This is a genomic window from Mesorhizobium sp. M0184 (assembly GCF_040322215.1).
In the GTDB taxonomy this organism is placed as follows: domain Bacteria; phylum Pseudomonadota; class Alphaproteobacteria; order Rhizobiales; family Rhizobiaceae; genus Mesorhizobium.
Genome location: NZ_JAMYSZ010000017.1, coordinates 1 through 113984, shown reverse-complemented (window position 1 = coordinate 113984; position 113984 = coordinate 1). Strand labels below are relative to the sequence as shown.

Annotated in this window: 106 protein-coding genes and 1 pseudogene (1 of these 107 running past the window's edge); 56 read left to right on the top strand and 51 right to left on the bottom strand. The window is 62.5% G+C overall.

The features are described 5' to 3' along the window. Together NKJ23_RS21045 and NKJ23_RS21040 are read right to left on the bottom strand one after the other, a co-directional pair. On the bottom strand, positions 1-698 hold the 5' portion of the coding sequence (locus NKJ23_RS21045) for a pentapeptide repeat-containing protein (RefSeq protein ID WP_352682062.1). It extends 19 nt beyond the left edge of the window; only the first 698 of its 717 coding nucleotides appear in the window; its start codon is at positions 696-698; its stop codon lies beyond the left edge, outside the window. A gap of 534 nt (positions 699-1232) precedes the next feature. After that, complete coding sequence (locus tag NKJ23_RS21040; protein WP_352682060.1) at positions 1233-1652, bottom strand: hypothetical protein; 420 nt, start codon at positions 1650-1652, stop codon at positions 1233-1235. A gap of 210 nt (positions 1653-1862) precedes the next feature. Between NKJ23_RS21040 and NKJ23_RS21035 the strand changes: the two genes are divergently transcribed. The 8 genes from NKJ23_RS21035 (at position 1863) to NKJ23_RS21000 (ending at position 9934) form a co-directional block, all read left to right on the top strand. Beyond that, complete coding sequence (locus tag NKJ23_RS21035) at positions 1863-2177, top strand: helix-turn-helix domain-containing protein (protein ID WP_023675522.1); 315 nt, start codon at positions 1863-1865, stop codon at positions 2175-2177. Continuing rightward, positions 2174-4195 carry a hydrogenase 4 subunit B gene (gene hyfB, locus NKJ23_RS21030; protein WP_502902558.1) on the top strand — a complete coding sequence of 674 codons (2022 nt, stop codon included), beginning with the start codon at positions 2174-2176 and terminating at the stop codon, positions 4193-4195. The genes NKJ23_RS21035 and hyfB overlap by 4 nt, the downstream gene beginning before the upstream one ends. Beyond that, positions 4186-5142, top strand: coding sequence for a respiratory chain complex I subunit 1 family protein (locus NKJ23_RS21025; RefSeq protein WP_023675520.1), 957 nt, complete (start codon positions 4186-4188; stop codon positions 5140-5142). The genes hyfB and NKJ23_RS21025 overlap by 10 nt, the downstream gene beginning before the upstream one ends. Further along, positions 5142-5804 (top strand): hydrogenase-4 component E, encoded by a 663-nt coding sequence (locus NKJ23_RS21020; protein WP_023675519.1) that lies wholly within the window; start codon positions 5142-5144, stop codon positions 5802-5804. The genes NKJ23_RS21025 and NKJ23_RS21020 overlap by 1 nt, the downstream gene beginning before the upstream one ends. Then, positions 5801-7252, top strand: a complete 1452-nt coding sequence (locus tag NKJ23_RS21015) for a hydrogenase 4 subunit F (RefSeq protein WP_023675518.1) — start codon at positions 5801-5803, stop codon at positions 7250-7252. Before NKJ23_RS21020 ends, NKJ23_RS21015 begins: the two co-directional genes overlap by 4 nt. Before the next feature lie 18 nt (positions 7253-7270). Continuing rightward, positions 7271-8788, top strand: a complete 1518-nt coding sequence (locus NKJ23_RS21010; RefSeq protein WP_352682058.1) for a hydrogenase large subunit — start codon at positions 7271-7273, stop codon at positions 8786-8788. 12 nt (positions 8789-8800) lie between these two features. Continuing rightward, on the top strand, positions 8801-9340 hold the full coding sequence (locus NKJ23_RS21005) for an NADH-quinone oxidoreductase subunit B family protein (RefSeq protein ID WP_352682056.1): 540 nt from the start codon (positions 8801-8803) through the stop codon (positions 9338-9340). Positions 9341-9676: 336 nt separating this feature from the next. Next, entirely contained in the window at positions 9677-9934 is a 258-nt protein-coding gene (locus NKJ23_RS21000; RefSeq protein ID WP_352682054.1) for a hypothetical protein, read from the top strand. A gap of 174 nt (positions 9935-10108) precedes the next feature. Here NKJ23_RS21000 and NKJ23_RS20995 read toward each other — a convergent pair whose 3' ends face one another. Genes NKJ23_RS20995 through NKJ23_RS20980 form a run of 4 tightly spaced genes read right to left on the bottom strand, consistent with a single transcriptional unit; the run spans position 10109 to position 15030 of the window. Next, positions 10109-11413, bottom strand: coding sequence for an NAD(P)/FAD-dependent oxidoreductase (locus NKJ23_RS20995; RefSeq protein WP_352682052.1), 1305 nt, complete (start codon positions 11411-11413; stop codon positions 10109-10111). Then, entirely contained in the window at positions 11413-12798 is a 1386-nt protein-coding gene (locus tag NKJ23_RS20990) for a glutamine synthetase family protein (RefSeq protein ID WP_352682050.1), read from the bottom strand. Before NKJ23_RS20990 ends, NKJ23_RS20995 begins: the two co-directional genes overlap by 1 nt. After that, the gene (locus tag NKJ23_RS20985) at positions 12791-14086 is read right to left on the bottom strand and encodes a glycosyltransferase (protein ID WP_352682103.1); all 1296 of its coding nucleotides are present in this window, start codon (positions 14084-14086) and stop codon (positions 12791-12793) included. Before NKJ23_RS20985 ends, NKJ23_RS20990 begins: the two co-directional genes overlap by 8 nt. Before the next feature lie 5 nt (positions 14087-14091). Further along, complete coding sequence (locus tag NKJ23_RS20980) at positions 14092-15030, bottom strand: GntR family transcriptional regulator (protein WP_352586687.1); 939 nt, start codon at positions 15028-15030, stop codon at positions 14092-14094. Between the two features lie 230 nt (positions 15031-15260). Here NKJ23_RS20980 and NKJ23_RS20975 point away from each other — a divergent pair, with 230 nt between their 5' ends. The 8 genes from NKJ23_RS20975 to NKJ23_RS20940 all read left to right on the top strand — a co-directional run bounded on the left by NKJ23_RS20975 (position 15261) and on the right by NKJ23_RS20940 (position 22805). After that, on the top strand, positions 15261-16325 hold the full coding sequence (locus NKJ23_RS20975) for a polyamine ABC transporter substrate-binding protein (protein ID WP_352644203.1): 1065 nt from the start codon (positions 15261-15263) through the stop codon (positions 16323-16325). A gap of 106 nt (positions 16326-16431) precedes the next feature. Beyond that, complete coding sequence (locus NKJ23_RS20970; protein ID WP_352682101.1) at positions 16432-17274, top strand: ABC transporter permease; 843 nt, start codon at positions 16432-16434, stop codon at positions 17272-17274. After that, positions 17267-18061 (top strand): ABC transporter permease, encoded by a 795-nt coding sequence (locus tag NKJ23_RS20965; protein WP_352682047.1) that lies wholly within the window; start codon positions 17267-17269, stop codon positions 18059-18061. The genes NKJ23_RS20970 and NKJ23_RS20965 overlap by 8 nt, the downstream gene beginning before the upstream one ends. Then, positions 18058-19131 (top strand): ABC transporter ATP-binding protein, encoded by a 1074-nt coding sequence (locus tag NKJ23_RS20960; protein WP_352682044.1) that lies wholly within the window; start codon positions 18058-18060, stop codon positions 19129-19131. The genes NKJ23_RS20965 and NKJ23_RS20960 overlap by 4 nt, the downstream gene beginning before the upstream one ends. A 17-nt stretch (positions 19132-19148) precedes the next feature. After that, complete coding sequence (locus NKJ23_RS20955) at positions 19149-20423, top strand: glycosyltransferase (protein ID WP_352682042.1); 1275 nt, start codon at positions 19149-19151, stop codon at positions 20421-20423. Continuing rightward, complete coding sequence (locus tag NKJ23_RS20950; protein WP_352682040.1) at positions 20420-20767, top strand: cupin domain-containing protein; 348 nt, start codon at positions 20420-20422, stop codon at positions 20765-20767. Before NKJ23_RS20955 ends, NKJ23_RS20950 begins: the two co-directional genes overlap by 4 nt. Positions 20768-20790: 23 nt before the next feature. Beyond that, positions 20791-21135, top strand: coding sequence for a cupin domain-containing protein (locus NKJ23_RS20945; protein ID WP_352682038.1), 345 nt, complete (start codon positions 20791-20793; stop codon positions 21133-21135). A 161-nt stretch (positions 21136-21296) separates the two neighbouring features. Continuing rightward, a complete protein-coding gene (locus NKJ23_RS20940) occupies positions 21297-22805 on the top strand; it encodes an aldehyde dehydrogenase family protein (protein ID WP_352682036.1) in 1509 nt (502 codons plus the stop codon). Positions 22806-22932: 127 nt separating this feature from the next. Here NKJ23_RS20940 and NKJ23_RS20935 read toward each other — a convergent pair whose 3' ends face one another. Continuing rightward, positions 22933-24264 carry a PQQ-dependent sugar dehydrogenase gene (locus NKJ23_RS20935; RefSeq protein WP_352682099.1) on the bottom strand — a complete coding sequence of 444 codons (1332 nt, stop codon included), beginning with the start codon at positions 24262-24264 and terminating at the stop codon, positions 22933-22935. A 398-nt stretch (positions 24265-24662) separates the two neighbouring features. Here NKJ23_RS20935 and NKJ23_RS20930 point away from each other — a divergent pair, with 398 nt between their 5' ends. Further along, a complete protein-coding gene (locus tag NKJ23_RS20930) occupies positions 24663-25622 on the top strand; it encodes a DMT family transporter (RefSeq protein ID WP_352682097.1) in 960 nt (319 codons plus the stop codon). Between the two features lie 68 nt (positions 25623-25690). Here the strand turns inward: NKJ23_RS20930 and NKJ23_RS20925 are convergent, their stop codons facing one another. Continuing rightward, on the bottom strand, positions 25691-26887 hold the full coding sequence (locus NKJ23_RS20925; RefSeq protein WP_352682034.1) for an ROK family transcriptional regulator: 1197 nt from the start codon (positions 26885-26887) through the stop codon (positions 25691-25693). Between the two features lie 143 nt (positions 26888-27030). On the opposite strand from NKJ23_RS20925, the gene NKJ23_RS20920 reads away from it, so the two are divergent. The 12 genes from NKJ23_RS20920 to NKJ23_RS20865 all read left to right on the top strand — a co-directional run bounded on the left by NKJ23_RS20920 (position 27031) and on the right by NKJ23_RS20865 (position 39601). Further along, positions 27031-28296: an ABC transporter substrate-binding protein gene (locus tag NKJ23_RS20920; protein ID WP_352682032.1), complete on the top strand. Its 1266-nt coding sequence runs from the start codon at positions 27031-27033 to the stop codon at positions 28294-28296. Positions 28297-28353: 57 nt separating this feature from the next. After that, positions 28354-29292, top strand: coding sequence for a carbohydrate ABC transporter permease (locus tag NKJ23_RS20915; RefSeq protein ID WP_352682030.1), 939 nt, complete (start codon positions 28354-28356; stop codon positions 29290-29292). Then, complete coding sequence (locus NKJ23_RS20910) at positions 29285-30217, top strand: carbohydrate ABC transporter permease (protein ID WP_023675507.1); 933 nt, start codon at positions 29285-29287, stop codon at positions 30215-30217. Before NKJ23_RS20915 ends, NKJ23_RS20910 begins: the two co-directional genes overlap by 8 nt. A 10-nt stretch (positions 30218-30227) precedes the next feature. Next, complete coding sequence (locus NKJ23_RS20905) at positions 30228-31325, top strand: ABC transporter ATP-binding protein (protein ID WP_023675506.1); 1098 nt, start codon at positions 30228-30230, stop codon at positions 31323-31325. 4 nt (positions 31326-31329) lie between these two features. Continuing rightward, positions 31330-32103 (top strand): SDR family NAD(P)-dependent oxidoreductase, encoded by a 774-nt coding sequence (locus tag NKJ23_RS20900; protein WP_352682028.1) that lies wholly within the window; start codon positions 31330-31332, stop codon positions 32101-32103. A gap of 37 nt (positions 32104-32140) precedes the next feature. Next, complete coding sequence (locus NKJ23_RS20895) at positions 32141-33142, top strand: sugar phosphate isomerase/epimerase family protein (protein ID WP_352682026.1); 1002 nt, start codon at positions 32141-32143, stop codon at positions 33140-33142. Next, a complete protein-coding gene (locus NKJ23_RS20890; protein ID WP_352448128.1) occupies positions 33139-33951 on the top strand; it encodes an SDR family NAD(P)-dependent oxidoreductase in 813 nt (270 codons plus the stop codon). Before NKJ23_RS20895 ends, NKJ23_RS20890 begins: the two co-directional genes overlap by 4 nt. 200 nt (positions 33952-34151) lie before the next feature. Further along, positions 34152-35399: an ABC transporter substrate-binding protein gene (locus tag NKJ23_RS20885; protein WP_352454143.1), complete on the top strand. Its 1248-nt coding sequence runs from the start codon at positions 34152-34154 to the stop codon at positions 35397-35399. A 4-nt stretch (positions 35400-35403) separates the two neighbouring features. Continuing rightward, complete coding sequence (locus NKJ23_RS20880) at positions 35404-36357, top strand: carbohydrate ABC transporter permease (RefSeq protein WP_352682024.1); 954 nt, start codon at positions 35404-35406, stop codon at positions 36355-36357. Positions 36358-36364: 7 nt separating this feature from the next. Beyond that, positions 36365-37180 (top strand): carbohydrate ABC transporter permease, encoded by an 816-nt coding sequence (locus tag NKJ23_RS20875; RefSeq protein WP_352682022.1) that lies wholly within the window; start codon positions 36365-36367, stop codon positions 37178-37180. A gap of 22 nt (positions 37181-37202) precedes the next feature. Continuing rightward, positions 37203-38537, top strand: coding sequence for a sulfatase family protein (locus tag NKJ23_RS20870; protein WP_352682020.1), 1335 nt, complete (start codon positions 37203-37205; stop codon positions 38535-38537). Positions 38538-38605: 68 nt separating this feature from the next. Next, on the top strand, positions 38606-39601 hold the full coding sequence (locus tag NKJ23_RS20865) for a LacI family DNA-binding transcriptional regulator (RefSeq protein ID WP_352682018.1): 996 nt from the start codon (positions 38606-38608) through the stop codon (positions 39599-39601). Between the two features lie 12 nt (positions 39602-39613). Here the strand turns inward: NKJ23_RS20865 and NKJ23_RS20860 are convergent, their stop codons facing one another. Further along, positions 39614-40054 (bottom strand): DUF2267 domain-containing protein, encoded by a 441-nt coding sequence (locus NKJ23_RS20860; RefSeq protein ID WP_352448133.1) that lies wholly within the window; start codon positions 40052-40054, stop codon positions 39614-39616. 120 nt (positions 40055-40174) lie between these two features. Continuing rightward, complete coding sequence (locus NKJ23_RS20855; protein ID WP_352682016.1) at positions 40175-40435, bottom strand: hypothetical protein; 261 nt, start codon at positions 40433-40435, stop codon at positions 40175-40177. A 365-nt stretch (positions 40436-40800) separates the two neighbouring features. On the opposite strand from NKJ23_RS20855, the gene NKJ23_RS20850 reads away from it, so the two are divergent. Further along, positions 40801-41172 carry a VOC family protein gene (locus tag NKJ23_RS20850; protein ID WP_352615424.1) on the top strand — a complete coding sequence of 124 codons (372 nt, stop codon included), beginning with the start codon at positions 40801-40803 and terminating at the stop codon, positions 41170-41172. Between the two features lie 76 nt (positions 41173-41248). Here NKJ23_RS20850 and NKJ23_RS20845 read toward each other — a convergent pair whose 3' ends face one another. The 5 genes from NKJ23_RS20845 to NKJ23_RS20825 all read right to left on the bottom strand — a co-directional run bounded on the left by NKJ23_RS20845 (position 41249) and on the right by NKJ23_RS20825 (position 46686). After that, entirely contained in the window at positions 41249-42445 is a 1197-nt protein-coding gene (locus NKJ23_RS20845; RefSeq protein ID WP_352682014.1) for a glycoside hydrolase family 172 protein, read from the bottom strand. Positions 42446-42469: 24 nt separating this feature from the next. Continuing rightward, a complete protein-coding gene (locus NKJ23_RS20840) occupies positions 42470-43312 on the bottom strand; it encodes a carbohydrate ABC transporter permease (protein WP_352682012.1) in 843 nt (280 codons plus the stop codon). Continuing rightward, positions 43305-44231, bottom strand: a complete 927-nt coding sequence (locus NKJ23_RS20835) for a carbohydrate ABC transporter permease (protein ID WP_352682010.1) — start codon at positions 44229-44231, stop codon at positions 43305-43307. Before NKJ23_RS20835 ends, NKJ23_RS20840 begins: the two co-directional genes overlap by 8 nt. A gap of 21 nt (positions 44232-44252) precedes the next feature. Continuing rightward, complete coding sequence (locus NKJ23_RS20830; RefSeq protein ID WP_352682008.1) at positions 44253-45608, bottom strand: ABC transporter substrate-binding protein; 1356 nt, start codon at positions 45606-45608, stop codon at positions 44253-44255. A gap of 73 nt (positions 45609-45681) precedes the next feature. Then, entirely contained in the window at positions 45682-46686 is a 1005-nt protein-coding gene (locus NKJ23_RS20825) for a LacI family DNA-binding transcriptional regulator (protein ID WP_352454133.1), read from the bottom strand. Between the two features lie 808 nt (positions 46687-47494). On the opposite strand from NKJ23_RS20825, the gene NKJ23_RS20820 reads away from it, so the two are divergent. Next, positions 47495-48046: a hypothetical protein gene (locus NKJ23_RS20820; RefSeq protein WP_352682005.1), complete on the top strand. Its 552-nt coding sequence runs from the start codon at positions 47495-47497 to the stop codon at positions 48044-48046. Between the two features lie 39 nt (positions 48047-48085). On the opposite strand, the gene NKJ23_RS20815 is transcribed toward NKJ23_RS20820, so the two are convergent. The 3 genes from NKJ23_RS20815 to NKJ23_RS20805 form a co-directional block, all read right to left on the bottom strand. Then, on the bottom strand, positions 48086-48760 hold the full coding sequence (locus NKJ23_RS20815) for a LuxR C-terminal-related transcriptional regulator (RefSeq protein ID WP_352448141.1): 675 nt from the start codon (positions 48758-48760) through the stop codon (positions 48086-48088). Beyond that, complete coding sequence (locus tag NKJ23_RS20810; RefSeq protein ID WP_502898014.1) at positions 48757-50202, bottom strand: sensor histidine kinase; 1446 nt, start codon at positions 50200-50202, stop codon at positions 48757-48759. Before NKJ23_RS20810 ends, NKJ23_RS20815 begins: the two co-directional genes overlap by 4 nt. A 145-nt stretch (positions 50203-50347) precedes the next feature. Next, positions 50348-51865 carry a S10 family peptidase gene (locus NKJ23_RS20805; RefSeq protein WP_352682003.1) on the bottom strand — a complete coding sequence of 506 codons (1518 nt, stop codon included), beginning with the start codon at positions 51863-51865 and terminating at the stop codon, positions 50348-50350. 279 nt (positions 51866-52144) lie between these two features. Here NKJ23_RS20805 and NKJ23_RS20800 point away from each other — a divergent pair, with 279 nt between their 5' ends. Continuing rightward, on the top strand, positions 52145-52642 hold the full coding sequence (locus tag NKJ23_RS20800; protein ID WP_352469597.1) for a hypothetical protein: 498 nt from the start codon (positions 52145-52147) through the stop codon (positions 52640-52642). A 61-nt stretch (positions 52643-52703) separates the two neighbouring features. Here the strand turns inward: NKJ23_RS20800 and NKJ23_RS20795 are convergent, their stop codons facing one another. After that, positions 52704-54095: a four-carbon acid sugar kinase family protein gene (locus NKJ23_RS20795; RefSeq protein WP_352644179.1), complete on the bottom strand. Its 1392-nt coding sequence runs from the start codon at positions 54093-54095 to the stop codon at positions 52704-52706. A 4-nt stretch (positions 54096-54099) separates the two neighbouring features. After that, entirely contained in the window at positions 54100-55374 is a 1275-nt protein-coding gene (oiaX, locus tag NKJ23_RS20790) for a 3-oxo-isoapionate-4-phosphate decarboxylase OiaX (RefSeq protein ID WP_352644177.1), read from the bottom strand. A gap of 183 nt (positions 55375-55557) precedes the next feature. On the opposite strand from oiaX, the gene NKJ23_RS20785 reads away from it, so the two are divergent. Continuing rightward, on the top strand, positions 55558-56271 hold the full coding sequence (locus NKJ23_RS20785; RefSeq protein ID WP_352577753.1) for a transcriptional regulator NanR: 714 nt from the start codon (positions 55558-55560) through the stop codon (positions 56269-56271). A 312-nt stretch (positions 56272-56583) separates the two neighbouring features. Further along, entirely contained in the window at positions 56584-57552 is a 969-nt protein-coding gene (locus tag NKJ23_RS20780) for a GlxA family transcriptional regulator (protein ID WP_352682000.1), read from the top strand. Between the two features lie 78 nt (positions 57553-57630). Here NKJ23_RS20780 and apnL read toward each other — a convergent pair whose 3' ends face one another. From apnL to NKJ23_RS20745, 7 genes are all read right to left on the bottom strand, one after another. Next, on the bottom strand, positions 57631-59538 hold the full coding sequence (apnL, locus tag NKJ23_RS20775) for a D-apionate lactonase (protein ID WP_352681998.1): 1908 nt from the start codon (positions 59536-59538) through the stop codon (positions 57631-57633). Next, complete coding sequence (locus NKJ23_RS20770) at positions 59535-60569, bottom strand: Gfo/Idh/MocA family protein (protein WP_352681996.1); 1035 nt, start codon at positions 60567-60569, stop codon at positions 59535-59537. Before NKJ23_RS20770 ends, apnL begins: the two co-directional genes overlap by 4 nt. Before the next feature lies 1 nt (position 60570). Next, a complete protein-coding gene (locus tag NKJ23_RS20765) occupies positions 60571-61635 on the bottom strand; it encodes an ABC transporter permease (RefSeq protein ID WP_352568081.1) in 1065 nt (354 codons plus the stop codon). Then, positions 61628-63175, bottom strand: coding sequence for a sugar ABC transporter ATP-binding protein (locus tag NKJ23_RS20760; protein WP_352681994.1), 1548 nt, complete (start codon positions 63173-63175; stop codon positions 61628-61630). Before NKJ23_RS20760 ends, NKJ23_RS20765 begins: the two co-directional genes overlap by 8 nt. Beyond that, complete coding sequence (locus NKJ23_RS20755) at positions 63172-63825, bottom strand: DUF2291 family protein (RefSeq protein WP_352681992.1); 654 nt, start codon at positions 63823-63825, stop codon at positions 63172-63174. Before NKJ23_RS20755 ends, NKJ23_RS20760 begins: the two co-directional genes overlap by 4 nt. A 113-nt stretch (positions 63826-63938) precedes the next feature. Beyond that, a complete protein-coding gene (locus NKJ23_RS20750) occupies positions 63939-64880 on the bottom strand; it encodes a D-ribose ABC transporter substrate-binding protein (RefSeq protein WP_023675475.1) in 942 nt (313 codons plus the stop codon). A gap of 266 nt (positions 64881-65146) precedes the next feature. After that, entirely contained in the window at positions 65147-65974 is an 828-nt protein-coding gene (locus NKJ23_RS20745; RefSeq protein ID WP_352568083.1) for a phosphogluconate dehydrogenase C-terminal domain-containing protein, read from the bottom strand. Positions 65975-66315: 341 nt separating this feature from the next. On the opposite strand from NKJ23_RS20745, the gene NKJ23_RS20740 reads away from it, so the two are divergent. The 3 genes from NKJ23_RS20740 (at position 66316) to NKJ23_RS20730 (ending at position 68817) form a co-directional block, all read left to right on the top strand. Beyond that, the gene (locus NKJ23_RS20740) at positions 66316-66990 is read left to right on the top strand and encodes a DUF2161 family putative PD-(D/E)XK-type phosphodiesterase (RefSeq protein WP_352682095.1); all 675 of its coding nucleotides are present in this window, start codon (positions 66316-66318) and stop codon (positions 66988-66990) included. 147 nt (positions 66991-67137) lie between these two features. Continuing rightward, positions 67138-67560, top strand: coding sequence for a hypothetical protein (locus tag NKJ23_RS20735; protein WP_352681990.1), 423 nt, complete (start codon positions 67138-67140; stop codon positions 67558-67560). Between the two features lie 66 nt (positions 67561-67626). Continuing rightward, positions 67627-68817: an NADH-quinone oxidoreductase subunit D gene (locus NKJ23_RS20730; protein WP_352615389.1), complete on the top strand. Its 1191-nt coding sequence runs from the start codon at positions 67627-67629 to the stop codon at positions 68815-68817. 286 nt (positions 68818-69103) lie between these two features. Here NKJ23_RS20730 and NKJ23_RS20725 read toward each other — a convergent pair whose 3' ends face one another. Next, positions 69104-69535 carry a hypothetical protein gene (locus NKJ23_RS20725; protein WP_023675469.1) on the bottom strand — a complete coding sequence of 144 codons (432 nt, stop codon included), beginning with the start codon at positions 69533-69535 and terminating at the stop codon, positions 69104-69106. A gap of 475 nt (positions 69536-70010) precedes the next feature. Here NKJ23_RS20725 and NKJ23_RS20720 point away from each other — a divergent pair, with 475 nt between their 5' ends. Genes NKJ23_RS20720 through NKJ23_RS20710 form a run of 3 tightly spaced genes read left to right on the top strand, consistent with a single transcriptional unit; the run spans position 70011 to position 72817 of the window. Continuing rightward, on the top strand, positions 70011-70979 hold the full coding sequence (locus tag NKJ23_RS20720) for an HlyD family secretion protein (protein ID WP_245274638.1): 969 nt from the start codon (positions 70011-70013) through the stop codon (positions 70977-70979). Continuing rightward, the gene (locus NKJ23_RS20715; RefSeq protein ID WP_352681988.1) at positions 70976-72589 is read left to right on the top strand and encodes a DHA2 family efflux MFS transporter permease subunit; all 1614 of its coding nucleotides are present in this window, start codon (positions 70976-70978) and stop codon (positions 72587-72589) included. The genes NKJ23_RS20720 and NKJ23_RS20715 overlap by 4 nt, the downstream gene beginning before the upstream one ends. Positions 72590-72649: 60 nt before the next feature. Beyond that, positions 72650-72817, top strand: coding sequence for a hypothetical protein (locus NKJ23_RS20710; protein WP_352448160.1), 168 nt, complete (start codon positions 72650-72652; stop codon positions 72815-72817). A 4-nt stretch (positions 72818-72821) separates the two neighbouring features. Here NKJ23_RS20710 and NKJ23_RS20705 read toward each other — a convergent pair whose 3' ends face one another. After that, positions 72822-73574: a metallophosphoesterase family protein gene (locus NKJ23_RS20705; protein WP_352633601.1), complete on the bottom strand. Its 753-nt coding sequence runs from the start codon at positions 73572-73574 to the stop codon at positions 72822-72824. Further along, complete coding sequence (locus NKJ23_RS20700) at positions 73567-74379, bottom strand: nucleotidyltransferase family protein (RefSeq protein WP_352681986.1); 813 nt, start codon at positions 74377-74379, stop codon at positions 73567-73569. The genes NKJ23_RS20705 and NKJ23_RS20700 overlap by 8 nt, the downstream gene beginning before the upstream one ends. Before the next feature lie 707 nt (positions 74380-75086). On the opposite strand from NKJ23_RS20700, the gene NKJ23_RS20695 reads away from it, so the two are divergent. After that, complete coding sequence (locus NKJ23_RS20695; RefSeq protein WP_352682093.1) at positions 75087-75950, top strand: hypothetical protein; 864 nt, start codon at positions 75087-75089, stop codon at positions 75948-75950. A 59-nt stretch (positions 75951-76009) separates the two neighbouring features. Here NKJ23_RS20695 and amaB read toward each other — a convergent pair whose 3' ends face one another. The 18 genes and pseudogenes from amaB to NKJ23_RS34690 form a co-directional block, all read right to left on the bottom strand. Continuing rightward, the gene (amaB, locus tag NKJ23_RS20690; protein WP_352681984.1) at positions 76010-77524 is read right to left on the bottom strand and encodes an L-piperidine-6-carboxylate dehydrogenase; all 1515 of its coding nucleotides are present in this window, start codon (positions 77522-77524) and stop codon (positions 76010-76012) included. Between the two features lie 187 nt (positions 77525-77711). Next, on the bottom strand, positions 77712-78986 hold the full coding sequence (locus tag NKJ23_RS20685) for an RNA polymerase sigma factor (RefSeq protein WP_352681982.1): 1275 nt from the start codon (positions 78984-78986) through the stop codon (positions 77712-77714). Continuing rightward, complete coding sequence (locus NKJ23_RS20680) at positions 78983-79357, bottom strand: YciI family protein (protein ID WP_292663532.1); 375 nt, start codon at positions 79355-79357, stop codon at positions 78983-78985. The genes NKJ23_RS20685 and NKJ23_RS20680 overlap by 4 nt, the downstream gene beginning before the upstream one ends. Before the next feature lie 84 nt (positions 79358-79441). Then, positions 79442-80560, bottom strand: a complete 1119-nt coding sequence (locus NKJ23_RS20675; protein ID WP_352681980.1) for a DNA topoisomerase IB — start codon at positions 80558-80560, stop codon at positions 79442-79444. 118 nt (positions 80561-80678) lie between these two features. Continuing rightward, a complete protein-coding gene (locus NKJ23_RS20670) occupies positions 80679-81563 on the bottom strand; it encodes a transglutaminase family protein (protein WP_352586611.1) in 885 nt (294 codons plus the stop codon). 7 nt (positions 81564-81570) lie between these two features. Next, positions 81571-83982, bottom strand: coding sequence for a circularly permuted type 2 ATP-grasp protein (locus NKJ23_RS20665; protein ID WP_352681978.1), 2412 nt, complete (start codon positions 83980-83982; stop codon positions 81571-81573). Between the two features lie 6 nt (positions 83983-83988). Continuing rightward, complete coding sequence (locus NKJ23_RS20660) at positions 83989-87360, bottom strand: transglutaminase family protein (RefSeq protein WP_352681976.1); 3372 nt, start codon at positions 87358-87360, stop codon at positions 83989-83991. 448 nt (positions 87361-87808) lie between these two features. Beyond that, the gene (locus NKJ23_RS20655; protein WP_352681974.1) at positions 87809-89014 is read right to left on the bottom strand and encodes an acyl-CoA dehydrogenase; all 1206 of its coding nucleotides are present in this window, start codon (positions 89012-89014) and stop codon (positions 87809-87811) included. Positions 89015-89256: 242 nt separating this feature from the next. Next, positions 89257-91569, bottom strand: coding sequence for a Tex family protein (locus NKJ23_RS20650; RefSeq protein ID WP_352681972.1), 2313 nt, complete (start codon positions 91567-91569; stop codon positions 89257-89259). A 119-nt stretch (positions 91570-91688) separates the two neighbouring features. Continuing rightward, a complete protein-coding gene (locus NKJ23_RS20645) occupies positions 91689-92870 on the bottom strand; it encodes a serine hydrolase domain-containing protein (protein ID WP_352681970.1) in 1182 nt (393 codons plus the stop codon). Between the two features lie 26 nt (positions 92871-92896). After that, complete coding sequence (locus NKJ23_RS20640) at positions 92897-94093, bottom strand: serine hydrolase domain-containing protein (RefSeq protein ID WP_352681968.1); 1197 nt, start codon at positions 94091-94093, stop codon at positions 92897-92899. Positions 94094-94157: 64 nt separating this feature from the next. Continuing rightward, on the bottom strand, positions 94158-95192 hold the full coding sequence (locus tag NKJ23_RS20635; RefSeq protein WP_352681966.1) for an ABC transporter substrate-binding protein: 1035 nt from the start codon (positions 95190-95192) through the stop codon (positions 94158-94160). 23 nt (positions 95193-95215) lie between these two features. After that, the gene (locus tag NKJ23_RS20630) at positions 95216-96016 is read right to left on the bottom strand and encodes an ABC transporter permease (protein ID WP_352681964.1); all 801 of its coding nucleotides are present in this window, start codon (positions 96014-96016) and stop codon (positions 95216-95218) included. Beyond that, positions 96009-96929, bottom strand: coding sequence for an ABC transporter permease (locus tag NKJ23_RS20625; protein WP_352681962.1), 921 nt, complete (start codon positions 96927-96929; stop codon positions 96009-96011). The genes NKJ23_RS20630 and NKJ23_RS20625 overlap by 8 nt, the downstream gene beginning before the upstream one ends. Then, a complete protein-coding gene (locus tag NKJ23_RS20620) occupies positions 96929-98023 on the bottom strand; it encodes an ABC transporter ATP-binding protein (RefSeq protein ID WP_352681960.1) in 1095 nt (364 codons plus the stop codon). The genes NKJ23_RS20625 and NKJ23_RS20620 overlap by 1 nt, the downstream gene beginning before the upstream one ends. 139 nt (positions 98024-98162) lie before the next feature. After that, positions 98163-98549: an amidohydrolase family protein gene (locus NKJ23_RS34700; protein ID WP_502902559.1), complete on the bottom strand. Its 387-nt coding sequence runs from the start codon at positions 98547-98549 to the stop codon at positions 98163-98165. Between the two features lie 45 nt (positions 98550-98594). Continuing rightward, a pseudogene (locus tag NKJ23_RS34695) lies at positions 98595-98665 on the bottom strand (hypothetical protein); the annotation flags it as partial. A gap of 68 nt (positions 98666-98733) precedes the next feature. Next, on the bottom strand, positions 98734-98871 hold the full coding sequence (locus NKJ23_RS34690) for a hypothetical protein (protein WP_502902557.1): 138 nt from the start codon (positions 98869-98871) through the stop codon (positions 98734-98736). Positions 98872-99012: 141 nt separating this feature from the next. On the opposite strand from NKJ23_RS34690, the gene NKJ23_RS20610 reads away from it, so the two are divergent. From NKJ23_RS20610 to NKJ23_RS20585, 6 genes are all read left to right on the top strand, one after another. Continuing rightward, the gene (locus NKJ23_RS20610) at positions 99013-100044 is read left to right on the top strand and encodes a histone deacetylase family protein (protein ID WP_352681958.1); all 1032 of its coding nucleotides are present in this window, start codon (positions 99013-99015) and stop codon (positions 100042-100044) included. A 248-nt stretch (positions 100045-100292) separates the two neighbouring features. Continuing rightward, positions 100293-101936 (top strand): MFS transporter, encoded by a 1644-nt coding sequence (locus NKJ23_RS20605; protein WP_352448179.1) that lies wholly within the window; start codon positions 100293-100295, stop codon positions 101934-101936. Between the two features lie 136 nt (positions 101937-102072). Then, positions 102073-102933: an FAD binding domain-containing protein gene (locus NKJ23_RS20600; RefSeq protein WP_352681956.1), complete on the top strand. Its 861-nt coding sequence runs from the start codon at positions 102073-102075 to the stop codon at positions 102931-102933. Then, positions 102933-103409 carry a (2Fe-2S)-binding protein gene (locus tag NKJ23_RS20595; RefSeq protein WP_352681954.1) on the top strand — a complete coding sequence of 159 codons (477 nt, stop codon included), beginning with the start codon at positions 102933-102935 and terminating at the stop codon, positions 103407-103409. Before NKJ23_RS20600 ends, NKJ23_RS20595 begins: the two co-directional genes overlap by 1 nt. Before the next feature lie 2 nt (positions 103410-103411). Then, positions 103412-105676, top strand: a complete 2265-nt coding sequence (locus tag NKJ23_RS20590; RefSeq protein ID WP_352682091.1) for a xanthine dehydrogenase family protein molybdopterin-binding subunit — start codon at positions 103412-103414, stop codon at positions 105674-105676. Beyond that, positions 105676-105921, top strand: coding sequence for a MoaD/ThiS family protein (locus NKJ23_RS20585; protein WP_023675441.1), 246 nt, complete (start codon positions 105676-105678; stop codon positions 105919-105921). The genes NKJ23_RS20590 and NKJ23_RS20585 overlap by 1 nt, the downstream gene beginning before the upstream one ends. 273 nt (positions 105922-106194) lie before the next feature. On the opposite strand, the gene NKJ23_RS20580 is transcribed toward NKJ23_RS20585, so the two are convergent. Continuing rightward, on the bottom strand, positions 106195-107088 hold the full coding sequence (locus NKJ23_RS20580) for a LysR family transcriptional regulator (protein ID WP_352448183.1): 894 nt from the start codon (positions 107086-107088) through the stop codon (positions 106195-106197). A 151-nt stretch (positions 107089-107239) separates the two neighbouring features. Between NKJ23_RS20580 and NKJ23_RS20575 the strand changes: the two genes are divergently transcribed. The 9 genes from NKJ23_RS20575 (at position 107240) to NKJ23_RS20535 (ending at position 113192) form a co-directional block, all read left to right on the top strand. Continuing rightward, the gene (locus NKJ23_RS20575; protein WP_352681952.1) at positions 107240-108430 is read left to right on the top strand and encodes an MFS transporter; all 1191 of its coding nucleotides are present in this window, start codon (positions 107240-107242) and stop codon (positions 108428-108430) included. Further along, on the top strand, positions 108427-108909 hold the full coding sequence (locus tag NKJ23_RS20570) for a cyclophilin-like fold protein (RefSeq protein ID WP_502902556.1): 483 nt from the start codon (positions 108427-108429) through the stop codon (positions 108907-108909). The genes NKJ23_RS20575 and NKJ23_RS20570 overlap by 4 nt, the downstream gene beginning before the upstream one ends. Positions 108910-108928: 19 nt before the next feature. Beyond that, positions 108929-109324, top strand: coding sequence for a (R)-mandelonitrile lyase (locus tag NKJ23_RS20565; protein WP_352681950.1), 396 nt, complete (start codon positions 108929-108931; stop codon positions 109322-109324). Positions 109325-109350: 26 nt separating this feature from the next. Beyond that, on the top strand, positions 109351-110367 hold the full coding sequence (locus NKJ23_RS20560; RefSeq protein WP_352681948.1) for a zinc-dependent alcohol dehydrogenase family protein: 1017 nt from the start codon (positions 109351-109353) through the stop codon (positions 110365-110367). Positions 110368-110425: 58 nt separating this feature from the next. Beyond that, a complete protein-coding gene (locus NKJ23_RS20555; protein ID WP_352576070.1) occupies positions 110426-110860 on the top strand; it encodes a lipocalin-like domain-containing protein in 435 nt (144 codons plus the stop codon). A gap of 87 nt (positions 110861-110947) precedes the next feature. Next, positions 110948-111808 carry an MFS transporter gene (locus NKJ23_RS20550; RefSeq protein ID WP_352681946.1) on the top strand — a complete coding sequence of 287 codons (861 nt, stop codon included), beginning with the start codon at positions 110948-110950 and terminating at the stop codon, positions 111806-111808. Between the two features lie 83 nt (positions 111809-111891). Next, on the top strand, positions 111892-112062 hold the full coding sequence (locus NKJ23_RS20545; protein WP_352681944.1) for a hypothetical protein: 171 nt from the start codon (positions 111892-111894) through the stop codon (positions 112060-112062). 87 nt (positions 112063-112149) lie between these two features. Continuing rightward, positions 112150-112365 (top strand): GNAT family N-acetyltransferase, encoded by a 216-nt coding sequence (locus tag NKJ23_RS20540; protein ID WP_352681942.1) that lies wholly within the window; start codon positions 112150-112152, stop codon positions 112363-112365. A gap of 263 nt (positions 112366-112628) precedes the next feature. Next, on the top strand, positions 112629-113192 hold the full coding sequence (locus NKJ23_RS20535) for a GNAT family N-acetyltransferase (RefSeq protein WP_352681939.1): 564 nt from the start codon (positions 112629-112631) through the stop codon (positions 113190-113192). A 90-nt stretch (positions 113193-113282) separates the two neighbouring features. Here NKJ23_RS20535 and NKJ23_RS20530 read toward each other — a convergent pair whose 3' ends face one another. Beyond that, on the bottom strand, positions 113283-113681 hold the full coding sequence (locus NKJ23_RS20530; protein WP_502902555.1) for a GFA family protein: 399 nt from the start codon (positions 113679-113681) through the stop codon (positions 113283-113285). Next, positions 113570-113984: hypothetical protein (locus NKJ23_RS20525; RefSeq protein ID WP_352681935.1), on the bottom strand; the 415-nt coding region annotated here is incomplete at its 5' end. The genes NKJ23_RS20530 and NKJ23_RS20525, both read right to left, overlap by 112 nt.

Genomic DNA, 113984 nt, shown 5'->3' with positions numbered 1-113984 from the left:
CAGGGCCAATCTTCAGGCCTCGTCAAGCCAGAAGGCAACTCGGTCCGGGCGTCTCCGCAAGCCATGTTGAGCTGCCACTGGGACAGACCCGCCGAATTGGAAAGATCGACGCCCTCGATACGGGTCAGAAAGAAAAAGGCGCGGTCAAAGTCTATCGGCGCGGTGAACGTCGCTCCTCGGAAGTCCGCCCGTGCGAGATTGGCAAACGAGAAGCGGCTGCCGCTGATATCGGCGTCATGGAACTGCGCACGCCCCAATTCTGCCTTTGTGAAATCAACATTGGTCAGATTGGCGCCCTGGAAATTCGAGCGCTGTATTTCCGCGCTCGCAAACACAGCGCCCTGCGCGTCCATACGGCTGAAGTCGGTCCTGTAGGCCTCGATTCTGTCGAACCGGGCGCCTTTGGCGGTCGAGTCGGCCAGGGAAGCACGCACAAGCGTTGCCTTCTCAAGATTTGCCGCAACGAGATTGCTGTTCCTGAGGTCGGTCGAAGTGAAATCAACACCGAACAGGTTCGCCCCGCTCAGGTCCTGTCCTTCTAGGATGAGAAGCTTCTTGTCACACTCGTGCCAATTGACGCCAGGCGTCGCGGCTGCGTCGCAATTTTGAGCGGCAGTGGCGTTCTGCCAAGCAAACACAGTGCAAACCGCTAGAACCAAGCCGGATGCGCCGTAAGCTCTGGTTCGTCTCAAAGTCATTGTTGCTGGACCTCTGCCACTCGCCGACACTCAACCTTACCACATCTGCTGACACACGAGCCACGGTGACCACCGCCGTCACAGTTAGCGCATTTCTCATATTCAAGCTTTGATGTTGATCAACCGATCAACCCGCGCGTAGGGCGCGATTTGCGAGCGCCTCCCCATATCATCGACGGTCCAGCAGAGTATGGCGGAGAGGGAGGGATTCGAACTCCGCGCTTGGAAAAGCGTCCCTCTCGTCTTCACCGTGCAGGCTGGTTACTCTGGGCGGCAGAGTGCCCTTCCGCGCTTCGCAAACCTGCCGTGGGAAAAGCCTTGCCGTTTTTTCCGGCGGGGCTTTGATCAGATCGCGACTATTAGTGATTTATGCTGGAACTGGTTGCGGAGGTTGGAGTCGGACCAATTTGCACCGATTAAGAAGCCCCGTCAGCAAACGAACTCGGTCACAGCACTGTATTGGCGGTATCCCTCTCCCGCTACCAAATTCCAAAGATAAATCAAATACATAGAGATGTACCGGTGCCAGTCGTCTCATTGTAGCGGGTCGCGCGATTTTGCAGTTTTGACACCCGGTTTTGCAGCAGGGCCGCTTCTCTCAAGACAGGGCGATCCGATAGCTGCGAGGGCCATGACGTTTCGGTGCTCTAGATTGCACTCCCGTACAAGCCTCGAGACAACATCCCATCGAAGCGGTGGCTCTCCTACGCTTTCTTCAGAAATTCCGTCCGCAGAACCAGATTGCCTTTGTGCATTCAGCCCGTTGAGGAGATCGGCGAGTTCCTCGGGATCGTGCTGGTTCATTCCAACGATGGTTCGGCTGCCCATCTCGACGGGCCGCCCGGTACGAGCATCATTGACGGTCCAGGTGCCGGTCGGATCCTGAAAAGGCCTGTAGCCCGCGGCGGCTCCAATCGAGTGGCCGGCCGAGATAAGGCCCATCGCCGGCGCCATCACGCGCAATCCGAGATGGCTGGCGACAAGACTGGCCGTGACGGGAATGGCCGCATGGCTTTGGTTTCGAGGCGCAGGGCGTATCGCCCGGTTTTCTACAGCCTCAAGACAGATGCGTCACGCATCACTAATTGAATGCGTCGCATTTTAATATATGCTGCAAGACGTAGAGATAATATCTCAAAGCTGATCAAAAAGGGGGATGCGACCGTGATAACTGCTCCACAGTTGCGTGCCGCGAGGGCGCTCCTTGGCATCGACCAGCGCAGACTTGCCGAATTGTCCGGTCTTTCCGTGCCGACAATTCAACGCATGGAAGCCAGCGAGTCGATTATTCGGGGTAACGTCGATTCTCTCATGAAGCTGATCGGGGCACTTGACCTCGCCGGTGTGGAATTGATCGCTGAAGGCGCCTCCAGCCAAATCGGTGGGCGCGGCGTGCGACTGAAAGCGGATTTTGACCCCGCCAAAATCCTTGGCGGGGTCGACACGGATGCCAAACTCCCCGTGAGGAGCGTGGCGTGATTTCGGGGGCCGCGGTCCTCCTGTGGGGCGTTGCTGCGCTCCTGGGGGCTGCGGTGCTTGCGATTGCGGAAAGCCGCAGATCGGACTCGGGAACACGCCTGATCTACGGCTTGACGCTAGGTATATCGGCGGCCGTGCTCATGGTTCTCGCGAGCCGCATCGCCGACAATCCCGTCACCCCGTCGACTGTGGTGTTGCCTCTTGGATTGCCATGGATTGGCGCTCATTTCCGTTTGGATGCGCTCTCGACTTTCTTCCTCATCGTCGTCAACTTCGGCGGCTCCATGGCCAGCCTTTATGGCCTCGGCTACGGCAGGCATGAGTCTGCGCCGCATCGGGTGCTGCCGTTCTTCCCGGCTTTCCTAGCCGGAATGAACCTTGTCGTGGTGGCCGACGACGCCTTCACTTTCCTGCTTTCTTGGGAATTCATGTCGCTCGCCTCCTGGGCGCTCGTCATGGCGCACCATCGCGAGCAGGACAATGCGCGGGCGGGCTACATCTATCTCGTGATGGCGAGCTTCGGCACACTCGCGCTGCTGCTTGCGTTCGGCCTGCTCGCCGGATCCGATGGAACCTACACATTCGACGCGATGCGAGCCGCCGACCCCACCCCGTTCGCCGCTGCTTTCGTCCTGGTTCTCATGCTGCTGGGCGCCGGCTCCAAGGCTGGACTTGTCCCGCTGCACGTTTGGCTGCCACTCGCTCATCCGGCCGCGCCAAGCCAAGTCTCGGCTCTCATGAGCGGCGTGATGACCAAGGTCGCAGTCTATGGCTTCATACGCGTTATTTTCGATCTGCTCGGTGAGCCGGCATGGTGGTCGGGCGTTGCCGTGCTTTTCCTTGGCGGCCTGACGGCGGTTCTCGGCATCCTCTACGCGCTGATGGAAAAGGACCTGAAGCGACTGCTTGCCTATAGCACCATTGAAAACATCGGCGTCATCTTCGTAAGCCTTGGTCTCGCGCTCGCTTTCAAGGCGAACGCCATGCCATCGGCTGCAGCGCTGGCGCTCACCGCCGCGCTGTTCCACGTCCTCAACCATTCCTTTTTCAAGAGCCTGCTGTTTTTCGGCGCGGGCGCCGTGCTGACGGCAACCGGAGAGCGGGATATGGAGAAGCTGGGCGGTCTCATCCACCGCATGCCCTTTACAAGTTTTGCCTTTCTCGTCGGTTGCGTCGCGATCTCGGCACTTCCACCCTTCAACGGCTTCGTCTCCGAATGGCTGGCCTTTCAGGCCATATTGCAGAGCCCCGATCTGCCACAATGGGGACTGAAGGTCATGGTGCCCGCCGATGGCGGTCTGCTGGCGCTGTCAGCGGCACTGGCCGCGGCCTGCTTTGTAAAGGCGTTCGGGATTACATTCCTCGGCCGGCCACGCTCGGCCGCGGTGGAACTGGCGCATGAGGTCGACCGCTACTCGCTGGCGGCAATGTTCATTCTCGCTTCCCTTTGTCTCCTGGCCGGCATTCTGCCCGGTCTTGTGATAGACGGCCTCTCATCGGTGACACTGCCACTGATCGGCAGTCGGATGCCTATGCAGATGGCCCAGCCCTGGCTGTCTATCGTGCCGATTGCAGCGAGCCGCAGTTCCTACAACGGCCTGTTGGTGTTCCTGTTCATCGCCTTTTCCGCATCCGCTGCGGCATATGTGATCCATCGCTTTGCATCACATGCACTCCGTCGGGGTCCCGCCTGGGGTTGTGGCTTCCCGGATGTGGTCCCGAGCTCGCAGTACACGGCCGTCAGCTTCGCGCAGCCTATCCGCCGCGTCTTCGGCACGTTCGTATTCCGTGCAAGGGAAACCGTCGAAATGCCGGCACCTGGCGAGACCGGTCCGGCTCGTCTGAATGTCGAAATGCATGATGTGATCTGGGAGACGCTGTACCTGCCTATCGGCCGGGCCCTCGACTTTGCGACCGACCACCTCAACCATCTGCAGTTCCTGACGATCAGGCGCTACCTGACCCTCGTCTTTCTCTTTCTCATTGTCCTGCTCCTGGTGCTCGCACTATGGCCGTGATTCTCGAGTTGGCCGTTCAAGGCGCGCAGATGGCGCTGGTGCTTTTGCTGGCGCCGCTCCTGACCGGATTCGTGCGCAAGGTGAAGGCACGGCTCTTGCGCCGCCAGGGTCCTTCCCTGATCCAACCTTACCGCGATCTCTTGCGGCTGATGCGCAAGGAAGTCGTTCTGGCGGACAACGCATCCTGGCTGTTTCGCGTGACGCCCTATCTGATCTTTGCCACCACCTGGGTCGGCGCCGCGCTCATCCCGACATTCGCCGCCGGCCTCACATTCAGTTGGACCGCCGATCTCATAGCCATTGTCGCACTGCTGGGAAGCGCCCGGTTCTTCCTGGCGCTGGCAGGCATGGACGTCGGCACGAGCTTCGGCGGCATCGGCTCGAGCCGCGAGGTGATGATCGCTTCGCTGGCCGAACCCGCCATGCTGCTCATCGTGTTCAGCCTGGCGCTCGTCGCGGGTGCTACGCAACTCTCAACGGTCGCCGCCTTCATGGGGTCACCGGAGGTTGGCTTGCGGGTGTCGCTCGGGATGTCGCTCATCGCCCTCGTGATGGTGGCGATCGCCGAAAACGCCCGCATACCCGTGGACAACCCATCGACCCATCTGGAACTCACCATGGTTCATGAGGCGATGGTGCTGGAATATTCCGGTCGCCATCTGGCGATGATCGAGTTTGCCGCCTTCCTCAAGCTTCTGCTCTATGTGTCGCTGATTTCCTGCGTCTTCCTACCTTGGGGACTGGCGAGCGCCGGGGCAGGACTGGAATCCCTTGCTCCGGGTGTCGTCGCCTATGTCGGCAAGCTTGCCGTCTGTGGCGTTCTCCTCGCCGTGTTTGAGACTGCCATTGCCAAGATGCGCGTCTTCCGCGTCCCGGATTTCCTCGGGGCAGCGCTGATGCTGGCCCTGCTCGGCACGCTCCTGCTGTTCGTCTCACGGAGCCTCTGATGAACGGCCTCACCTTCGACATCGCTCACCTGCTCGCCGGCGGCCTGGTGCTGGTCAGTTTCATGATGCTGTATCAGGATCGCCTCTTTGCTCTGATCAACGTTTTTGCGCTTCATGCAATCGTGCTGGCCCTGTCCGTAGCTTGGCAGGCATACATTCAGGACGCGCATCATCTCTACGTCACGGCGGCGATCGCCCTCGTCTTCAAGGCGATCGTCATTCCTGTCGGGCTTCATCGCATCATTCAGCGGCTCGGCATCCATCGTGACGTCGAGACCGCCGTCGGCATCGGTACGACGATGCTTGCGGGGATAGGCCTGGTGACCCTGTCCATGGTCCTGATGCTGCGCGTCACTCCCGAGGCTGATCCCCTCGCCCGCGAGGACCTGGCTTTCGCGCTGTCCATCATTTTGCTGGGGCTGCTGGTGATGGTCACCCGCCGCAACGCCGTCAGCCAAGTTGTCGGATTCATGTCGCTCGAGAACGGTCTGGTCCTCGCCGCCACGGGGGCCAAGGGCATGCCTCTGGTCGTCGAGATCAGTGTCGCCTTCTCGATCCTTATCGCCTTCATCGTCATCGGAGTCTTCCTGTTCCGCATCCGCGAGAGGTTCGACTCGGTGGATGTCGGCGCGCTCGACGACTACAGGGGAGAACACCGTTGACCGCGTTTTCCCTCGATGCGGTGGCCGCCATTTTGCTGATACCGGTCTTCGCGGCCGCACTTCTGGCGGCGCTGCCGAAATACCGGATATCGGCGGGCGTCAATGTCGCTGCGAGCTTGCTGACCTTGCTCGCCGCACTGTCGCTTCTTGTCACCGACCGCCCGCAGCCTGGGCAGTATCTGCTCGTCGACGATCTCAATATCGTCTTCATCGTGCTCAACACATTCGTCGGCTTCACCACCAGCGTCTTCAGCGCTTCCTACATTGCCCACGAACTGGAGAGCGGGCGGCTGACAGTCCCGAACTTGCGGTTTTATCACGCAATGTACCAGGTCATGATGTTCGGCATGAACCTGGCGTTCGTGTCGAACAATATTGGCTTGATGTGGGTGGCGGTGGAGCTTGCCACGCTGACCACCGTGCTCATGGTCGGCATCTACCGCACGCACGAGGCGCTGGAGGCCGCCTGGAAATATTTCATTCTGGGCAGCGTCGGCATCGCGCTCGCACTGTTCGGCACCATCCTCGTCTACATGGCTGCACAGCCGGTTGTTGGCGAGGGGACGAATGCGATGGTCTGGACGGTGCTCATCGCTCACGCCGCGCGCTTCGATCCGGCTCTGCTCAATGTCGCCTTCATCTTTCTGCTGCTCGGCTACGGGACGAAGGTCGGCCTTGCGCCCTTACATGCCTGGCTGCCAGACGCGCATGCTGAGGGTCCAACGCCGATTTCCGCAGTGCTGTCGGGCTTGCTGTTAAACGTCGCACTCTATGCCGTGCTGCGCTTCAAGCTATTGCTCGCGGCAAGCCCGGAAGCGATCGCACCTGGGCCATTGATGATCACGATGGGACTGACGTCGCTTGTCTTCGCGGCCTTCATGCTCTACCGCCGCCGCGACATCAAACGCCTGTTCGCGTACTCCTCGATCGAGCACATGGGCATCATCGTGTTCGCCTTCGGCATAGGAGGCCCGCTCGCCAATTTTGCCGGGCTGCTGCACATGGTCATGCACAGCCTGACGAAGTCGGCGATCTTTTTCACGGTCGGCCACATTGCCCAGGTCAAGGGGACACAGAACATCGCCGAAATCCGGGGACTGACGGAAACACATCCTGCCCTTGGCTGGGCGCTCGTCATCGGCGTCGTTGCCATTGCCGGCCTCCCTCCGCTCGGTATCTTCATGAGCGAATTCCTGGTCGTGAGTTCGACATTTGCAAGACACCCTCTTTTGGCGATGCCCTTGGTTTTCGGGATTCTGCTCGCTTTCGGCGCCCTGCTGCTTCGACTGACCGGCGTCGCTTTCGGCGAACCGCGCGGCAGCACTGCACCCGCCGAGGCGTCCTACATTCCGATGTATTCCCACTTGGCGTTGGTGTTTGCCGCCGGCATCTATCTGCCGCCACCGCTGGTCACATGGTTCCAGCACGTCGCAAGTATCCTGGGGTGAGCAGAAGAGAGAAAGAGCATGCCCGCGCTGATCGACCTCATCCTTGCTGGCCAACGTGTCGAAAATCATTTCCCGTGGTCGCGCGCCGTGGTGACTCCGAAAAAATGGGGCTTTGCCGTCGAGCAACTGGCCGAGGGCCACTGGAGCTTGCTCGGCCTATGGGGTGAGCCAGGCGCCGTCCACATGGCACTTCTCGATGAAAGCGCCGGGGACATCGGCGTCGTCAGCCTGGAATGCCCCAGTGGCCGCTACCCATCGGTCGGCCGGCTGCATCCGCCCGCATTGCGGCTCGAACGTGCGGCTGCTGACCTGTTCGGGCTCCTGCCACAAGGCGCGCCTGATATGAGACGGTGGCTTGATCATGGCCATTGGGGTGTCAGCTATCCGTTGAGTACCCGCGTCCGGACGTCTGCTGCGACTGCCTTCCCGTACAGTTTCCTGCCTGCCGAGGGGGAGAGCCTGCATCAGATCCCGGTCGGGCCCGTGCATGCCGGCATCATCGAGCCGGGCCATTTCCGGTTCACGGCGAGCGGTGAAACGGTCGTCCGGCTGGAGCAGCGCCTCGGATACGCGCACAAGGGTATAGAAGGCCTGATGGCGGGGTCCGACATCGACCGTGCAGCCAAATTGGCGGGCAGAACCTCTGGCGACAGTACCGTGGCATACTCCCTCGCTTTTGCCCGCGCGGTCGAGGCGGCGCTGGGTGTCCAGGTTCCCCCACGCGCGGTCTGGCTGCGAGCGCTCATGGCCGAGTTGGAGCGCCTGGCCAATCATCTGGGCGACATCGGCGCTATCTGCAATGATGCCGCCTTCGCGCTCATGCATGCCCACTGTGGGGTGCTGCGTGAGCGCGTATTGCGGGCAAGCGATGCTGCCTTCGGTCATCGTTTGATGCGCGACTGCATCGTGCCCGGAGGCGTGGCAAGCTTCCTGAGCGATGAGGGCACGACAGCGCTCAGGTCCCTGATCGCAGAGATCAGGCAGCGGTTTCCCGCGCTGGTCGAACTCTACGACAACACGGCGTCGCTGCAGGATCGGACTGTCGCAACTGGCCGGCTGAAGGTGGAACTCGCTCGTCAATATCGCGCCGGAGGCTACGTTGGCCGGGCCTCCGGTCGGGACTTCGATGCCCGACGCAATCTCGCTTATCCACCCTATGGCGAACTCGCCTTCGATGTACCTCTCCTCCAGGAAGGCGATGTGAACGCCCGTGTATGGATTCGTATCCACGAGGTCGAACAGAGCCTGTCCCTGATCGAACAAGTCCTGCGACAGCTGCCAGACGGGCCGATCCGCGTCGATTTCGCGCAGACAAACCGATCGCATGAAGGCATGGCGCTCGTCGAAGGTTTCCGCGGCGATATTCTGGCCTGGCTGCGCATTGGCAAGGGCGGCTTGGTCGAGCGCTGTCACCTCCGTGATCCGTCATGGTTTCAATGGCCGCTCCTTGAAGCGGCGATCGAAGGAAACATCGTTGCCGACTTTCCGCTGTGCAACAAATCGTTCAACTGCTCTTATTCGGGCCATGATCTCTGAAGGCACGCTGTCATGCGCAAGCTTCTTTTTGAAAGCCTGATACGCCCCCCTCTCACCGAGCGTCCGCCGTTGGCAAGCAGCACGGCAGTCGACGAACTCGCACGCGCGCTCGATGGGGCTGCTCACAAACGATTGGGGCGAAGCCTGTCGATCCGGGCGGTCGATGCTGGTTCCTGCAACGGCTGCGAACTTGAGATGCACGCGCTGAACAACGCCTTCTATGACATCGAGCGTTTTGGGATCCGGTTCGTCGCATCACCGCGCCATGCCGATGTACTGCTCGTCACCGGGCCGGTCACAAAAAACATGCGCGAGGCATTGAAGCGGACCTACGACGCAACACCCAACCCAAAATGGGTGGTCGCACTGGGAGATTGCGCAGGCAATGGCGGCTGTTTCTCCGGCAGCTATGCGGTGGTGCGCGGAGTGTCCGAGGCCTTGCCTGTCGATCTGCACATTCCAGGTTGTCCGCCGCCGCCAATCGAAATTCTGAAAGGCCTGCTCGCCTTGCTTGAGGGCGTGAATTCCAAGACTGGTGCTGCCCGAAGGTGACTATGTAGAGGCTTTGCCAAGGTTGGCCTTGTCGCTGCATAGATCCAACCAATGCGTAGCCGTGAGTTTAAGGGCATCAGCCAACCTCTGTCCCAAAATTGGAAGGCGCTCGGCGGCGAGAACGGCTAAAACGCCTGCTTTTTTCGCCGGCAGCCCAGCGCTTTCGATCGAAGGGGAACCCGTTCCCTAGTCCGAAATGGTTACTTGCGCTGCAGCTAATGTAGTTACAATCTTGTGAAGTCGGAAGCTGCATGGGCCGGCTAGGCGCGAGTACCGTCTTCGCCGGCGTCTCAAGGCAGTCGACCACACGTTTGCGGTGCTCTAAGGGGGAAATCAATGAGATTGACGATTATTTGTGCGGCAATTGTGATGGCCGTATCCACCGCCGCCGTTGCACACGAGAAAAAGAGGGTGGTCAGTACACCAGTAACGTCGTGCTGCGCCGACCTGTCGGGCAGCACGATCAAGAAAAACAGGGAAACAAAATTGGACTGCAGTTCAACCGGAACTGTCTCCAGCGCGATTTCGAAAGACAAATCGGAGCCGCGCCTGGGATATGAAACGGTTAATCCTGCAATCATATCGATCTATTAGCTGAGGAAATACCAGGCAGGTCTATCGGCGCTCAGGCTTCGGGAGCAGGGCCTGGACCGACTCGCGGCCATTGCCTGCGGACCATATTCAAGCATCGATCAAGTCGGATGCCGCCGCGAAATCAGCCGTTAATCGCTTGGTGGCGGCGCTCGGCCTCATTGCGCATGCCTGCGCTCAATGTTTGATGCGGTCACGCATTGCGTACCAAAGCATGCCGAGCACATAGAGCGGCCCGCGCAGCGCCGTGCCGCCGGGGAACGGCAGCGGGCTTAGGGTCGAAAACAGATCGAGCCGCGAAGCATCACCGGTGATCGCCTCAGCGAGCAGCTTACCCGACAGCGTCGACAGGATCACCCCCTTGCCCGAATAGCCATGCGCAAAATAGACGTCGCCATAGCGACCGACATGCGGCAGGCGCGATGTCGTCACCGAGACCAGCCCGCCCCAGGCGTGATCGATGTGGCGGCCGCGCAATTGCGGAAAGGTGTTTTCCATGTGCGGCCGCACGAAGCCGGCAATGTCGGCGGGCGGCGACGGCGTATAGCGCTCGCCGCCGCCGAACAGCAGGCGTCCATCCGCCGACAGCCGGTAGTAATTGACGACGAAGCGCGTGTCGGAGACGGCCACATTGCTTGGGATGACGTCGCTCGTGTCGCCCAGCGGCTCGGTGGCGATGATGTAGTTGCCGACCGGCATGATGCGGCTGTTGACGCGCGGCTCAAGCCCGTGGAGCAGCGCATCGCCGGCCAGTACGACATGCCTGGCCCGCACCGAGCCTTTGGCCGTCGAAACCCGGGGGGAAGGTTCCCGCTCCAGCCGCAGCGCCACCGAATTCTCGTGGATGGTGACGCCCGCCGCAGCCGCGGCGCGAGCAAGACCGAGCGTGTAGTTCAGCGGATGCATATGGCCACCGAGCTTCTCGTACATCGCGCCGTGATAAGGTGTGTTCACCATTCCGCGCGCCTGCGCTGCCGACAGCATCTCGACATCATGAAAGTTCATCACCGTAGAAAGGCACTCGGCCTCTTCTTCGAGGTCGCGCAGGTCGGAACCGTTGACCGCACCGGCCAGATGGCCGGTGAGCCTGAGGTCGCAATCGATGGCATGGCGCTCGATCAGACCGAGCACGAGGGCCCGCGCCTCGAAGGCGAGATCGAACAGCGCCCTCCCCCGTTCCGGCCCATATAGCTTGACCAGCCCCTTGGCGCCCTTGCGCAGGCCGGGGATCATCTGGCCGCCATTGCGCCCCGACGCCCCCCAGCCGATCTTGCCGCCTTCGAGCAGCACCACCTTCAGGCCGCGTTCGGCTGCATGAAAGGCTGCGGAGAGGCCGGTACAACCGCCGCCGACCACCACCAGATCGGCGTCGACGTCGCCCTGCAGCGCCGGATGGTCCGGAGCCGGATTGGCCGTCGCGACATAGTAGGATTTGCCGATATCCAGGCCGGAGTTGAAGCCCCCAGAATTGAAGCCCATCATCACACCTTGAGCAGCAGATGGTCGCGTTCCCAAGAGGTGACGACGCTCTGGAACAGGTCGATCTCAACGCTCTTGACGCGCAAATAGGTCTGGAAGAAATCCTCGCCGAGCACCGCCCGAACCGAATCGCACGCAGCGAAGCGGTCGAGCGCCTCTTCCATGGTTTTGGGCAGCGTGCTCCTGCTACGATAGGCATTGCCCGACGCTTCCGTCGAACGAGCGATCTTCTCCTCGACGCCGAGATAACCGCAAAGCAGCGAGCCGGCTATCGCCAGATAGGGGTTGGCATCGGCGCCGGGCAGCCGATTTTCCACGCGCCGCGCGGTGCGCCCGCCGGCCGGCACACGCAGGCCGCAGGAGCGGTTGTCGTGCGACCACTCGATGTTGGCGGGTGCACTGTGGTTCGGCCGGATGCGGCGGAACGAATTCACGTTCGGCGCAAACAGCGGCATCACCTCGGGAATGTATTTCTGCAAGCCGCCGATGAAATGCCCGAACATCTCGGTGTCGGCGCCGTCACGCCCGGCAAACAGCGTGTTGCCCGCCTCGTCGACGACAGACATGTGGAGATGCATTGAGCTGCCGGCTTGTGCGGCTATCGGTTTGGCCATGAAGGTCGCCTGCATGCCACCTTCCTGCGCGGCCTGGCGCGTCATTCGCTTGAACAGCAATACCTTGTCTGCCAGCGGCAGCGCGTCGCCATGCAGGAAATTGATCTCCAGTTGGGCCGTGCCCGATTCATGGATGAGCGTGTCGAGCGGCAGTCCGGCTGCCGCAGCATAGTCATAGAGGCGCCGGATCACCGGCTCGAATTGCTCCAGTGCCGCCATGTCATAGGGGTGCTGCACGCTTTCGGAGCGGCCATTGCGCCCGACCGGCGCCTTCACCGGCCTGTCGGGATCGGGATTGGGCGCGGTGAGATAAAATTCAAGCTCCGGCGCCACCACCGCCCGCCAGCCGCGCTGGCGATATAGATCGAGCACGGCCCGCAACACGTGCCGCGGCGAAGCCATCCACGGCCGGTCGTCCATGTGGAACGCATCGGCGAAGACATAGGCCTTGCCTGGCCCGCCACCGGGCGCCAGACAGAGTGTTGCGACATCCGGCACCATCCGCATGTCGGGGTCCTGGTAGGCGAACCCCTCGTCGACGGAACCGGAATAGCGGCCGTCGATGCTGACCAGGAACGCGCTGCTCGGCAGATAGAGTGCTCGGTCCTCGATCGCCTTGAGGAACTTGGCCGCTGACAGGGTCTTGCCGCGCAGCACGCCGTTCATGTCGGGCACCAGGCACTCGATCTCGCTGACAGCGTGAGCGGCCAACCAGTCTTTCGGGTCGTTGGTGCCGTTCATGGTCGAGGCATCCGTTGTTGTGGTGTCAAGCATCAGGTCGGGTCCTTGCGAGAGCGAGAATGGCTTCGGCAGCCACGTCCGTTCCGGGTGTCAGCGCCATATGCACTGCATTCTCCCGGAGGCGTGCGCGCATTGCAGCATCGGCCATCAGGCCGAGAATGCTTCGCTCCAATTCGTCTTCCGTCCAGCCATCGCGGCTGATGTGGCGCCCGACGCCGGTTTCTTCGGCACGTTGCGCATTGTCATGCCCGTCCCAGCAATAGGGCATGACCAGCGACGGCACGCCGAAACGCAATGCTTCGCAAAAGCTGTTGTTGCCGCCGTGATGAATGAAGAGGTCGCATTTCGCCACGACCGAAGGCTGTGGAAACCAGGCGTCGAGATAGACATTGTCCGGAACGGCGCGATAGCTGTCGCGCAGACCTCCGGCATTGACAATGAAGCGGGCCGGCAGCCTGTCGAAAACGGCGAGCATGCGCTGGATCAGGCCGACATCCATGGCGCCAAGACTACCGAAACTGACATAAACCAGCGGTCCGCCATTGCGCGGAAAGACCGGTACGTCGAACGGCCCTTCCGAGCGGACGCAGCCTTCGAGATAGACGAAGCTGGCAGGGTCGAGCGGCTCGGCGCGCTGCCTTCGCACAATCGTTGGGGTCAGCAGCAGATTGAGGGCGGGCGAAGGTTCTAGAAAAAGACCTGTTGGCAAGGGCGCAAGACCGGCGTCGGTCCGAAGCCGATTGAAGCGGTCATGGGCCGGAGCGACCGCTGCCAGGTAGCGCGCCTCGAACACCGCGCGGCTCGGGTCGTCGGCGGCGAGACCGGACAGATAGGGTGGCACATTGGCATCGGGAAGCTCGGTTTCGGCGCAGGAGACGACGCGCACCCACGGGCAGCCGGCTGTCGCCAATGCCGGGAACATGACGACGTTGTCGAGCACCACGACGTCCGGCTTCAGCCGCGCCAGCAATTGGCGCAGCGGCGCCTCGGCGTTGACCGCAGTGTCTACGATTGCTTGCCAGGTCGGGGCAACGTAGGTTTCGAGCTGATCGATGGGGCTCAGCCTGAAATGCGGCAGATGACGGCGCACGAAGGCCTGCCAGTAGCTCTGGCGTTCGCTGTCGGTCAACGGATCGTCAGTAGGCAACTGGTATTCCTGAAACCCATAGTCGGCGAACACGCCAGAAAAGCCGGCATGGCAGATGAACACCGGACGGGCGCCACGAGCGCGCAGGGCCTGCGCTATGCCAACGCAATTCAGCGCAGCGCCGAAGCTCGCTTCCGGAAACAGTGCGATGGTCGGGCTGCCTTTGCGCATGATCCTCGTTATTCCGGCCGGCTGATCATGCCGAACAGCGCGGGCGCCCCGCGACTGGCCGCCTGCGGTCGCTGGCTGCGGGAAAGCCGCAGATGGACCCGAAGCAGATCGGCTGCAACCTCGTACTGCTGGCTCTCCAGATGGTCGAGTATGGTCAGATGCTCGCGCAATGATTGCTTCAGCCGGAAGACATTGACGCCGGCATACGTTCCCGGCAGCCGGCGCAGCCTGAGATGATCGGCCAACGCCTCGGCGACGAAGCGGTTGGCGGAGCCACCGGCGATCATCCCGTGAAAATCGATGTCCAGCCGTTGGAACTCTCTGGAATCGAATGCCGCGTCGGGCAGAGCCAGCAGCATTTCCATGCCCTGTCGCAAGGCTGCCGCGCGCGTCCCATCCAGCCGGAACCCAGGCGCCAGAAGGGCGGCGGGTTCCAGCAACAGCCGGAATTCATAGCTCTCCCCTTGTGCGCCAGGATCGTCCGGCACCCTCCTGAAAAGCCAGGACTGCCCCGGCGCGCGGTCCAGAAGATTTTCCTCGGCCAGTTTCTTCAGCGATTTTAGTACCGTCCTGCGCTCGGCATTATACCGTCGCATCAGCGCGCCGACGGTGACCGTCTGGTCCAGCCGGCGCGCCGAGCGGTCTCGCAGGATCATGTCGGCAAGTTCATCCTCCTCGGCGCTCGGCAGGTCGGCGGCGACGGTCGCCTGGCTCGTGAGGTCTACGGCCAAGCGATAGCCGGACTCAGCCTCCCATTGAACTACGCCTTTTTCAGTGAGCAGACGCAGCGCGGCCCGCACCGGAGTTCGGGATACGTTGCAGAGCGAAGCGATCTGCTGCTCCGGGAGATGAGCGCCGGGTTCAAAGCCGCGTTTCCGGGCCACATCGAGAATGCGCTGTGCAAGGTCGAGATGGTTGGTGCGGGGACGTCGAGCTGCAACTTGCATGGCAATTCTCATGAAGGACTTGGCGGCTGAGGTTTGGCCGATTGCCCTTGCGGATGCGATCGGCCGGGATTCACCGTAGTTGACAAATTATGGATTGACGTACTTTTTTCTGCAATAGTACTGTGAGATCAATCGGCAATAAAAGACCGGGGAACAGGATCAAAGCGGCTACGGCTGCAAGCGCTGGTCCGACGACTAAGTTCGATGATCAACCAGAATGGGAGTCTGTCATGACCACCACCACCCTGCGGCACCGTCCGTTAAGGAAATCCTTGATCGCACTTGGCCTTGGCCTGGCGCTGTCAGCGCCGGCGGCTGCCTCCGACCTCGTTATCTCCAACTGGGACGGCTACATGGCGCCGGATGCCATGAAAGCTTTCAAGGCGGCGACCGGTGTCTCCGGTGAAGTCGTGGTTCACGCCACTAACGAGGAGATCATGGGCAAGCTCGTCGCGTCCGGCGGGAAGGGCTATGACGTGGTCTTCGTCTCCTCGCCCTTCGCCGAAGTGCTGAACAAGCTCGGCCTGATCGAGGCGATCGACCATGCCAATATCCCTAACCTCGCCAATCTCTATCCCGAGGCGGCGAAGCTGCCGCACGACGCCGGCAACAATTTTTCCGTGCCCTACACTTGGGGCACCACCGGCCTTTGCTACCGTTCGGATCTGGTGAAGGCGGAGCCGGTGAGCTGGAACGACCTTCTCGCCCCGTCCGATGCGCTCAAGGGCAAGACGACGATGCTGGCGACCGACCGCTGGCTGCTTGCCGCCGGCCAACTCGCCAAGGGCTATTCGGTGAACGAGACCGATCCGGCAAAGCTCGGCGAAGTCAAGGACCTGCTGATCTCGGCCAAGAAGACCTTGCTGGCCTATGACGACACGACCTTTTATTCAAAGCTGGTCTCGGGCGAGGCGCTGATGGTTCAGGCCTGGGATGGCTGGTGCAATTACGGGATCGCCGAGAATCCACAAATTAAATACACCATACCGAAAGAAGGCTCGGATCTCTGGGTCGATACGATGGTCGTGATGAAGGCATCGGCCAACAAGGACGCCGCCTTCCAGTTCATCAACTTCATGCTGGACGCCAAGAACCACGCCTGGGCGGCCCAGAACATCGACTACAAGGTACCGAACAAGCCGGCTATGGAAAGCCTGCCGGCGGATTTTCTCGCCAAATTTCCCAATATGAGCATGCCGGTGGCAGAGTTGGTCAAGTTCGAGCAGTTGCGCGATGTCGGCGATGCCCAACGCGACTACTCGAAGATCGTCAGCGAAATCAAGGCTGCGCAATAACCGACATCAAAATCAGAGATCTCGGTCGACGGCGGGGTTTTCGCCGCCGACCGTTGAATGCGGTACCGCAATCTTGTCCCAAACAAGACTTCGCTCATCCTTGCTGATGACGCCGGCGCTGGCCTGGCTCACCGCCTTGATGGTCGTGCCATGCGCGCTGGTGCTGGCGCTCGCCTTCTTCCGGCGCGGCATCTATGGCGGCATCGATTACACTTTCACACTGGAGAATTTCGGGCTGGTGTTCGACCCGCTCTATGCCGGCATCTTCATCAATTCGGCGCGCATTGCCGGCACGGCAACCCTGGTCGCGGTGGTGATCGGCTATGCCGCCGCCTATGCGATCGCGGCAGCACCCCGGCAACTGCAGCCGGTGTTTCTGTTCTTTGCCGTCTTGCCCTTCTGGTCCAACTACCTGATCCGTACCTATGCCTGGATCGTGCTGCTCAACCGCGAAGGGCTGATCACACAACTGCTACGCTGGTTCGGCTACACCGGCGAGCCGCCGTCGATGCTTTATACCGAAGGCGCCGTCATCGCCGGTCTGGTCTACAACTATCTGCCCTTCGTCATCCTGGCCTGCTACGCGCCGCTGTCGCGGCTCAATCCGGAGCTCGCAGAGGCCTCGCGCGATCTCGGCGCGTCGGCCGTGACCACATTTCGCCGGGTCATACTGCCGCTGACCGTGCCCGGCATTGCCGCCGGGGCGGTTTTCGTCTTCGTGCTGTCGATCGGCAATTTCGTCACGCCGGCGCTGCTCGGCGGCGGCCGTTTCCAGATGATCGGCAATCTCGTCTACGACCAGTTCCTCACGGCTAATGACTGGCCCTTCGGTGCGGCACTGGCAATGGTGCTGATCGCCATCATGCTGCTGGTGCTGACGGCGCAGGCCCTGGCTGCTGATCGCGCCTCGGGCCGTACCGCCGAAGCGAGAGGAGGCGCCGATGGCTGAGCGCTCCCTCGCCACGAGGCGCGCGCTCTGGCTCGTGCTTTCACTGGTCCTGGCCTTCCTCTACATCCCGATCGCCGTGCTGGTGGCGCTGTCGTTCAACCAAGGCGGGCTGCCGACCGTCTGGTCGGGCTTTTCGCTGAAATGGTATGTCTCGCTAATCGGAAACGCCGCAATCCTTTCTGCCGCGCTCAACACACTGATCGTGGCGCTTGTCTCGACCGCCATCGCCACGCTGCTCGGCACGCTGCTGGCGATCGGCGTCGAAATACGCCAGCAATACGGCAAAGGTCTCGAGGCGCTGATCTTTGCGCCGATGATCATTCCCGACATCGTGCTGGCGATCGCGCTGCTCAGCTTCTTCTCGATGCTTGATCTCACCTTGGGCCTGCACACCATCATCCTCGCCCATGTCGTCTTCAATCTCGCCTTCGTCTGCTCCGTGGTGCGCGCGCGGCTGAAAAGCTTCGACTGGTCGATCGTCGAGGCCTCTGCCGATCTCGGTGCTTCCGCGCTCACGACATTTCGGCGGGTGACGTTGCCGGTGATCCTGCCTGCCGTCGTCGCCGGCGCGCTGCTCGCCTTCACCCTTTCGGTCGACGAATTCATCATCGCCTTCTTCACCGCCGGCGCCGGCCGCGCTTCGACCACGCTGCCGATGCAGATCTATTCGATGATTCGCTTCGGCGTCACGCCGGAGATCAATGCCTTGGCGACTATCGTCATGGCGGTCTCAATCACTGCGCTGACCCTGTCGCAGCGGCTCAACCGTGGGGTGATCGGCCAATGAACGAGCCCCGCACGCTGCTGGCGATCGACAACGTGTCGAAGAAGTTCGGCCGGGTGACGGCGGTCGACGGCGTTTCGCTGGATATCCGCGAGAACGAGTTCTTCGCCTTGCTTGGACCTTCGGGCTGCGGCAAGACAACGCTGCTGCGCATGCTGGCCGGCTTTGAGACGCCCAATGACGGGCGCATCCTGCTCGACGGCCGCGACATCGCCAGGACCCCGCCCAATAAGCGGCCCGTCAATCTGATGTTCCAGTCCTATGCGCTGTTTCCGCATATGAGCGTCAGGGCCAATGTTTCCTACGGCCTCGAAATGGAACGCTTGCCTGCAAAGGAAATCCGCTCCCGTGTCGACGCCATTTTGGCGACGACCGAACTCGTTGCCTTCGCCGACCGCAAGCCAGAGCAATTGTCCGGCGGGCAGAAGCAGCGCGTCGCGCTTGCCCGAGCGCTGGTCAAGCGACCACGGCTGCTTCTGCTCGACGAGCCTCTCGGTGCGCTCGACAAGAAATTGCGCGGGGCCATGCAACTGGAGCTGAAGCGGCTGCAGCACGAGGTCGGCATCACCTTCGTCATCGTCACCCATGACCAGGAGGAATCGCTCGTCATGGCCGACCGTATGGCAGTGCTCAGGGACGGCAAGCTGCTGCAATGCGATACACCCCATGCGGTCTACGAGCATCCGGGGGACCGTTTCGTCGCCGACTTCATCGGCGTCATGAATTTCGTACCGGGCAAAGCCGCCGGCGACGGCGTGCTGGCAAGCAACGGCGTGCGGATCGCCGGCGATGTTCCCGCAACACTTTCGCCCGGCGCTGCGGCGGTAGCTTCAGTGCGGCCCGAACGCATCCGGCTGTTCCCGTCGGCAGAAACGGCCAACCGTATCTTCGGCGCGGTCGAGGCGCTGGCCTATCAGGGACTCGATCTGCAGTTGCACGTCCGCACCGCCCTGTCGCCAAAGCCGTTCCTGGTGCGCGTCACCGCCGACGCCGCCGACCGCCGCCCGGTCTCGTCGGGCGATACAGTCGAGCTCGGCTGGGATGCGGCTGACGTCAGAATTTTCGCAGATTGATCGAAGGAGAACCTCTCATGGCGCAAAAGACGATCGCGTTCTTTCCGGAGGCCGCCTATGGCCCCGCGCTCAATTCCGTCGGCATAGCCCAGGCGATCGAGGCGCGCGGCCACAGAGCGGTGTTCCTGTCGGACCCCGGTTTCGTCGACGTCTACAAGGGCTACGGCTTCGAGGCTCATCCGGTGAACCTGTCCGAGCCGATGCCGCCGGAACAGATGGCCAAGTTCTGGGAAGACTTCATCAACGGCCACATCCCGAACTTCCGCAAATCGCCCTACGACCAGGTCGACAATTACGTGAAGGATTGCTGGACGGCGATCGTCAACAGCGCCAAATGGGCTGAGAAGGATCTGCCTGGCGTGCTTGCGACGATCAAGCCTGATGTCATCTGCGTCGACAACGTCATCCTGTTCTCGGCAATCAAGCAGTATGGCAAGCCCTGGGTGCGCGTCATCTCCTGCTCGGAAAACGAGATCGAGGACGAGGACATCCCGCCACATCTGTCCGGCTGCGGCGAGAACGACCACGCCTGCCATCGGCGTTACCGCGACCATTTCAACGCCGTCATCAAGCCGATCCATGACGACTTCAATGCGTTTTTGAAAGCGAACAACGAAGCGCCGTATCCGATCGGCCAGTTCTTCGAGGCCTCGCCGTACCTCAATCTGCTGCTCTATCCCGAGGCGGCGAAGTTCAAGCGCCGCTATCTGCTCGACCCGGCAAAATTCCAATATCTGGAAGGCTGCGTGCGGCAGGAGAAGCCCTACACCGTGCCGGTTTTTGCGAAGAATAATGACGGGCCGCTGCTCTATGTTTCCTTCGGCAGCCTTGGCGCCGGCGATGTCGATCTGCTGAAGCGCATCGTCGCAACGTTGGGCAAGACGCGCTACCGGGCGCTGGTCAATGTCGGCGGCTACAAGGAGCAGTACGCGCAAGTGCCCGAAAACGTCATCGTCGAGAGCTGGTTCCCGCAGCCCTCGGTCATCCCGCAGGTCGATGCGGTGATCCATCATGGCGGCAACAACTCGTTCACTGAGTGCCTGTATTTCGGCAAGCCGGCGATCATCATGCCCTACGTCTGGGACGGCCACGACAATGCGGCGCGGGTCGAGGAGACCGGCCACGGCTTCGGCATGCCGCGCTACGACTGGAGCGACGCCGAGCTCATCGCCAGGATCGAAACCTGCCTGACCGACCCGGCAATCAAGGCCAAGCTGGCCAAGACGTCGGCCCAGATGCAGTCGCAGAACGGCCCGGAGAAAGCGGCTGCTTTGCTGGAGAAATTGCTGTGATCTCAGCCCCACACCTCCACCAAGCCTCGACCCGCACCGACCTCGTCGACTGGGGCACCCAGCCCGACGCGCTGGAAGGCGCTTCGCACTCCACCGGCAGGCTGGTGCACAAGGGGCCGAACAACCAGCCGGAATCCGGCATCTGGGTCTGCACACCCGGTCGCTGGCGGCTGGCGATTCCGCGCGACGAATTGTGCCATTTCGTTGCCGGCCGCGCGACCTACAGATCGGACGACGGCGAGGTGATCGAGGTATCCGCCGCCACGGTTGTCATGTTCCCGGCCGGTTGGACCGGCGAATGCACCGTCCACGAGACCATCCGCAACGTTTACATGCTGGCCTAAAGCCGGCCACTGGAGCTCCCGACATGCCGACACCGATCATGAAATCGCCGCTCGCCCTCACCGACCTGGTCGACTGGGGCGTCATCCCCACCCTGATCGAGGGCGAATCCCACACTTCCGGCAAGCTGCTGCACAAGGGGCCGGAGGGCCGCTCCGAATGCGGACTGTGGGTCTGCACGCCGGGCAAATGGCGCTGCCACGTCACCCGCGACGAGTTCTGCCATTTCCTCGAGGGACGCTGCACCTATGTCCACGAATCCGGCGAGGTGATAGAGATCGAACCGGACACCGCAGCGTTCTTTCCGCAGGACTGGAAGGGCGTCTGCACCGTCCACGAGACCATCAAGAAAGTTTACATGATCCGCTGAACCTTCTCGATAATTCTACCCTACCGGACACCTGACGCCGTTTTCTCCGCTTCCGATGCTCACGGACTTTAATGTCCGCTCCGCTTCGGTTCTCGAAAACCACGCCGCCTGTCTCGGCAGGGTGAATTCTCAAAAAGGCTCCGTGCACACGGGAGGACAGAATGGACTTTTCACCTGACCGGCCGACCTTCTTCGTCAATCCGGATTATCGGCCAATGACCGGTGCGGCAAAACCGGTGATCGATCCGGCGACGCTCGAAACCGTCGGCGCGATCACCGCAGCCAGCGACGGCGAGATCGACGCCGTGCTCACCGCAGCGACCAAGGCGCAAACGGCCTGGAAAAAGCTCGACGCCAAGAGCCGTGCCCGGCATCTGCACGCCGTCGCGAACGCCATCGAAGCGGCCGACTTCACGCGCTGCGCCGAGCTGATGGTGCACGAGATGGGCAAACCCTATCCGGAGGCGATCGGCGAGATCGCCAATTGCGCGCCGATCTTCCGCTATTACGCCGAAATGGCGCGTGACGACGCCGGCAAGATCGCCGGCACGACGCAGGCCGGTTCGTTCCAGTATGCCTGCTACGAGCCCTACGGCACGTCGGTGCACATCATGCCTTACAATTTTCCGATCCTGTTGATGTGCTGGACCGTCGCCGCCTCGCTTGCCGCCGGCAATGCCTGCGTGATCAAGCCCGCCGAAGCGACAACATTGTCGACGCTGGATTATATGACCGTGTTCCGCTCCCTGCCGGAGGGCCTGGTTTCCTGCATGCCAGGCGGAGCAGCAACGGCGCAGGCGCTGATCGCCTCGGACCGCACGCATGCGGTTGCTTTCACCGGTTCGGTCGCCGCCGGCAAGGCTGTCGCCGTCGCATGTGCAGAGCGCATGAAGCCTTGCGTCATCGAGGCCGGCGGCAGCGATCCCCTGATCATCAGCCAACACGCCCCACTGGACGTGGCGGCTGCCGGCAGCGTCACGGCTGCCTTCCATCTCACTGGCCAGGTCTGCACTTCGGCCGAACGGTTCTTCGTGGTTGATGCCGTTCACGACCGCTTCGTCGATCTGTTTGCCGAGAAAACGCGCGCGCTGCGTATCGGCAACGGCCTCGACAAAACCGAAATCGGACCGCTGGTCAGCGAGGCCGCGCGTGCGAAGGTCATCCGGCTGGTCGACGATGCGATCCGCAGCGGTGCCAAAGCGATCACCGGCGGACGCATTCCGCCGGCACATAATGTAGGCTGGTTCTACGAGCCGACCATCCTGACCGGCATCACCGCCGATATGGCAATCGTGCGCGAAGAGTGTTTCGGGCCGGTCGCCGCAATCTGCCGGGTCAAGGATTTCAACGAGGCGATAGAGCTTGCCAACGACAGCCCCTTCGGTCTCGGCGCCTCGGTCTTCACCACCGATCTTGCCGAAGCGCATGAGGCCGCGGAGCGGCTCGAGGCCGGCATGGTCTGGGTCAACAATCCGCTGATAGACAATGACGCGTTGCCGTTCGGGGGCTGGAAGGCTTCGGGCCTCGGCCGCGAGCTCGGCCGCCAGGGTCTGGATGCATTCCGCCGCTCGAAGATGGTCATCATCGACCACAGACCGGAGATTCAGGGCTGGTGGTATCCCTATCCTGACAGCTGGTTCCGCGAGGCAGGCGGGCGCAAGCATGCTTGACACGACTATCTTCGGGCGTGCTGCTAGCTAATTGTTTAGGATATCCGTCTCCGCCGAATGCAGCCATATCGGGCGTGGCGCTGTAGCCGAAGGCTGGTGAGGTCGGAATCAGAAAGGCCACCTGCGCTCAACGGCCATTCGCCCGGCGGACCCGCCAGATGACATTACCGACGTCGTCGGCGACGAGCAGTGCGCCAGTCTGATCGATAGCGACGCCGACCGGCCGGCCCATCGCCTCGCCATTACGCCCGATGAAGCCAGTGAGCACATCTTCCGGAGGACCGCTCGGTTTGCCACCATGGAACGGCACGAAGATGACCTTGTAGCCGCTGTGCACGCTTCTATTCCACGAGCCGTGCTGGCCGACGAAGGCGCCGTTGCCGTAGGCCGGACCGAGCCGCGCGCCTTTGGAGAAGGTCAGTCCCAGCGAGGCGGTATGAGAGCCCAGGGCGTAATCGGGCTTGATCGCTGCCGCCACGAGATCGGGGCGCTGCGGCTTGGCACGTTCGTCGACGTTCTGTCCGTAGTAGCTGTAGGGCCAGCCGTAGAAAGCGCCGTCACGAACCGAGGTCATGTAATCCGGCACAAGGTCGTCGCCAATCTCGTCACGCTCGTTCACGGCGACCCAAAGCTGGCCAGTCTCAGGATTCCAGGAGAGCCCGTTCGGGTTGCGCAGGCCCGAGGCGAAGACCCGAGTGCGGCGGGTAGACCGATCCACTTCAAGGACAGCGGCGCGGTTCTTCTCCGCGGCTATGCCGTTTTCTCCAACGTTGCTGTTGGAACCAACGGTGACATAGAGCTTGCGTCCATCCGGAGTTGCGATCACGTCCTTGGTCCAATGATGGTTGAGGTCCCCGGCCGGCAAGTCGATGATCTTTTCCGGCGACGTGCTGACTCGGGTCTGGCCATTGGAGTAGGGGAAAGCGACGAGCGCGTCGGTATTCGCGACAAAGAGTTTGCCTTTGGACAGGGTCATGCCGAAGGGCGAATTGAGGCCTTCCGCGAACGTCGTGCGCACATCCGCAATGCCGTCGCCATCGGTGTCGCGCAGGAGCGTGATGCGGTTGGCGCTTTTGGTCGCGGCGCCGGCCCGCTTCATAGCCAGGTCCATGAAGACCTTTCTAAGACTGAAGCCTTCGTCATGCTTGGCAGGGGCATTGGTTTCAACAACCAGCACGTCGCCGTTCGGAAGCACATGTAGCCAGCGCGGATGGTCGAGGCCGGTGGCGAAGGCGTTCACTGTCAGCCCCTTCGCCGGGGTCGGCATACCTTCTTTCTGCCAGCCTTTCGCCTCGGCGATGTTAACAGTCGGGATCAGCGTCGGTCTTGGTTTCGGTAAAGTGGGGTTGGGGCCATAGCCGGTTATTGCCCCGGTTTTTTGCGCCGGAATGCCAGCGCAGCTCGCCATGACGGTGCCCAACACCGCTACGAGTACGCTTCCTGGGAAGCCGGCATGCATCGGACGTCCTCCGCATCGATTTGTGTCGCGCTCTTTGTGCAAACGGAAGTCAGTGGCTTATTCTTCCAATTGCTTCGAAACAGCGGCGCTCGTGATCCGAGGGCCAGGAATTCGCGACAGATCTGCGCTCGGTAGAAATATGGCGCGAGAAGATTGTGGCAACCGCGCGAATATCTGTCGCGCAATATGAATCTCACATTCGTATCGCGCGAAATCGGTACGGCTTGCGCTTTTCGGTATCGAGTTGCTCATGGGCCAACATGCGTTCGAATGGAAGGAGACCGTGAACGGCGGGACCCACAATGACCCACCGATTGCACCAGCTGGTGAAACAGCTGTTGTTGCTGCTTAGCAAGACGCTGCAAATCTGCTAAAGTCTGCGGTGGGAGGAGACGGATATCCAATCGCTGCCGATAGCACATCCAAGTGTAGCGAAGGCGACACCCGGCGCATCACTTCGGCTCGCCTATTCCCTCGCGACGCTCTGCTGGCTCCTGTCGGCCGGCGTCTATATCGCCGCCAAGTGGGTTGCCCCCGAGATGCCGCCTTGGGCGCTCTGCTTCTGGCGACTGACGCTCGCGTGCGCGATCCTGCTGCCTATCGTCCATCGTCATCACGGGGCGATGCTCGTGCTGATCCAATCCCGGGTGATCGAGGTGCTGGTCATCGGCACTATCGGGCTAACCTTGTGTCAGGGCATGATCTACACGGGCCTCAACTACACCAACGCGACAACCGCCGGCATCATCATGGCGCTGTCGCCGATCATGACCATGGTGCTTGCCCGCTTCGTGCTCGGCGAGCCCCTCGGTGTCTGGAAAGCGCTTGGAGCGCTGGTCGCTCTGGCCGGGATGGTGGTGATCGTGGCGCGCGGCGACCTTGCTGCGCTGATGCAGCTGCAGTTCAATCCCGGCGAGTTGTGGATCGTCGGCAGCGCGTTTTGTTGGGGCCTCTACACCGTGCTGCTGCGTCGCGCCAAATTCGCTATCGAGCTTCTGCCGATGGTGGTCCTGCTGCTGGGAGCCGGCGCGCTGGCGGCACTGCCCTTCTATCTCTGGGAACTGTTTTCCGGGGATCGTTCGGCGCTGCATGCGAACGGCCTTCTGGCTCTCGCCTATGTTGCCGGCCCCGGCGGCGCTCTGATGTACTATCTCTACAACCGTAGCGTCGAGACGCTTGGTGCGGGGCGCGCCAGCATGCTGCTCTATCTCCAGACCGCCTTCGTCGCCGTTCTCGCTTATCTGGTCCTTGGCGAAAGCTTGCACGACTACGATCTCGCCGGCGCCGCCTTCATCATCGCCGGCCTGCTGCTCGCCACCGCGATCAAGCCGAGGCAGCGCACGGTGCGTGTCGCGTAGGCAAACATCAGTTCCGCTGCTTCGGCGAGCAGCTCGCAAAATCAGAGCGCCACCCGAAGCAAGCCGGGTCACTGAAGCCGGCTGTTGTGGCGCAGCACGAGGCCGACCGCGCCGAGCAATGCATCGTTCTCCGTGTGCTTGCCAACGATTATCCGCGTGCGCAGCGCAGGCGCCACATCGCGGGACTTGATGAGCGTGTGGCGTTCATATGATGCGATCAGTGGCGCCAGGAGAATGTCGCCCGCCAAGGCCATGCGGCCGCCGATGATGATGAGCGGCGGATTGAGAACCGAACCGATCAGGCCAAGGCCACGGCCGGCGAACTCGGCGGTGTCCTCGACCATCCGCAGCGCCCTCACGTCGCCCTGCTCGGCCATCATGATCACGTCGTCCATCGTGACCGGCCGCCGCACGATGCGCGAAATCTGCTCGAGCGGTCGGGCAAAGCTGGCATAGAGCTCCAGGCATCCTCGATTGCCGCACCGGCAAAGGTCGCCGCCGGGATCGATGCTAATGTGCCCGAATTCGCCGGCGCCGCCAGCGATGCCGCTCACCAGCCGACCGTGCTGGACAATGGCCCCGCCGACGCCCAGATCGACCTTGAACAGCACAAAATCGTCCTGGCCGACGGCCGCACCCCACATCAGCTCGGCAATGGCCGAGCAGTTGCTCTCATTGTCGGCGAAGATCGGCTGTTCGAGGACCGGCCCGAACACATCGCGGATGTTGACCCCGGCCCAGGTCGGAACGATACTCGCGCGCAGCACCACTCCTTCGCGGCTGACTGGGCCCGAGACGGAGACCCCAACCCCCAGGAGCCCCGCCATCGGCAGACCGTTCTCTTCGTAGCATCGGGCAATTACTGACTTGGCGAGCTGGGCCGCCTGCTGTGGCTGGTAGTCCAGACCCATGGGGATAGTTTGTTCGGCAACGAAAGAATGCGAGACGTCGGCGACGACGCACCGCATCTCGTCGAGGCCCAGATGGATGCCGACGCAGGTGCCCGCAGCAGGATTGAGCGTCAATGTCGTGGCAGGCCTGCCGATACCCCTGGCCGCGTCATGATGGGCCGAGGATTCGATCACCATCCCAGATTTTCTCAAGCCATTGAGCGCGGTCGAAACCGTCGACCGCGCCAAACCGGTAATGCGGGTAATTTGCGACGCAGAAAGCACGCCGCGCTCGCGCAAGCATCGGACGATCAGGCTCTCCGGCGACGCGGATGGCCTGTCGATCAGCCAATTTCTAAGCGAAGGTTTGTTCATGATGAGCACAAAGGACGTTGACTGATAGCCCAAATATGTCATCTTGGAAAGAACGGAGATTACTGCATCTCACCGGCCACGACCTCAAATCGCGGGCCACAAGCGGTCGATACGAACCGTGCATCACATATGGGAGTGAAACGATGAAATACCTGAGGACGGCCTTTGCGGCCGCTACCGCCTTCACCTTGATTACCGGAACAGCCCTCGCGGAGCCGAAGACCAACCTCTTGCATCAATGGGCCACCGGATCGGACGCCCAGGCTATCGCCAAGCTCGGCGAGATGTTTACCGCCAAGGGTGGCTCCTGGCAGCAGACCTCCATCGCAGGCCATACGGCCAATACCCTGGCCAAACTGCGTGCTGATGTGATCGCCGGCAACGCACCTCCCGCTGTGCAGCTAAAGGGCCCCGAGATCGCCGAATGGAACGAGACGGGCATGACAGCCAATCTCGACGACCTGGCGAAGGCGGAAAATTGGGAGAAGGTCGTCGCTCCCGAATTGCTGCCGGTGATGAAGCCGACTGGGAATTGGGTGGCCGCGCCGATGAACATCCACCGCATCAACTGGCTGTGGGCATCGCCGAAGGTCATGAAGGACGCGGGCGTCACCGAGATGCCGAAGACATGGGCGGAATTCAACGCCGCCTGCGACAAGATCGTGGCCAGCGGCAAGATCTGCATTTCGCACTCGACCGCCGACTGGACCGACTCGACCGTCTTCGAAGTGGTCGTGTACGGTCAGGACCTCGATCTCTACAAGAAAGCTTTCGTCGAGGGCGACGTCGATGCCATGCGCAGCGACGGCATGGTCAAGGCCTTCGAGCAGTTTCGCACCATGACCTCGAAGTACATGGACCCCGGCATGAACGGGCGTGACTGGGATACCATGTCGCATCTCGTCGGCCGCGGCGAGGCCGCCTTCCACATCATGGGCGACTGGACGATCGGCCTGCTGACGGCCGGCGGCTTCAAGGAGGGCACCGACTATGTCTGCGCTCAGGCGCCGACCGATTGGGGCAAGCCCGGTTTCATCCTGAATTCAGACTCGGTCGTGTTCTTCAAGCAGAAGGACCCGGACTATATCGAGGGACAGAAGCTGCTTGCCAGCATCATCCTGTCGCCCGAATTCCAGACCATTTTCAATCAGACCAAAGGGTCCATTCCGGCCCGCCTCGACGTCGATCTTTCGAACGGCTTCAATCCCTGCCAGCAACTCTCGCAAAAGGATCTGCAAGCCTCGATCGCCGCCGGCACGCTCGTGCGTTCGATGGCGCACAACATGACGGTGCCGCAAAAAGTCCGCGGCGCAATAATGGATAGCATCACGGAGTTTGTAGCAACGCCGGATATGAGTGCGCAGGACGCGGCCAATGCGATGGCGGATGCGGCCGAAGCGCAGAAGTGACGCTGCCGATGATGGCCGGGGGCGAAGCTCCCGGCCAGACCTCGCCGGAGCAGCCCGATGTCCACCCATGATCTGATTGTACCAGCCGCAGCTGCCGCGGCCCGCCCGTGGCGCGAGCGCCTGGGCACGATAGTGCCCATTCTGGTGCTGGCGCCGTCGATAGCGGCGAGTTTCATCTATGTTTTCGTCTTCACGCTCTGGACGCTCTACATCTCGCTGTCCAATTCGTCGCTGTTGCCGACCTATGGGTTCGTCGGCCTGGACAATTACGCTTCGCTCTGGGCAAACCGGCGCTGGAACATCGCCTATACCAATCTCTTCCTGTTCAGCGGCTTCTATATCGTTGGCTCGATGGCCGTTGGCCTGTTGCTCGCGATCGCGATTGACCAGCGCGTCCGCGGCGAGGCGGCTTGGCGCACCATCTTTCTCTACCCGTTGGCGGTGTCCTTCATCGTCACCGGAACGGTGTGGAGTTGGCTCTATAATCCTGTCGACGGTATCCAGGCCTTCGTTCGCGGGCTTGGCTGGACCGACTTCAGCTTCGCCCTGACGGCCAACCGCAACACTGCGATCTATGCGGTGATCATAACCGGTATCTGGCAGTCGTCCGGCTTCGCGATGGCACTTTTCCTGGCCGGTCTGCGGTCGGTCGATCCGGATCTCGTTAAAGCCGCGCAAATCGACGGCGCGTCGGTTTTCCGGACCTATCGGAGGGTCATCCTGCCAACCATCGCTCCGATATTCCTGGCGGTGGCGGTCATTCAGATACAATTCGCCATCAAGACCTTCGACCTAGTGGCGGCGTTGACGCGAGGCGGCCCAGGTGTGTCCACCACCTTCCCCGCCATCTATGTCTACGATCTGATGTTCCAGCGCGGCCAAATCGGCGAGGGTGCCGCCGCGGCGATGATGATGCTCGCGGCAGTCGCGGTGGTGCTGGTGCCTTACTCGTTGTGGATCGTCTGGCGCCGGCGGGCGGAGGGCCGCAATGGCTGAAATTGCTCCCGATGCCAGCTTTGATCCGGCCCGCCCCAATCCGACCGGCTTTGATCCGGAAGCTGCCGCGGCCACGCGCCGGCATTTCTGGAGCCGCTTCCTTGTCTATGCCGTGCTGACGCTTTTCGCGATCGTCTATCTCGTGCCGCTACTGGTGGTGATCTTCAACTCATTGCGCGAGCAGTCGGAGATTGCCCGCAACGGCCTCATCTCCGTACCGCGCAGCTTCCGGTTCGATGCGTGGGCGCAGGCCTGGGGATCCTACTGCGTCAGCGGTACCTGCGAGGGCATGAAGCGCAATTTCTTCAACTCGCTGGCGATGACGATCCCCGCCACCATCATCTCGACCATTCTCGGCGCCATGAACGGCTACATCCTCTCCAAATGGCGCTTCAGGGGTTCCGAACTGATCTTCAATCTGATGCTGCTCGGCGTATTCATGCCCGGCCAGATTTCGCTGATGCCGTGGGCGTTCCTGCTCGGCAAGCTCGGCCTGACCAATTCCACATATGGGCTGGTGTTGATCCACGTCGTCCAGGGCATCTCGTTCACCACCCTGTTCTGCCGCAATTTCTACGTCAGCATACCGGACGACCTGATCAAGGCGGCACGCATCGACGGCGCCGGCTTCTGGCGGATCTTCCGCAAGATCATCCTGCCCCTGTCGCCGCCCATCCTGATTGTCACTGTCATCTGGCAGTTCACCGGCATCTGGAACGAGTATCTGTTCGGCGTCGTCTTCACATCGGGCCAGCAGCAGCCGATCACGGCGGCGTTGGTCGCGCTCACGGCCGGCGGCACGACCGCACGTGCTTACGATGTGATGAGCGCAGCCGTGCTGATCGGCGCGTTGCCTCCGCTGCTGATCTATCTGTTTGGTGGAAAATACTTCGTGCGCGGCCTCACCCAGGGCGCCATAAAATGAGGCGTCGCCCATGTCCGCGTTGATGATCCGCAACCTTCACAAGAGCTACGGCTCGCTCGAGATTCTTGCCGGCATCGATCTCGAGGCTAAGACCGGAGAATTCGTCGCCCTTGTCGGCCCGTCGGGTTGCGGCAAGTCAACCTTGCTCGCCATGATCGCCGGACTGGAAACCGTCACGTCGGGCGAGATATGGATCGGCGACCGGCTGGTGAACTCGGTGCAACCCAAGGACCGCGATATTGCGATGGTGTTCCAGTCATACGCCCTCTATCCCACCATGACGGTGCGCCAGAACATCACCTTCGGCATGGAGAGCCGCGGCGTGCCAAAAGCGGCGCAGGCGGAAGCTGTCCAGCGGGTTGCCGCACTCCTGCAGATCGAACAGCTGCTTAAACGCAAGCCCGGCCAGCTCTCGGGGGGCCAGCGGCAGCGCGTTGCGATGGGGCGTGCCCTCGTGCGCGACCCGAAGCTGTTTTTGTTCGACGAGCCCTTGTCCAACCTCGACGCCAAGCTGCGCGTCGACATGCGTACCGAAATCAAGAAGCTTCACCATCGCGTCGGCAAGACCACGGTGTATGTCACCCACGATCAGGTCGAGGCGATGACGCTTGCATCCCGCATTGCGGTGATGAACCAGGGCTCAGTACAGCAGTTCGACACGCCGAAGCGGATCTACGACCGGCCGACCAACATGTTCGTTGCCGGTTTCATGGGATCGCCGGCGATGAATTTCATTCCCGCCCGGCTTACGGGCTCGACCAGCATCTCGGTACGCGCCGCTGACGGCAGCGACGCCAGCCTCGCCCTTGCCGCGCCGATGCCCGCCGGTGCGCCAAAGGACGTCGTGCTCGGTATCCGGCCGGAACACATCTACCGTTTCACGACCGATCTGAAGTCGCGCAAACCTGCTGTGGCGTCCATGCAGGCGCCGGTCGAATTGGTCGAGCCTACCGGGGCCGAGACGCTTGCCGTGCTCAGGCTGGGTGACCTGGAGATCACCGGCCGTTTCGAGCCGGATGACGCTCCCGTCATGGGCGAGACGATAACGCTCGGCATCGACATGTCGCGCGCCTGTCTGTTCGATCCAACAACCAAGGCGCTTCTGTAGTTTGATGTCCGTACAATTCGCGACTTATCCGAGCTTGACCGATCGGGTCGTGCTGATCTCCGGCGGCGCCTCCGGCATTGGCGCCGATATGGTCCGCGCCTTCGTGGCGAACGGCGCCCGGATAGCCTTTCTCGATGTGCAGGACGAACCAGCGGAGGCGTTGGTGCGCGAGCTCGCTGGTGCCGCCGGGCAGGCTCCGTTATATCTCCATTGCGATGTGACCGACGTCGATGCGCTAAAGGCGTCGGTAGCAGGCGTGCGCGCGCGGCTTGGTCCGGTCGCCGTCCTGGTGAATAACGCAGCCAATGATCAGCGCCATCCCATCGACGCGGTAACGACCGACTATTGGGACCGCAGCTTCGACGTCAATCTGAGGCATCACTTCTTCGCCGCGCAGGCAGTGCATCCGCATATGAAGGAACTCGGCTTCGGCTCGATCATAAACTTCTCCTCCATTGCCTGGCGGTTCGGAGCGGACCAGATGGTGGCCTATGCCACCGCCAAAGGGGCCGTGGTGGCGCTGACGCGTGCGTTGGCGCGGTCGTTCGGACCGGATAACATCCGCGTCAATGCGATCGAACCCGGCGCCGTCATGACCGAGCGGCAGCGCGAGCTGTGGTTCAAGACGCAGGAGGCAGTCGACCAGACGGTGCAGCGGCAATTGATCCGCCGCGTCCTGCTGGGCGAGGAGATTGCACGCACCGTGCTCTTCCTGGCGGCCGACGACAGCCGCATGATCACCAAACAGTCCATAACCGTCGATGCCGGTCTGCGCTAGTGACGCCTCTCCGCTCTCCATTGGAACCGCCAAGCTGATGTTTCGTCTCGGCCTCAACCCTTACGGACTGACCTACTATCTCGGCCTGCAGGGCCGCGGCACGCCGCGGCACAATCCGGACGGCGTGGGGCTGGAAGGCTTCATCACGCTGGCGCAGGAACTGGGCGCACGCACGCTCGAGATCTACGAACCGTGGTTGACCGACTTGACTGACGCCGAAATCGTCGCCCTGCGCAGGCGTCTTGCCGCGCTGGACACCGTCCCGGTGGTGAGCGGCGGACTTCTAGTGGCAGGTCCGCTGGACAACGCCTTTCGGGCTGCGCGCCTGCTCGAGGCGACGACGATCCGTATTGCACTGACGCCTGTCCTGTGCGGCGACCGCAATGCGTGGGGTCCGAAATGGAGCGAGTTCAACGCAACGATTCGCGCTGCCTTGACGGAATGGGGGCCGCGTGCGGCGGCCGAGGGACGCGTGCTCGGCATCGAGAACCATCAGGACTTCGGCAGCGACGAACTGGTTGCGTTCTGCGAACTCGGCGGGCCGGGTGTCGGCATCACCTACGACACCGGCAACACCTTTCCTGTCGGCGAGGCGCCGCTTGCCTTCACGCGCCGGATCGCGCCCCATGTCCGCCACGTTCACCTCAAGGACTATCGCGTCCAGTTCACGGATGAGGGCTACCGCCTGGTCCGCTGCGCGATCGGCGACGGCGCCGTGCCTTTCGCCGAACTGGCAGCCCTCCTTGGCGAGCACCACGACACGCTGACGGCGGTGCTTGAGCCAGGCGCGCTGGAGGCCCGTCACGTTCGCTGTCTCACCGACGACTGGTGGAACGGATATGCGCCGAAGACCGCCCGCGAATTCGCGGCCTGCCTGAGTGCTGCGCGCCTGAACCGCCTTGCGGACGACGCCGACTACCGCACGCCATGGGAGCGCGATGATGACGGTGCGCTCGTTTCGTACGAGCTCGACATGATCCGGCGCAGCGCCGCCAACATGATGAAATTCGATTTCATTGCAATGGAGAAATCAGCATGACTGCCCGAGAACTCAGCGGCCTGACCGCCTTCGTCACCGGCTCGGGACGCGGCCTCGGCCGCGTGATGGCCGACCGCTTGGCCGAACTTGGCGCAAACGTCGCGGTCCACGACCTCGATTGGGCCCGGCCATCTCAATATGGCGAATTCGCGGACCTCGGCGACTCTGCCAGGGGCTTGGAGAAGCATGGGACGCGCATCACCGCGGTTACCGGCAACATCGGCGACAAGCAAGCTGTCGCGGAAATGAAGAGGAAGATCGAAGCGGAGCTCGGCGACGTGCACGTCTTGGTAAACTGCGCCGGCGGCGACATCGGCGCCAAGGGCGTAAAGCCCAATCCCAACAACGCACTGGACATCGACTACGAAGACATCAAGGTTCTAACCGAGAACAACCTCATCGGCACGATGCTGGTCTGCCAGGCGTTCGTTCCGCCGATGGTCAAGCGTGGCTCAGGCTCGGTGATCAACATCGCCTCGGCGGCAGCGCATATCGGATGCTCGCCCGAGGTGGTCTACTCGACGCTCAAGGCGGCTGTCGTCCATTATACGCGCTGCCTCGCCAAGGAACTGATCGACGATGGCGTACGCGTCAATGCGGTGAGCCCCGGCGCCACCAAGACGGCACGGTTCCAGGCGAGCCGCGTGGTCGATCCGCAGCGCATGGATTCGAGCAAGAAATCGCTGAACCGGTATGCGGAGCCTGAAGAGATCGCCGAAGCGGTGGCCTTCCTCGCCGGTCCGCGCGCGCGCTTCATCAACGGGCAGGTAATCCGAGTCGATGGCGGTTTCACAATCTTTCCAGGTTAGGCCGCGATCGTCCATACCGGGTACCGGAAGCAACTGCGCCATCGCGCGCTGTAAATAGCTCCGCCCGAGTTCGGCCAGAACTATGCACTGCATTACAGTCGGAGCTTGACAAAAACTGCGGTATAGCGGGTATATTAATCGAATAATATGACACCATCCATTGTGAGGAAGGCGGGTGGCAAACCTGGGAGGCGACCAAGATGAGCCGCTACAAGTCAGTCGGATTCCTGCACGGCATGGTTTTGGGCGTGGCCCTGACGACCGCGACTGCGGCCCATGCCGAGACCTTGACGCTCTATTGGAACGCCGGCCACGCCTATCAAGCTTATGCCGATGCAATAGCAAAGTTCGAGGCCGATCATCCCGGATGGTCGGTGCAGTGGGAGAAATTCCAGTGGCCGGATATGCGCACCAAGCTGGTGGCGGATTTTGCGGCGAAGAGTCCGCCCGATCTCGTCGCCGAACCCGGCGGCTGGGTGCAGGAATTCGGCCAGCGGAATCTGCTGCGGCCGCTGAACGACTTCATCGAACAAGACGGCAAGGCGATCGGCTATCCCGACGACTGGCAAGCCTATTCCGTCGAGCGCAACAAACTCGGCGACCAGTACTATGGCGTCCAGATCCACCTCACCTGCGCCACCCTCGTGTACAACGTCGATATGCTTAAGCAGGCGGGCTTCGACGCGCCGCCTGCGACCTGGGAGGAGTTCCTGAAGGTTGCCAAGGCGACGACGACCGGCGCCCGCTTCGGCTTCGCTCCCAACCCCAGCATCGGATATTATTCGTCGTGGCTGCTGCAGAACGGCGTAAGCTATTACGATCCCAAGACAAACAAGGTCAATCTCGACAGTCCTGAGGCGATCGAAGCGATCCAGTTCCTCGCCGACCTGATCCACAAGGAAAAAGCAGCGACCAAGCCGGCGGCGGGTGCTGACTATGAGGGTCCGCAAAAGCTGTTCACGGCCAACCGGGTCGCAATGATCATAACCGGTCCGTGGGACGTGAAGCCGATCCGCTCGGGCAACCCGAAGCTCAACTGGGCGGTTGCGCCATCACTCAAGCACAAGGTGCAGGCGACGTTCGCGGGCGGCGTCAGCGTGATGATCCCTAAGGACGCCAAGCACCCGAAGGAGGCCTGGGAGTTGTTGAAGCGGCTCGTCGCGCTCGACACGGAACTGGCGGCTACCAAGGAAGCGGGCATGACGATGCCGCGCAAATCCTGGGCCGAAAACGCCGAGGTTCAGGCCGATCCGGTCATCGGCAGCTTCAGCAAATGCCTGCCTTACGCGCAAGACGTCACCGCCGAGCTGCGCCTCACCGGCAAGCACGCGCGAATCGAGAAGCTTCTGCAAAGTGCGCTCGAGGATATCATCTACAATCAGAAGCCAGCAGCCGAGATTATGCCGAAATTCGCGGCCGAGGCCAACGTCATCCTGGCCAACAACTAGGCCGATGTTTATCAGCGGCAGCACCGATACGGCCGATACGGACATTCGCGTCGGCGCGATGCCGACCCGGCGAGCTGCCCGCTTCAGCCGGCGCACCAGACAAACGCTTCTCGCTTACCTGCTGCTGTCGCCAGCAATCCTCTATTTCTCGGTCTATTTCTTCTATCCGATAGGACTGGAGTTTTGGGCGAGCCTGTACAGCGGCCAGCCGCTGATCGGCGAGAGCCGATTCGCCGGACTGGACAACTACGTTGCTGCCCTCGGCGACGCGCGCGTTCGGCAGTCGCTCTTCGTGACGCTGGCCTTCGCGATAGGCGTCACCGCGGCCAGCATCGCCATTGGCCTCGGACTGGCGGTCGTGCTCAACCGGCCGATCCCGGGGCGCACTCTGATCCGCGCAATCATCTTCTTTCCCTACATCACCTCCTTCGTGATCGTCGCGTTGACGTGGCAGGCAATTCTCGATCCCTACACTGGCATCTTGAACAGCTTCCTTGCCGAGCTTGGGCTGCCGACCCAGAATTGGCTCGGCGACACCTCGACCGCGCTGCCGACCCTCATCGCCATCACGGTGTGGAAGGATGTCGGCTATGCCATGCTGATCTACCTCTCCGCGTTGCAGTCGATCCCGTCCGACTTCTACGATGCCGCATCCATCGACGGCGCCACGCCGACGCAGCAATTCCGCTATCTGACCTGGCCGTTGTTGACGCCGACCACGCTGTTCATCGCGGTCGTCAGCACGATCAGCCAGCTACAGGAGCTGGCGCCGGCCTACCTGATAACCAAGGGCGGACCGGCCGACGCGACGCGGTTCTTCAGCCTGCACGTGTTCGAGGCAGCCTTCTTCGAGCTCAACATCGGCTACGCCTCGGCGCTGTCTTTCCTGATGTTCCTGCTGATCCTGGCCATCACCTTCGTTCAGTTCCGCCTGCTCAACCGCGAAACCACCTATTGAGATTGGCATGACATTCGCAAAAACGCTCCCGTCCTACCTACTGCTGCTCTTCTGCGTGGCGCTGTCGATCTTTCCGTTCCTTTACATGCTTTCGCTGTCGCTGCAGAGCGATGCCGACGTCTTCAGCGGCATTCCGATTCTGATCCCCGAGTCGTGGCAATTCACGAATTACATCGACATCTGGCAAAAGGCGCCGTTCGCGCGTTTCACGCTCAACAGCTTCATCATCGCCGGCGGGATTACCTTCCTCCATCTGATCTTCGATCCGTTGATCGGCTACGTCTTCGCGAAAATGGAATTCGCCGGTAAGCGCGTCATGTTTGTCGCGGTGCTGTCGACGCTGATGATCCCATTCTTCATCCGCATGATCCCGCTCTATGTGCTCACCGCGCGGATGGGATGGCTCAACACCTATCAGGGCCTTATCCTTCCATTCGCCATGAGCGCCTACGGAATCTTCCTGATGCGGCAGTTCATCCGTCCGATTCCCGACGAGTTGCTTGACGCTGCACGGATGGACGGCTGCTCGGAACTCGGCCTTTACTGGCGCATCGTGCTGCCGCAGGTCCGTCCGGCACTGGCGACGCTGGCCCTCCTCACCTTCGTGTTCCAGTGGAACGAATTCCTCTGGCCGCTGGTCGCCGTCAACACCACCGAAATGCGGCCGATCACGACGGGACTGACGCTTTTCAACCAGGAATTCTTCACCCAGTGGAACCTGACGGCGACGGGCGGGATCATTCTCTTCATCCCGAGCCTGCTGCTGTTCCTCTTTACGCAGCGCTACTTCGTCCGCAGCGTGATGCTGGCAGGCATGAAATGACCATTCGGAGGCATTGCACCCTATGACGTCCCGCCGACCGAACGTGATCGTCTTCTTCACCGACCAGCAGCGTTGGGACACCGTTGGCGTCCATGGCAATCCGCTCGAGCTTACGCCAAATTTCGACCGCCTCGCCGGGACCGGCACGTTCTTGGCGAATTCGTTTACATGCCAGCCCGTTTGCGGCCCCGCCCGCTCCGTCTTTCAGACGGGGCGGTACCCGACTACGACCGGCTGCTACCGTAACGATATCCCACTGCCTAAGAGCGAGCGCACGCTCGCGCATCATTTCGTCGCGGCAGGTTATGACACCGCCTACATCGGCAAGTGGCACCTGGGGTCCGCCGAGCCGGTCACCCAGGAAGAACGCGGCGGGTATCGCTACTGGCTGGCCTCCAACATCCTGGAGTTCACTTCCGGCCCCTTCGACACCGTCGTCCACGACAATGACGGCAAGGCGGTGAAGCTGTCGGGATACCGCGTCGATGCCCTAACCGACGCTGCAATCCGCTATGTCGCATCGAGGGAAGACGAGCCGTTCTTTCTATTCCTGTCCTTCCTCGAGCCGCATCACCAGAACCAGACGGACAACTACCCTGCCCCGCTCGGATACGAGGACAGGATCCGCAAGAAGCTCGCCATTCCCGGCGATCTCGCCGCACTTGGCGGCACGACAGCGGAACATTTCCCCGGCTATCTGGGCATGGTCGCACGCCTCGACGAGGCGTTTGGACGGCTGATCGAGGCGCTCTACAGCCTTGGCCGGCTTGACGACACGATCATCCTCTTCACCTCCGACCACGGATGTCACTTCAAGACCCGCAACAACGAATACAAGCGTTCCTGTCATGAGGCGTCGATCCGCGTGCCGACGCTATTCCACGGCCCCGGCTTCCAGCGCATCGGCATATATGAAGGCCTGGTCAGCCTCGTCGATCTCGCGCCGACCCTGCTCGCCGCGGCCGGCCTGAAAGTGCCCAATTCGATGCAGGGCGTCTCGCTGCTCGACGCACTGCAGGGCGAACGACCGCCGCGCGACGAGATATTCATTCAAATCAGCGAGCACCATGTCGGCCGCGCGTTGCGCACCAGACGGTGGAAATATGAGGTCGAGGCGCCGGGAAAAGACGGCTGGCGGGATTCCGGCAGCGATTTCTATGTCGAGGCGAGGCTCTACGACCTCGATGGCGATCCGAACGAGCTAACCAATCTCATAGCTTCGCCCGATCACGCAGAGACGCGTGCATGGCTGCGAGGCCGCATCGTTGCCCTGATGGAGGAGGCCGGCGAGGCAAGGCCCGAGATCCTTGCCGCCGGACATGGAAGCTGGAATGAAATCCGGCTGAGCGACAGCTGATCATGTCACGTCGCGCAGCGGATCCAACAATGCACGAGAGAAGTTCCGATCGCAGAAAGGCGCCGACCATGGCCGATGTCGCCCGGCGCGCCAATGTATCGACCGCTGCCGTGTCGTACCTGCTCAGCGGCGACAGCACGCGCCTGAAGTTCGTCGGCAAGGAGGCGCGGCAGCGCATCCTCGAGGCCGTCGCTGAGCTCAACTACGTGCAAAACCGCACCGCGCGGCAGCTGCGCCGCCAGCAGGCCGAGCGAATCTGCCTTGTACTGCCTCGTCTCGGCGTGCCGTTCAGCGACCGGATCGCGCAGGATATCCAATCTGCAGCAGCGCTGAGGGGATTTTCGACAATTATCACCGCGGGAGACACCTTCGAGCGAACCGACCGGATCGGGAGGGAAATCGAGAGCGGGCTGGCAGACGGCATTATCGCCGACTGGCAGCATCTCTCCGAGCCCGAGGTGATGGTCTTGGCCGCGCGCCTGGCGGCCGCGGGCCGGCCAGCGGTGATCTTCCATCCGACCATCGAGCCGGCAGGCTTCTCGGTTGTGCGCCAGCATACCGGCAGGGCCGTCTTCGAGGCACTCGACTACCTCTACCGAGCCGGCCATCGCTGCATCGCCTATATGGTGCATGAGCAAGCTGTGGACGGGAGCCGTCTCGCCGCCTATCGCAGCTTCCTGCAAGCACGCGGCCTTCCGCTGCGAGACGACCTGGTGATCGGCGGTGCAGAGGCGCGCAAGGCTGCGTTTGCCAATGCTACGGCGCTGGCCGCCCGCAAGGATCGGCCGACCGCGCTTTTCGTCGAATCCGATCTTGCCGCCGTGACCGCCCTGCACGCATTCGAGGAGGCCGGCCTCTCCGTGCCCGGCGACATTGCAGTCATCGGCTGCGGCAATATCGACGAGGGCGAATTCAGTCATCCGGCATTGACGACAATCGGCCCCAAAACTGCCCACTACGACCATCTTGCCGATCATCTGATCTCATTGATCTCGGCAACACCGGGCGCAATACCTACCCTTTTCAGCGTTTCGTGGCAGTTGGTCCGTCGCGCGTCCGCATGAGCAGGATCGCCGCTATTTGACGCCCACGCTTTCAGGCCAGAGGACCTGGATTTCCTTTGGCAGCGCATCCCGCACCTTTGCCGACTGGCCAAGGTCGATATGCCGTGCAAGCACACGCAGCACTGAGCGTGCCGCATCCTCGGGATCGACAGGACGGGTCGATTTCAATTCATCGGCGATGTGTTGCAGGAACTTCTCGAGCGAGCGTGTCTTGTCGGGCATGTCGGCGGGCCGATAGCGATCATAGTAGGCGCCGCGCACGAGCAGCGGCAGTTCCGCTCCCAATTTGGCCGCCAGTCCGATCTGCAGCCTGTCGCGAAGGGTTCGCAGAACGGCGCCCAATGTATGCCAGGCCACGTGTCGATCCGGACCAAGATCCGCCATGATCTCGTCAAGCCAGATGTTTGTTATTTGCAGCGTTTTGTCAAAAACGTCCAAGCCGGTTGCGCTCATCGTCGCCTCCTCGAAAGGTTCTGCGGGCGAAACGGCGACCGGAGATTATTGTTTCGTGATCCTGTGAAAATCGTCCTGGCAAAGCGGCGGAAACCGGTTCGGTCGGAGAGCCTGTCGGCGTCAGGTCTGCTCGACACTCTGCTTCTGCTGGATTTCGGCGATCTGTCGGAAGCGGCCGTTTTCCACCCCGTTGAGTGCAGTCACAGCGGCCAGATTGTCGCCCTTTTCATCCCACCGCACCGGCTCGCGATAGGCGATTCCCCTGAAACGGATATCGCGCACCGCCGCCAGAACGTCGCGCCGGCTCGGATATCCCTTGGATACAGTGCTGGCGTCTTTGATCGCGGCAAGGAGAAGGCAGGCCGAATCGTAGGCATTCACGGCATAATTGCGCTTCGGCTTCGCCGTCCGACGATCTCGCCAGCTTCGGCGAGCGTCGCTTCCAAGAAATCCCTTCGCGCGTCAACGACGCCCGTTTAACCTTCCCACAGTTGTATTCGGCGCCTGCGTTCCGATCATTAAAGTCGGCCTTGCTGATCCGAAAGGTGGTTGTCCTCCGCCTAACTGAGCTTGTGCTCATCGGTTCCGAACGCCGTCTCAGCAATGAGACCAGTCCTCACGTTGCCCGAGCCCGGGTATCTCTTGACTGACTGAGCGGCCCGCGCCGACAATGGCATTGGGAAGATGGCGGGATAGCGCCCACGGTGTTCGGCACCACTTGGCGATCAAGCTGCGAAAGGGCTGTCATGGATTGGAAGCTGGAACTGGTCCCGGTCCCCGTATCGGACGTCGATAGAGCAATTGCCTTTTATGTTGGGAAGGTCGGCTTTCATCTCGATCACGACCACACCGTAAGCGACGAGATACGTTTCGTGCAATTGACGCCGCCCGGTTCGGCCTGTTCGATTGCCATGGGCAAGGGCCTCGTCGACAGCCCCCCGGGATCCATAAGGGGCCTGCAACTCGTCGTGCCCGATATCGATGAGGCTCACCGGTACCTGGCCGCTCAAGGTATCGAGGTCAGCGATATCAAGGATTTTCCCTGGGGCAGATTTGTCTTCTTTGAGGATCCCGACGGCAACACCTGGTCTGTCCAGCAACTTCCACCTCGCAGCTGAGGTGGCGCGCTGCGGCACGGTCGTGCCCCGACACAGATAGCGCGGGATGCACGGTTCAATTCGAACGCATCCCGGCCTAACGCCTCTTCTCGTCGAAGGCGGCATTCCAATTGTGATAAGGCGCGCGATAGGTGGGGATGCGGTCCTCGACATCGGCAAGCGCTCCGAACGGTTTGTGCGGTTCGGCCTGATACCAGAAGGCGACCGACGAAATGTCGTCCGAGCGGCGATTGGCGTGACCGTGCTCGATGGTCACCCGGATGCGTTTGTGGAAGATGACCGGGTCCTCTATGTGCCAGCGATAGAGTGTAACCGGCTCGGTCCAGTTCGGCCCGCCGGCGGCGATGATGCCGTGATAGGGCGCGCTGTAGTCCTGTGTCGGGCACCATGCCGTGTTGAAATAGTCCTCGGTGCCGGTGCCGTGCAGCGTTGGCGGCCAGGCATCGTTGGTGCCGGGGCTGGTCTCGCCGCGATCGTCGATCAGTTCGGCCTTCGGTCCGATGCGCGGATCGGGCTTGCGCACCGTATCCGGCACGGAAATGCCCGGCTCGCCATCGACGAAGATCATGTCGTCGCCCTCGCCATACCAGTCCCATAGTGCGGAACGCCGCCGCGAATAGACGGAATAGAGCACGCCGACATAGTGGCCATGACCTTCCGCCTCCAGGATGGTGTAGTTGCCGTTCCCGTCGGTGTTTTCCCCACCAAACAGGACCTGCTCGTTGGCCAGCCCCGTCTCGTCTATGCCATCAGGTCGCTGCTGCCTGTATTGGGCGTGGAAGCGACCCAGGCCTTCCTCGAGTTCCTCATGCAGTTCGAGATCGACATAGTAATAGAAAAGCAGGTCGTCCTCAGCCTCATTGGTGACGGTGAAGCGCATGTGGCTGGCAAACGGCATCGGAAAGTAGCAGTTGAAGGCCTTGCCATCCTCTGGACTTGCCTGCACCGGCAGGCTGGCAAAATTGCGCGTGCGGGCATGGCCCATGCCGAAGAAATCGCCGATCGGCGTTTCGATGCTCGGATGTGCCTCACCATCCCAATAGGCGCGCAATACGATCTTGCGCAGGAACGCCTCGCTCTCGCAGGCGAGCGTCGCCCAGATATGCGTGACGATGCCGGCACCGTCATGCTCGGCAATCACCACCGTCTGGCCGGGTTCAATGTGCAGCCGGTCGTCATTGCCGCCGGTGCGGTCGTAGCTTGAGAACCGGCGGGTTTTGGCGTCGCGCAATTTGGCGAGCCCGCGAAGCGGCGACAGGCCGGCATTATCCATGTGTTTCTCCTCTTGCTTCAGCGGTTATTTCAGGCCGCTTGTCTTGATGGATTCCATGATTTGGCGCTGGAAGATCACGAAAAGGACCAGCATCGGCACGGCGACGATGGTCGAGGCGGCCATGACATAATTCGCGGCGGCGGCGTACTGGCTCTTGAAATTTGCTATCGCAACCTGCACCACCCAGAGATCGAGGTCGGAGGTGATCGTCAGCGGCCACAGGAAAGCGTTCCAGTTGGCGAGGAAGAACAGGATCGCCAGCGCCGACAGGATCGGCCGGCTGAGCGGCAGGATGATGCTCCAATAGATGCGCCAGTAGCCGGCGCCATCCATGATCGCCGCTTCTTCCAACTCCCTGGGCAGCGACAGGTAGTATTGCCTGAGCAGAAAGATGCCGAACGCGTTGAAGATCGCCGGAATGATGAGCCCGGCATAGCTGTCCAACATGTGCAGCGTCCGCGTCAAAATGAACAGCGGCACGATGATGACCGGCAGCGACACCAGGAAGGTCGAGAACATGGCGAGGAACAGAATGTCGCGGCCCGGAAAACGCAGCCGTGCGAGCGAATAGCCGGCCATCGAATGGAAGAACAGCGCAGCGACCGTCACCGTCGCCGACACGAAGAACGAATTGAAGAGATAGCGCAGGAACGGCACCTCGGTCAGCACATAGAGGAAATTGCCGAGCGTCGGGCGTTCCGGAATGAGGCTCGGCGTGAAGACGTCGCTCGCCGGCTTGAGCGAGATGACCAGCATCCAGACAAGCGGGAATACCGTCATCAGGCCAAGTGCGGCGGTTGCCAGCATCCAGGCAAGTCTCGCCGCTCGTATCTGCGAACGGCCGGAAGGAGTTCGGCCGTCAGTCATGCTCGAAGCGTCCGCTGCGCGTCAGCACGAAGAAGAAGACCGTGACCAGCATCAGTGCCAGCACCAGCAGCGATGCCATTGCCGATGCATAGCCGAACGCGCCGAACTGGAATGCCTGCTTGTAGATGTAGATGATCAGCACCGAGGTCGAATTGACCGGACCGCCTTTGGTCATCACATAGATCAGGTCGAAGACCTGGCCGCCGGCGACAGTCGCGACGAGCGAGACCAGGAGGACGAAGAAGCTGGTCGGCTTGAGCAAGGGCAAAGTAATGTACCAGAAGCTTGTCACCGGCCCGGCACCGTCGATCTTTGCGGCTTCGTAGTACTCTGCCGGGATGTCCTGGAGCCCGCCGAGGAAGATCAGCATGTAGAAACCCATCAGGAACCAGACGCTGACCAGCACCAGCGTGAACAGCGCCAGATTTGGATCGCCGAGCAGCGAAATTCCGCCGAGGCCGACGAGCGGCGCCAGCCGGCTGACGATGCCGACCTTTTCGACCAGCATGAGCTGCCACACGAGCGCCACCACGACCAGGCTGACCATCTGCGGCGCAAAGAACATCGAGCGCATGACCGCGTTGAAGCGGTTGGTCTTCTGCACCAGAAGCGCCAGTCCCAGTCCGGCGACGTAGAGCGCCGGCACCAGCATGACGGCATAAGCTACCGTCACCTTCACGGACGACCAGAACAGCGGGTCGCCCCACATGCGCCTGTAATTGCCGAACCCGACGAACCTGTAGCCGCCGAAGCCGTTGACCTCGAAGAACCCGACGGCGAGCGACAGCAGCATCGGCACGCCGACGAACACCAGCAGGCCAAGCGCATCGGGCAGGACGAACAGCCATGCGGCGCAGCGCTCCCTTTGCTTGGCGGTGAGGCCGCGGGCGGAATTCGCGCCCGCGGCTGGCGGTTTCATCTGATCCATGCTGGAAAGGGCCTAAAGGATCGGCGCGCCGGAATAGGAAGCGAGGAACGCATCGAGTTGCTGACTGGCCGTCGTTGCCGCCTGCTGGGCATCAACCCCGCCAAGCTGTGCCGACTGGATGGCGTCGGAGATGATCTTGTAGGCCTCCGGCGGAACCCGTGGCTCGGCGCGCGTCCCCGGATGGATCTCCTTGGCGAAGGTGCCGAACTTGCCGGTGCTGAAGACATCGGCGCCGGCCTTCAGCGCGCTGTTGCGCGGCGGCATGTCGCTCTTGGCGACAGTGCACCAGTTGACGACCCGGTCGATCGATGCCGGATCCATTGAGGCCAGCGCCCAGGCGCAGAACTGGGCGGAAGCATCCGGGTTCTTGCCTCCGGCATTGGCGACAAAGGCCCAGCCACCGCCGACGGTGACGTATTTGCCATTGGCCGGTGTCGGCAATTTGAAGATGCCGTAGGGCACGTCCTTGGCGTTGTTGTCCATCGCCGAAATACCCCAGATGCCGCAGTTCTGCATGGCGCACAGCCCTGCCCCGAGATTGGCGACTATGTCGAAGCCGCCGCCGACCACCTGACGCGGCGCCACGCCGGTATTGATGGCATCCTGCCAGAGTTTCAGCGCCTGGACGGTGGCCGGCGAATCGAAGGCGCTCTTGCCGTCCTTGCCCTGGAATTCGCCGCCGCCCTGCCACAGGAACGGATACCAGGTGAAGTTCTGGTAATAGCCGGGAGTCGTTTCGAACAGCACGCCGTAGCGACTGGGCGTCGTCAGCTTTTTGGCGACCGCCAACAGCTCGTCCCAGGTCTTCGGCACGTCGTTCTCGTTGAGCTTTGCATCCTCGAACGCTTTGACCGAATAGTAGAAGGCCATCGGCTCGACTTCCATCGGCACACCGTAGATCTTGCCGTCCACCATGCGGTTGGCGATGACGCTTTCCGGGAAATCGGCTTTGGCGGCATCCTCGATATGCGGCGTCAGGTCGGCAAGCACGCCGCCATTGTAATAACGCAGGAAATCGCCGGGGCTGATGAGGAAGATGTCAGGGCCCTCGCCCGACGCGAAGGCCGTTGCCAGCTTGGAACCGGAGATGTATTCGCTGTTGACGACATATTCGAGCTCGACCTTCTGGTCGTGGCCGTCGTTCCAGTCGGCCACCAGCTTCTCGAACCACTGGACCTGCGGCTTCACGTCTCCCCCAGGCGCATAGAACTGCCAGAATTTCAGCGGCGCTTCCTGAGCGTGCACGGCCATCCTGTTGATGAACGGGAAGCCTGTGAGGCCGGCGGCAGCGAAAGTGGCGCCGCCCTGGATCAGCCGACGGCGGTTCAGGCTGGCCAATGGCCGGTCGCGGGTCGTTTTGTCAGTCATCAATTCCTCCCTTGGATGTTGTTCGGTCGAACGTTGGCGAAGGGACCTCCGTTCCCTTTGCCGGCATCTGGCGTCACGCGCTGTCGAATGGGCTCAACGCGCATGGGATCACTTCGGTGCGCGGCGCGCCCTCGACTTTGCCACCCAGCCGTTCGAGCAGCATTTCCGTGGCGCGCTTGGCAAGCATTGTCGGACTGTTGCCGACACGGGTCAGCTTCGGCCTGACATATTCCAGTTGAGGCAGGTCATCGAAGACTGCGATGGCGATATCCTGAGGGATATTGATCCCATGGTCGTAGAATTCGGTCAGCGCACCGGAGGCCATCAGATAATTGGCGAAGAACATCGCCGACGGCAGGTTTCCGCCGTGCTTCTCCCTGAGCCAGGTGACCGCTTCCCGCCCTGACGGGGCAAGATAGCTTCCCTCGAACCGCAGATCGGCGGAGATTGGCACGCCATTGTCGGCGAGCCCTTTTTCGAAGCCGGCGGCACGCGCCATCGCCTCTTTGAAAAAGGATGGCCCGGTGACATGGGCGACGCGGCGATGGCCTCTCTTCGCCAGATACTCGCCCATCAGATAGCCGCCGCCGAAATCGTCCAGCTGGACGCTGTCGACAGCATGGTTCGGCAGATGGCCGATGAAGACGGCGGGCAGATCGAGGCTGAGCAGTTCGCTGTGCATGCCGTGCAGCGCGAAGTCGGCAACGATGACGCCGTCGACCCGCTTGCGCCCTATCTGGCGCAAATACTCGCGGCCGTGATCCTGTGAATGTCCGCCCGGCACGTCGGTGTTGAAGATCAGCATGTCGAGGCCGACCACTTCGAGCGTCGACTGCGCCGTTTTCACCAGCTCCGGATAGAACGGGTTGCGGATGTCCGGGATCAGCATCGCGATGATGTTGGTGCGGCCGGTGCGCAGGCTTTGCGCCTGCGGGTTCGGCGTGTAGCCGAGCTCGTCGATCGCCGCTTGTACGCGCTCACGCAGCGATTTCGATACCCGGTCCGCATGGTTGATGACATGCGACACGGTCGTGCGCGACACGCCCGCTCGCGTAGCAACTTTGGAAATCGTGCTCATTGTGACAGGTTATGAGCACATGAATGCATTTGCAAATCGATTTACCGATGTCTCGCAAATTAGGGCCATCAGGCGGATTGCGCAAAATGCCAAAAGAAAAGGCCGGACTGTTAAGCCCGGCCAAGTGTGAAGGTCTATAACCTCCAGAGGGGAACGCGCCGGACGCAATGGGAGGAGACATCCGACGCAATTCGCATATGGGTCTGTATTGGTAGCGTTTCAACGATGCGGCAGTAGACCAACGGCGTTGCTGCCATAGAGCCAGAAACGCAAAGCATTCGAAGGGGGCGGTGGATCGCAGCTGCCAGTTGGACACAAAGGTCGCCGAATGCAGGGTGGCTCCTGGCATAGGGACTTCAGTCTGTAGGCCTATCGACCAAGGACCCGCACAGCCAAACTTTGGTCCGAGGCTGCTATCGCAAAAGCCCGAAATGCGAGAGTTTCAGGAACTGAGTTCCGAGGAGCCCCGTTGCGATGCCGACTGTTACAGGAGGCCGCCATGGACCCGAGCATTCACCAGGCACGTTGGCTGCTTTTTCCGTTATTTGGCCTGTGTTTCGGGATCGCGGCCATTGGATTTATTGTTGGCTGACAGTGGGAACTCGGCGCTACCGCGGAGAGACGCAACCACGGGAAGGCAAAAGACTTGCGCAGTAAATAGTCCCTTCCTGCGCTAGCGAGACCCACCAGTTACCATCGTGGGACTGGTGGGCCTTGACGTTCCGGACGCAAACCATTGTTTTAAGCATCACACGAATTCGAACAGGAGGCAGTACGACAGAGCCGTATGATTAAGGGGAGTTCCGACATGCGACTGGCAAGTTCATTGATGACGACCCGGAAACGAAGGACCGGATCTTCACGAGGACGTCGTGTCGGCATTTCTGTAGTCGTCTTGACCTTCATTCTCGTCGTGAGCCCCTATCGCGTCGTGTTCGATGGATCATCGCAGCCGCTCGGCCCGCAGGCTGCCTGGGCCAAAGATGGCGGGAACGGCAACGGCAATGGCGGGAACGGGAACGGGAATGGGAACGGCAATTCGGGCAATTCGGGTGGAAACTCCGGCAATTCGAACTCGAACGCTGGTGCCGGCAAGGGCAAAGCAAAGTCGCAGGACGACAATCTCCCTGATCCCGCCCCTGCGGTAAACCCCGATAGCAAGCCAAAACTCTTTGTCAACGCATCCACAGGAGACCGGGTCGAGGTGAGCGGCCCGAGCATTGGCGTGGTGCATTCGAACGGCCTCAGCGAGCGCATCGACAGCGACCAATATGAAATGCGGGATGCCGAGGGCCGCACCATCATTCGGCGCCTGGCGACGCGTTCCGATCGAGACAGGTTGCTTGGAATGATCAACTGAGGGCCAGTTCACATGGCCGCGCTGTGCGGCAATTTCGGCTCAAGCATGATCGCGAACAGGCGGATGCCGGCGCTCAGTCGCGTCGCGCAAGGTCATGGCGGCTTCGGTCCTGTTGCTGACGTTGAGCTTGGCCAGGATTCGCGTCATGTGGTGCTTTATCGTCTTTTCATGCAGGTTCAGCCGAAGCCCGATCCGTTTGTTGCTCAGTCCCGCGGCAACCAGCGTCAGGATCTCCCTTTCGCGGCTGGTGAGGTCGGCAAGTCCGTCAGCTTTCGCCGGCTCTTTTGATTGAGCCGAGAGATCGGCCAACAGGCGCGCCGACAATTGTGGACAGACATATCGTTCGCCCGACGCTACCGTGCGCAGGATCGCAGCCAACGTCCTCGACCCGACCCCCTTCAGAACATAGCCCCTTGCCCCGCTCTGCAACGCGGTCATCACGTGCTGGTTTTCTTCCGAAACGGTCAGCATCACAATTTTCAGTGCCGGATGCCGCTCAAGGGCCGGTCCGATCACGCCAAGGCCACCTCCAGGAACCGAGATGTCCATCAGCAGAATGTCGGGCCGCTGGTCTTCGATTATCCGTAGGGCATCGTCTCTGCTGCTTCCTTCACCGACGATCTCGAACCCGCCGATCTGATCGAGCGTGCGCACAACGCCTTCCCTGAACAGCGGGTGGTCGTCGACGATGGCGAGCTTGATGGCTACTGTCATGTCTGCCCCATTTCAACGATGTTGAGGGCCATTCTTACGACTGTGCCACTCTGTGAGGAAGTCACGGTAAACTGGCCCCCGAGGCTTTCCACCCGCTCGCGCAGCCCAACGAGTCCCAGCCTCTCGGGACGCACGATTTGCGGGTCAAAGCCAGCGCCGGCGTCGGCCACTTCGATACAAACGCGCTCGCCGTCGAAATGTTTCTCGACCGACTGACCTTCACCTCCGGCATGACGGAATCCATTGTTCAGCGCCTCCTGGACGAAGCGGAAGATGCAGATCTTGGCCGCCGGCGACAACGGCGCATGGCCGCCGGTCATCGATAATCTCACTTTGACGCCGGTTCGCTCTTCGTGCGCCTGTACGGCTAGCTGGAGAATTTCACCCAGTTCGGCATGCTCGATATGCGGCAGGACAAGGCCCTTGCTGATGCTCCTGATCTCGCGCATGGCATCGTCCAGATGTGCTTTGATGGCCAGCAATTCCTGTGCACGCTTCGATTGCGGCGTAGCGGGATCGGCAATGACGGGGCTGTCGATCCCCAGCGCCGCGAGAGCAACCAATTGCGCGGGGCCATCGTGCAAGTCCGCACCGATGCGCCTGAGATAGCGTTCGTTAAGTGCGGTGGCACGCTGCGAGGCACGCTGCACCCGCAGCCTCAACAGTCTGTTTTGCGCAAGCAGATCGGAAAGCTCGGCAATGCGCTGCTTCAACGAGCGGCTCTGCGAACTGATCATGCGGCTGCCACGGAACACGATTGCCGACAGCCCGAGAAAGAAGGCCGCTGTGACGGCGGCAACGTCCAGCCAGGTTCGAATGAGCGCCTGATGCAGGTTTCTTTCAAAATCAGTGGCGACCTCGTAGAATTCCGAAACGGCCACCACTTCCCCCGACCATGGCTGCAGCACCGGATTGTAGATCTCGAGGAGATGCAAGCCGCTGGCTCTTTCGGCCTCGCTGTCCGGATCGTCGAGCTTGTCGAACTCCGAAACCATTTGGCCTGCGAATGCCGTCCGGAGATTGTCGCTGGGTTCAAAGCGCTTGCCGATCAATGTCTTGTCGGTCGAATACAGGATGGTTCCGTCGCGACGCCAGAGCTTGAAGGATTCGAGCCTTGTGCCGAGTGCCCCTTGTCCCAGCGTTTCATCGAGCGCGTGGGCGACGCTCTCGTCGAGCACTTCGCTCTTGCGCATATCCGGAAGCAGCGGTGCGATAACGCTGTCCACGTAAAGAGCCGTTGCAGATGCCGAATTCTGCGTGACCACGGTTTCTATATGGTTCGTGACGGAAATCCCCACCACCACCATGGCTGACAGGGAAAATAGACCGCCCGCGAGCAGGAACTGCGTTGCCAGCGACAGCGCATTCCAACGGTCAACAAGGCTTGTCAGCCTGTGTGGCTTGGTGTTCCGAATGGCCCGCTCGACGGCACGCCGCACCAGTGGCGCGATTCTGGAGAGCCGGCTAATCCGTTGTCGAACGTCGCTGAAAGACGCCATCGTAGGTATGTAACCGATCAATCGCGATGGAACTAGGGCCTGATGAGAGGGCGAACAGCGTATCCGGCGCTTTTTTGGGCAAACCGTCTCATTGCGTCGTTCGGTAAAGCTCGGACGCGGCCTGCTTCAGTGCCGCCCGTCCATCCGGCCTCAGATACATCATGTGCCCGCCCTCCAGCACCTCGGTGCGAATGGGCTTTGCGCCGGCAAGCGAAGGAATTTGACCAAGCAGGTAGCGCGAGCCCATATACGGCGTCACCAGGTCGCTGTAGCCGTTGACGATCAGCACGCCGAGGCTGGGGTTTAGCACGCGCGCCTGTTGAAGGTCGTCCATGACACCCGCATAGCCCTGACGCGTCGCGCTCGTCCCATAGTCCCAATTGCCGCTGACTTCACGGTTGAGAAGCCGATAGCTGATATCCGTGCGGAAGTTCAATTCATCACGCACATAGCCGACGAAAGCGGAGGTGAGCGCCGGCACGCTTCGGTCGAGCACCGGATCGGGACCCTCGACTCCCAGGCTCTCTGGCGCCACGTCCGCTGTCGCGATGTTGCCGTCATAGGCGCTGAGAACATTGCCCTTTGCCCGTGCAAACTCCTTGGCGAACAGCCCTATGGGAATGCGTGCAAAGTGCCGCTGGACGAGATCGAGCGGCAGACCGGTGATTGCGGCGACACGCTGGCTCGCCAGGCGTCCACCCTGCTCCAGCCCACCGGCCAGCGCGGCCAGATAATCGCCGAGCGCATAGCGTTCGACTTCCGCCAGCCGCTCCTGCAGGGCCGGGCCGGAAACGCCTTCGCTGTGTAGGCGCACTGCCGCCAGCGACGGCAGTTCCAGCGCCCAGTGGAGCGGCTGGAACTCGTCCGGGCGCACCAGCGTGAATTCGAGCGCCGGCGAAATCAGCACGACGCCACTCGGGCTGATGCCGATGTCTTCCTGAAGCTTCCTGGCGAGCAATGCTGCTCGAAAGCCGCCATAGCTTTCGCCAGCCAGGAAGACAGGCGATGCCGTACGGTTCGTCTGCGCCAGATAGAGCCGGATAAACGCGCCTATCGACGCGGCGTCCTGGCTGACGCCCCAGAAGCTGTGTGCTTCCGTGCCGGGCGCTTCACGGCTGTAACCGGTTCCAACAGGGTCCACAAAGACCAAGTCGGTCATGTCGAGCCAAGTGTCGGGGTTGTCGAACAGCCTCTGCGGCGGCGGCAGGAAACTTCCATCGGCCGCCGTCGCCAGGACCCGCGGACCGAGCGCGCCGAGATGAAGGTAAGCGGAAGCTGCTCCCGGACCGCCATTGAACACGAAGGTGATCGGGCGCCGCGGATCCGGTCCCGTTTCTTTCCCGGAATGCAGTGCATAGGCGACGTAGAAAATCTCGGCGGTGATATCGCCTTTGCCGGACGGCAATGACAGCGTGCCGGCCTTGGCCTCGTAATCGAGCGTGCGTCCGGCAATGACGATCGAATGATCGGAAGTCTGCGGCGGTGGCAAGAGCGAGAGAACCCCGCCTGTAGGCGGCGGCCGCTGGGCCGTCTCCGCGTGACCCACCCCAACTCCGGCAACCAACAGCAGAAGAGCGAGGGCGATTTCTTGCAGCTTGATAGGCATGACGTCTCCGGAGCAATTGGCTGGAAACTAGCACACCGTCGGCCGAACCAAAGTCACAGCACCGTGCGCCAGTACATCTGACAAGAAGGGGTCGGATTTGGAAATCCGATGCCCAGGCGGAAGATAGGGCGCGAGGGTCACGGCGGCAGCCTCAACCTCTTGCAGCAGATGCATGCGGCGGAATGACGTACCAAACGACTTCGTGAATTTTCTGCCGGTTGACTCGATTGGCCCACTTCCTAGGTTGGCATTCGGGCTCCCGTGCAATCCGAAGTTGGCATGACATCTTTCCACACCCGAAAGCTTGCCCTTCTCCTTCTATCGGCAAGCGCCGCCATCCTGTCTTCCTGCGTCATGCCCGACGACACGTCGAGCACTGCAAAGGAGGACGCCACGGCGGCGGCAGCCCGCAGGGAGATGGTCGGCCTTAGCGAGGCGGACGTTCGAATGTGCGCCGGCTTTCCGACCGCCACTGCCGATGTCGGCAAATCCGGCCAGATCTGGACCTATCAGCGCGTCGTTCAACGCGGCAATCTCAACATTGTCGTTCCGACCGTGGCCATTGGCCCCGTCCCGGCGCTGGGAGGTTCCGTCAACGTCGCCCCCGGCGGCTATTGCAACACGCAAATTCGAATGGTTGACGGTCATGTTGCCGAGGTTGCCTACGCCGGCGACAACAACCTGCCGAACAACCGCGATGCGCTCTGTGTCAGCACGGTAGACGCCTGTGTCGCCTACGCCCGTCAGTATCATCCAGGCAGGACAATGGGCAGATAGCGGGATGAGTGGCATTGCCGCTGGTCTGAACGCCTGAGATTTCTGGTTTGCCGGCTAGTGACTATCCTCGATCCCGATCGAGCATCACCGATTTGACCTGACATTCCCCGCTCTCAACCGCGGACCCGACCCCATCGCGAATAGTGGAGAAATAGCGGTCGGTTCCGACCTGCCCGCCCTTGAGGGCAATTTCCAGCCCATCGATCGCCTTAATGCTTGAATGCGCCACACAAAGTGGCGAGCCCGGCGATGCCGGCAGCGGCATTCGCACCGTCAGCGCGTCGACGCCCATCTGGCCAAGTGCATGGCTCGACGTGTCGCCGCCGGCGATGACCACGCGCAGTAGCTTCTCTTGAAGCGTCAGTTCGCGGAGAACCTCGCCAAGGCCGCGGCCGAGCTTATGGCGGGCGCCTTCCCGGAGATCGATTTCTGCACCGCGGTCGGCCGCAGGTCCGAGCGCGGTGTAGAGGATGACGCTGCGCCCGGCCCGTAGGCTGGAGCGGCCGGTTGCCACCGCGCGCGCAATCGCGTCGTTCGAAGCCTCAGAAACCAGTTCGACCGGGTCGAGCTCGATCCCGTCGAAGCCGTCGGCCAGAGCATGACGGATCTGTCGTTCCGTCGTCGGCGAGCAACTCCCCGAGACCACGGCGATCCTGTCGGCAGCGCCCGGCGGCGAAAAGGCGGATTTGGTATCCACGATCCGGTTCGATGCCCATTCGACCAGCAAGGCATATTCGATGCCTGAAGAGCCGACGACGAAATAACCGCCCGGCTTGCGAGCGCGCCAAATCTCCTTGCCGGCAAGTGCCTGGGTTTCCAGGCTATCGACATCGACAAGCACGATACCTGAGCCATTCTCCACAAGCCGGTCGAATGCTTTCGACCGCGACGCGGACTGCAGCGTCGCCAGGTCGACCAGGCCGGAGGCGAGGCTGGTCTGGCGCGACAGATGGATCAGCAGGTCGGATTCGTCCATCGGCGTGGTCGGATGGCGGCTCATCACGGGATGGCGGTCGATGCGGAAATATTTTTCGCGATAGGCCGCGAACAGATGACCGAAGGCGGTGTAGCGCTTCAGCTGCGGCGCGCCGACCACCAGCGGCACGCCGTCTTGCCGGAAAACCGAGCGGCCGATTTCGATCGCCCGGCCGATGCTGCCGATTGCCGGGCTGGAATCGAAGGTCGAGCAGACCTTGTAGTGGCAGATCTCGGCGTTGACGGTCTTCAGCCAGGCGAAGGCATTCCGCAGATGCGTGTCCATCCACTGCGGCGTCTCGCTGCGGCTGGTGCCGGCCAGCCCGAGGGCGCGGCAATGCGCAAATTGTGAAAGCAGCGCCTCGTCCGGCTGGCGCATGAACAGGACGGTCGGCACGCCGCCGAGCTCGAGCGCCTCCATAACGTCGGTCGAGCCGGTCAGGTCGTCGCCATAGTAACTCAGAAGCAGGTTTTGCATGGCGTCAGGCCGCCTCGCCGCCGCCGAACTTCTCGATCGACCGCGCCAGCTCGACATGGCTCAAGGCATAATCCGCCAACGGAATGTCTTGGACCGCCGCCTGCCAGGCCTGCTGCACGGCGCGCACGCCGGCGCCCGGCCCGTCCGGGTGGCTGACGATGCCACCGCCGCAGAGATAGAGAAGATCGACCGTCCGGCCGGTTCGCTGGAAGGTTTCAGGCGCCTGCCCGCCCCACTGGCCGGAGCCGGCGACCGGCAATGCGCAATCGGCCGGCGAAAAGATCGGCGTGGTCACCGCCTTGAAGGATTCGACGAAGGACCAGTCGGGTTCCCAGTATTTCGAGGCGATGCCGTTGATCTGGAACTGGTCGACGCCGAGCAACCGCCAGAACTGCTGCCAGACCTTGAAATCCATGCCGAGGCCGGGATGGCGGGTGAGAATGTCCCAGCCATTGCGGTGGGCATGGAGCACCAGGCTGGAGCGCTTTCGGAGGTAAGCCATGCCACCAAAGCCGATCGAATTGATGTTGACCACCGCGCAATTGCCGCCGGCCTTTGCCACCAGATCGTGGTTTCGCATCATCTCGTCGGGATCGGCATGTGAAATGCCGAAGGCATACATGACCTTCTTACCGGTCTTCTGCTCGTGGTCGAGGATCAGCGGCATGATTGCCCTCACTCGCTCCGACAGCGGTGAATAGGCCGGGCTCATCAGCTTCTCGTCGTCCTTGATGAAGTCGACGCCGGCGGCAATCAGCTCTTGCACCATTGCGGCCGTCTCGTACGGGCGGAGTCCCAGCGCCGGCTTGACGATGGTCCCGATGATCGGACGATCCGCGACACCGGTCAGCCTGCGGCTGCCCGTGACGCCGAATTGCGGGCCCGGATGCGCGCCCCGGTACTCCTCGGGTAGCTTCATGTCGACGACACGGATGCCGGACAGGCCCTTGATCGAAAAGGCGCCGCCGATGGCGATGGTCATCAGCGCCGACAGGTCGGTGCCGATGGCGTCCAGCGGAAAGGCGATATCGATGTCGGCGCGCTTGACCGGGCCGTTGCGTGCTTCGGGGCTTGCTCCGGAACCGGTTTCGGGAAGGGACGGCCGGTCCGCGTCCGGCAGATGCCGTATCGCCAGGACTCGCGCTGCGACCCTAGCCTTGAGCTCTTCCGTCTCGCCGGCCAGCGCGACGAAGGTCCCGGTCGACTGGTCGCTTGCAATCTTGGCCGCCAGCGCCTCGATATTGCCGGGCGTTTCGATGCGATAGGTAAGAACAATCATATTCGCGCGGCCTGCCGGGGAGGTTTCGAAAAAGGTTCCTTGGCCCTCGAAATCTGGTATAATGAGTACATAAGCATTGCAAGCCCTATCCGGCTTGGCGGTAAGGGCGAGTCGGCAACAGGCGTTCCGGAATTCACGGCGGAAATGCTAGGTATAGGCCGGTCAAAGGAGTGATTCGCGACGATGAACCGTTCGGAGCCGATCGTCCGGCGCAAGCTTTCCGACGAAGTATTCTTGAGACTGAAGCGCCTGATCACCGGCGGCGAATTGCTGCCGGGTGACGACATGCCGTCGGAGCGCGAATTGATGGAGCGTTTCGAGGTCGGCAGGCCGGCGATCCGCGAGGCGATGCAGGCGTTGAGCAATATGGGGCTGGTCGCGATCTCGCATGGTGAGCGTGCCAAGGTGCTGCAGCTCACCGCCAAGTCGATCATCAAGCAGGTCGACGGCGCAGCCAAGATCATCCTGTCGTCATCGAAGGACACGCTCGAGCACCTCAAGAACGCGCGCATCTTCTTCGAGCGCGGCATGGTCAAGGAAGCTGCAGAAAAGGCCACAGCCGAGGACGTGCAGCGGCTGCGGGAAACGGTCGCCGAGCAGCGCAGCCATCGTGGCAACTCGGAAGCCTTCATATCCGCCGACATGAAATTCCACACACAGATCGCGGCAATATCCGGTAACCCGATCTATGTCGCTGTCAGCGAGGCAATGCTAGGCTGGCTAAAGGAATACCACACCGAAATGCTGATCTGGACCGGCAAGGAAAAGTTCACGCTGACCGAGCATGAAGAGATCGTCGGACGCATCGAAGCCAAGGATGCGGATGGCGCCGAGAAGGCGATGATCAAGCACCTCGAACGCTCGCGCGCGCTCTACGTGATGAATTCCGGCAACTGAAAATCAAGTGCAGGTCCCGACCGGCGTCGCGGTCGGACCTTGTTCTCGGCCTACTGGCTGACCACAGATCAGCCTGAGCCCGGACCGACGCAGTTTTATGTTGCCGTCTGAATCCGGTGTATGTGCCGCGTTGTTTTCATTCAGCGATTTCAGCATTTGCATCTTCCCAGCCGTGGATTTCCGCCGCCCGCTTTCGTCAGCAGGCCCGCATAGGCCCGTCTTGGAGGCGCCTGGCTTCTTCTTGAATTGGCAATTCTTGCAAAGACTATGCTAGATTTGCCAATCGGCGAGAACGACACCGGGAGAACCGCAATGGCTGACAGGAGCCTCCACGTCGTGATCTGGCTGCCGTCGAATTTCTATTCGGCCGTCGTCTCGACGCTCGTGGAAATGTTTCAGCTTGTGAATGACGTCTGCCGTTCACAGGTTCTCTCCTGTGAGTTCGTTTCAAGGGGCGCGCCGTCGGCATCAACCACAGGAATTTTCTTCCCGACGAAGGCTCAACCATCCCGGAAAATGGATGTCCTGATTCTCATTGCGATGCCGGGTGTCGAGATTCCGGAGCTTCTGCGCTCGCTCGACGAGGAGAGTGAACATTCAAAACCGCTGATCGCGCTCGCGCAACAGCAGGACGCAATCATCGCAGCACATTGCGGCGCGTGTTATCTGCTCGCCAATTCGGGATTATTGGACGGTAAACGCGCAACGATATCCTGGTGGCTGAAAGCCGAGGCAAGCCGCCGGTTTCCGCAAGTGCGATGGGACGCTTCCCGCCTGCTCATTCGCCAGGACCGCCTTTACACATGCGGAGGCGGGTTTTCCGGACTCGAACTCGCCAGGGCTTTGCTGATCGATCTGGGCTTCTCGAAGGAGGAGCGGATCATTCGAAAACTTCTGGTTCTTCCTCCGCCGCGCAAATTCCAGAGTCCCTACGAATTTTCCCTCGACGAAATTTCGAACGAGGCCAGCCCATTCGAGAACAAGCTGCGCGAGCTCTCGAAAGACAAGATGTCGGAAATCGATCTGAAATTTCTCGCAACTGAATTGGGCATGTCTTCGCGAACCCTGTCTCGCAGATTTTTCGACGAACTCCAGACAACGCCGGGAAAATGGATCCAGGAACGGCGGCTGGAGTTGGCAAAATCCATGCTTGAGGAAACGAAACTGAGCGTTTCAGAAATTTGCTATCGGGTGGGATATCAGGACGTCGCCTCGTTCAGCCGTCTTTTTTCCAGGACAACTGGAATGGCACCAGGCGAGTTTCGAAAGCAGATCCGGTGACAAGTCGGCAACGGAAGTGCTGCCGCTACGGGCAACCGCTGCCGAAGTGCGGCTATCCAAGAGCCTCGGCAAATGACTTCAGCCGATCCGGACGATTGCGTAGGGTGTCATCACAAGATGGTCTCGGCCCGACGTGTCTCGCGGAATCTTGCGCGACATTCGTCCATCCCAGATCTTCAGAGGACCCCGATCGGAGCCGAGCCCGGAAACATCGACCGGAAAATCGTCCGGGGTAAGGTTCGCCAGCCAGACGATGATCTTGCCTGTCTGGGAGCGGCCGGCCAGTGCCAATACCCGCGTCTCATCGGTCGTTGTCGCCGCCACATGCGCATGGCCGGCCAGATCGCAAAGTCCTTTCACCGCGTGGAAAATCGGCCGGGGTGCACCTTCTTCGACAGGTTCGCCCGACGAGGCCAGTACGCCGAATGGTCCGGTGAAGCTGCAGAACGTGAGCATTTCGAGCCCGGCCGGAGCAACGCGTGCGGCATAGCCGATCGTCCATGCGGCCCCGAACAGCCCGGCATGGCGAGGGTCGCGGTTGGCCATGGCAATGCGCTGACTGTCGGGATTGGCCTTGGTCGCGCCGCCATAAGGGTTCTGGCGCATGGCAATGGTCGACGGCCCGATCCGATAGGGTTTTGGCCCGAAGATCGCCCTCACCGAGGCTGTGATGAAAGGCAGTGCCTCCAGCGACTGCATGACGCTGAGATCGTCGGCGGCGTGCACGATCGGGCAGGTGCAATGCGTGACGAAATCGAGCGGGTCAGCCGGCACACGCTTGCGATTGAGTTCGGTGAAATAACTGAACATGCCGCCGCCGAGGCGGGTGTCGGGAAAGGCGCGCCGCGCCGCGGCATAGACGTCTTCGAGCGGTGGGCATTGCGGCCATGCGCTGCCCGGCGGCGTCGACTGCCGGTCGACCGAGGGCGAGACGGCAATGGCCGAAAGCTTGAGCCCGGCCTGGCGCACCATGTCGGCGACGTCTGAAAGCTCGGCGTCGAGATCGCCGTCGCCGGCAATGACACATTCGAGCGTTGTCCGGACCGGATAGGCGGCGGCGAGCCGGGCGTAGGATCGCAAGGCATCGAGCTCGTGGCCGCGCGTCGGGTCATAGTGGAACATCAACTGCTGCGGACCAAGCTCGGACAGCATCGGCAGCTTGCCCAGCGCCGCCTCGACCTCATCCGGATAGACGATCACGCCGATATCCGGCAGCGCCGGTCCGGCTTTGCCGAGCGTGACGCGAATTGGTTCGACGGTTGCCGCAGCCGCCGGCACTTTCCCGCGACCCTCTATCCGCAAGCTGATGGTCTGGCGGAAGGTCTTGCCGGCGGGCAGCACATAGGGCCATGGCAGCGCCAGCGGCCGAACATAGGTCTTGTAGGAGGCATCCGACCAATTGCGCTGGTCCTCCATCTCGAAAGTGTCGCCTTCCATCCGGCATTCGGCGGTGACGTTGGGCCGGACTTCATGAGTGATGGCGCGCAAATCCTTGAAAGGTTGCCAGGGATCGATCAGCTCTGGAAGCCGCGTCGCGACCACGCTGCCGTCGGTATGCTCCACCGTGACCGGGCTGCCGGACAGGCCGGCAATCGGATGCAGGATGCAGAAGCCACAGCGATTGGTTTCGAAATCGCTGTCGGGAAGAGTGCTCACGTCGAAGACCAACTGGCCATCGGCGGAGCCCTTGATGGTCGCACGGAAGCCGAGTCGGCTGCCGTCCGGTGCTTGGCAACTTGCCGAATAGCTGACGGAAAAAGCCGCGGCATCCTGCTCGATGGTAAGGTCGGCCAGTGTCGGCTCGTAGGTGCCCCAGTCGCGATCCCTGACGATGTAGGCGATGGCGCGCAGAACCTCGGTGCCGCCATGCCGGACGGTGCGCAGATTGCCGTTGACGAAGTCCGCCGTCAGCGCGCCGGCGCGCAGCCTGACCGGTTCGGCTTCAACGGCACGTGTGCCGTAGAGGAGGAAGGCGTCGGCTGTCATTTCAGCAAGGCGTCGAGTTGCACCGGCTCCCGGCTTGCGGCGCCAGCGTACGCCGCCTCGACCAGCGCTAATGTCTTGAGGTTGTCCGCGCCCGAGGTCGCGGGCTCGGTTCCGTTGGTCAGGCAATCGACCCAGTGCTTTTGAATGGCGACGACGCTTTCCTGGATGTTGTGCCACGGCCGCGATGCCCAGGCCAGCAGCGGTGGCGAGACGTTGCTCACGGCTGTCCCGCTCCTGCCGGTGACGGTGAGCCGGTAGCCCTGCGCCAGCCGGATCGTGCCGTCGCTGCCGTCGATCTCGATCAGCGTCTCCGGAAACGGCTCTGTCGCGAGCTTGCTCGCGTAGCTGCAGTCGACCATGGAAGTGGCGCCGCTCGTGTGGTCCATCAGCATCGTCGCAACGTCCTCGCCGGCAATGCCGGGATTGATGCGCGCCGTTCGCGCAGTGACCGTCGAGACGTCGCCCAGCAGGAAGCGGGCGATGTCGAGGATGTGGATACCCAGATCCTCGATGATGAAGCGCTTTCCCGTCGCCAAATAAGGCTGGCCGGAAAACACGTCATAGGCAGAGCGGAACGAGATCCGTCCGAAAAAGGGGGTGCCGATTTCGCCGCTGTCGAGCACGGTACGCACCGCCTGGATCGGCGACTGCCAGCGAAAATTCTCATGCACCATCAACGGCACGCCGGCGTCAGCACAGGCCTTTATCATCGCCTTGGCGTCGGCAAGCGTCGGCGCAAACGGTTTTTGGCAGATTGCCGGAACACCGTGCTGCGCCGCCATCTCCACGAGCATTCTGTGGCTTGGTGCGGTGGTGGCGACGTCGACGAAATCCAGCCTTTCGCCGGCAAACAGCGCTGCCGCGTCGGTATAGCGCCGTGCGACCCCGAACTGGTCGCCAATGATCCGTAGCCGGTCCGGATCGCGGTCGCAGATGGCGGTGATCGAGGCGCCCTCTATGTCGCGCCAGGCATGCATCTGGTTGACGGCAAAGAAGCCGCAGCCGATCAGCGCTCCACGCAGTTCCGCCATGTCAGCCGGCCTTTGCCATCTGCATCAGCGTGACACGGCTCTGCAGCCGGCGCTGTGCCTGGTCGACGACGACGGCGACGATGATGACGAGGCCCTTGATCACCATCTGCCAGAACGAGCTCACTCCCATCATCACCAGCCCGTCCGAAAGGATGCCGATGACGAAGGCGCCGACAATGGTACCGCCGATGGTACCGCGTCCGCCCGACATCGAGGTGCCGCCGAGCACTGCCGCGGCAATGGCGTTGAGCTCGAAGCTCTCTCCGGTCGCCGGATGCGAGGCCATCAGTTCGGACGAGATGATCAGCCCGACGATCGCCGCGCAGAAGCCGGAGAACATGTAGACGAACATCTTCACCATGTTGACGCGGACGCCTGAAATCCGCGCCGCCCGTTCATTGCCGCCGACGGCGAAGATGTGGCGGCCGAGCGGGGTGTATTTGGCGAGATAGGCCGCCCCTACCGCAACAACGACCAAGATCCATATCGAAACCGGCAAGCCGAGCAGCCGGCCGGCGCCGAGGTAGCCGAACCCTGTGGTGCCGAGCTCGGGCTTGCCGACGAGATTGGGGAAAGTACGGCCGTCCGACGACAGCAGCGCCAGGCCGCGTGCGACATAGAGCACGCCGAGCGTGGCAATGAAAGGCGCAACGTTAAGCCTGGTGATCAGCAAGCCGTTGACGGCGCCGATCAATATGCCGACGGCAAGCGTGATCAGCGCGATTTCGAAGACGTTGAAATAAATGGTGTAGCCGACCTGCAGGTCGATGCCGTTGAGCACGAGGTAGCCGGCCACCATGCCGCACAGGCCGACGATCGAGCCGACCGACAGGTCGATGCCGCCGGTGATGATGACGAAGGTCATGCCCATTGCGAGGAATGCGTTCAGCGCCACGTGCTTCGACATCAGGATAAGATTGGCGGCCGATAGGAAATTGGGGGCGGCTATCGAGAAGAATAACAGCACGGCGATCAGCGCGATGAACGTCCTCGCCTTCATCAGCGTCAGCAGGACCGAGCCGCCCGACATGGAGTTGACCGCCGCCTTGGCTGGGATGTCAGTCATGCGCGTGCTCTCCGTGCGGGACCGGTCCGTGGCCGAAGGCCGAGGCAGCGACGAGCGCGGCCTCCGTCGCCTCTGCGCGATCGAACATGCCGGTCAATTTTCCATTGCTCATCACCGCGATGCGGTCGGACAACGCCATCACTTCGTCGAGATCGGAGGTGGCAAACAGTATCCCCAGGCCGTCGCGCGACAGCTTGCGCATGGTGCGGAACACGTCGGCCTTGGCGCCGACGTCGATGCCGCGGCTGGGCTCGTCCATCAACAGCACCTTCGGGCCGGTGAGCAGCGCCTTGCCGATCACCACCTTCTGCTGGTTGCCGCCTGACAACGACGAGACTTCCTGCGCCGGATCGGCGACCTTGATCGCCAGTTCGCGCACCGTCCGGGCCACCGCCTGTCTTTCGGCGGCACCGCGAATGTGGAACAGGCGCACGAACCGCGACAGGCTGGCCAGCGTCAGATTGCTGGCGACGGAGAGGATCGACACCAGCCCTTCGCGCTGGCGGTCTTCGGGGATCAGCGCCAGGCCGCGCCGGATGCGCCGCGTCGTGTCGCGCTCGTGCACTTTTTTGCCGGCAATGAATATCGTGCCCGTCGAATGGCCGTGGCGGCCCATGATGCAGTCGAACAGCTCGCTGCGTCCGGCGCCCATCAGGCCATAGATGCCGAGAATTTCGCCGGCGCGCAGCGATAGCGAGACGTGATCGACCGCAAGCCCGCCGGTGACGCGCGGCAGGCAGATGTCCTCGGCGCGGAATATTTCCTCGCCCGGCACATGGCCGTCGGCCTTGGCGAAGTCCTTGGCGTCCGAGCCGATCATCTGCCGCACGATCCACTGGGTGTCGACGTCTTTCATCTCCGCCTGGCCGGTGATGCGGCCGTCGCGCAGCACCGTGATGGTGTCGCCGATGCGGATCAGCTCCTCGAGCCGGTGCGAGATGTAGACGATTGCCACGCCGCGTGCCTTGAGGTCGGCAATCACCTTGAACAGGATCTCGACTTCCGCCGCGCTGAGCGCCGAGGTCGGTTCATCCATGATCAGGATGCGCGCATCGAGCGAAACCGCCTTGGCGATCTCGACCAGCTGCTGCTGGCCGATGCGCAGATCCTCGACCAGCATGTCGGGCCGGATGCCGGCTTCCAGGCGTTCAAGGAACTCCGCCGCGCGGCGCTCCTGCTCCTTGCGGTCGATCTTGCGGAAGCGGTTGGTGATCTCGCGGGTGGCGAAAATATTTTCGGCGACAGTCAGATTGCCGAACAGATTCAGCTCCTGGAAAACCATGCCGATGCCGCGGCTCACGGCATCACCGGAAGACGAGAATGAAACCTCCTCGCCGTCCAGCAGAATGCGCCCGAGCGTCGGTTGCTCGACGCCGGCGATGATCTTCATCAGCGTCGATTTGCCGGCTCCGTTTTCGCCGACCAGCACGTTGACCGCGCCTTTGCGCACCTCGAAATTCGCCCGTTTGACCGCGACGGTGCCGGAATAGACTTTCGAGACGTCCTCCAGCTTCAGGATGACATCTTGATAGCCGCTCATGGCTTCGGCCCGATCTTTGCCTCCGCCGGCGTCACCAGCGGCAGGTCCTGGCCACTGCCCGGCGTATAGGCGCCAAGTACCTCGACGCTGCGGCCCTCGAGTGCCTCGCGCGGCAGCTTGGAAAGCACGGTCTTGTCGGCATAGGCGTTGAAAGCCTTGCCGAACTGGGCGAAGTCGATCTGGTTGGTGAAATCGTTGAACTGGATGAAGTCGAGGCTGTCGCGCAGCGCGGTTCCGCGCATGGCGGGTCCGATCTGCACCCGCGCGTCCGCCTTGCCGTCGCCGTCGGCATCGACGTCCATCGTCGCCGCGCGTGACTGTGTATTGGCTGCAACGACCTTGCCCTCGAGCCGAACCGCGAAGGTCCATGGCGAATTCGCCTGCTTCTTCGGGTTGCCGTATTTGGCGCCGGCAGCGGCGGGATCGGTCTTGGCCAAGGCATGAACCTCGGCAAACGGCCCGGCCTTCTGCTGCAGATAGGGTATGACTTTCGCCGCCCAGATGTCCTCGACCATCTTGTCGGGATTGAATGCGGAGCCAGTGCCGCCGTTTTCCGCCGACGGCGTCGGCAGGATCTTGCAGGCGGTCAGGCTGCCTATTGCTGCGAGGAACAACGCGACAAAGATCGGCCGGGTCAGCGTGTTGAACATGTCGGCTCGTTCGGCATGGCAGTCAGGAGCACCCAGAGAAATGGAAGAAAGGGCGAAATGGAAGCAAGGGACGAACCGGAGGCTCGTCCCTTGCTGCTTGATGTTACACCGGCTCAGTTGGTGAGCGCGAATGTCTCCAGCTTGGCGGCATTGTCGCCATTGACCAGGACGCAGTCCATCAGCTGCTTTTCCTCGGCCGGAGACTTCTTGTTCTTGATGAAGTCGTTGGCCTGCTCGACCGCCATCTGCGCCTGCGCGAAGGCCGGCTGCAGGACTGTCGCCTTGATGCCGCCGGAGGTGATCGAGTCGCGCACGTCGTTCGACCCGTCGAAGCCGACGACGATGACGTCCTTGCGGCCGGCAGCGGCAAGTGCCGCATAAGCGCCCATCGCCATTGTGTCGTTGCCGGAGATCACGCCCTTGATATCGGGATTGGCCTGGAGGATCGATTCCATCTTTGAATAGGCCTCGGTCTGGCTCCAATTGGCCGACTGCTGCGCCACCATCTTCAGGTCCGGATAGTCGTCGATGACGTCGTGGTAACCCTTGGAGCGGATGCCGGCATTGGTGTCGGATTCCTTGCCGACGAGCTCGACGAAATTACCCTTCTCGCCCATCAGCTTGACGAATTCCTGTGCGCCGAGCTGGGCGCCCTGGTAATTGTTGGAGACGATCTGCGCGACGGCAACGCCGGTAGCATTGATCTCGCGATCGATCAGGAAGGAAGGAACGCCCGCGTCCTTGGCCTTCTGCACCGCGGCGACGGTGGCGTCGGCGCCGGCATTATCGAGGATGATCGCCTTGGCGCCGCGGCCGATCGCCGTGTCGATCAATTCGGACTGCTTGTTGGCGTCGTCGTCATGGACGAGCACCAACGCCTCGTAACCGAGTTCCTTGGCCTTGGCCTCCGCGCCGACAGCTTCCGCCTTGAAGAACGGATTGTCATGCGAGGGCGTGATGATGGCGATCAAATCCGCCGCATAGGCGGGTGCGGCGGTGCCAAGCGCCAGCATGCCGGCAAAAGCCGCAAGCGTCATTCTGCGTGTCAGTTTCATGTATTCCTCCCGTTGAAAATCCGTGCCTTATCCCAAGGCTATATGCATTCGATTTCGTTAGCCGGCCGTAGGCGGCGGGTCGCGTCAGATTCACAAGCCCTTGGCCGGCATCACCTCGACGGATCGCTCCCCCCTATCCTCCACTCATCCAGCGCCTGATCCTGCTGCGAAGCTTGACGGTCCGATCCATCGAACAGCTAAGCCAACTGGTATAATGAGTCAATGACAATTTCAGGTGACATGTTCCGGAGAACGCGTCGCTGCCCTCAAGTGATGCGCTGAATGCTCGCGGCAATCTCCTCCGGCTCGAACACCCGCTTCCAGTCGTCGCGCATCAGCACCGGCTTGCCGAACTCTATCGCCTTGTTGCAGGCGTCGGAGAACACGCCTTTGGTCTCGCCGAAGATGACGGCGCCAAGCACGTTCATATGGCCAAGCAGGAAGTCGAGCGCCGCCTGCTTGTCGACCCCGCGCGCCACCACCTCGTCAACGGCCTCCTTCATGACGACGAGCAGCGAAGCGCATACCGTTTCCGAAAGGCCGGGCTCGAGCAGCGCCATCTGATCAACGGTGACGCGATGCGAGCGCATGACCGGCGCCCAGATGATCTTTGCGATCGCCTCACCCTTGGCGAAATCTTCCTCCGGTCCCTGCATCAAGGCGCTGACCATGTGCTGCTTGGCTTTGACGCCGCCGAAATAATCCTTCTTGGCCGCCATGTCGGTCTCGTCGTTGAAGATCGGCGGATGGCACGGGTGGGTGACGAAATAGGTCAGGTCCGGCCGCTTCGGCAAATGCCCGGCGAAAGGTGCCGCGGCGTCAAGCACGACGACCATCGTGCCTGATGCAAGCTTGCTCTCGATACTCGCCGCGACCTTGCCGATGTGCGTGTCCGGCACCGCCAGGATCACCACATCGGCGCCATCAAGCGCCTCATCGGCGCTGACGGCATCGATGCCGAGGCCCGACTTAAGCCGCTCGCGGCCGGCGTCGCTGACCTCGACATGGCGTATCGTATAGGGAGATCCGCGAAAATTGGTCGACAGACGGTAACCCATTTTGCCGCCCGCACCAAACAGCGCAATCGTTGTCATGTGTCCGTTACTCCTGAATTCCAACGACGGCCCTGCCGATCGTCATCCCATTGACTTGTATGCACATTGCCGCCGGTTGGCGGATCAGAGAACGCAGGGGAGCCGCCGCTCAAATGACGATGCCATGGACGATGTCTCGGGCGCCCGGATGTCCAGCAAAGCGCAGCTACGCGGAGCATGCTACCTCAGGTACACATTATACCAGCATACCAAATTGGCAAGCGGCCATGGCACGGCTCTGACCACTTGTTTGGCCGTCGTTTACCTCCTGTTCAACGGCAATGAGCGATCATCGCGCTGAACCGCCGATCGGCGGGATGATTCGCAGCCGACAAAGGCCCATGCTCGAAACGTCACTCTACAGCCCGGTCAAGGCCTTCCTGGAAGGCCTGGGATTTATGGTCAAGGGCGAGATCGGCGGCTGCGATCTGCTGGCGCTGAGTGCCGACTCTCCACCGATCGTCGTCATCTGCGAGCTGAAGCTGAAGTTCAACCTCGAACTCGTCCTCCAGGGCGTCGACCGTATGGCGGCGAGCGACGAGGTCTGGCTAGCGGCATGCATGTCGGCCCGCGGCAAGGGCCGTGAGAGCGATGTGAGATACCGCAATCTCTGCCGTCGGCTCGGCTTAGGCCTGCTTGGCGTGCGACCGAACGGCGAGGTTCAGGTGCTGCTCAGCCCGACGGCATTGGCTCCGCGTCGCGATCCCCGGCGCCGCTCGAAGCTAATTGACGAACATCAGCGTCGGCAGGGCGATCCTGTCGCCGGCGGCGGCTCGCGTGCGCCGATCATGACCGCCTATCGCCAGCAAGCGCTGGCATGCGCCGCAGCCCTCGCCGACGGCCCAAAGCGGCCGCGTGACTTGAAGCCCAACCTGCCGAACGCGCCTAAGATCCTGCTGCACAATGTGTATCGCTGGTTCGCGCGCACCGATCGTGGGATCTACGAACTGACCGCTCAGGGCCGTGAGGCGTTGCAGCGCTGGCCGCAGCCCGATCGCAGCCACACCGCTGCCTGAGACAGGCAACGCCGGATTTCGCGCCCTGCTTTCCGCGACAATCACGGCTTTCGGCAAGACATCACCTCGGTCACGGAACCATATTTCGACACGATGGTTTTGTCGTCACCGAGTGGATCGTCCGCTGAGCAAACGGAAGGAACGGCCATGCGCCTATCGACGACAATTGCCACACTTTCGGCACTGGCCCTTGCCTCGCCGGTCTATGCGCAATCCGTGGGACCAGAGCTTGCCCCTGTCCCGCCGACCCCGCAAACCCTGCCGGAGCAAGCCACGCCCGAAGGGACCACTCCCGACCAGACTACACCTGACCAAGCCTTCTCCGCCCAGAATTTCACCGCAGTGACAATCGTGGCGATGGAGGATCTGCCTCCTGACATCAAGGCACAGGCGGAGGCCGTCGTCACCCAGACCAGCGCCGAGGATTTGCGCATCCTGCAAAGTTCGATCGACGCATCGCCGCAGGCGGCATCGGCGCTGGCGGCGAACGGGCTTAATTCCACGCAGGTCGTGGCGGCCAATATCGACGGCGACGGCACGCTGACGCTGATCATCCAGACGACGACGTGAGCGGCTCAAAGCGGACAAGCCGGCTCCGGCACGGAAACGAAGGCCGCCCGATCGCGGAGGACTGTCATGGCCGAGGCTGCAGTTCGCAACTTCACCATCAATTTCGGGCCACAACATCCCTCCGCTCACGGTGTCCTGCGGCTGGTGCTCGAACTCGACGGCGAGATCGTGGAACGCGCCGATCCCCACATCGGCCTGCTGCATCGCGGCACCGAAAAGCTCATCGAGTACAAGAACTACCTGCAGGCCTTGCCCTATTTCGACCGGCTCGACTACGTCGCGCCGATGAACCAGGAGCATGCATTCTGTCTCGCCGCCGAGAAGCTCCTCGAAATATCGGTTCCGAAACGCGGACAGCTCATCCGCGTGCTTTTCTGCGAAATAGGCCGGCTGTTATCGCACCTCCTCAACGTCACCACGCAAGCCATGGACATCGGCGCGCTGACGCCGCCGCTCTGGGGTTTCGCCGAGCGCGAGAAGCTGATGGTCTTTTATGAGCGCGCGTCCGGCGCCCGCATGCACGCGAATTATTTCAGGGTCGGCGGCGTGCATCAGGATCTGCCGCCGGAACTCCTCGACGACATCTGGAAGTTCTGCGATCCGTTCCTCAAGGTCTGCGACAATCTCGAAGAGCTGTTGACCGAGAACCGCATTTTCAAGCAGCGCAATGTCGATGTCGGCGTGATCGGCCTCGACGATGCCTGGGCCTGGGGCTTTTCCGGCGTGATGGTGCGCGGATCGGGCGCGTCCTGGGACCTGCGCAAGGCGCAGCCATACGAATGCTATTCGGAGATGGATTTCGATATCCCAGTCGGCAAGCATGGCGACTGCTACGACCGCTATCTCGTCCGCATGGAGGAAATGCGCCAGTCGGTCCGGATCATGCGGCAATGTCTGGAAAAGTTGCGCTCACCAGAAGGTCAGGGGCCGGTCGCGATCCCGAACCGCAAGATCACGCCGCCGCCGCGTGCCACGATGAAGCGCTCGATGGAAGCGACGATCCACCACTTCAAACTTTATACCGAAGGCATTCGCGTGCCGAGCGGTGAAGTCTATGCCGCCGTCGAGGCGCCGAAGGGTGAATTCGGCGTCTACCTCGTGTCGGACGGCGGCAACGTTCCCTACCGATGCAAGATCCGCGCACCTTCCTTCGCCCACCTGCAAGCGATGGATTTCCTGTCCCGAGGCCATATGATCGCCGATGTTGCCGCGATCATCGGCTCGCTCGACATCGTGTTCGGAGAAATCGATCGCTAGTTTAGCCAGGTCGCAGGATCTTCCCCGATCGCAGGATCATTCGTCGTTAGTAGCCGCGCAGGCAGGCCTGGACGGCGCTCGACCGCCGGTCAGACGAAGGCCCTCACCTGCGGCGGGCCAGCTCAAATTCACACATCAAAGACGGACGCATGGCCGCGACAAGGCGCAGCCAAGCGTCGAGGAGTTTCACAATCTGCGCGGCCCGACGGGGCACGAGCCCTTCCAAGTTCGGAAGCGCTCTCCACGGCGCGGAAAGAACGCGTGTTCCGCCGTTCCTCGTACCGCCTCAATGCACGATCAAGCCCTTCATCCAGGCAACAAATCTGTTGCCGCGAACTATCCCGCGCACCCTGGCAGCGGCCCATCTCGCTTGCATCGTAGCGCCGACATGGCAATGGCAGACGATTTGGTGCAACTGCCGGTCGCTCAGTTCGAAGAAGCGCTTTGCCTCACCATAGGTATCATCGCTGAGGCCCATGGCACGCAGAACCGGATCCTCAAAGGCGACAGTGAGCGGCGTCCCAGCGCCACGCGATCTGTCACGCGCTTCCCTGTTCATATATTCGGTGCCTGGAAGCGCCCCAAGGCATCGCGTCGGATTTTGTTCGAGAAGTTCCGCCCAACGTTCAATCCGCTGGGTTCGAGTCATCGCCGGATACGCCGCGAAGGACTCAACTTCCGCGACGGCCTGCAGTTGGTCGAGTGTTTGATGTTTCATGGTCGGCTCCTGTCGACAGGTGAATTCGCCCACGCCTACATGAGCAATTATCGCGCCATGGAGCGCTGACAAGGCCGGACCGCCGCAACATGAGGCGTACGGATCACCTGCCCGGTGAAGCGGCGCTCGAATTCCGACGCGCCCCCGCCTGTGTTCGATGTCGACCCGTTAACCGAAGCCGTTTCCGGACAGGAACTTTTGCGGAAGCTTGCCGTTTGGCTTTGCGTCCGCTTCGGCGGCTGCAATATCAGTCTTGAAAGCAATTCCGTTGGACACGAAGCCTCAACGCGTCGAGCAAGACGTCGAGCCTGTAAATGAAACCCGGGAGCAACCGGCCCCGGTTCGAGAATCTCGTGAGCGATCGGCAGAGCCCCGGCAGGAAAAACCCGACGGGAATGCCTCGCAACGAAAGGCCGGTCTGCTCGGCTTTCCCAGGCGCCATCCCTATGCGGCCGCAGCCATCGCGCTTGCGCTGTTGCTCGTCGCGGCAGGCATCGCGATCTGGTGGCTGAACGCTCGCCAGTACGAATCGACCGACGACGCCTTCATAGATGCGCGCACAGTGATGATCGGTGCGCAAATAGCCGGCCGCATTACCGAGCTGGCGGTTACCGACAATCAGCATGTACAGGCGGGCGATGTCCTCCTGCGTATCGACGACAGCGACTATCAGGCAAACCTGAAGCAGGCCGACGCCGGCGTCGCCGCGGCCGAGGCCGAAATCGTCAATGTCGCCGCCCAGATCGAGGCTCAAAACGCAAAGGTAAACGCTGCCCAGAGGCAGGTTGCACAGGCCAAGGCAGCGCTGGATTTCGCCAAGGCCGAGGATCAACGCAATCGCGAACTCCTGGCCAGGGGCACAGCAACGCAGCAGCAGGCGCAGCAGGCGGCATCGACGTTGCGTCAGGACCAGGCCGCGCTGGACAGCGCCGAGGCCAATGTCGCCTCCGCAAAAAGCCAGGTTTCGGTCTTGCAGGCACAGGCCAGGAGCGCCGAGGCGCAGCTCGAGCAGGCAAAGGCCAGCCAGGAGCAAGCCCGCACGACGCTGTCGCGCACGACTATCACAGCACCCGCAGCCGGGCGCGCAACGAGCATTTCCGCCGCTAAGGGCACCTACGCCCAACCCGGCCAGGTATTGATGATGTTCGTTCCCGACGAGGTCTGGGTGAAGGCCAATTTCAAGGAGACGCAGCTCGATCTGATGCGGCAGGGACAGCCGGTCGACATCGACATCGACGCCTACCCGGACAAGTCCTTTCATGGCCGCGTCGACAGCATCCAGGCCGGCAGCGGCACCGCCTTCAGCCTCCTGCCGGCCGAAAATGCCACCGGCAATTACGTCAAGGTGGTGCAGCGCGTGCCGGTCAAGATCGTCTTCGACAAGCCGCCGGATGTGCTTCTCGGGCCAGGCCTGTCGGTGGTGCCGACGGTCAAGGTGCGATGAACGGCGAAACCGCCAGAAATCAGGGCGAAAGCCGATCCGCCGCCGGGACACACAATCCGTGGCTCATCGCCGTCGTCGTCTCCATCGCCACTTTCATGCTGGTGCTCGACACCTCGATCGCCAATGTCGCCCTGCGCAACATCGCCGGCAGCCTGGCGGCCGGAATGGACGAAAGCACCTGGGTCATTACCACCTATCTCGTTGCCAACTCGGTGATCATTCCGGTCAGCGGCTGGCTGGCAAGCGTCATCGGCCGCAAGCGCTACTACATGCTCTGCGTTGCGACCTTCACCGTCGCGTCGCTGCTGTGCGGACTGGCGCCCAACCTGGAACTGCTCATCCTGTTCAGGGTCCTTCAGGGCCTCGGCGGCGGCGGCATGGCGCCAAGCGAGCAATCGATCCTTGCCGACACCTTTCCGCCTGAAAAGCGCTCGCAGGCCTTCGCGCTTTACGGCATTGCCGTCATCGTCGCACCGACGGTCGGGCCGACGATCGGCGGCTGGCTGACCGACCATTTCTCCTGGCACTGGATCTTCTTCATCAACGTGCCGTTCGGCATCCTGTCGCTGGCCCTGGTGCAATGGCTGTTGGTCGAACCGGACGTACTCGAACGCGAACGCAAGGAACGGCTGAAGGGCGGCCTGAAGATCGACGGGATCGGGTTCGTCCTGGTGGCGACGGCCTTGGGGTGCCTGGAGATTTTTCTCGACCGGGGCCAGCGCTACGATTGGTTCGCCTCGGATTTCATCACCACTTTCGCAGTGATTTCCGCGATCGCGTTCCTGCTGCTTATCCCATGGGAGCTCAGTCGCAGCGATCCGGTCGTCGACATGCGTCTGTTGTTCACGCGCCAGTTCGGCACGGCCTTCCTGGTCATGATGGCGGTCGGTGCTATCCTGTTCAGCACCACCCAGATCGTGCCGCAGCTGCAGCAGACGACATTTGCCTACACCGCGACGCTCTCGGGCCTTTCGATGATGCCGGGCGGCATCGCCATGCTGATCTTGATGCCGGTGTCCGGATTTGTAGGCAGCATCGTGCAGCCCAAATACCTGATCATGATGGGCATGTCGGTGGTCGCAGTGGCCCTCTGGCATATGACCTCGCTCACCCCGGACGCCAGCTTCCGCTTCTTTGCCTTTGCCCGTGTTTTCCTGATGGTCGGGCTGCCGTTCCTGTTCATTCCCATCTCGACCGCGGCCTATGTCGGCCTGCCCCCGCAGAAGACCAACCAGGCATCGGCGCTGATCAACGTTGCACGCAATATCGGCGGCAGCATCGGCGTCTCGCTGTCCAACACCGTCATTGCGCAAAGCTCCCAGATCCATCAATCGAATCTGGTCGGCCACACCGTGCAGTCGTCGCCCGCCTATCAGCAGGCGCTTCGGCAGGCGACCGAGCATTTCGTCGCCCAGGGTTCGCCGATGGTCGAGGCGAAGCAGCAGGCGATCGGCTGGCTTGGCCAGTTGATCGCCCGCCAGGCCACGCTGCTCGCCTATGTCGATGTCTTCCGCTACTGCGCGGTGGCAACCGCCCTGCTCGTTCCGCTTGCTCTGCTGCTGCGATCAAGCAAGTCGGGCAGCAGACAGGCGAATCCGGAGATGGGCTGACCAGAAGGCGGGAACCAGCTGACCCATTGCGTTGTTCTGCGCCAAGAGGAGATGATCACGATGGCCACTATTCCCACACCCGAGCCAATGCCGACCCCGGTGCCGCCGCCTCCCATCCCCGATCCCAAGCCCGTGCGTGAGCCGGACCCCGACAGGCTCCCCGACGAGGACCCCATTCCCAATCCGGATGAAAACGATATTCCGCCGAAGCGGGCGTTCAACATCTAGCCTATTAGATTTCGAGCACAGCGTAGGGGCGGCCGGTCGGCTTGGCGACATGCATGGCAACGTTATAGACCGACGCCCCGCCCGGGGTGCGGCCCTCGTAGGCGCCGCGATGCGCATGGCCATGCACCACCGCGCTGACCTGGAACCGGTCTATTGTCTCGGCCAGGCGTGACGAACCGAGAAACGGGAAGATCTCCAGCGGCTCGCCTTCGACCGTCTCGACGACAGGCGCGTAGTGCAGAACGACAAGCGTGCGTTTGGCGCGGACCTGCCGCATTGCGTTTTCAAGCCGCATCGCTTCGTTCACGCTTTCCGCCACCATCGACTTGATGGCCGGTTCGCCGAAGGAGCCGAGCATGCGCGATCCAAAACCGCCAACGAAACCCTTGACCCCGACGAACCCGACCTCGTGAATCTCCGTCGCCTCGCCGTCGAGCAGGTGAACGCCCGCCTGGCGCAGAATGTCGGTGACCTGCTCGACGGCGCCTGACTCATAGTCGTGGTTGCCAAGTACGGCGACGACCGGGATCGTGCAGGCACGCAGTTCCTCGGCAAGGATTTCGGCCTCCCGAGGCTTGCCGAGGTTGGTAAGGTCGCCCGTCAGCACGAGAACCTGGGCTGCACGCGACATCTCGCCGAAAAGATCGCGGTACGAGGCCTGGTCCTCCTTGCCGACATGCAGATCGCCAATGGCGGCGACTTTGAGTGCGCTGCCGTTTTCCGCCTTCGGCGAAGCAGTTTCGAGCTCGTTAGCCATTGCTATGTTCTCCTTCACCGCCGACGTCGGCAAAACCCCAGTCGTTGACGTCGATCTCATAGTCAGTTCGTGAAAGCATGCGCCCACGGCAGATTTTCATCCGGGAAGGTGGCAATTCGCGCTGCTTGGCCAGCCGGTCAAGCAGCTCGTCGAGCAGCCAGGCGGGCACGCGGCCCCGCTCCGTCGGATAGATCCATCGGAAGTTCAAGAGATGCATCAGCAGAACTTCCCAATGAACTTCCATGTAGGAAAGCAGCCTTTGCCAGTCGATCTGGTCGTGGGCCTTGAGGATGGTGTGCGCGATGTCGGCCCCATCGTGGCGACCGCGGTCCTGGATGAAACTTTTGGACCAGATAAGCTCGGTGGGCCCGATGATCCGCACCTGGCTGCCCAGCAATTCGCCCTGACGGGCGTGCTCCAGCCACTGGTCGTCGACAGGCATTGTGCCGTTCATCGAGGCGAAAATGACGTCGAAAAAATGCGTGCCCTTGAACACTTTACCGAGCCACCGGTCGTCCTCGACCACGACGGCGTAGCCGATCTGCTTGAAATGGGCGAGGATGCGCGGGCAGTCGCCGGCCTTGCAGAAAATGTCGAGATCCTTGGTCTGGCGGATGATCCCGGTATAGGCGCTTACGGCATAGGTGCCGGCGACGAGAAAGGGGATGCCGGTCGCGACAAGTTCGCGGATCGCTTCGATATAAAAGACCTCCGCTTCGGCATTGCGAAGCGTCGGGGCGGCTTTTGGATCGACCGACGGAACGGATGCCGGGATCGCGCTTTCCGGTGGGGGATTAATGATCATAGCAATGGCTCCTGGCCCGGCAGACCAGCAGCCGCCTGTATCTAATAGCCAAGCATGCCCGATGGTTCCCGCCGTTACGCGGCACTGCCGCTCTCGCCTGCTGCATCAGGCGGATACGCCGCCGTGGCAGGCCTTAGAAGCGGTCATGGTTGTCGGCTGCGGCGCGGCCCTAAAAGGATATGTGAGCGGTCATTTTGGCGTCAAGATCGCAGCGCGGTCAGCCTCAAGCGCGTCGAGGCGGAGTAGGCCCGCTATCATCCTCGGGTCCGGAGAGGATTGGCTTCAACATGGTTCCCGAGCTATCGGAGGCGCTGCGCACCCGGCGCAACAGCCACTTGAGCGCCCGCGGCCAGACCGACTCTGTTTGCCGGAAAGCTGCAGGCGGCGTGGCGAAAAGGCCATTCTCCATTTTGTAGTCCCTCACTGTCTCAGTCCAATCAGCGTTCTTCAACGAGCAAAGCTTGTGTTGGTTCCGCGTCGCCATCGGCGGGAGCACGGGCTGGACAGGCGAAGTCATCGTTGGTGGGTTCGAGCGGGCTAGCCCTCTGCAGCGAAATCAGGGGCCTCGGCGATCAAGTCGCGGAATTCAGCCCACTAGCCGGCGGGATTCAGCTCGTATCCTAATGCGCCGGCTCTGGACACGACCCGCGAAGGCTGAAATTGTGATCGGCATTTTCCAGTTGCAAATTTGGTTGGGCTCGGCGGGGATGGCGCTGGTTTCTGAAGACATTGCCAGCCATCCGGCACTGCGTCGTCATGTCCAGGCTCAGTCGCGGACGCTTCTCCAGACCTATGAAGCGAACCCGCGGCTGGCTTCCGTATTCGCCACGCAACAGCGTTGGCTGATGGCCCATATCGGCCTTGGCTTGTATTTCAATCGAGAGCCGGACGATCATCGCAAGGGACTTACGTCCGCACGGTTCATGGACGACATCTGCCGGCATTCGGTGGCCAGCCGCAACACCGCCGATGCCTTCCTGAAGGAGATGCTGCATTACGGTTTCATCCGGCATCTGCCGATTAAATATGGGCGCATCCGCCCGTTTCAGCCGACCGCGGGCACTCTGGAGACGGTTGCCGGCTGGGTCATGGCTCATCTGAAAACGCTGGACAGCCTGGATGGTGGATCTCGACTGGCTGCATTCGTCGCACAACCGGACATACTCGCCAAACTGCAGCCACTGGTGGCCGACGGACTGCTTTCGTCGCATGCGGTGCGCGAGCCAAGACAGACTTTTTCCTTGTTCACCTGGCTCGACAATGGCGGCATCGTCATGGATTGGCTGATGTCCGGCGTCGACCCCGAGCATGCCGACCTGGACCGAATCCCGACCGGTGTCGTCTCAATCGGGGATTTCGCGAACTGGCTCAAGCTTTCCCGCACTCACCTGTCACGCAAATTGCGCGATGCCGAGGAACTCGGCAGCATCGGCTGGCTGGGCCAGCGCGGTCACTCGGTCATGTGGGTGTCGAGCGAGTTCTATCAGGAATACATGACCGCCCAGGCGGTCAAGCTCGCCATCATCGATGCAGCCTTCGACAATTGTGTTGTAACTTCCGAAACCAGCTGAACCGCGAGCCGACCGCCGTCGTGGCAGCCTTGGCGCCGCCGCGACGGAGGTCTGGCTTTTCAAGCGATGTCGAACGACACGCCCTGCGCAAGCGGCAGCGCCTTGGAATAATTCACCGTATTGGTGGCGCGCCGCATATAGGCCTTCCAGGCATCGGACCCCGACTCGCGGCCGCCGCCGGTCTCCTTCTCGCCACCGAAGGCACCGCCGATCTCGGCCCCTGACGTGCCTATATTGACGTTGGCGATGCCGCAGTCCGATCCGTCGACGCCAATGAAGCGCTCGGATTCCTGCAGGTCGCGGGTGAAGATCGACGACGACAGCCCCGCTCCCACCGCATTGTGCTCGTCGAGCACGGCATCGAAATCGGAATATTTCAACACATAGAGAATCGGCGCGAAGGTCTCCTCCGTCACCGGCGAAACCTGCCGCGGCATTTCGACCAGCGCCGGACGCACATAGTAGGCCTCGGGGTGACCGTTCTCGACCCGCATTCCGCCGGTTATCTTACCGCCATGCGAAGCCGCCTCCTCCAGCGCCTTCTGCATATTCTCGTAGGCAGCCTTGTCGATCAGCGGGCCAACCAGAGCGCTTGTCTCCAGCGGATTGCCGACCGAGACGCTCTCATAAGCCTTCTTCAGGCGCGGAACGAGCTGGTCATAGACGCTCTCATGCACGAACAGGCGCCTGAGCGTCGTGCAGCGCTGGCCGGCCGTGCCCATGGCGCCGAAGGCGATAGCGCGGAGCGCCATGTCGAGATCGGCCGTCGGGCAGACGATGCCGGCATTGTTGCCGCCGAGCTCCAGCACCGCACGGGCAAAGCGCTTCGCCAGCCGTGGGCCGACATCCCTGCCCATGCGTGTCGAGCCGGTGGCCGAGACCAGCGGCACCCTGGGATGATCGACCAGGATCTCGCCGACGGCGCGATCGCCGATCAGCACCGGCGCCAGGCCCTGCGGCGCGTCCGTGCCAAAACGCTTTACCGCGCGTGCAAAAATCGCTTCGCAGGCGAGCGCCGTCAGCGGCGTCTTCTCGGACGGTTTCCACACCACCGCGTCGCCGCAGACCAGCGCAAGTGCCGCGTTCCACGACCATACCGCCACCGGAAAGTTGAAGGCCGAAATGACGCCGACGACGCCGAGCGGATGCCAGGTTTCCATCATGCGATGGCCGGGACGCTCGGTGGCGATGGTCAGGCCGTACAATTGCCGGGAAAGACCGACGGCGAAATCGCAGATGTCGATCATCTCCTGCACTTCGCCAAGACCCTCTGACGGGATCTTGCCGACCTCGATCGATACCAACCGGCCAAGCTCGGTCTTGTGAATGCGCAATTCCTCGCCGAGCAGCCGCACCAGCTCGCCACGCTTGGGAGCTGGCACCTGCCGCCACGCCAGGAAAGCCTTGTGGGCCTTGTCGATGGTGGTTGCCGCATCGGCCGGCGAGATGGTCTTCAGCGCGGCGATCTGCTCGCCGGTCACCGGGCTGCGCACGATGAGGTCGCCGCCCGTAAGCGCGCCCTCGGCAACGCCCAGTTTCGCCAGAAGCCCGGCCGTTTCCTTCGCAATCGTCATTTCGTTTCGTCCCTTTCAGATCCCGTCGCTCATATGGCGTCGGTCCAAGCTTTTCGCCATACCGGTTCCCTGCCGGTCGGCATACCAGGCGCTGTCATGGCGTGGCATTACGCGTTTCAGGGAGAAATCGCCACCCCGGCATGGTCCAAGCCGGCGTCCGACTGTTGAACCAGCCAGATAGAGCGAATCAGTGTGCCGTCTTGGCGGTTTCCCGCACGGCGCTTTCTTTCATCAGCCGGTCGATGTGCATGCGGATATGCGCTGCTTCGGCGGCCGTGTTGGCAAGCGCGATGGCGCGGTCGAAAGCGACGCGCGCCTCCTCGCCGCGGCCAAGCTGCATCAGCAGTCCGCCCTTGAGGCCGAAGAAATGGAAATAGCCGGAAAGCCTTCCCTCCAGCGGCTCGATCATGGCGAGTGCGGCTTCCGGTCCACGCACCTTGGAGACCGCGACGGCGCGGTTGAGCGTCACCACCGGCGACGGCTGCATCTGCTCGAGCAGGCCGTACAGCAGGTCGATCTCGTTCCAGTCCGTATCCTCGGGCTTTTCCGCCCTTGCATGCAGTGCGGCGATCGCCGCTTGCACCTGGTAGGGACCGGGCTTGCGATGGCGCAACGCCTTATCGACCAGCGCCAGGCCTTCATCGATCATCTTGCGGCTCCACAGGCTACGGTCCTGGTCTTCGAGCAGCACGATCTCGCCGTTCTCATCGAAGCGAGCAGGCGCACGTGCATGCTGCAGCAGCACCAGCGCCGTCAGCCCCATGATCTCCGGCTCGGTCTGGAACAGCCTGAGCAGCAGCCGGGCCAGCCGGATCGCCTCTTCGCAAAGCGGCGCACGCGCCGAAGCCTCGCCGCTGTTGCTGGAATAGCCTTCGTTGAAGATCAAGTAGACCATGGCGGCGACGGCGGCGAGCCGTTCGGAGCGCTCGACCGCTCCCGGCGTCTCGAACGGCACCCCGGCATCGGCGATACGCGCCTTGGCGCGCGTGATACGCTGCTCCATTGCGCTTTCACCGACGAGGAAGGCGCGGGCGATCTGCTTGACCGTCAGGCCGGAGACGATGCGCAACGCCACCGCGATCTGCTGTGTGGCCGGCAGGTCGGGATGGCAGCAGATAAACAGCAGCCGCAAAATATCGTCGCGGTAATGCGCCCCGTCCAGCCGCTCGGCGACGTCGCTCTCGGCATCCTCCAGATCGGAGATCTGGTCCTCCTCCGGCAGCGGCGCCTGCTTGGCGCGCTTGCGCACCGCATCGATGCCGCTGTTGCGGCCGACGAAGATCAGCCAGGCTGCCGGATCGCGCGGAGGACCGTTTTTCGGCCAGTTGTTCAGTGCCCTCAGGCAGGCGTCCTGGAATGCTTCCTCGGCCGCGTCGAGGTCGCGGAAGTAGCGCAGCAATGCCCCCATCACCTGCGGGCGAGCGGTGCTGATTGCTGTGCTGATCCAGGCGAGTTCGGTCATGCGGAAACCTTGGCGGGATTGAAGAGCGAGACCGGCCGGATTTCATAGGAGCCGCCGCTCGGGTTGACCTCGGAAAGCTCGCGCGCGAAGTCGACGGCCTCATCGAGGTCGGCGCATTCGAGCGTGTAGAAGCCGAGGAACTGTTCCTTGGTTTCGGCAAACGGGCCGTCGATGACGATCGATTCGCCCTTGACCTTCCTCAGCGTCGTCGCCGCGGTCGTCGGCAAGAGCCGCGCCACCGGGCCAAGCCGGCCCGCCTGGGCATATTTTTCCTGCACACCGATAAGCTTTTCCATGACCGCGTCGTCCTGCTCCTTGCTCCAGGAGCAGACGACGTCTTCAGAGGCATAGCAGAGGATCGCGTAGAGCATGGGTCGTCCTTTTCTCTGTCAAAGGACGAAACACTAGGACCGATGCCGACATGGCGTCGACAAAAAAATACGCTCCGTCCGGCGTCATTCCCTCGCCTTCAGCCATCTCAAGACCAAGGCCTCCTCGTCGTCGAGCCCAGCGATCGAGCGCTTGCCTTTGTTGGCATCCGCCATTTCGTCCAGCAGCCGTCCTTCGGACCAGGCGCGGAACACTTCCGGATGGATGTAGCATTGGCGACAAACCGCGCGCGTATTGCCGAGCCGCTCGGCAACCTTGTCGATGACATTGTTCATCACCCGCTTTTGCTGCGCCTGGCTTTCCGGACGCTCGGTTTGCGCAAACAGCGACGCCGCATGGATGGTGCCACCCCAGGTTCTGAAGTGCTTGGAGCTGAACTCCGCTCCGGCGTTCTCCCTGATATAGCGGTTGACGTCGTCTGAGCGCACCGGATGCCTGTTTCCGTCCTCGTCGAGATACTGGAACAGTTTTTGGCCCGGCAGGTCCTGCGCTCCGCGCACGACCTTGGCAATCCGGCGATCGACAAGCTTCAATCTCCATTCCTTGCCGGATTTACCGATGAAGGCAAAACGCAGGCTCGAGCCCTTGATGTCGACATGGCGGTCACGCAGCGTGGTCAGCCCAAAACTCCTGTTGTAGCGGGCATAGGCGGCATTGCCGACACGGATCATCGTGTTGTCGAGCAGCCAGACGATAGCCGCAACGACGCGTTCCAGCGGCAGGCCGTGACGGCGCAAATCGACGTCGATCTGCCGCCGCAGTTCGGGCAGGCTTTCGGCGAAGGCGATCAGGCTCGAATATTTGACGCCGTCACGCTCCTCCGCCCAGTGCGGGTGATAGCGGTATTGTTTGCGGCCGCGCTGGTCCCGACCGGTCGCCTGGATGTGACCGTCGGCATCCGGCGAGATCCACACATCCGTCCAGGCCGGTGGAATGGCGAGCGCCTTGATGCGTGCCAGCGCCTCCCCGTCGACAATCCGCCCGTCGGGTCCTTTGTACGAGAACCCCTTGCCCGAACGCAGCCGGCGAATACCGGGTTCAGTGTCGGTGACATAGTTGAGCGAGGCCCGAACGGCCGAGGCTTGCGCGCCGTTCTCCAGCCCTCCGTTCTGCGGCACCCCGTTTTTTGGTGCAGCTTTCCTCACAGCCGATCGGCCAGACGACGATCCGGATTTGTCCAGCATGTCCTCTCCACGGAATTTCCGTAGATAAGCCGCTTGCCGGCTGCGGGTTCCAACGCCTCTTGATCTCTTGGTTCCAGAACAGCCTATCGACGTCGCCGTGCAACGAAGACGTGCGTCGTCACGCCTTTTCGAGCACGACCGGAATGACGTCGACCGCCTGCTCGCCGGCCTGTCCACCAGTGGTTTTCAGCACGCCGACGATCGGCGCCACATCGGAGTAGTCGCGGCCGTAGCCGACCGTGATATGGTCGTTGCTTGCCCGCATGCCATTGGTCGGATCGAATTCCTGCCAGCCGGCATCGCGCCCGCACCACACCTTGACCCAGGCGTGCATGGCGTCGGCGCCTTCGAGCCGCGGCTTCCCGCGCGGCGGGATGGTGCGCAGGAACCCGCTGACATAGCCCGCGGGAATACCGAGGCCGCGCAGGCCGGCGATCATGATGTGGGAAAAATCCTGGCAGACGCCGCGCTTCAGGCCAAAGGCGTCGCTGGCCCGCGTCTGCACGGTGGTCGCCTCGCCGTCATAGGTGAAATCGCGGTGAATGCGGTTGCACAGAGCCATGGCCGTGCCGACTGTCGAACTGCCGGCACTGCCTTTCGCATAGGCAGTGATTGCCGCGTCGATGCCGGCATGATCGCTGGCGGCCAGAAAGTGATGCGGCGAAGCCGGCGCCAGCGAGTGCACTGCGCCGAGTTCTTCCCTCAGCCGGCGTATGTCCGGCGATACGTCGAGCCCGGGTTCGGGCCGCGACACTGAAATACGCGCGCTCATCCTGATGTCGAGCGCATCATGCGCGTCACGAAAGGCGATCGAGGTGACACTGTTGCCGAAAAAGTCGGAAAAGTCGGAACGTTCGCTGGGCGCCGGCACAAAAGACAGTGAAGCGGCGATGACGCGCTGCACGCCAGGGATGGTCGGCGGCAGCACGCGCACCTGATGGCGGCCGCCGCCGGCCGCCGCATCATAGTCGTAACGCAGGTGAAGCCTGATGTCGTAGAGCATGCTGTCTCTACCCGAAATAGGCTTTGGCGAGGCTGTTGTAGAGCCCGCCGATTTCATTGGCGAGATCGCCGAGGGCCTTGGCCGTCATGTCCGAGGGCTCCTTGATGGCGATCGACGTGTTGAGCTGCAGGATTTCCTTGGCCGCCGGCGACATATGGCCTTCAGCGCCGACAGCGGGCAGCAGCGCGATTTCGGCCTTCAGCCGTTCGAGCTGGAAAAGGATTGAGCGCGGGTTGAGCGGATCGAGCGCCAAAAGGTCGACCACCGTGCGCCGTCCCGCCTGCACCGGATATTGCCGACGGTGGGTCATGACGCTGTCGCCGATCTCCAGCATCATGTCGAGCGCACCTTCCGGCGCCTGGGCTCTGGTCAGCCGGGCGAGCGTGCGGGCTATCTGGATGCCGCGTTCGAGCCTGCGGCCGATTTCCAGGAAACGCCAGCCGGCAAAGCGGTACATGTTCTCGTGCAGCAGGCCGGAAAACCCGGCCAGCTTGCGCAGGATGACCGTCATTGCCCTTGTCGCGTCGTCGCCCGGCGCCACTGTCGCGGCAAATTGATGGATGGTCTTCGACAGATCCTTCAATGCCAGCCAGCCATCGGGCGAGAAGCGGTCACGGATCTGCCCGGCGCTGTAAACGGCGCTGTCCAGCGTGCCGATGAGCCCCAATGGGATTGCCGTCTCGACGTCGATGCCGAACGGCGCGAGATAGTCGCTGATATCGGCGAGCAGCGGCATCTCGGGATCGGATGTCTCGGCCAGCCGCACATGGTAGGCGCGCAGGATGCGCACCGTGTCTTCCGACCGCTCGATATAGCGGCCGAGCCATGTCAGGTTCTCAGCCGCGCGGCTGGGCAGGCTGCCGGGCAAGGTTCGGGTGAAGCTGTCGTGCTCCTGCGGCAGCAGCGTCTCGCGCTCGACCGGCCTGTCGCTGACCACCCAGACATCCGCCGCCTGGCCGCCGCGCTGCATGGCGATGGCGGTCGGGTCGAGCGAGAAGCCGACACGGGCAAAGCCGCCCGGCATCACCGTCCAGCCTTCCGGCGTCCGCGCCAGATAGACGCGCAGGCTTGCCGGCCGCGGCTCCAGCCAGCCGCCGACATAGACAGGCGTGGTCGACAGCGTCACCGCTTCCTGGCCGACGAAGTCGCCGCCGTCCCGTTCGATCCTGGCGACGAGTTCGGCCCGTTCCTCGACCGACAGCGCTGACCCGAGCTTGGTCGAGCCGTCGTCCTCGAAGGCAAGCCGCGTCGACAGCGCCGGGCCGATCACCATGCTATCGATATTGGCGAGCACATGCTCACGCTCCGTCTCCTGCCCGCACCACCATGTCGCGACCGTCGGCAGCAGCAGTTCCTCATTGCGCAGGGCGCGCGAAATCTTCGGCAGGAAGGCGAGCAGCGCGCGCGTCTCCATCAGGCCGGAGCCCAATGCATTGACGGCCGAAACCGCCCCCTGCCGGACCGCTTCGACCAGCCCCGGCGTGCCGATCTGCGAGTCCGGCCGCAATTCAAGCGGATCGGCGAAGGCGGCGTCGAGCCGCCGCCACAAGACGCTCACCGGCATCAGCCCCGAAACCGTGCGCACCATCAGCCTGCCGCCCGAGACGGTCAGGTCCTCGCCCTCGAGCAGCATGATGCCGAGATAGCGGGCGATATAGGCATGTTCGTAATAGGTTTCGTTCAGCGGTCCCGGCGTTAGGATGGCGACACGGCCGCCGGCTTGCTTGGCCATGCCGATCAGCGCGTCGCGGAAGCGACGGAAGAAGCCGGCCAGGCGGTGCACATGCATCTCGCCGTAGATGTCGGACAGCGCCCTCGTGGTGGCGACGCGGTTTTCCAGCGCAAAGCCGGCGCCCGACGGCGCCTGTGTGCGGTCGCCAAGCACCCACCAGCGGCCGTCCGGGCCACGACCGAGCTCGAAGGCGCAGAAATGCAGGAAATGGCCGCTGGCCGGCCTGGTGCCGACGACCGGCCGCAAATATTCCGGGCTGGCCGCGATCAATCCGGCCGGCAGAATGCCTTTCTCGACCAGCCGGTTCGGACCGTAAATGTCGGCGATGGTCTCCTCGAACAGATCGGCGCGCTGGACCAGGCCGGCGCTGATGTCAGCCCATTCCTGCTCCTCGATCAGCAACGGCACATGCGCCAGCGGCCATTCCCGCTCGTTGGCGCCGGCCTTGTCATAGACGCGGTAATAGACGCCGGCATCGCGCAGGTACTGGTCGGCGCGGGCGAAGCGCTGGGCAAGCTTTTCCGGCCCCAGGTCCTCCAGCGCCTCGATGAAGTGCCGCCACGCCGGCCGCGGATTGCCTGACGCATCGACCATCTCGTCGACGACGCCGTCGATCGGCTGATAGTGCTCCAGCAGACTGTGGGCCTGCGGCTTCCTGCGCAGCCTTTTGTGATTCCCCTTCGCCATGGCTGATCAGAGTCTTTGCGGCCGCCGAAGGTCAAGGGTCATCGGGAAATCTTCAGAGGCTTCTTCGTTGCGCAGCACATAGCTGGACGGCGTATGGCCACGCGGCTCGAAGCGGGCGAGCCGCCGCGCCTCCGCTTCGTTGCCATTGACCGGGAACGTGTCGTAGCTGCGCCCACCGGGATGTGCCACATGATAGACGCAGCCGCCGACCGCGCGGCCCGACCAGCGGTCATAGATGTCGAAGACCAGCGGGGTGTTGACCGGCAGCGCCGGATGCAGGCCCGACGCCGGCTGCCAGGCCTTGAAGCGCACGCCGGCCACCGCGATCTCGCGGTTGTCGGTCACCTTCATCGGCACGACGCGGCCGTTGCAGACGACGGCGTGACGCTCCGGGTTGAGCCCCTCGGTCTTCACCTGCAGCCTTTCGACGGAGGAATCGACAAAGCGCACGGTGCCGCCGATCGCGCCTTGCTCGCCCATCACTTGCCACGGCTCGAGCGCCTGCCTGAGCTCCAGCTTGACGCCGGCATGCTGGACCTCGCCGCAGAACGGGAAGCGGAATTCGAGCTGGGCGTCGAACCATTCCGGACGGAACGCAAAGCCGTTCAGCTTGAGGTCGTCCAGCACGTCGAGAAAATCCGCCCAGACATAATGCGGCAGCATGAAACGGTCGTGCAGCGAGGTGCCCCAGCGCACGAAGCGGCCGTCGAGCGGGTTCTTCCAGGCCCGGGCGATGATGGCGCGCACCAGCAATTGCTGCGCCAGGCTCATGCGCGCGTTGGGCGGCATCTCGAAGCCGCGGAATTCGACCAGCCCGAGCCGGCCGGTCGGCCCGTCCGGCGAAAACAATTTGTCGATGCAGATTTCCGAGCGATGCGTATTGCCCGTCACGTCGGTCAGAAGGTTGCGGAACAGCCGGTCGACCAGCCACGGCAGGGGTGCCGCGCCCTTGTCCGGATGTGGCACCTGCGCCATCGCGATTTCGAGTTCGTAGAGCGAATCGTGGCGCGCCTCGTCGAAGCGCGGCGCCTGGCTGGTCGGGCCGATGAACAGGCCGGAGAAAAGGTAGGACAGCGACGGATGTCGCTGCCATTGCAGCACCAGGCTCTTCAACAGGTCGGGGCGGCGCAGGAACGGACTGTCATTGGGCGTGGCGCCGCCGACGACGACGTGGTTGCCGCCGCCGGTGCCGGTGTGGCGGCCGTCGATCATGAACTTGTCGGCGCCAAGCCGCGTCTGCCGCGCCTCTTCGTAGATCGCCGTGGTCGTCGCCACGCAATCCTGCCAATTCGCGGCGGGGTGGATATTGACCTCGATGACGCCGGGATCGGGTGCCACACGGATGACATTGAGGCGCGGATCGTGCGGCGGGCCGTAGCCCTCTATATGCACCGGCAGGCCGATCGCCCTTGCCGCGTTCTCAGCCGCCGCCACCAGTTCGAGATAGTCCTCCAGCGCCTCGACCGGCGGCATGAACACACAAAGCCGTCCGTCGCGCGGCTCGACCGAAAGCGCCGTGCGCACGGCGCCGCCGCTCTCGGTGATCTCCTGTTCGACGCGGTCCTGCTGGCCGGTAACGGCCGTAAAGGATACCGCCTGCTGGCGTCGCGCCATCTCGTCGGCGCCCTCCAGTTCGGCCGCAGCGGGCGACGAAGCAGAACCGGGCAAGATCGCCTCGCGCGCCGGCAGTGGTCCGCGCGGCAGCGACGGATCGACCGGGACTATGTAGGGGAACTGCGCCGGCGGCACATAGGGCAGCGTGCCGAGCGGCAGGCGGTAGCCGACCGGCGAATCGCCGGGCACCAGGAACAGCCTGCCGCGCCGCGTCTTCCATTTCTCCGAGCGCCAGCGCGGTCCGGAAGCCTGGCTGTTCCAGCGCTGGACGGGCAGCACATAGCCCGACGGCTTGGTCAGCCCGCGTTCGAACACCCGCGCCATGCGGCTGCGCTCCTCCGGATCCTCCAGCTTCGAATTGGAAGGATCGACATTGTCAGGCAGCTTGCCTTCCTTGAGCAGCCACTCGGCCGGATCCTCATAGGCTTCGCTGACCATCGTCTTGTCGATGCCGAGTTCGTCGGCGATCGCCGTCAGCAGGCCTTCGGCCTGCTTCGGTCCGACATCCGCCTCGCTCTTTTCATGCGCGATCAGCGACGGGTCGCTCCACACCGGCTCGCCGTCGGTGCGCCAGTAGAGCGAGAAGGTCCAGCGCGGCAGGCTTTCGCCGGGGTACCATTTGCCTTGCCCGTAATGCAGGAAGCCGCCCGGCGCGAAGCGTTCGCGCAGCCGGCGGATCAGCGCATCAGCCTTTTCGCGTTTGGTCGGCCCGACGGCGGCGGTGTTCCACTCTGCAGCCTCGAAATCGTCGATCGAGACGAAGGTCGGCTCGCCGCCCATGGTCAGCCGCACGTCGCCGGCCTGGAGCGCAGCATCGACCTGGACCCCCAGCGCGTCCAGCGCCTGCCAGCTCTCGTCGGAGAACGGCTTGGTAATGCGCGGATGCTCGGCGATGCGGTCGACCCGCATGTCGAAGCCGAATTCGACATTGGCGAAGCTCGCCATGCCGGAGATCGGCGCGGCATTGCGGAAATGCGGCGTTGCCGCGAGCGGCACATGGCTTTCGCCGGTGAGCAGGCCGGAGGTCGGGTCGAAGCCGATCCAGCCGGCCCCCGGCAGATACACCTCGCACCAGGCATGGAGGTCGGTGAAATCGGTCGCCGTGCCGGGCGGCCCGTCGAGCGCAACGAGGTCGGGTTTGAGCTGGATCAGGTAGCCGGAGACGAAACGCGCGGCGATGCCGAGGTTCCTCAGTATCTGCACCAGGAGCCAGCTGGAATCGCGGCACGATCCCTTGCCGGCGGCCAGCGTTTCCTCGGGCGAGAAGACGCCGGTTTCCATGCGCACGATATAGGCGATCTCGCGCTGCAGCCGCGCATTGAGGTCGACGACAAAATTGACGGTGTTGGTCGGGTGGCGCGCGAGGGTTTTCAGGAATGCCTCCAACAGCGGCCCCGCCGGTTCCGGCGTTCGGTAGATGGTCAGATCGTCCCGGATCTCTTCGGGGTATTCGAACGGAAACGTCTCGGCCGATGGCTCGACGAAGAAATCGAACGGATTGTAGACCGTCATGTCGGCAACGAGATCGACCTCGATCTTCAGTTCCATCACCGGTTCAGGGAAGACGAAGCGGGCCAGGAAATTGCCGTAGGGGTCCTGCTGCAAATTGACGAAGTGGTTTGCCGGCCCGACCTTCAGCGAATGGCTGAGCACTTTGGTGCGGGAATGCGGCGCAGGCTGCAACCTTATGACTTGCGGGCCCAAGACGACCGGCCGGTCGTATTTGTAGTGGGTCAGGTGATAGACGGCTGCCAGAATTGCCATGGTGCCCCTGAAGTCGGCGTTTCAAAAGGAGTTCGCTGAACCCTGACACGAATGCTGACCATTCTCCAAGCAGAGATGTTGCGCTGCACCTAAATTAAGCAGCTTTCACAGCTTCACGAAACGGAGCGCCGAGCCTGGAAGTCCGTGGCGTGGCGGCAAGACGTTGCAACGGTGCAGAGCCGAAGGCCGGCGGGTCAGCACCGGGCGCTTCCCGCCGACATTGATGTCAGCAGCACGCGCGATGCTTGGTCGAAAGAGCTGAAAAGAAAAACCCGCCTCGGTGAGCGGGTCGTCGGTGCGAATTAGCACCATAGCGAAATTAGTAGCATAGCTGCCGGCACAAAGCAAGAACAAAATGTGGCGCCGTTGGCGAAAATTGCCGATCTGCCGCCTTGCGAGGGGAGATGCCAGGCAGTGGCGCCCTGGCAGCGGAGGACACCTGCCAATGCTAAAAGAACGCCTGCAACCCGGTCTGCGCCCGTCCGAGGATCAGCGCATGCACATCATGCGTGCCCTCATAGGTGTTGACGGTTTCCAGGTTCTGGGCGTGGCGCATGACGTGGTAGCCGATCTGGATGCCATTGCCGCCATGCATGTCGCGGGCCTGGCGGGCGATGTCGAGCGCCTTGCCGCAATTGTTGCGCTTGACGAGCGAGATCATCTCCGGCGCCATCTTGCCTTCGTCCATCAGCCGCCCGACGCGCAGGCTGCCCTGCAGGCCGAGCGCGATCTCGGTCTGCATGTCGGCGAGCTTCTTCTGGAAAAGCTGCGTACCGGCCAGCGGCTTGCCGAACTGCTTACGGTCGAGGCCATACTGGCGGGCGCGGTGCCAGCAATCCTCAGCCGCGCCCATGGCGCCCCAGGAAATTCCGTAGCGCGCCCGGTTGAGGCAGCCGAACGGCCCTTTGAGACCCGAGACGTTGGGCAGCAACGCGTCGTCGCCGACCTCGACGCCTTCCATCACCACTTCGCCGGTGATCGAGGCTCGCAGCGACAGCTTGCCGCCGATCTTCGGCGCCGACAGCCCGTTCATGCCCTTTTCCAGGACAAAGCCGCGAATCTGGTTGTCATGCGCGCCCCCACTTTCGTCGGACAACTTTGCCCAGACGACGAACACGTCGGCGATCGGCGCGTTGGAAATCCACATCTTCGAGCCGGAGATCCTGTAGCCGCTCGCGGTCTTTTCGGCCCGCGTTTTCATGCTGCCCGGGTCGGAACCGGCGTCAGGTTCGGTCAGGCCAAAGCAGCCGATCCATTCGCCCGACGCCAGCTTCGGCAGGTATTTCTTGCGCTGTTCTTCCGAGCCATAGGCGTGGATCGGATACATTACCAGCGACGACTGCACGCTCATCATCGAGCGATAGCCCGAGTCGATCCGCTCCACTTCCCGCGCGACTAGCCCGTAGGTGACGTAGTTGGCGCCGAGCCCGCCATATTCCTCGGGGATGGTGATGCCGAGCAGACCGGCCTCGCCCATTTCGCGGAAGATGCCGGCGTCGGTCTTTTCCTCGAGATAGGCTTCCTCGATCTTCGGAGCGAGCTTGTCGGCGGCAAACGCCGCGGCGCCATCGCGCACCATGCGCTCGTCCTCCGAAAGCTGGTCCTCGATCAGGAAAGGATCATCCCAGACGAATGCGTTCTTGTCGGCGGCCATGGCTCTCGGTCTCCCAAACTCATGCATGTCGCCCAAAGCTTGCCCGCGGGCCTGACCCGAGGGTGTTCGGCAGCTTGGAGATAACGACATGCATCGAAACAGAAATCTTGAAACGCGCGGCTTATCGGCTCCCGTCCTGAAAAAATCAAACGAAATAGCTTCGCCGATCCATGAGCATTGGTGATGGATCATCAATGTCGAGCGCCGCCGTCTGACCTGGCGGCGCAGCCCGGCTCGCGAAATTACTTCCGCTTCAACGCATCGGCCAAAGCGGCGCCGAACGCGCCCTGCTGCACCGGCCGCTCCGGCTGGCGTTGGGGCGCGGGCGCGCGCGGCACCGGCCTGCTGCCATTGTCGCGCGGCTTCGGTGCGCCACCGTCGCCATCCTTGCGCATCGACAGACCGATGCGCTCGCGCTTGATATCGACGTCGACGACACGCACCTTGACCACGTCGCCGGCCTTGACCACCTCATGCGCGTCCTTGACGAAACGGTCGGCCAGTTGCGAGACGTGCACCAGTCCGTCCTGGTGCACGCCGATATCGACGAAGGCGCCGAAGGCGGCGACATTGGTGACAGTGCCTTCAAGCTGCATGCCGGGCTTCAGGTCCTTGATGTCGTCGATGCCGTCGGCGAAGGTCGCGGTCTTGAAGCCGGGGCGCGGATCGCGGCCGGGCTTTTCCAGCTCCGCCAGGATATCGCGCACCGTCGGCAGGCCGAAGCGCTCATCGACGAAGACGCGCGGATCAAGCGCCTTGAGTGCGGCGCTGTCGCCCATCAGCGAGCGGACGTCGCGCCCACAGGCCGCGACGATCTTCTTGGCCACGCCATAGGCTTCCGGATGCACCGCTGACGCATCGAGCGGTTCGGTGCCGTTTGGAATCCGCAGGAAGCCGGCGCATTGCTCGAACGCGCGGGGTCCAAGGCGGGAGACCTTCAACAGTTCGCGACGGCTGGCGAACGGGCCGGAGGCATCGCGATGCGCAACGATCGCCTCGGCCAGCGATGCGCCGAGACCCGAAACCCGCGCCAGAAGCGGCGCCGACGCCGTGTTGAGATCGACGCCGACGGCATTGACCGCATCCTCGACCACCGCTTCCAGCGAGCGGCCGAGGCGGTACTGATCGACGTCGTGCTGGTACTGGCCGACGCCGATCGACTTGGGCTCGATCTTGACCAGTTCGGCGAGCGGATCCTGCAGGCGCCGTGCGATCGACACCGCTCCGCGCAGCGACACGTCGAGGCCGGGAAATTCCGCTGCCGCCGTTGCCGAGGCGGAATAGACCGAGGCGCCGGCTTCGCTGACGATCACCTTGAGCGGCTTCGGCCCGGACCCGGCAGGCATATCAGCCAGCATGTCGGCCACCAGCCTTTCGGTCTCGCGGCTGCCGGTGCCGTTGCCGATCGAGATCAGCTCGACCTTATGCAGCTGGATGAGCTTGGCCAGTTCGGCCTGCGTGCCGCGGACATCGTTCTTCGGCGGGAACGGATAGACCGTTGTCGTCGCCAGCAGCTTGCCGGTGCCGTCCACCACCGCCACCTTGACGCCGGTGCGAATGCCCGGATCGAGCCCCATCGTCGGCCGCGAGCCGGCAGGCGCGGCAAGCAGCAAATCCTTGAGATTGCGGGCGAAGACATGGATGGCTTCTTCTTCGGCCCGCTCGCGCAGATCGCGCATCAGATCGAGCGTCAGGTGCAGCGACAGCTTTATGCGCCAGGTCCAGCCGGCGACCTCCATCAGCCAGCGGTCTCCCGGCAACTGGCGGCCGATGGCGTAGGCGTCGGCGATCATCCGCTCAACCGGTTTCACCGGAGAGGCGTCATCGGCATCGACTTCGATGTCGAGCGACAGAACCTCCTCGTTGCGGCCGCGCAACATGGCCAGCGCGCGATGGCTCGGCACGTTGGTCCAGCGCTCGACATGGTCGAAATAGTCGGAAAATTTCGCGCCGGCCTCCTGTTTGCCGTCGACGACGCGCGAGCGCAGGAAGGCGCGTTCCTTCATGTAGGTCCGCAATCGGCCGACCAGATCGGCATTCTCGGCGAACTGTTCGGACAGGATGTCGCGCGCACCCTCGAGCGCTGCCTTGGCGTCGGCCACGTTTTCGCTGATGTAGGCCAGCGCCAGCTCGGCGGGTACAGCCGTACGGTCGGCGAGAATAGCTTCCGCCAGAGGCCCGAGCCCGCGCTCGCGTGCGATCTCGGCCTTGGTCCGGCGCTTCGGCTTGTAAGGCAGGTAGATGTCTTCGAGTTCGGCCTTGGTGCCGGCCGCAGCGATCTTTGCTTCGAGCTCCTCGGTCAGCTTGCCCTGCTCGCGGATCGAACCAAGGATGGTGTCGCGGCGCGCGTCGAGTTCGCGCAGATAGGCCAGCCGCTCGGCGAGGTCGCGCAGCTGCGTGTCGTCGAGGCCGCCGGTGACCTCCTTGCGGTAGCGCGCCACGAACGGCACGGTCGCACCGTCATCGAGCAAGCCGATCGCTGCCGCGGCCTGCTCGGGCCGGGCGGCGATCTCGGCGGCTATGATAGTTGCGATGCGCTTGATGTCGGATGCCATGTCGTACCTGTCGCTAGTCGAAACGAGCGGCGACCATAGGCGCAGAGCACTGCCGCGCCAACTGCGCCATTTTCAACCCGGCGAGAGGTCCACAGGAAAGGTCGGGCTGTCTGGATGGATCAGACCATCCGGCTCAGCGCCTCGAAGAAAGAAATCATATCCAGATCGAGCGGATCGTCGACCGGTACCGGCTGCGACGACGTCTTTGCGATTACCATTTCGGCCTTCGGATTGACGTAAAGCCACTGGCCGTGGATGCCGATGCCGCAGACGGCGCCGCTTGCCGCGCCCGTCTGGTACCATTTGTTGCGGTAGCGGCCACGCGGAAACAGGAACGCCATCGTGCCGCGCCGCCAGGCCTCGGCGTCACCGCCAGTTTCGGTCGTGTCGCGCACCCAGGCTTCCGGCACGACGCGGCGGCCATTGGCTGCGCCGCCTTGCCGCATCATCTCGCCGACGCGTGCAAGGTCGCGCGGCGTCACCGAAATGCCGCCGGCGGTGCGCGCCGTTCCTTCCGTGTCGACTGTCACCGAGGCATCGCCGACGGCGCCGAGCGGCTCCCATAATTTTTCGCGCATCAAATCTGCGAAACGCCGGCCAGACGCACGTTCGAGCAGGATGCCGAGCAGGTCGGAATTGGGCGAACGGTAGCGGAACGTCCGGCCATGCGGCTCGGCCAGACCCTGCAGCGTCATGAGGAAAGTGGCCAGGCTCTCGATGCCCCCGCCTGGATTCCACAGCATGGCGCGGCGGTAGCGGGCGAAGGCGCTTTCCGGATCGAGATAGGCCTCTTCGAAATCGAGGCTGATACTCATGTCGAGCACGTGCCGCACACGCGCATCGCCATAGGCCGAGCCGGCGGCTTCGGGCAGATAGAGGCTTACCGGTGCCTGCGGATCGAAAATCCCCTCGCCTTCCAATATGCCGGCAACAATGGCGGTCAGCGACTTGCTGATCGAAAAGACGATGTGGCGCGCCCCAAACTCCATATGCGGCGCGAACCAGTCGCCGACGAATTTGCCGCGTTTCATGATCGTCAGCGCGTCGGTATCGGAGCGCCTGAGAAAAGCCGCGACCGTCTCCGCGCCGCCTGCAAGAGCGACCTTTTCACCAAGTAACCCGCCGAAATCCTGCGCCGGCGCTTCGCTGCTGCCCGGCTGTGCCGCCACGGCAGCGCTCGGCACCAGCTCGCCGACATTCTGGAACGACCACCGGCTGAACGGGCTTTCGCGCCAATTGCCGAGCAGCACTTGCTTGCGGGCAAAGCCGTATCTGGTTTCGAACGCGGTCTTGCCGGTCATGGTGGTCCTGCGGATTTCTTTGAGGTTCAGGCGAGCGCCGCGGCAATGGCATGCACGGCCTTCAGCGTCGCCACCGAATAGCCGATGTTGGTGAAATCCGGATAGCTCGAAAGCTTCACCACGACCATTTTCGTATCCCAGTCGATATGGATCAGCTGCCCGAACACGCCCCGGCACATCAGCGCTCGCGAGCGCGGGTCCTCGATCCAGAACTGGTTGCGGTAGCTGCCTTCCGGCAGGCTGGGACTGAAATCCGGTCCATGCCTGCCATTGCGCGTCGCCTCGATCCAGTCGGCCGGCACGATGCCGCCTCCATTGTCGAGGATCAGCTGGCCGAAGCGGCCATAATCGCGCAGCGTGGCGTTGAAGCCGCCGTCGGCGACCGCATAACCGGCGCTGTCGACAGTGAAGCAGGCGCTTTCATCCGCGCCGAGCTTTTGCCATAGCTCTTCCGAAATCAGCTGCGCCAGCCTTTTGCCGCTCACCCGCTCCATGATGAAGGCAAGCACGTCGGTCTCGATCGAGCGGTATTCGAAGGCGGCGCCGTGTGGCCGGATTTTTTCCTTGAGCCCGAGGATCAGTTCAAACATATGCGACGGCCAGCGAAAGGCCGGATTGCTGCCTGGCGGCACCGGCTTCCAGCCGGTGGCGACATCGACCTGGCCGATGTCCGAATAGGGATCGGTGTATTCCTCGGAAAAGCTCACCCCGCTCGTCATGTCGAGCACATGCTGCACGCTGGCGCCTGCCCAGCCGGTCGCTTCCAGCTCCGGCAGATAGACCGTCGCCGACAAGGCCGGATCGATCAGTCCGCGCCCGACCAATATGCCGAACACCGAGCCCGTGACCGACTTCGCCATTGACTGCGACAAATGCAGCGTGCGCTCGGTCATGCCGTTGAAGTAGCGCTCATAGGCGACCTTGCCGTCCTTGAGCACGAGGAACCCGTCGGTATAGGTCTCGTCGAGCAGCCCGGCGAGCGTCGTCGGCTGCCCCATGCTGTCGCTCACCGGCAGCGCGTCGAGATCGACCTCGGCGCGCTCGAAGCGATGCCGATGGCCATTGCCGCGCCAGACTTCGACGGTCGGCAGAAATTCGCGGATGTGCTGGAACGCCCAACGATTCCATGGCGGCCGGTCCCAGTCGAGCTTCGGCGGCACCATCCGCGGCGGCGAACCCTGCATGATCGGCGGCGCCGGTTCGCTGTTGCGATAGGAAATCATAGGCAGTCCGATCGCCGGGAAAAGGCCCGGCGGCAATTGCCGCCGGGTTTCGTCCGGATGTGGATTACTTCTGCAGTTCGGTCCAGATCTTGCTGTAGATGGCCTGCACTTCCTCGGAACACAATTTTTGCAGCTCGCCATGCGCCTTGACGTCTTCCGGGATGATGACTTCCGGCGCATCCTTCATATCGGCCGGCATGTACTTGTCGGAACCGGTAATGCCGTTGGCGTAGCGATGGAAGGCGGATAGGCCGGCGGCGTTTTCCGGATCCATGATGAAGTTCTGGAACAGCTTGGCGTTCTCGACATTCTTTGCGTCCTTCAGGACCATGACGTTGTCGCTCCAGAGGCCAAAACCCTCCTTGGGATAGAAATAGTGGATCTTGGGGTTCGCCAGCCGCTGGCGAAAGGCCGAGCCGTTCCAGTCGCTGGTCGCCTTGAAATCGCCGGCGCCCATTTTCTCGATGGTATTGTATTCCATCGCGATCCAGTTCGGCTTGGCAGCAACCAGCGTGTCACGCACCTTCTTCAGCGTTTCCTTGTCGCTGGCGCATTGCGCGCCGCCGACATATTTGGTCGCCGCGAACATGACGTCGTTCATTTCCGGCACGACGTTGACCTTGCCCTTCAGTTCGTCGGGTGTGTTGAAGATGATGCCCCAACTGTCCGACGGCCCCTTGTAGACATCGGTGTTCACCACGATGCCCACCGTGCCCCAGGCCCATGGCACGGAATATTTGCGGCCCGGATCGAAATCGGGATTGGCCCATTCCGGCGCCACGTTCTTGAAATTCTCCATCTTGCCGGGATCGGTCTCCTGAACGAGGCCTTCCTTGATCCAGATCGGCACGAAGGTTTGCGAAGGCACCGCGATGTCGAAGCCGGTGCCACCCTGGCGAACCTTGGCCAGCGCCGTATCGTTCGAATCGTAGTCGGTGATGGTCACCTTGATGTTGTATTTCTGTTCGAACTTCTTGATCACGTCAGGGCTGGTGTAGTTGCCCCAATTGTAGATGTTGAGTTCACCGTCGGCGCGAGCAAGGCTCGTCGAGGCGAGCAGCGCCAGCCCGATGGCGGTCGCCGTGGTCTTCCAGTTCATGGTTTTAGCTCCCATTTTCATGTCTAGTCCCGTTTCCTGCTGATGAAGAAAAACAACGTCACGATGGCGACCGACAAGAGCAGGAACACGGTCGATATCGCGTTGATCTCCGGCGTTATCCCTCGACGTATCTGGCCAAGCATGTAGGTCGGCAGCGTGTCCTGGCCGCCCGATTTCACGAACTCGGTGATGACGACATCGTCGAGCGAGATGACGAAGGCCAGCATCAATCCGGCCAGAATGCCGGGCCAAAGCAGCGGCAAGGTGATGCGGCGGAACGTCTTCCACGGCGTCGCATAGAGATCGGCGGCGGCCCGTTCCAGCGTCAGGTCCATGTTCTCCAGCCGCGCCCGGATCGGCAGGTAGGCGAACGGAATGCAAAAGGCCGTATGCGCCGCGATCAGGTAGCCGAGCCCGGAATAGCCGGTGAAGATCTTGATGCGCGAGAAAAAGATCAGCAGCGCCACGCCGGTGACGATCTCCGGCACCATCAGAGGCTGGTTGATGGCGGCATATTTGAAGGTCAGGCCGGGATAGGGCGGCGTGCGCGTGGTGGCGAGCGCCGCCATGGTGGCGAAGACGGTGGCCAGGATCGCCGCGATGGCGCCGATCTGGAAGGAGCGCAAGGTGGCGTCAATGACCTGCGTGTTCTGCCACGCCGACTGGAACCATTTGAGCGAGAAGCCGCCCCATTCCGACGTCGAGGTCGCGGCATTGAAGGCATAGACGACCAGCACGACGATGGGCAGATAGAGCACGACGAAGCAGGTCGCCGCGATCGCGGTGAATCCCGGCTGATGCTTGATTGCGAAGCTGCTAGCCATGACGCATCTCCGACCGGCCGGTGTTACGCACATAGGCGAGCAGTGCCACCATGACGATGATCATGACGGCGATCGACAGCGCCGAGCCAAGCGGCCAGTTGCGGCCTTGTCCGAACTGCAGCTCGATCAGGTTGGAAAGCATCATGGTCTTACCGCCGCCCAATAGGACCGGTGTGACATAGGCGCCGAGCGCCGGAATGAACACCAGGATGGAGCCGGCGATGACGCCCGGCTTGACCAGCGGGAAAATGATGCGTCTCAGCACCTGAAAGCGCGTCGCATAAAGATCGTAGCCGGCTTCGACCAGCCGGAAATCGAGCTTCTCCATGCTGGCATAGATCGGCAGCACCATTAGCGGCAGATAGACATAAGCCATGCCGATAAGGATCGCCGTGTCGGTGAAGAGTATCTGGATCGGCGCGGAGATAATGCCGAGCTTGAGCAGCACCGTGTTGATCAACCCCTCGTTGCGGATGATCTGCAGCACGGCGAAGGTGCGGATCAGCAAGTTGGTCCAGAACGGTATGGTGATCAGGAACAGCCAGAGATCGCGCGTCTTCTCGCTGCGCGTCGCCATGAAATAGGCAGTAGGAAAACCAAGCGCCAAAGTAGCGATCGTGGTCACGATGGCAAGCTTGATCGAGCGCCAGAAGATAGTGACATGGGCGGCAGCAATGGAAAGCGTGTCGTCGAAGATGTCGCGTTCCATGAACACCGATGTCCAGGCCTCGGGCGAGAATTGCCACTTCACGTCGCCATAAGGGCCGGGCGTCAAAAACGAATAAACCAGCACGATCAGCAAGGGACCGGTTGCTGCAAGGAAGATGATCAGCAGGGCCGGCGCCGACAGCAGCCAGCGGTCGCGGATGTCGCGCCGTTCGGCCGCCTTGGCGACTTCTTCCGCGCTCGTCATCAATCCCTCAGCACTTGCGCGGCGTCGTTGCCGATCGAGACGCCGACCTTGTCGCCCCGCTCGAAACCGCAGCCTGCGCTGCGTGTGTTCTGCTGGCGCACGGTGAAGGCTTCGCCGCTGTCCAGTTGGACGTGGATATGCGTATCGGTGCCGAAATAGACGATGTTTTCGACGGTTCCGGAAAGATCGCCCTTGCCGCCGGTCAGCTTTGCGTGTTCCGGCCTGACCACCAAGGTGGCATTCGCCTTCGGCTGGAAGCCCTCAGCCACCGTCGCGTCGATCGTCGCGCCGGATTTGAGGGTCGCGCGCGCCTTGCCGTTGCCGATGTCGGTGATGGCTGCGGTCAGGAAATTGGTTTCGCCGATGAAGTCGGCAACGAAGCGCTCCGCCGGCTTGTCGTAGATGTCCCAGGGCGTGCCGACCTGCAGGATCTTACCGGCCGACATCACAGCGATGCGGTCCGACATGGTCAGCGCTTCCTCCTGGTCGTGGGTGACGAAGATGAAGGTGATGCCGGTCTGGTGCTGCAGCCGTTTCAGTTCGATCTGCATCTCCTTGCGCAGCTTGTAGTCGAGCGCCGACAGCGGCTCGTCGAGCAACAGCACTTTCGGCTGCGGCGCCAGCGCGCGCGCCAGTGCGACGCGCTGCTGCTGGCCGCCGGAGATCTGGCTGGTGCGGCGGGCACTCAGCGCCTCCATCTTGACCAGCTTCAGCATCTCGGCGACGCGCGCCTTGATTTCGGCTTTCGGCTTGCCCAGCATCTCCAGGCCGAAGCCGATATTCTCGGCCACCGTCATGTGCGGGAACAGCGCATAGGACTGGAAGACGGTGTTGACCGGCCGCTTGAACGGCGGCAGCGGCGCGATGTCGTGGCCGTGCAGCAGGATTTCGCCTTCGCTGGGGAAGTCAAAGCCGGCGATCAGCCGCAGCAGCGTCGTCTTTCCGCAACCCGACGGCCCCAGCAGCGTGAAGAACTCGTTCTCGCGGATCGACACCGAAACCGTGTCGAGAGCGGCGACTTGTGCGTCCCCGGTACCGAACACCTTGCGGACGCTGCGGACCTCGATTGCACTCTTACCCGGTTGATCCGGCACGCATTACCCCATTTTCATGTCCGCTCTTGATGGCGGATCCAGTTCCCATTCGATTGTCAGCATATGCCGGTCGGCTTGGCAACCATGCATCTGGATCTCGGTTCAGAACGCAAGCCCCATGCCATGGTCAGCGCCATCATCAAACCTGATAAGTGATCTTGCCGCCGCAGATGGTGCTGACCGGACGCACCATGTGCAAGGAAGCCGGTTCAGTTGCCTCGATATCGGCCGACAGCAACACCAGATCGGCCAGATAGCCTGGTTTCAGCCGGCCCTTGCGGTGTTCCATGAATTCGGCATAGGCGCCTTCGACCGTATAGCCGGCAAGGGCTTCCAGAAGCGAGAAGCTCTGGTCGGGATCGCCCTCTGCCCAAGGTTTGCGCAGCACCGCCGCCTGAATGCCCAGGATCGGCTCGACCCGCGACACCGGCCAGTCGGAAGCGAAGACGACATGCGCACATGATGGCGGGTGACCGGCTCTTCCTTGGAAAGGATAGTGTAGTCGACGCCGGCCCCAAGCAGCAATTTGGCGTTCGGCCGTGCCGCAGCGTAGGCGCGGATCGCGTCGCTCAGCGCATCGAAGCCATGCACGCCCTGAAGGTGCAGATTGTCCAGTTCGGCCGCGCCGCCGAAAAGGTGCATATGCGCTTCGATGAAGCCCGGCGCCACCGAACCGCCTTGCGCATCGATGATCTTCGTGGCCGGCCCTTTCAGCGCCTCGATCGTCCGGCGATCGCCAACCGCCAGGATGTTGCCGTCCTTATCGCCACCGCCTCGGCCGTCGGATTGCCTTCGTCCATGGTCAGCACACGGGCATTGGTGACGATCAGGTCGGCATTTGAACTCATGATTACCCGCGGTTCGGTTGCGCTGCCGGCAGGCTAGACGACCGGCTGCCGGGCCAGCAAGCCATGGCTGGTTGGCCCAGCGCCTTGTGAAAGGCAGTGCAGGACGGTTAGGGTCGCCGCGTCTCACCACGGAACAATTTCATGAAGACTGTTTTTTCGCCTCTCCATGCCGGCCATTCCGGCAATGTCGAATTGATCGCCGGCGCCATCGTGCCGGCTTTTGAAAAGCCTTCGCGCGCCGAGTTCATCAGGGCGCGGGTGGAGAGCGAGAAGCTCGGTCCGATCCTGCCGCCGGAAAGCCACGACCTCGCCGCCGCCAGGAAGGTGCATGCCAGCGACTACATCGATTTCCTGCCGACCGTGTGGCCGCTCTGGGAAGCGTCGGGCCGCAGCGGTTCGGCCATTCCCTTCACCTGGCCGACGCGCGGACTGCGCGGCGACGTGCGCCCGAAAGGCATCGATGCGCTGCTCGGCTTCTACTCCTTCGACGGCGGCGCGACGTTCGTCAAAGGCACATGGGATGCGATCAAGTCGTCCTATGACGTCGCGCTGACCGCCGCCGCGCTGGTCAAGGCCGGCGAGCCTTCCGCCTTCGCCCTCTGCCGCCCGCCAGGGCACCATGCAGGGGCGGCCTTCATGGGCGGCTATTGCTTCATCAACAACGCCGCCGTCGCCGCGCAATGGTTCCGCGACCATGGCGCCGGGCGCGTTTCGATCCTCGATGTCGATTATCACCACGGCAACGGCACCCAGGAGATATTCTATCGCCGCGGTGACGTTCAGGTGCTGAACCTGCATGGCGATCCGATGACCGAATATCCCTTCTTCCTCGGCCATGCCGACGAACGCGGCGAGGACGACGGCGAAGGCTTCAACGACAATTACCCGATGCCCTTCGGCACCGGCTGGGACGTGTGGAACGCCTCACTCGAGGACGCTTGCACCAGGCTTTCGGCTTATGCTCCCGACGTCGTCGTGGTTTCGCTCGGCGTCGACACTTTCGAGAGGGACCCGATCAGCCAGTTCAAGCTGAAAACGGGCGACTATCCCAGGATCGGCCGCCGCATCGCCAGGCTCGGCCTGCCGACGCTGTTCGTCATGGAAGGCGGCTACGCAGTCGAGGAGATCGGCGTCAACGCCGTTGGCGTGCTGACCGGCTTCGAGGACCGCTAGAAGTGCCGCCGGTGCCTGCAATCATGATCGAAGTGGCGGCGATCGTCAGGGACGGCATGCAGTGACCAGCCGCTCCGCTTGCAACGGTACGCGCTGAGCTTCTCCGCACTCGTTATCCTGTTGTTGGACCATGATCTTTTTCGAGAATGCGTTCGCCCTTTGCAATGTGATGTTCTATTTTTTGAATCCATGGCTTGAGGGCCCGATTCATCGGAAGAACCAACGCATTTGAGCCCGGGAAAGCATTTATGAACGACGACACACCGGAAAGCGAAAGCGTCTCGGCGCTGGCGCCGTTCCGGCATGGCATCTTCCGTGCGGTATGGTCCGCCAGCCTCGTCTCCAATTTCGGCGGCCTGATCCAGGGCGTCGGTGCCGCCTGGATGATGACGACGATCGCCACCTCGTCCTACCAGGTGGCTTTGGTCCAGGCCTCGACCACCTTGCCGATCATGCTCTTCGCGTTGCTGGCCGGCGCCATCGCCGACAGCTTCAACCGGCGCAAAATCATGCTGATCGCGCAGATCTTCATGCTGGTTGTTTCGGCTCTTCTGACCGTCTTTACCTATCTCGACCTGATGACACCGTGGACGCTGCTCGCCTTCACCTTCCTGATCGACAGCGGCACCGCGCTCAACAGCCCGTCCTGGCAGGCTTCGGTCGGCGACATGGTGCCTCGCACCAAGGTGCCGGCGGCGATCGCGCTCAACTCGATGGGCTTCAACCTGACGCGCAGCGTCGGCCCGGCGATCGGTGGCATCATCGTTGCCGCGGCAGGCGCTGCCGCGGCCTTCGCCGTCAACACGCTGAGCTATGTCGGCCTCATCGTCGTGCTGGCCCGCTGGAAGCCGGAACTGCCGGCATCGACCTTGCCGCGCGAGACGCTGGGCGCCGCAATGGGCGCCGGCCTGCGCTACGTCGCCATGTCGCCCAATATCGGCAAGGTGCTGGTCAGGAGCTCGGCTTTCGGCTTCAGCGCCGGCGCGGTTCTGGCATTGCTGCCGCTGGTCGCGCGCGACGTCGTCAAGGGCGATGCCTTGAGCTACGGCATCATGCTCGGCGCCTTCGGCATCGGCGCCGTCGGCGGCGCGCTGATCAGCGTCAGGCTGCGGCAGCTGCTGTCCAGCGAAACCATGGTGCGCATGGCATTCGCCGGCTTCGCGCTCTGCGCCTTCAATGCCGCGCTCAGCGAGAATGCCTGGCAGACGTCGCTCGGTCTGCTGCTCGGCGGCGCCTGCTGGGTGACCGCGCTGTCGCACTTCAACGTCACCGTCCAGATGTCGACGCCGCGCTGGGTGGTCGGCCGCGTGCTTTCGGTCTACCAGACCGCGACCTTCGGCGGCATCGCGCTCGGCAGCTGGGTCTGGGGTGTCGTTGCCGACGCGCATGGCGCCGAAGCCGCCCTGATGGCGGCCAGCGTCGCCATGCTGGCGGGAGGCGCCATCGGCCTGCTGCTGCCGCTGCCGCAGCAGGCTGTGCTCAACCTCGATCCGCTCAACCGCTTCCGGGAGCCGCATCTGGCGCTTGATCTCAAGCCGCGCAGCGGTCCCATCGCCATCATGATCGAATATGTTATCCGTAACGAGGACGTGCCGGAATTCCTCGCCACCATGGCCGAGCGCGGCCGCATCCGCCGCCGTGACGGCGCCCGCAACTGGACATTGGCGCGCGATCTCGAAAATCCGTCGATATGGATCGAGCACTACCACACGCCGACCTGGGTCGAATATATCCGCCACAATCGGCGCGCCACCTACGCCGACGCGGTCATCGGCGAGCGCATAAGGGCGCTGCACAGCGGCAACGAGCCACCTCGCGTCCGCCGCATGATCGAGCGCCCGACGACTGCAGGCACCGCGCTGGTGATGCCGAAGGGACCGATCGAGCATTAGTGGCTGGCGGTGCGTCCAGTTGGACGAGCAAATGAAATTGCGGCGCCTGGCCCAATCCGCGAATGCACGAACAGGATGGCCATTGTGGAGAGACGGTTATATCAGTTGGTGTGACTATGACCACTAAGGGGAGACGATGCGTTACATACGTCCGCTTTCAATTGAAGACGCCGCCGGCCTGTTGGCCGGTTCAGCCGGCACGGCCGCCATCCTCGCCGGAGGCAGCGACCTCTTGGTGCGAATGAAAGGCGGCTTTATCGAACCCGACCTGATCGTCGACATCAAGGCGATCGACGGGCTTGGCGAGATCAGGGAAACAGCCGAGGGCTTCAGCATCGGCGCGGCGGTCCCCTGCGCATTGCTGGGCGAGAATACGGCCCTGCAGAAGGCATGGCCTGGCGTCGTCGAAGCGGCCAAGCTGATCGGCTCGAAGCAGGTGCAGGGACGCTGCACCATCGTCGGCAATCTGTGCAACGCCTCGCCGGCCGCCGACAGCGTCCCGGCGCTGGTGGCCGCTGGCGCCAAGGCTGTGGTCGTCGGCCCGGGAACCAGGCGCACGATTGCCGTGGAAGCGGTGCCGACTGGGCCGGGCAAGACGTCGCTGGCCAAGGGCGAGATCATCGAGGCAATCCTGCTCGACAGCCGTCTGCCGCGTTCGGGCGATGCCTATCTGCGTTTCATTCCGCGCACCGAGATGGACATCGCGGTGGTAAGCGCCGGCGTGAACTTGACGCTCGATGAGCAGGGTCGCGTCAAATCCGCCCGTCTGGCGTTGGGCGCCGTGGCGCCGACGGTGATTCTGGTCGAGGAGGCCGCCGAGGTTCTCATCGGCTCCAAGCTGGACGAAGCCACGCTGCAGAGGCTCGCCAAGGTCTGCTCGGGCGCCTGCCGCCCGATCGACGACAAGCGCGGCACTATCGAATTCAGACGGAAAGTCGCGGGTGTGCTGGCCAAGCGGGCCGCCACGACCGCCTATGCACGCGCAGGAGGCAAATGATGGCTGGTGTGGCAGTATCAACGACAATCAACGGCGACAATGTCGAGTTCCTTTGCCAGCCGGACGAGACGCTGCTTGATGTCCTGCGCGATCGCCTGGGGCTGACGGGCGCCAAGGAAGGCTGCGGCACCGGCGACTGCGGGGCCTGCAGCATCATCCTCGACGATCGGCTGGTGTGCTCGTGCCTGGTGCTCGGCGCGGAGGCCGAGGGTCGGCACGTCGAGACCATCGAGGGCATGGCGCATGGCGACAAGCTGCATCCCCTGCAGCAGAAGTTCCTGGAACACGCCGCACTTCAATGCGGCGTCTGCACGCCGGGCTTCCTCATGGCGGCCAAGGACCTTTTGGCCAAGAATCCCGATCCGACCGAGGAGGAGATCCGCTTCGGCCTCGCCGGGAACCTCTGCCGCTGCACCGGCTATGACAAGATCGTGCGTGCCGTTCAGGACGCCGCCAGCGTGATGAAGGGAGCATGACGATGAATTTCGATCCGCGTTACTCCAGACGCAATTTCACCTCTGTCGGCACGCGTCCCATCCGTCCCGACGGCGTCGACAAGGTGACGGGCCGCGCACGCTATGGCGCCGACTTCAACATGGCCGGGCAACTGGTCGGGCGCGTTCTCAGAAGCCCCCATGCGCATGCCACGATCAGGAAGATCGACACGTCGAAGGCGGAGAAGCTCGCCGGCGTCAAGGCCGTGATCACCGCGGCCGACCTGCCCGACCTCACCGACGGCGATGCCGCCATGTACGACATCCTCGACAACTGCATGGCGCGCAAGAAAGCGCTCTATGATGGCCATGCCGTGGCCGCGGTGGCTGCGGTCGATGCCCGCACGGCGAGGCAGGCACTGAAGCTGATCGAGGTCGACTACGAGGTGCTGCCGCATGTCACCGATGTCGACGAGGCGATGAAGCACTCCGCACCCCTGGTCAACGACGCCATCTTCACCGAGGGCCTCGAGCAAAAGCCCGTCAAGCCTTCCAATGTCACCAAGCGCACCCAGTACGGCCATGGCGACATCCATGTAGGTTTCGGCCAGGCCGACTTCGTTGTCGAACGCTCCTTCAAGACCGAGCAGACGCACCAGGGCTATATCGAGCCGCATGCCTGCGTGGCCAATGTCAGCTCCGACGGCACCGCCGACCTGTGGGTCTGTACGCAAGGCCATTTTGTCTACCGCCAACACTGCGCCCAGCTGCTTGGCATGGAAGCCTCGAAGCTGCGCGTCACCTCGTCGGAGATCGGCGGCGGTTTCGGTGGCAAGACCCATGTCTGGGCCGAGCCGGTGGCGCTGGCGCTGTCGCGCAAGGCCGGCCGGCCGGTCAAGCTGGTCATGACGCGCGACGAGGTGTTCCGCGCCTCTGGCCCGACCAGCGCCACATCGATCGACGTCAGGATCGGCGCCCGCAAGGACGGCACGATCACGGCGGCCGAGGCGACGCTGCGCTATTCCTGCGGCCCCTATGCCGGCATGTGGGCCGAGATCGGCGCCATGACGGCCTTTGCCTGCTACAAGCTCGAGAACGTCAAGACGGTCGGCTACGAAGTGCTGGTCAACCGGCCCAAGACCGCGGCCTATCGCGCGCCGTCGGCTCCGATGGCGGCGTTTGCGGTGGAAAGTGCGGTCGACGAGCTGGCCAAGGAGATCGGCATGGACCCCGTCGAGTTCCGGATCAGGAACGCGGCGCAGGAAGGCACCAGATCCTCCTACGGCCCGGTATACGGCCCGATCGGCATCGGGCCGACGCTGGAGGCGGTGAAGAACCACCCGCATATGAAGGCGCCGCTCGGCAAGAATCAGGGCCGCGGAATGGCCTGCGGCTTCTGGTTCAATTTCGGTGGCCAGACCTGCACCGACCTCAACATCGGCATGGACGGTTCGGTCTCGCTTGCCGTCGGAACCGTGGACGTGGGCGGCTCGCGCGCCTCGCTTTCGCTGGTCGCGGCGGAGGAGCTCGGCATCCCCTATGAGCAGGTCAAGGCGGTGGTCGCCGATACCTCCAGCCTCGGCTACAACGACATGACGGACGGCAGCCGCGGCACGTTCTCCTCCTCGATGGCGACGATCTCGGCGGCACGCAACGCCATCAAGGTGTTGCGGGAACGCGCCGCACAGACGTGGGACATTCCCGTCGACGACGTGGTCTGGGAAAAGGGCCACGCGATTGCCAAGGGCGAGAAATACGGCAACCTTGCAGCATTGTCGCTGAAGGAGATCGCAGCCGCGTCAGGGAAGACGGGGGGACCGATTGCCGGCCATAGCGAGCTCGTCGCCGACGGCGCCGGCGTCTCCTTCGCCACCCATATCTGCGATATCGAGGTGGATCCCGAGACAGGCTCCACCAGGGTGCTGCGCTACACCGTCGTTCAGGACGCCGGCAAGGCGGTGCATCCGACCTATGTCGAGGGGCAATACCAGGGAGGTGCCGCGCAAGGCATCGGCTGGGCGCTCAACGAGGAGTATATCTACGGCAAGGACGGGCGGCTGCAGAACCCTGGCTTCCTGGATTACCGCATCCCGGTCTGCTCGGACCTGCCGATGATCGACACGCAGATCCTCGAGATCCCCAATCCCAACCATCCCTACGGGGTGCGCGGCGTCGGCGAGACCTCGATCGTGCCGCCGCTGGCGGCGATCGCCAATGCGGTCTCGAACGCCGCGGGCGTGCGCATGACGCACATCCCGATGTCGCCGCCGCGCATCCTGGCGGCGCTCGAGGCAGAACGGGAAGGCTGATGGTCGAAGTAACGCTCTGGGGATCGCTCGGCGCGATCGCCGGAGGCAAGAGCAAGGTCGAAATCGAGGCGAAGGATATTCGGGAGCTGTTCAGGAAGCTAGCTGAACAGTATCCCGGCCTCGAGCCGTACATCGATCGCGGCATCGCCGTCGCCATCGACGGGACGATCTATCGCGACACCTGGTCGAAGGAACTGCCGGAAGGCGCGGAGATTTTCCTGCTGCCGCGTCTTGCCGGGGGATAACTGGACAACCCTGTCCTACCCATTGACGACCAAGACATGGCCTAGGCTCGAGAAAAACCTCGGCTATCCACGAGAATTCTTGGCCAGTTCAGCCTGCGAGTTTGGCTCCTTTTCGATGACTGCTTCTGTGTCAATCACAGACATCGAGGCGAGCGAGCTCCACGTCTGCTTTGAGGCGAAAGCAGCCGCCCGCAGCGTAGAAGTCAAAGGGCTTGGGTCAGAACCTACCATATCCCAATGTCAGCTTCATGATCCATAGGCGCAGTCTTGGGGTCAGATGCGATGGCGGAGCGCCTCAACGATCACTGCCATCGCAGGCGAGAGCTGTCGCCTGCTCGGGTAGTAGAGGTGATAGCCCGCAAATGGCGGACTCCAGTCGTCAAGCACGAGCCTAAGGCATCCCTTGGCGATGTGGTGGCTGACGAGGTTTTCCGGGACATAGGCGATTCCGAAACCGCTTATCGCAGCCTCGATCATGGGAATGGACGAATTGAAGGTGAGTTGGCCTTCCACCCGCACACGAAGGTCGCGGCCATCCCTGGCGAATTCCCAGGCATATAATCCGCCGAACGTCGCCTGCCGCATATTGATGCAGTCATGATTAACCAGATCCTGCGGTGCGGTCGGAACCGGATGGCGGGAAAAGTACTCCGGCGAAGCCACGGCCACGAGCCTCCAATCCGGCCCGATGCGCACTGCGATCATATCCCTGTCGATGCTCTCACCAAGCCGCACGCCTGCGTCGAAACGCTCCTCCACAATGTTCTTCATGCCGTTGTCGCTGTAGAGTTCGACGCACACGTCAGGATAGTCGCTGAGCAAAGGCTGCAGCTTCGGCCAGACGGTCGTCTGGAGCGCATGGTCGGACAGCGTGATGCGGACCGTTCCGGAGGGCTTGTCGCGAAAGGCCACCAGGCTTGCGAGGTCGGCTTCGATTTCCTCGAAGCGGGGAACAAGAGATTGGAAAAGTCGCTCGCCGGCCTCGGTCGGAGCGACGCTCCGGGTCGTACGCGTCAGCAGGCGGACGCCAAGACGAGCTTCAAGCTCCTTGATTGTCGAGCTCAGGGTCGACTGCGAGGTTCCGAGCTTGGCCGCCGCCTTGGTGAAGCTGCGCTCCCGGGCGACCGCCACGAACCAGAGCAAATCCTTCATGCCATCGCGCTGCATAGGGCACCTCCCGTCGGACATTTATATCATAAGCAGATAAGTCCATGCGAATTACTCAGTCTAATAGAATGGGTTCCTCTGCAATATCTTCCAGCATGGTGACGGGGATGGGCGGCTGATCCACCCCCGTCGCCTTGCAAGGATGCCAATTATGGAAACGACCTACGACACAAGGCTTGTCGAAGACCGCGCCGCATGGGGCGCGGTGCTGTCGATGGCGCTGTGTGTTTCCGTGCTCATCGCGTCGGAATTCATGCCGGTCAGCCTGCTGTCGCCGCTAGCGGCCGATCTCGGCATCACCGAGGGCCGCACGGGACAGGCGATCTCGATTTCGGGCGCTTTCGCCGTCGTGACCAGCCTGCTGGTCACCGGCCTCACGCGCCGGATCGACCGCCGACTGGTCGTGACCGGCTTCACCCTTCTCCTGATCGTGTCCGGGCTCGCTGTCACCTTCGCGCCGAACTACGCGTTCCTCATGGTCGGCCGGGCGCTGCTCGGCATCGCGATCGGCGGGTTCTGGTCGATGTCGACCGCGATCGTCATGCGCCTCGTGCCGCAAGACATGGTTCCGAAGGGTCTCGCCATGCTAAACGCTGGCAATGCCATTGCGGCCACCATCGCCGCGCCGCTGGGCAGTTTTCTTGGCGCCTATGTCGGCTGGCGCGGCGCTTTCTTCCTCGTCGTGCCGCTTGGGCTCCTGGCGCTGGTCTGGCAGTGGACAAGCCTGCCGGCGCTGCCCCCGCGCCGGAGGAAGCGTCCAGGCAATCCGCTGGCGCTCCTCGGCCGTCTTCCTGTCGCCACCGGCATGGCGTCGATCATGATGCTGTTCATGGGCCAGTTCGCGCTCTTCACCTATCTGCGGCCCTTCCTCGAGAGCGTCACTCAGCTCGACATCGCTGCTCTCTCGGCGATCCTGCTGGCGATGGGGCTGGCCGGGGTGCTCGGCACCCTCTGCATAGGCCGGCTTTTGCGCACGCGCCTGTTTAGTATCCTTATCGTCATCCCGCTGGTCATGGCCGCGTTGGCCGTAGCGCTCATCGCCCTCGGTGCCTTGCCGGTTCCGACAGCACTGCTGCTCGTTGCCTGGGGCTTCTTCGGCACGGCCGCGCCCGTTGGCTGGGGCACGTGGCTCTGCCGCACGTTGCCGGACGACGCAGAGGCCGGCGGCGGGCTGCAGGTAGCCGTCATCCAGCTCGCCATCACCGGCGGCGCCGCCATCGGCGGCACGCTCTTCGATACGGTCGGCTGGTGGGGTGCATTCACTTTCGGCGCGGTGCTGCTCTGTGGATCGGCGCTCGCCGCCTTTGCAGCATCGCATTTGGCCCGGAGGTCGCAGCCATGACGGCAGTCATGACGATCGACCGTCCGGACCTCAGCCGCCGCGCGTTGCTCGGCGGCGCGCTCGCGGCAACGGTCCTGCCGCGGGCCGCCCGCAGCCAGCAGGGCAGCGACCCAGGCAGCCAGGAGCCCACCGACATGAAGATCAAGATGATTTTCAATGGCCGGACCATGACCGCCACGCTCTACGACAATCCGTCGGCGCGCGACTTCTTCACCATGCTGCCGCTCGATCTCACCATCGACGACTACGCGCATAACGAGAAAATCGCCTATCTGCCGCGCAAGTTGACTGAGGAGGGAAGCGGTCCGTTCGCCAACGAGCAGCCCTATGACCTGTGCTATTTCATGCCTTGGGGCAACCTGGCCATGTTCCACGCCGACTATCACCATCCCGGGCTGATCAGGCTCGGCCGCTTCGATGAGGGCGAGCAGGCCCTGCACATTCGCGGCGAGTTCCCGCTTCGCATCGAACGCATTTGAGGACTCAAAGGAGATCACCATGGAGATTCTTCGCGCAGGCACCAGGCCGTCTGGCAAGGGACCATCTGATTGGTTCACCGGCACGGTGCGGATCGATCCGCTGTTCAACCCGTTCGACGCCGCGCGCGTGCAGGGCGCACAGGTGACCTTCGAGCCCGGCGCCCGCACCGCCTGGCACACGCATCCGCTCGGCCAGACGCTGATCGTCGTTTCCGGCCTCGGCCGCGTGCAGCGCGAGGGCAGTGCGGTCGAGGAGATCCGGCCGGGGGACGTCGTCTGGTTCGCACCCGGCGAGAAGCATTGGCACGGTGCCTCACCCGAGACGGCCATGATCCACATTGCCCTCCAGGAGGTCAAAGACGGCAAGGTGGTGGACTGGCTGGAACACGTCAGCGACGCCGACTACGGCGCCTGACATCGATTGAACGAAAGGAAAGCAAAATGCTCGCAACCGTTCTTCATAAGCCCGGCGACATCCGCTGCGAGGAAGTCGCCGATCCGAAAATCATGCGGCCAACGGACGCCATCATCAAGCTCTCGGCGAGCTGCATCTGCGGCTCGGACCTGTGGCCCTATCGCGGGCTGCAGCCGGTCGACGGCCCGATGCATATGGGCCACGAATATTGTGGCATCGTCGTCGAGGTCGGCGCAGAGGTGCGCACGGTCCGTCCCGGCCAGTTCGTCGTCGGCTCGTTCTGCCTCTCCGACAATACCTGCCCGCATTGCCGCTTCGGCTTCCAGTCGTCCTGTGTGCAGCGCGAGTTCATGTCGGGCGCGCAGGCGCCTTACGCCCGCGTGCCGTTGGCGGATGGCACACTGGTCGCCACCGCCGAGGTGCCGCCGGCAGAACTCATCCCTGACCTGCTGGCTGTGTCCGATGTGCTCGGCACCGGCTGGTATGCGGCCGACGCAGCCGAGGTCCGAGAAGGATCGACGGTGGTGGTGGTCGGCGACGGTGCGGTCGGCCTGATGGGCGTGCTTGCGGCCAAGGAGATGGGCGCCGAGCGCATCATCGCCATGAGCCGGCACGCCAGCCGCCAAAAACTCGCCCGCGAATTCGGCGCGACCGACATCGTCGCTGAGCGCGGCGAGGAAGGTGTGGCCCGGATCAAAGGGCTCACTAAGGACGTCGGCGCGGACTCGGTGCTGGAATGCGTTGGCACGGCGGAATCCTTCGACCAGGCGCTGGCCTGCTCTCGCCCCGGCGGTACCATCGGCTATGTCGGCGTGCCGCATGGCGTGAGCTTCGATGGCCAGAATCTCTTCTTCGGCCAGAAGCGCATGCTGGGCGGCCCCGCGCCGGTGCGCCGCTTCCTGCCCGACCTCATGGACCGTGTGCTCAAGGGCAGGATCAAGCCCGGCAAGGTCTTCGACCTCAAGCTGCCGTTGGCCGAGGTCGCTGAAGGCTACCGCGCCATGGACGAGCGGCGCGCCATCAAGGTCATGCTTTCGGTGTAAGCGAAGATTGGGCGGACGGCCTGTCCGCACCCACAAACCAGAAAAAGGACAACGACATATGACGATGAGATTGAAGATCGCTGCCCTTGCGCTTGCGCTTTCGGTCGCCACGCCGGCTTTCTCCCAAGAGTCCCCGATCATCGGCGCATGGCGCATGAGGTCGCTCGAGGCCGGTGCGGAGGGAAACCTCAAGCCCGTGCCATATTCCGGCCAGGTCATCTTCACCGAGGCCGGCACCCTCTCGGTGCAGGCCCAGAACCCCGACGCTAAGGCGCCGGACACGCCTTACACGGCGAATGGCTACGAAGCCTATTACGGGCCGGTCGCCATCAACGACCAGGACAAGACCTTCGTCATCACGATCGAGTCCTCCCTGGTCCGCAACCTTGTAGGGAAGAGCATGAAACGCAAATTCGAAGTCTCGGACAACAAACTGGTCCTGACGCCGGACAATCCGGCCGAAGGCTGGCGCGTGACTTACGAACGTTACTGATCGGAACAGCCCGACTGTCAACATGCGATGGCCACAATGGCGCGGACTTCTGACCGAAATGGCGCGATGGCGGAACTGGTGCCAATCATGGCGGCTGTCTTCGCCGGCTTCCTCCTGATCGGCTTGGCGCTACCCGTCCTGCCGCTGCATCTTCACCAGCAGTTCGGCTTCGGCCCCTTCGCAGTCGGGCTGGTGACGGGCAGCCAGTTCGTCGCCTCGATGCTGTCGCGCATTGGAGCCGGAAATTATGCCGATGGGCGCGGCGGCAAGCGGGCCGTCATCGTCGGCCTCATTGCCGCTGTCCTGGCGGGGTTCATTTACCTCGGCTCGCTGGCATTGCTCGACCGGCCGGCAGCGTCCGCATCGGCGCTCTTCGCCGGCCGGGCGGTACTGGGCGCGTCTGAGAGCTTCATCATCACAGGCGGCGTCGCCTGGGGCCTCTCCCTTGCGGGCGGACAGAACTCCGGAAAGGTCATAGCCTGGGTGGGCACGGCGATGTTCGCAGCACTCGCGCTAGGCGCGCCGATCGGATCTGCGCTTTACGCGGCGAGCGGCTTCGCCGCGATCGCACTCGCGACGGTCGGCCTGCCGCTTGCGACGCTGCTTGCCATCCTGCCTATGCGTGGCACCAGCCTCGCCGCGAGCGCCGCGCGACAGTCATGGACGAGCGTGGCGCAAGCGGTCTGGCTTCCCGGCGTCGGAGCTGCTTTCAGCAGCCTTGGCTATGGCGCGATCCTGTCCTTTGGCGCGCTGCTCTTTGCCGAACGCGGCTGGCAGCCGGTCTGGCTTCCCTTCACCGCTTATGCCGCGTCGCTGATCGCGGCAAGGCTGTGCTTCGGCCACCTGCCTGACAGGTTAGGGGGCGCGCGCGTCGCCGTGATCTTCGTGGCGGTCGAGGCGGCAGGGCTGATGCTGATCTGGCTTGCGCCGCCATCGGAGCGGGCCTGACTGGCCTCGGCTACTCGCTGGTCTATCCCGGTTTCGGTGCCGAGGCCGTAAGCCATCTTCCACCACGCAGCCGCGGCCTGGCCATGGGACTCTACACCGTCTTTCTCGACGTGGCGCTCGGCTTCGGCAGTCCGGCGCTCGGCTTGGTCGCTGGGTCGGCCGGGCTGCAATTCGTCTTCTTCGCCGTCGCGACGGCGACGCTTCCGGCGTTGGGCATCGCTCTGCTGCTGGGTCGCCGTAACGCTCCACTATAGAGCCGGATAGTCTGGGCTCGAGATGTCGCGCAACTACGATCGCTCCCGCTTCGCGAGAAGCTGAGGCATCAGCCGAACCTGCTTTTGGTGGCGATAGAGGCCGATCAGGTCGTCGGATCGATCATGGCCGGGTATGACGGCCATCGAGGGTGGATATCGCGCATCGCTACCTTGCAGTCCCATCGCCAAAAAGGGATCGGCGAGGCCCTCATCCATGAGGCCGAAAGGCGGCTCGCCGGCCTTGGTTGCATAAAGATCAACCTCCAAATTGTCGCTTCCAATTCGACGGTTCTTGGGTTCTAACGAAAGTGCCGATACGAGGTCGAGGAGCGCATAAGCATGAGCAAACTGTTACCGAAAGTTTGAGGTGCTCCGCCGATTAACTCGTCGTCGCGGCTCGACGGCTCAGGTCCATTGGAATCTTGCTGCCGGTCATTATTGTGGCAGGCGAACCTCTCCGGGTGAATCGCGCTGCGGGATACGGCCGACGGCCGAAGCCGGGCGAAGTCCAGCCAGCCGGAGGGAGCCCTACCTACGGTCGAATTACTGGAGCAGTGAGGACATGCATGCAGATCGCATCCAAGCCACGCGTCCGCCTGGCAAGCCGTCAGGAACTGGATGGAATTGGGTTGCTCGTCTCAGAGGCTTTCGCATCGTTACGGCCCGTTCTGGCACCGCACATCTTCGAGCCCTACGTCAAGGATGCGCGGGATGTCGCGGGGCGATGGGCGAAAGCCAGCGTCGCGGTGCTCGAAGCCGAGGGACGCCTCGTCGGGACGGTCACCTACTACGCCGATGCCGCCTTTGACGGCATGGGCTGGCCGCCCGGGCTGGCAGGCCTCAGGACTCTCGCGGTTGTTCCCTCGTCACAGGGCCGCGGATATGGCCGCGCGCTTTGCGAATGGTGCGTCATGCAAGCGCGTCTGCAGGGCTCAGGCGGCCTTGCGCTTCACACTGCCTCGTCCATGATGTCTGCATACAAGCTGTATGAAAGCCTTGGCTTCGAGAGACGCCCCGCCCACGACCTTTTCGCCTCCGACATTATTGGCTTTGATCCAGCACTCGGCGATCAGCAGATCATCGCCTACCTGCTGCCGCTCAAGCAGGTCGAGAGCAGCCGCGATCGATAATGTTCGACCGCCGTTTGAACGGACGGAGGCATCATCTCGCTTCCGGATGCTGTCCGCAGCTTCCACCGTTTGTCTCGATGCGAGCAGATCCTAGTCTTTCGTATAGTCAGGCCCAAAACGAGTCGGCAGGTTGTCGGCGAGTTTCAACCAAGGGAGCTTCTCCTCAAAAGCGACATGCAGCGTAGGTGCAAATTTTTCTGGCTCCTCCATCGCTGCCGCAAAAAAATGCATGACATCAGACATGTTCTTTGAGCGGAAGGACAGCGGCGTGCCACAGTGATTGCAAAATGTTCTTTCCACACCGGGAGAAGAGTTGAATACCTTCGGTAGCTTGCCCAGCCATCGCCATTGGCCGTTCAAGACGCCAATATAGGAGGTCATCGGCGCAGAACATTGCCGCCGACAACTTTCACAATGACAGACCACGCAGGCCTGTGCCGGGCCATCGACTTCAAAGGCAATAGCGCCACATAAGCAATGACCACGCATGCAAATTCTCCTTGAGCCAACAAGGACAGCTTCATGCCTGGGCGTGAGGGAGGCGCCATGAAATGCGTCGAGCTGGCGCCCAATTCCGACATTCGGCGCTGGCGATTGTCCTCGCGTGCGCGAGGCGTTGCCTCCAAGCTGCCTTCACTACCCCCTTTCGGCATATAGAAATGTTCGTAGAGTTTCTCCGCCGGGCCGCTGAATTCACGGCCTGGCAGAGTTGTGTGCGTCAAGTTCTGCAAAATGGCGTGGCATTGCGGTGACGTCGGCGTGTCCGCCGCGCAGCCCCCGTGTTTAGCGGAG

Excerpts from the sequence above, each read along its gene's own strand:
- NKJ23_RS21040 (WP_352682060.1), bottom strand. The coding sequence starts at position 1,652 with ATGGCGCCGGCGATGGGCCTTATCTCGGCCGGCCACTCGATTGGAGCC.
- NKJ23_RS21025 (WP_023675520.1), top strand. The coding sequence starts at position 4,186 with ATGGCCGTGATTCTCGAGTTGGCCGTTCAAGGCGCGCAGATGGCGCTG.
- NKJ23_RS21020 (WP_023675519.1), top strand. The coding sequence starts at position 5,142 with ATGAACGGCCTCACCTTCGACATCGCTCACCTGCTCGCCGGCGGCCTG.
- NKJ23_RS21010 (WP_352682058.1), top strand. The coding sequence starts at position 7,271 with ATGCCCGCGCTGATCGACCTCATCCTTGCTGGCCAACGTGTCGAAAAT.
- NKJ23_RS21005 (WP_352682056.1), top strand. The coding sequence starts at position 8,801 with ATGCGCAAGCTTCTTTTTGAAAGCCTGATACGCCCCCCTCTCACCGAG.
- NKJ23_RS21000 (WP_352682054.1), top strand. The coding sequence starts at position 9,677 with ATGAGATTGACGATTATTTGTGCGGCAATTGTGATGGCCGTATCCACC.
- NKJ23_RS20995 (WP_352682052.1), bottom strand. The coding sequence starts at position 11,413 with ATGATGGGCTTCAATTCTGGGGGCTTCAACTCCGGCCTGGATATCGGC.
- NKJ23_RS20990 (WP_352682050.1), bottom strand. The coding sequence starts at position 12,798 with ATGCTTGACACCACAACAACGGATGCCTCGACCATGAACGGCACCAAC.
- NKJ23_RS20980 (WP_352586687.1), bottom strand. The coding sequence starts at position 15,030 with ATGCAAGTTGCAGCTCGACGTCCCCGCACCAACCATCTCGACCTTGCA.
- NKJ23_RS20975 (WP_352644203.1), top strand. The coding sequence starts at position 15,261 with ATGACCACCACCACCCTGCGGCACCGTCCGTTAAGGAAATCCTTGATC.
- NKJ23_RS20970 (WP_352682101.1), top strand. The coding sequence starts at position 16,432 with ATGACGCCGGCGCTGGCCTGGCTCACCGCCTTGATGGTCGTGCCATGC.
- NKJ23_RS20965 (WP_352682047.1), top strand. The coding sequence starts at position 17,267 with ATGGCTGAGCGCTCCCTCGCCACGAGGCGCGCGCTCTGGCTCGTGCTT.
- NKJ23_RS20960 (WP_352682044.1), top strand. The coding sequence starts at position 18,058 with ATGAACGAGCCCCGCACGCTGCTGGCGATCGACAACGTGTCGAAGAAG.
- NKJ23_RS20955 (WP_352682042.1), top strand. The coding sequence starts at position 19,149 with ATGGCGCAAAAGACGATCGCGTTCTTTCCGGAGGCCGCCTATGGCCCC.
- NKJ23_RS20945 (WP_352682038.1), top strand. The coding sequence starts at position 20,791 with ATGCCGACACCGATCATGAAATCGCCGCTCGCCCTCACCGACCTGGTC.
- NKJ23_RS20940 (WP_352682036.1), top strand. The coding sequence starts at position 21,297 with ATGGACTTTTCACCTGACCGGCCGACCTTCTTCGTCAATCCGGATTAT.
- NKJ23_RS20935 (WP_352682099.1), bottom strand. The coding sequence starts at position 24,264 with ATGCATGCCGGCTTCCCAGGAAGCGTACTCGTAGCGGTGTTGGGCACC.
- NKJ23_RS20925 (WP_352682034.1), bottom strand. The coding sequence starts at position 26,887 with ATGAACAAACCTTCGCTTAGAAATTGGCTGATCGACAGGCCATCCGCG.
- NKJ23_RS20920 (WP_352682032.1), top strand. The coding sequence starts at position 27,031 with ATGAAATACCTGAGGACGGCCTTTGCGGCCGCTACCGCCTTCACCTTG.
- NKJ23_RS20915 (WP_352682030.1), top strand. The coding sequence starts at position 28,354 with ATGTCCACCCATGATCTGATTGTACCAGCCGCAGCTGCCGCGGCCCGC.
- NKJ23_RS20910 (WP_023675507.1), top strand. The coding sequence starts at position 29,285 with ATGGCTGAAATTGCTCCCGATGCCAGCTTTGATCCGGCCCGCCCCAAT.
- NKJ23_RS20905 (WP_023675506.1), top strand. The coding sequence starts at position 30,228 with ATGTCCGCGTTGATGATCCGCAACCTTCACAAGAGCTACGGCTCGCTC.
- NKJ23_RS20900 (WP_352682028.1), top strand. The coding sequence starts at position 31,330 with ATGTCCGTACAATTCGCGACTTATCCGAGCTTGACCGATCGGGTCGTG.
- NKJ23_RS20895 (WP_352682026.1), top strand. The coding sequence starts at position 32,141 with ATGTTTCGTCTCGGCCTCAACCCTTACGGACTGACCTACTATCTCGGC.
- NKJ23_RS20890 (WP_352448128.1), top strand. The coding sequence starts at position 33,139 with ATGACTGCCCGAGAACTCAGCGGCCTGACCGCCTTCGTCACCGGCTCG.
- NKJ23_RS20885 (WP_352454143.1), top strand. The coding sequence starts at position 34,152 with ATGAGCCGCTACAAGTCAGTCGGATTCCTGCACGGCATGGTTTTGGGC.
- NKJ23_RS20880 (WP_352682024.1), top strand. The coding sequence starts at position 35,404 with ATGTTTATCAGCGGCAGCACCGATACGGCCGATACGGACATTCGCGTC.
- NKJ23_RS20875 (WP_352682022.1), top strand. The coding sequence starts at position 36,365 with ATGACATTCGCAAAAACGCTCCCGTCCTACCTACTGCTGCTCTTCTGC.
- NKJ23_RS20870 (WP_352682020.1), top strand. The coding sequence starts at position 37,203 with ATGACGTCCCGCCGACCGAACGTGATCGTCTTCTTCACCGACCAGCAG.
- NKJ23_RS20865 (WP_352682018.1), top strand. The coding sequence starts at position 38,606 with ATGGCCGATGTCGCCCGGCGCGCCAATGTATCGACCGCTGCCGTGTCG.
- NKJ23_RS20860 (WP_352448133.1), bottom strand. The coding sequence starts at position 40,054 with ATGAGCGCAACCGGCTTGGACGTTTTTGACAAAACGCTGCAAATAACA.
- NKJ23_RS20850 (WP_352615424.1), top strand. The coding sequence starts at position 40,801 with ATGGATTGGAAGCTGGAACTGGTCCCGGTCCCCGTATCGGACGTCGAT.
- NKJ23_RS20845 (WP_352682014.1), bottom strand. The coding sequence starts at position 42,445 with ATGGATAATGCCGGCCTGTCGCCGCTTCGCGGGCTCGCCAAATTGCGC.
- NKJ23_RS20840 (WP_352682012.1), bottom strand. The coding sequence starts at position 43,312 with ATGACTGACGGCCGAACTCCTTCCGGCCGTTCGCAGATACGAGCGGCG.
- NKJ23_RS20835 (WP_352682010.1), bottom strand. The coding sequence starts at position 44,231 with ATGAAACCGCCAGCCGCGGGCGCGAATTCCGCCCGCGGCCTCACCGCC.
- NKJ23_RS20830 (WP_352682008.1), bottom strand. The coding sequence starts at position 45,608 with ATGACTGACAAAACGACCCGCGACCGGCCATTGGCCAGCCTGAACCGC.
- NKJ23_RS20825 (WP_352454133.1), bottom strand. The coding sequence starts at position 46,686 with ATGAGCACGATTTCCAAAGTTGCTACGCGAGCGGGCGTGTCGCGCACG.
- NKJ23_RS20820 (WP_352682005.1), top strand. The coding sequence starts at position 47,495 with ATGCGACTGGCAAGTTCATTGATGACGACCCGGAAACGAAGGACCGGA.
- NKJ23_RS20815 (WP_352448141.1), bottom strand. The coding sequence starts at position 48,760 with ATGACAGTAGCCATCAAGCTCGCCATCGTCGACGACCACCCGCTGTTC.
- NKJ23_RS20805 (WP_352682003.1), bottom strand. The coding sequence starts at position 51,865 with ATGCCTATCAAGCTGCAAGAAATCGCCCTCGCTCTTCTGCTGTTGGTT.
- NKJ23_RS20800 (WP_352469597.1), top strand. The coding sequence starts at position 52,145 with ATGACATCTTTCCACACCCGAAAGCTTGCCCTTCTCCTTCTATCGGCA.
- NKJ23_RS20795 (WP_352644179.1), bottom strand. The coding sequence starts at position 54,095 with ATGCAAAACCTGCTTCTGAGTTACTATGGCGACGACCTGACCGGCTCG.
- oiaX (WP_352644177.1), bottom strand. The coding sequence starts at position 55,374 with ATGATTGTTCTTACCTATCGCATCGAAACGCCCGGCAATATCGAGGCG.
- NKJ23_RS20785 (WP_352577753.1), top strand. The coding sequence starts at position 55,558 with ATGAACCGTTCGGAGCCGATCGTCCGGCGCAAGCTTTCCGACGAAGTA.
- NKJ23_RS20780 (WP_352682000.1), top strand. The coding sequence starts at position 56,584 with ATGGCTGACAGGAGCCTCCACGTCGTGATCTGGCTGCCGTCGAATTTC.
- apnL (WP_352681998.1), bottom strand. The coding sequence starts at position 59,538 with ATGACAGCCGACGCCTTCCTCCTCTACGGCACACGTGCCGTTGAAGCC.
- NKJ23_RS20770 (WP_352681996.1), bottom strand. The coding sequence starts at position 60,569 with ATGGCGGAACTGCGTGGAGCGCTGATCGGCTGCGGCTTCTTTGCCGTC.
- NKJ23_RS20765 (WP_352568081.1), bottom strand. The coding sequence starts at position 61,635 with ATGACTGACATCCCAGCCAAGGCGGCGGTCAACTCCATGTCGGGCGGC.
- NKJ23_RS20760 (WP_352681994.1), bottom strand. The coding sequence starts at position 63,175 with ATGAGCGGCTATCAAGATGTCATCCTGAAGCTGGAGGACGTCTCGAAA.
- NKJ23_RS20755 (WP_352681992.1), bottom strand. The coding sequence starts at position 63,825 with ATGTTCAACACGCTGACCCGGCCGATCTTTGTCGCGTTGTTCCTCGCA.
- NKJ23_RS20750 (WP_023675475.1), bottom strand. The coding sequence starts at position 64,880 with ATGAAACTGACACGCAGAATGACGCTTGCGGCTTTTGCCGGCATGCTG.
- NKJ23_RS20745 (WP_352568083.1), bottom strand. The coding sequence starts at position 65,974 with ATGACAACGATTGCGCTGTTTGGTGCGGGCGGCAAAATGGGTTACCGT.
- NKJ23_RS20740 (WP_352682095.1), top strand. The coding sequence starts at position 66,316 with ATGCTCGAAACGTCACTCTACAGCCCGGTCAAGGCCTTCCTGGAAGGC.
- NKJ23_RS20735 (WP_352681990.1), top strand. The coding sequence starts at position 67,138 with ATGCGCCTATCGACGACAATTGCCACACTTTCGGCACTGGCCCTTGCC.
- NKJ23_RS20730 (WP_352615389.1), top strand. The coding sequence starts at position 67,627 with ATGGCCGAGGCTGCAGTTCGCAACTTCACCATCAATTTCGGGCCACAA.
- NKJ23_RS20725 (WP_023675469.1), bottom strand. The coding sequence starts at position 69,535 with ATGAAACATCAAACACTCGACCAACTGCAGGCCGTCGCGGAAGTTGAG.
- NKJ23_RS20715 (WP_352681988.1), top strand. The coding sequence starts at position 70,976 with ATGAACGGCGAAACCGCCAGAAATCAGGGCGAAAGCCGATCCGCCGCC.
- NKJ23_RS20710 (WP_352448160.1), top strand. The coding sequence starts at position 72,650 with ATGGCCACTATTCCCACACCCGAGCCAATGCCGACCCCGGTGCCGCCG.
- NKJ23_RS20705 (WP_352633601.1), bottom strand. The coding sequence starts at position 73,574 with ATGGCTAACGAGCTCGAAACTGCTTCGCCGAAGGCGGAAAACGGCAGC.
- NKJ23_RS20700 (WP_352681986.1), bottom strand. The coding sequence starts at position 74,379 with ATGATCATTAATCCCCCACCGGAAAGCGCGATCCCGGCATCCGTTCCG.
- NKJ23_RS20695 (WP_352682093.1), top strand. The coding sequence starts at position 75,087 with ATGGCGCTGGTTTCTGAAGACATTGCCAGCCATCCGGCACTGCGTCGT.
- amaB (WP_352681984.1), bottom strand. The coding sequence starts at position 77,524 with ATGACGATTGCGAAGGAAACGGCCGGGCTTCTGGCGAAACTGGGCGTT.
- NKJ23_RS20685 (WP_352681982.1), bottom strand. The coding sequence starts at position 78,986 with ATGACCGAACTCGCCTGGATCAGCACAGCAATCAGCACCGCTCGCCCG.
- NKJ23_RS20680 (WP_292663532.1), bottom strand. The coding sequence starts at position 79,357 with ATGCTCTACGCGATCCTCTGCTATGCCTCTGAAGACGTCGTCTGCTCC.
- NKJ23_RS20675 (WP_352681980.1), bottom strand. The coding sequence starts at position 80,560 with ATGCTGGACAAATCCGGATCGTCGTCTGGCCGATCGGCTGTGAGGAAA.
- NKJ23_RS20670 (WP_352586611.1), bottom strand. The coding sequence starts at position 81,563 with ATGCTCTACGACATCAGGCTTCACCTGCGTTACGACTATGATGCGGCG.
- NKJ23_RS20665 (WP_352681978.1), bottom strand. The coding sequence starts at position 83,982 with ATGGCGAAGGGGAATCACAAAAGGCTGCGCAGGAAGCCGCAGGCCCAC.
- NKJ23_RS20660 (WP_352681976.1), bottom strand. The coding sequence starts at position 87,360 with ATGGCAATTCTGGCAGCCGTCTATCACCTGACCCACTACAAATACGAC.
- NKJ23_RS20655 (WP_352681974.1), bottom strand. The coding sequence starts at position 89,014 with ATGGCCGCCGACAAGAACGCATTCGTCTGGGATGATCCTTTCCTGATC.
- NKJ23_RS20650 (WP_352681972.1), bottom strand. The coding sequence starts at position 91,569 with ATGGCATCCGACATCAAGCGCATCGCAACTATCATAGCCGCCGAGATC.
- NKJ23_RS20645 (WP_352681970.1), bottom strand. The coding sequence starts at position 92,870 with ATGACCGGCAAGACCGCGTTCGAAACCAGATACGGCTTTGCCCGCAAG.
- NKJ23_RS20640 (WP_352681968.1), bottom strand. The coding sequence starts at position 94,093 with ATGATTTCCTATCGCAACAGCGAACCGGCGCCGCCGATCATGCAGGGT.
- NKJ23_RS20635 (WP_352681966.1), bottom strand. The coding sequence starts at position 95,192 with ATGAACTGGAAGACCACGGCGACCGCCATCGGGCTGGCGCTGCTCGCC.
- NKJ23_RS20630 (WP_352681964.1), bottom strand. The coding sequence starts at position 96,016 with ATGGCTAGCAGCTTCGCAATCAAGCATCAGCCGGGATTCACCGCGATC.
- NKJ23_RS20625 (WP_352681962.1), bottom strand. The coding sequence starts at position 96,929 with ATGACGAGCGCGGAAGAAGTCGCCAAGGCGGCCGAACGGCGCGACATC.
- NKJ23_RS34690 (WP_502902557.1), bottom strand. The coding sequence starts at position 98,871 with ATGAGTTCAAATGCCGACCTGATCGTCACCAATGCCCGTGTGCTGACC.
- NKJ23_RS20610 (WP_352681958.1), top strand. The coding sequence starts at position 99,013 with ATGAAGACTGTTTTTTCGCCTCTCCATGCCGGCCATTCCGGCAATGTC.
- NKJ23_RS20605 (WP_352448179.1), top strand. The coding sequence starts at position 100,293 with ATGAACGACGACACACCGGAAAGCGAAAGCGTCTCGGCGCTGGCGCCG.
- NKJ23_RS20600 (WP_352681956.1), top strand. The coding sequence starts at position 102,073 with ATGCGTTACATACGTCCGCTTTCAATTGAAGACGCCGCCGGCCTGTTG.
- NKJ23_RS20595 (WP_352681954.1), top strand. The coding sequence starts at position 102,933 with ATGGCTGGTGTGGCAGTATCAACGACAATCAACGGCGACAATGTCGAG.
- NKJ23_RS20590 (WP_352682091.1), top strand. The coding sequence starts at position 103,412 with ATGAATTTCGATCCGCGTTACTCCAGACGCAATTTCACCTCTGTCGGC.
- NKJ23_RS20585 (WP_023675441.1), top strand. The coding sequence starts at position 105,676 with ATGGTCGAAGTAACGCTCTGGGGATCGCTCGGCGCGATCGCCGGAGGC.
- NKJ23_RS20580 (WP_352448183.1), bottom strand. The coding sequence starts at position 107,088 with ATGCAGCGCGATGGCATGAAGGATTTGCTCTGGTTCGTGGCGGTCGCC.
- NKJ23_RS20575 (WP_352681952.1), top strand. The coding sequence starts at position 107,240 with ATGGAAACGACCTACGACACAAGGCTTGTCGAAGACCGCGCCGCATGG.
- NKJ23_RS20570 (WP_502902556.1), top strand. The coding sequence starts at position 108,427 with ATGACGGCAGTCATGACGATCGACCGTCCGGACCTCAGCCGCCGCGCG.
- NKJ23_RS20565 (WP_352681950.1), top strand. The coding sequence starts at position 108,929 with ATGGAGATTCTTCGCGCAGGCACCAGGCCGTCTGGCAAGGGACCATCT.
- NKJ23_RS20560 (WP_352681948.1), top strand. The coding sequence starts at position 109,351 with ATGCTCGCAACCGTTCTTCATAAGCCCGGCGACATCCGCTGCGAGGAA.
- NKJ23_RS20555 (WP_352576070.1), top strand. The coding sequence starts at position 110,426 with ATGACGATGAGATTGAAGATCGCTGCCCTTGCGCTTGCGCTTTCGGTC.
- NKJ23_RS20550 (WP_352681946.1), top strand. The coding sequence starts at position 110,948 with ATGGCGGCTGTCTTCGCCGGCTTCCTCCTGATCGGCTTGGCGCTACCC.
- NKJ23_RS20545 (WP_352681944.1), top strand. The coding sequence starts at position 111,892 with ATGGGACTCTACACCGTCTTTCTCGACGTGGCGCTCGGCTTCGGCAGT.
- NKJ23_RS20535 (WP_352681939.1), top strand. The coding sequence starts at position 112,629 with ATGCAGATCGCATCCAAGCCACGCGTCCGCCTGGCAAGCCGTCAGGAA.
- NKJ23_RS20530 (WP_502902555.1), bottom strand. The coding sequence starts at position 113,681 with ATGCGTGGTCATTGCTTATGTGGCGCTATTGCCTTTGAAGTCGATGGC.